Here is a 114,666-nt window from a genome sequence, read left to right as displayed (position 1 = left end):
GCGGCGGATGACAGCCCGGCTGCCCAGCGTGTCCAGCAGTCCGTCAGCCAGGACGTCGTCGTCGGCACCGCCCAGCAGGCCCCGACGGCTCAGGCCACCTTCGCGGAAACCGGCAAGAGCGTCGCGGCAGGTCGTGTCGAGACCGCCCTGGCCCAGTCGTCCATTGAAGGGCACGGCAGCGCTACCGCCAGCCGTGAACAGGCCTTCGACAATGACGCTGGCAAGAGTGTCGCCGCTACCCGCGTTCAGCACGCCCTGAGCGACAGCAACGTCTGATTGACCGTCATCCCTGGCCTGCATTTCCAGGCCTGATCATCACATCATCTTCATCGAGGAAATCATCATGAACACTCTCAAGACCCTGATCGCCGCCGCCGCTCTCGCCACCGTGAGCACCGCCACCTTCGCGGCGGATGACAGCCCGGCCGCCCAGCGTGTCCAGCACAACGTCAGTGAAAGTGTCATCCATGGTGCCGCTCAGCAGGCACCGACAGGCCAGGCGACCTTCGCGGAAACCGGCATGAGCACTTCTGCAGGCCGTTTCCAGATTGCCTCCGGTGACGACGAGATCCGTGGCCATGACCGCTCCATCCACCTGCAGGAATTCGATGTCGCCAATGATTCAGGCGATAGCGTTGCCGGCACCCGTGTTCGTCACGCCGTGAGCGACGTCAACGTCTGAGACGCCCGATGTCTGCGTCAGACGCTTGCAGGCCAGGTGTCTGCACTGACATGACCTTTTTCAATAGGAGAACCCCCATGCAATCTCTCAAGTCTCTATTCGCCATTGCCGCATTGTCCGTTGCCGCCACTGGCGTGGCCTCTGCCAATGACAGCGAAGCCGATGCCCGCGTACGTGCCACCCTCAGTGATCGCGTGATCATGGGTCAGGCACAGCCGGTCACTCAGCAAGCCACACTGCACCATGATGATGTCGTGAAAACCGGCATGAGTGTCGCTGCCAGCCGCGTCCAGACATCCATCAGCAACGCCGGCATCCAGGGCACCACCCGTGCACTGGCAAGCGATTCGGCGGATTACGTCAACGATGCCGGCAAGAGTGTCTCTGCCACACGCGTCGAACATGCCTTGAATGAGAGCGCGTAACCGCTCGCGGCAACGCAATAGTCCCCGACTCTGCAAGACAGCCAAGGACGCCGATATGCCATCGACCTACCTCTGTCAGTTGCTGAATGGACCCACTGACCATCACGTTGTCTCCTGATGGTCAGTGCTCCAGAGAACAACTCGTGAGAGAGAAGAACGCTTGAGCAAGTGTTTTGACCCGAACGCAAGACCGCACTCGTCGTCAATGGCAGAACCCTTGCTCAAACGCTTTCCTGTCCTGAATGTCCTGTCCCGACATTCCCTGCCCGCCATTGGCGGGCTTTTTTTTGGCTTTTCGACGCTTCATGTGGATGTGACTTCATCCAGCACACGAACCACGGGGCTGTTGATCAGCGAGATCATCGCAATGAGGTCCCGTGAGAGAAAGGGCGCCGTGTGGTCGTGGTGACTCGCCTTGCATGAGAAACGCCCGCCATTCGGCGGGCGTTTCTCATGCAAGGATTTTCGCTTGCGTGGCGCTCGGATCAGTGAGCGCGAGTCAGGCGCGTGGCCAGCCACCAGCCCAGTAGCATCGTCAGTAGAAAACCCGCCAATGGCAGACTCATGGCGCTGCTGGAGACGATGGCAGGCCCGGGGCAGTATCCGCTCAGGCCCCAGCCGGTACCGAACAGGGCCGCGCCGAGCAGCAGGCGGCCATCGATATCGCGGCGTGTAGGCAGCTGGAATCGCTCACCCAACAGGGGAGTGCTGCGTCGCCAGGCGAGGCGATAACCGATGAAGGTGGTAGTGACTGCCCCGCCAAGCACGAAGATCAGCGTGGGGTCCCAGTCTCCGGCCACGTCGAGAAATCCGACGACACGCGCGGGGTCGGTCATGCCGCTGAGTGTCAGGCCGAGGCTGAAGACCAGCCCGGTAATGAAGCCGGTGACAGCTTTCATGGTGACTCTCCCAGCAGATGTCGGGTCACGAAGACCGTCAGCATGGCGATGGCCACGAACACCCCCGTGGCCACCAGCGAGCGCGGGGAGAGACGCGCGATGCCGCAGACGCCGTGGCCACTGGTGCAGCCGCCGCCGATGCCTGTTCCCAGGCCCACCAGCAGGCCGGCGAACATCATGCTCAGCACCCCGCTGGCGGGATCGCCGATCAGCGCATCCGTGCCCTCGGCCACATTGCCCCAGTCAAGATTGAACAGCACAAGGAGCAGCGGGCCGCTGATCAACCCGAGCACGAAGGCGATACGCCAGCGGCGGTCCGGGCCTGATTCCAGCAGCGCGCCCCGCGTGATACCACTGATACCGGCGATACGTCCCAGAAAGGCCATCAGCATCACTGCCGAAAGACCGATCAGAACGCCGCCGGCGAGTCCTTTCATGCTGCTCATCATGTCCATGTGGTTCGTCCTCGTGTCGCGGTCATCCTGCGTTGCGACGATGATATGCTCGTGCCTGGCGAGCGCCAACCGTCATCGCCCACCGACTGCTGAGTCTGCTGGTCATGACATCTGCCCATCGGGTGGCCTGAGCGGATCCGGTTGACCCGACAGCCACGGAAAGGCCCGCCTCGAGCATCTCGGGGCGGGCCTTTCCGTGGCTGTTCTACGTGTGGGCAAGGTCAGACCAGCTCGCGGTGCTCCTTGCGAGCGCGACGACTGTCACGCACCACGGCGCCGCAGATCACGGCGAGTACGCCAAGGGCCGCCGGGGCGCTTGTGGCAAGCATCCCGATCAGGTCAGGGACTCGTCGTAATGGCCGACCTTGTCGGTGATGGTGGTGAAGTCAAAGCGCGGCTGGCGGCTGGCGAGACTCCAGGCCGATGCTCAAGCGCTGGAAGATCGCCTGAGTCACGCCGCTCATCTTCTGTGACGTGCGGGCCCGTCTTCAGCGAAATCGTCGCGCCTTCGGCTCAGGACTAGGGGAAGTCCCAGTAAGGCGGGCTACCGAAGTACTCGGAGAAGTAGTCCAGGAACGCCCGGATCTTGGGGGCCAGTTGTCGGGAGCTTGAATAGATCGCCCAGATACCGGTCTCGTTGACCAGCGGTGTCTCGGGCAGCACTTCCACCAGCTCGCCCCTCGCCAGATGACGATAGAGACTCCAGGTCGAGGAGAGGGTGATGCCCAGTCCCGCGGCGCAGGCATCGCGCACCGCTTCGCCATTGTCGGTCCGTATGCGGCCCTTGATGCGTATCACCTCGACGCGATTCTCGTGCTGGAAACTCCATTGATCCATCCCGATCAGCGTCAGGCATTCATGGTGTTTCAGTTCCGCAGGGCGGGTCGGAGTGCCATGGCGTTGCAGGTATTGCGGAGAAGCACACAGGATACGCTTGTCGGGGGCCAGGCGCCGCGCGATCAGACTCGAATCCTTGAGAGCGGAGTTGCGGATTGCGATGTCGAAGCCGCCTTCCACCAGATCGACGATGGTATCCGTCAGGCGCAGATCCAGCTCGAGGTCCGGGTAGCGTGCCAGAAAGCCGGCCAGCCCGGGGATCAGATGCATGCGTCCGAAGGAGGCCGATGCCGTGATGCGCAAGGTGCCGGTGGGGGTGGTGGTGCCGGCACCAACGGCAGCCCGCGCCGCCTCGGCACTGGCCAGCACCTCCTCTGCGTGGGGGAGAAAGGCGCGACCTTCTTCGCTCAGTGCCACATGACGCGTGGTGCGATGCAACAGGCGTACCCCCAGACTGTCCTCGAGCTTGCGCAGGTGAGAGCTGGCGACGGCGGGCGACAGTCCCAAGTCCTCGCCGGCCTGACTGATGCTGTTCACGGCGGCGAGACGGACGAACAGCTTCAGGTGCTCAAGATTCATGTCATCTCCCCCCGAGGCGATGGTGTTGTGGACTGATATTCAACAAAATATAGAAACTGATTGTATCAACTCGCCGTTTATTGTTCATGCCGAAGATAATTACCATGGCATGAACATTCACGCAGGAGTCAGACTCATGAAAGCGATGCTGGTGACGTCATTCGGTGGTCCCGAAGTGTTCGAAGCGGCGGAAATCGCCAAGCCCCAAGCGGCGGCAGGTCAGGTACTGGTGCGTATCGTCGCCACCAGCATCAATACCGTCGACACCATGATTCGCGAGATGGGCGCAGAGCTTCCGCTGTCTCCGGCACTGCCGGCGCTGCTGGGCATGGACTTCGCCGGTACTGTCGAAGCCGTGGGCGAGGGCGTCGAAGGCTACGCCATCGGGGATGAAGTCTATGGCTGTGCTGGTGGCCTGGCCGACCTGCCGGGTACGCTGGCCGAGTACATCGCCGCCGATGTTCGCCTGATCGCCCACAAGCCGAAGTCCCTGAGCATGGTGGAAGCCGCGGCGCTGCCGCTGGTCGGCATCACGGCCTATGAAGGCCTCAAGCGCGCCAACATCCAGGCCGGTCAGAAGGTGCTGGTTCACGGTGGTGCGGGGGGTGTGGGTCACATCGCCATCCAGCTGGCCCGTCACTTCGGTGCCGATGTCGCCTCTACCGTCGGTCGTGATGAGCACGAGACGCTGGTCGAAGGCCTGGGGGCCAGTGCCATCAATTACCGCAATGAGCAGGTCGCCGACTATGTGGCCAGGCTCACCGACGGCAAGGGCTTCGACATCGTGTTCGACTCCGTCGGCGGCGCCAACCTGCCGACCTCCTTCGAGGCTGCCGCGCTCAATGGCCATGTCTCGACGACCGTGTCCTTCATGGACATCGATCTGACCACCGCGCACTTCAAGGGCCTGTCACTGCATGTCGTCTTCATGCTGATCCCGATGCTGCATGACTTCCGTCGTCAGGAGCACCACGAGATTCTGGCCGACATGGCGCGTATCGCCGATGCCTGCGCACTCAAGCCGATCATCGATGATCAGGTCTTCCCGCTCGCGGAAGTGGGCCAGGCCCACGCGCGGCTGGGCAGCGGTCAGGCAACCGGCAAGGTCATCGTCGAGGTCTGATACCGTGACCGAAAGCCACATTGGCAGGATCATCCTGACACTGCGCTGGCACAGACAAACGACAGGGTGTGGCCATACGGCACACCCTGTCGTTCGCGTCTCAAGCGTCGTGGGACATATCAAGGAGAGAGCACATGAAAACCATTCTTATCACCGGTTCCACCGATGGCATCGGCCTGGTCACGGCCAAGGCCCTGCTGGAGCGCGGCCATCGCGTGCTGATCCACGGGCGTAGCGAGCAGAAGGTCAATGGTGTCGTCGCCGAACTTGCGGCGCTGGCCGGGGCTGAGCGTGTCGCCGGTTTCGTGGCCGACCTGTCCGACCTGGTCGCCATCGACTCACTGGCAAGCGATGTGCTGGCGGCCAATGCCAGTCTGGATGTCCTGATCAACAATGCCGGTGTCTTCCAGGCACCCAGCGTCGTGACGGCGGACGGTCTCGACCTGCGCTTCGTGGTCAATACCCTTGCCCCCTATCTGCTCACCCAGAAACTGGCGCCGGCACTGCCTCCGGCCGGGCGGGTCGTCAATCTGTCCTCGGCGGCTCAATCCCCCGTGGACCTGAAGGCCCTGACCGGCGAGGTCGCGTTCAACGACCACTACGCGGCCTATGCCCAGAGCAAGCTCGCGATCACCATGTGGACCCGCACGCTCGCCCAGGACTGGGAAGGCCAGGGGCCTATCCTGATCGCGGTCAACCCGGGCTCTCTGCTGGCCAGCAAGATGGTCAAGGAAGGCTTCGGCGTACCGGGCAAGGATCTTGGCATCGGTGCCGATATCCTGGTACGTGCGGCACTGGATGAGGAATTCGCCGGCGCCAATGGTCAGTACTTCGACAACGACGCCCAGCGTTTCGCACCGCCGCACGCCGACGCACTCGATGATGCGCTGTGCCGTCAAGTGGTCGCGACGATGGAGAGAATGCTTGACCGGATTGGCCGCTGAGTGACTCCGACCAGAGGGCAGCGAGCTGGAGTGCCCTGCCTGAAGACGAAACGCCCACCCCGAGAGTCTCGAGGCGGGCGTTTCGTCTTCTGCGCGCGGACCGATCAGACCAGCTCGCGGTGCTCCTTGCGAGCGCGACGGCTGTCACGTACCACGGCGCCGCAGATCACGGCGAGTACGCCAAGGGTCAGCAATGGCCAGATGAGGACATAGGTGGCAAACAGGAATGTCATGGGCGTGTGTCTCCTGAAATGTGCAGTAGGAAAGTCCCCGGCGACGCCAAGGGCCACCGGGGCGCTTGTGGCAAGCATCCCGATCAGGTCAGGGACTCGTCGTACTGGCCGACCTTGTCGGTGATGGTGGTGAAGTCAAAGCGCGGCTGGCGGCTGGCGAGACTCATGATCACACAGACCAGGGTGCTGGTGCCGTAGGCCGTGAGCGAGGCCAGCAGCACGGTGTAGTCACGCAGTTCGCCGGTCGCGAAGATGACCATGGCCAGCATGGCCAGCACGCCGGCGACCAGTCCGGCGATGCGACCGAGGAAGCCGAAGACCATCAGGCCGATGATGACGCCGCCACCGATGCTGGCGAGCAGCTCGAAGATCAGCCCACTGATACCCTCCAGCGGCACCCACTCGAAGCGCGCCATGCAGAACACCACCATGGCGACCAGGACGGAACTGGTGAAGGCCAGGTTGGTGATGCGATCCCAGAAGCAGCTGGCGATCACCGGGAAGACGATGGCGCCCCAGAGTGCGCCGACGAAGACCAGCATCACCAGAATATCCAAAGAGAAGCTGGCGAAGACGATCCCCAGCACGGTGGCGATGATCATCGTCAGACGCCCGACCAGCAACATGCGTCGAGGGTCGGCCTTGCCGCGGGCGATGTTCTTGCCGTAGACGTCCGCCATCATGATCGCCGAGAGTGCCGAGAGATCGGAGTCAGCGGTGGAGGACAGCGAGCCGATCACCAGGATGAAGAACAGGGCGATGAAGAAGGGCGGCAGGTACTCCGACACCATCTGCGGAATCAGGTTGTTCATGTCGCCATTGAGCGGCTCGACCCCGAGGGTCAGCGCCATCAGACCGATCATCCCCAGACCGATCACGATGGCACCGTAGCCGACGGTAGCCGTGATGAAGGTCGGCTTGATGTGATCTTCATTGACCGCGAACAGGCGCTGGGAAATCGTCTGATTGCCGATGGCATACGCCAGCACGGCCACGAAGAAGGGCGCCCCCTGATTGAGGATGGCATCCGTCGAGAAGAAGTCGGCTTGTTGCGGCGTGACATGCTTGAGCCCTTCCACCAGCTCCGAAGGGCCACCCATGGCAAAGAACACGGCCGGAATGATGACGATGGCGATGGCCATCAGTGCCACCAGCTGGGCGAAATCCGTCAATACCGAGGCGCGGAAGCCCGACCAGAGCGTATAGCAGAGCACCCCGACCCCCGCCAGGATGACGCCTGTCTGGAAGGACAGCGGCGACAGCACCGAGACAAGCGCACCGGCGGCTGTGAAGTTGACCATCAGGCTGATGATGCTGCCCAGCACGTTGGAGAAGGCCAGAATCAGCTGGCTGCTCGAACCGTGGCGTGCATGGATCAGCTCGCCCAGCGTATGGGCGTTGGGGGCCAGCTTGCGGAAGCGGCGGCCGAAGGGATAGATGAACAGGATCATCAGCGCGCCCCAGAATCCATAGTGGATCGGGCCTGACACACCATAGGTATAGCCGGAGGTGGCAGCGGCATAGAAGGAGGCGGCCCAGATCCAGGTGGCGGTCATGCTGGCGGCGCCCATGCCGAAGCCGACACGGTGGTTGGACACCATGAACTCGTCAGCATCTTCCTTTTTCTTGCGAATGGTGAGAGTGATCAGGTAGGTACCGCCATAGAAGGCGATCAGCAGGAGAAGAACGGTAATGGTCGAGAATTGATAGAGAGAGTCGTTGTTCAAGTACGGAGCCTCCAATGGATGACAGAACACCTGTTGACCTGAGCAGCGAGCTGTTCAGGAGTGCGGTGATGAGAGTCATGAAAGGAAGGTTCTGAGCCGTCTTGCCTTGAGATGGTTGTCGTGTCCAAGGCGTCTTCGTCTGGTGAACAGGCAGACCCTGTCACACTTGCGAGCTACGAGGTGTCAGCACTTTCCAGGGAAGAAAGTGCGGGGTGGCGGGCGTCGTGGCATGCACTTGCCCTCATCAGCGTAATGCTGCGTCATGGATTCCCTCTCTTATCGATAATGTCGAGGTTTCGACAGTCTTTCGAAAATACTGGTGATCCAGTGGGTCGCGAGTCCTGGTGCTTTCGGTGAGCGTTAAGATTGAGTTAATGAAGGCTGCATACCTTAGTGTCTGGTTTGCGACATGTCCACCCTTGACAGATTCCAGCAGATCGCTCTCAGGTATTGCCTGAACTCCAGGTCCATAAAGATGGCGTCATGCCCAGAGGTATCTGGCGTTTTATTGAATCTTCATTCAATATAAATCAAGTGTAATTCTTGGTGTTTCAGGGCGTCAAAGTCTGTCATTTAATGTCATTGAAATGTGTGAATTCCCCTTCTTTTTCTCGTGATGCCTCTCGGATCTTTGAGGGATTTTCTCTGCCTCATCGTGGGGTTTCATGTTGATGGATATTCAATGATTTCACGCAAGTGATTGTTTTAAAAGTTGTTTGTCTATTATTGCCCAGCGTTCGGCCAGTTCTCATGAATACTGTGATGACGAGGAGGGCGCGAGAGGAGTACGAAGAGAGGGCGAGAAGAGTGCAAGGAGAGGGCGAGAGGAAAACAAGGAAAAAAGGGAAGGCTGTCTCGACGGTTGTTCGCCACCTTGCTGGCCGATGAATCAAAAAAACCGCCCCCTGAACGGGAGCGGCAAGATGATGTTCTCAGTGCAGAGTACGTCACTGAGGGGCGTCTTCAGCCCGCCGGGCTCAGGATGCGGATATCGCCATCGGCGATCCAGTCACCGGCATTGTCGCGGAAGCGCTGCATATGTTCGGTCTCACGGTGGGCCTGCAGCGCATCGTGGGATTCCCAGGCTTCTACCACGGTGATGGTGTCGGGGCGTGGGTCGTTGTCCTTGTCGGCGGCGCGCTCGGAGTCCAGGCACGGGTGGTAGGCGTGGCAGCCATCTTCCTCGCGCACGGTGGGCGCGACGGCGCAGAGTTCATTGAAGACATCCTGAACGTGACCTTCCTTGGCGGTAACGGTGGCGATTACCCAGATCATCCTGGCTCCTTGTGACGGTGTTGACCGCAGTTGTGGCAGGGATTCTCGTGATGAGATGTCCTGACTATGTGGAGTCGTTTCTGGCCACTGCAAGGGGCGGCGGCTGACTGCCGGCATGATCTCGCGTGATGCGCACACCAAAGCGCCGGACAGCAGGGCTGTCCGGCGCAGTTGTCACCAGGCAATGATCCGTGGATCAGGCCGGGAAGGCGATCGATCAGGACGGGAAGGCGAACTGGGCGCCTTCACGCAGACCGGCGGAAGGCCAGCGCTGGGTGATGGTCTTGCGGCGGGTATAGAAGCGCACCGCGTCCGGGCCGTAGGCGGACAGATCGCCGAACAGCGAGCGCTTCCAGCCACCGAAGCTGTGATAGGCGACCGGCACCGGCAGCGGCACATTGATGCCGACCATGCCGACCTGGATGTGATCACTGAAGTAGCGGGCGGCTTCGCCATCTCGGGTATAGATGCAGGTGCCATTGCCGTATTCGTGATCATTGATCAGCTGCATGGCGGCTTCCATCGAATCGGCGCGCACGACCAGCAGCACCGGGCCGAAGATCTCTTCCTGATAGCAGGTCATCTCCGGGGTGACACCATCGATCAGGGTGCCGCCGACGAAGAAGCCGTTCTCGCCGCCTTCGACCTGCGGATTGCGGCCATCGACCACCACCTTCGCGCCTTGCTGCTCGGCGCTGTCGATGTAGCCCACCACCTTGTCGCGATGCGCCGCGGTGATCAGCGGGCCGAAATCATTGCCCTTGTCGCTGTAGATACCGACCTTAAGGCCTTCCATCTGCTGCTTCATCTGCGCGATCAGCTTGTCGGCGGCGTCATCGCCCACGGCCACCGCGACGGACAGCGCCATGCAGCGCTCACCGGAGGAGCCGAAGGCGGCGCCATTCAGTGAGTTGGCCACGTATTCCATGTCGGCGTCCGGCATCACGATGGCGTGGTTCTTGGCGCCACCGAGGGCCTGACAGCGCTTGCCGTTGGCGGCGGCGCGGCTGTAGATGTACTCGGCGATCGGCGTGGAGCCCACGAAGCTGACCGCCTGGATGCGCGGGTCATCCAGCAGCGTATCGACGGCTTCCTTGTCGCCATTGACGACATTCATGACGCCGGCCGGCAGGCCAGCCTCCATCAGCAGCTCGGCGATGAACAGCGTGGAGGTCGGGTCGCGCTCGGAGGGCTTGAGGACGAAGGTGTTGCCGCAGGCGATCGCCATCGGGTACATCCACAGCGGCACCATGGCCGGGAAGTTGAACGGCGTGATGCCGGCAACGACGCCCAGTGGCTGGAATTCGCTCCAGGAGTCGATGCCCGGACCGGTATTGCGGCTGTGCTCACCCTTGAGCAATTCCGGAGCGCTGCAGGCATATTCGACATTCTCGATGCCGCGCTGGAGTTCCCCCAGCGCATCGTGACAGATCTTGCCGTGTTCCTGGCCGATCAGGCGGGCGATCTCTTCGGCGTGCTCTTCCAGCAGCTGCTTGAAGCGGAACATCACTCGGGCGCGCTTGATCGGCGGCGTGTTGCGCCATTCCGGGAAGGCGGCGGCGGCGGCCGCGATGGCTTCCTCGACGGTCGCCTTGCTGGCCAGGCGCACCTGACCGCCGACCTCACCGGTGGAGGGATTGAAGATGTCCTGGGTACGGCCTTCGCTGTGATCGAGGTTGCCGTTGATGAGGTGACCGAGCGTTTTCATTGTTGTGGGCTCCATGAAATGACTTGCAAGAAAAAGGGCAGTGATGGGGCTGGCGTCGATCGCCAGTCCGAACGTGATTGTCAGTCCTGAATGTGATTGTCAGTCTTAAGCGTCGATCATCAGTCCTGTGCGGCGAAGGCATCGCCCAGGGCATTGATCAGACGGTCCAGTTCATCGTGCTCGGTGATGAACGGCAGACCCAGCTGGATGGTGTCGCCGCCGTAACGCACATAGAAACCGGCCTTCCAGCAATGCATGGCGATCTCGTAGGGACGCCGCGCCGGTTCGCCGGGATAGGCCTCGACCTGCAGAGCACCGGCCAGGCCGTAGTTGCGGATGTCACTGATATAGCGAGTGCCCTTGAGCTCGTGCAGCTTCTTCTCGAACACCGGGCTCAGTTCACGGACACGGGGGATGAGCTGGTCATTCTCGAGCACGTCGAGGGCCGCCAGTGCCGCGGCACATGCCACCGGGTGACCGGAGTAGGTGTAGCCGTGGGGAATCTCCATCATGTAATCGGCGCCGCCGTTGTCCATGAAGGTCTGGTAGATATCGCCCTTGACGACCACGGCACCCATCGGCACCGCGCCATTGGTAAGCTGCTTGGCGACATTGAGGATGTCCGGTGTGACACCGAATTCCTCGGCGCCGCTCATGGCGCCCATGCGCCCGAAGCCGGTGATGACCTCATCGAAGATCAACAGGATATCGTGCTGGTCACACAGCTCGCGCAGTCGCTTGAGATAGCCCACAGGTGGCGGCAGCACGCCGGCGGAGCCTGCCATCGGCTCGACGATGACGGCCGCGATGTTGGAGGCATCATGCAGCGCGATCAGCTCCAGCAGCTCATCGGCGCGCTCGGCACCGGTCTGGGGCATGCCGGGGGTGAAGACATTTTCCTTGAGCAGGGTATGCGGCAGATGGTCGGCATCGACCCCCTGGCCATAGAGCGTGCGGTTGGCGCCGATGCCGCCGACGCTGAAGCCCCCGAAGTTGACGCCGTGATAGCCCTTGCTGCGACCGATCAGCTTGGTCTTGGTCGGCTTGCCTTTCTTGCGCCAGTAGGCGCGCGCGATCTTCAGTGAGGTATCGGCGCTTTCGGAACCTGAGCCGGTGAAGAAGACGTGATCCAGCCCCTCGGGCATCAGTCCCGTGATGCGATGTGCCAGCTCGAAGGCCTTGGGGTGGCCGTACTGGAAGGATGGCGCGTAATCCAGCTCGCGCAGCTGTGCGCTGACCGCTTCGGCGATCTCCGGGCGGCAATGGCCGGCACCGCAGGTCCAGAGACCCGACAGGCCATCGAAGATCTGGCGTCCCCGGGAATCCGTGAAGTAGGCACCCTGCGCCTTGGTGATGATGCGTGGGTCCTGCTTGAACTGCCGATTGGCCGTGTAGGGCATCCAGTAGGCGTCAAGTTGTTCCTTGCTCAATCCTGCCTGGGCGGAAGGGGATGTGTCGAAGGCGGTCATGATGTCTCCCGAAGAGTGCTGTTGTTGTTGGATCTCGGCTCCTGTCTGGCTAGATTAGAAAGCCCTTTTGATAAGATAAATGCCGTTGTCTTTATCTTCAGGAAAGCATTTACTTAACTTTCCATGTCGTGGAACTCAGGAGGGCAGACCATGCGCAAGGACGGCATGAGAGGACAGCTTGGCGATGCCGATCTGCGCTTGCTGCGCATCTTTCGCAAGGTGGTGGAGTGCGGCGGCTTCTCGGCGGCCGAGATCGAGCTCAACATCAGTCGCTCCGCCATCAGCATGGCGATGAGTGACCTGGAGACGCGGCTGGGCCTCAAGCTCTGCCAGCGGGGTCGCAGTGGTTTCGCGCTCACCAATGAGGGAAGAGACGTCCATGAAGCCGCGATGCAGATGCTGGCAGCGGCGGAAGGCTTTCGCACGCGCATCAACGGACTGCACGCCTGGCTCAAGGGCGAGCTGAACATCGGCATCACCGACAACCTGGTCACCATGCCGGAGATGCACATCACTCACGCCCTGAGCGCGCTCAAGAAGCACGGCCCGGAAGTGAAGATCAACATCCGCATGATCCCGCCCAATGAGATCGAGCGCGCCGTACTGGATGGGCGATTGCATACCGGCGTGATCCCGACGCTCAAGACGCTGCCGGGACTCGAGTATCGCTCGCTCTACGAGGAAACCTCCTGCCTTTACTGCGCGCGGGGCCATGTGCTGTTTCGCGAGCCCCGGGAAGGCGACACTCGCGCGCGCGGACGCCCGGTGGGGCAGGAGGAAATACGCCAGCATGATGCCGTGCTGCCTGCCTACGCGCAGACACCCACGATCAAGGCGCTGCATGAGCCACTCAGGGCATCCGCCTCGGCGACCGACCGCGAGGGCATCGCCTTTCTGGTGCTCTCCGGGCGTTATCTCGGCTATCTGCCCACCCACTATGCCGAGCGCTGGGTGCGCGATGGCCAGATGCAGGCGCTCAGCCCGGTGGCCAACTCCTATGTCACCTATTACAGCGCCATCACGCGCAAGAGCCGCGCGCCCAACCTGGTGCTGGAGCGTTATCTGACCGAGCTGGACGCCCTGCGCCAGGCGACACCGACACGGAAAGCGCCATCTACCCAGGAGGGCCGGTCATGAACAAGTCCAAGCGTGCCGGGGTCAGGGAAGTCGCCCAGCTGGCGGGGGTGTCGGTCGCGACGGTCTCACGGGTTTTGAACAATCCGGAAAAGGTGGTGAAGAAGACGGCTGACAAGGTGCTGGCGGCGGCCGAAGCGCTCGATTTCCTGCCCAACAATGCCGCGCGTGTGCTGTCCCAGCATCAGTCGCGCACTCTGGGGATCGTGATCCCGACCTTCGAGAATCAGATCTACGCCAAGTTCATCGATGCATTGGAGGGCGCGCTGGCGCGGGCGCACTACAGCCTGATGGTGACGACCACCCAGAAGGGACGGGTGACGGAATACGACAAGGTACGCGAGCTGGTCAACATGGGGGTGGATGCCGTGATCCTGCCCGGCGGCAGTCATGCCGCCGAGACACTGGACTACCTGACGCGTTTTTCGGTGCCGGTAGTCTTCAACAGCATCTATCTGCCGGACTCGCCGTTGATCACGGTGGGCTATGACAACTACGGTCTTGCCAAGGCGCTGGCGGAGTATCTGATGTCCCTGGGCCATCAACGTATCGTCATCCTCTCCGAGCCGCTGGCGCACAACGACCGTGCGCGCCTGCGCTATGACGGGGCAGTTGCCGCGCTGCAGGCGCTTGAGAGTGCCAGCGCCGACCGCGAGCTGGATCAGTTCGTCGATGTCACCACCGCGGGGGCAAGTGTCGCGATAGGCAAGCTTCAGTGTGAGCTGGGGTGCGCGCTCGATGGCGAAGGGCAAGGCGGCCTGCGGGATGGCATTACCGCCGTGATGTGCCTCAATGATGTGCTGGCCAGTGGTGCCATGCTCGCATTGCAGCGGCGAGGAATCCGTGTGCCGCAACAGGTCTCGGTGGTGGGATTCGATGACCTAGAAATGGCGGAGTTTCTCAATCCCCCGCTGACGACCGTAGACCTGCCGGTGGAGGAGATGGGCGAGGTGATCGCCCAGTCGCTGATCCGCCATCTCGAGGACGACGCGCCCTTGGCTTCACGCTTGCTGGACGCATCGCTGGTGATTCGCGGCAGTGCAGGCCTGGCACCCAGCCAGGACTGAGTCCCGATTCAAGGCATCTGTTTCAGGGCGCCCTGTCGTCGACCCAGCCCGGGCCATAGATCGGCTGCAACCAGGCGCGGTGCAGGGAGTTGTCCAGCGACTCAGCCTGAAAGCGCACGTACTTCCAGTCACCGTCCAGTTCCAGCTCCCACTCTGCTGCAGCGGTGGGGGCCGTGATCTCGATCAGCTGCGGCGTGTCTGGCTCGCTCGGGCCTGCGGAGTCCATGTCTCGCTGAATCATTGCCTTCCATTTCACCTTGCCAAGTGCGCTGACGCGGAAGGTGTAGCGACCCTCCTGTTCAGACATGTCCAGTGGCGTATCGGCCAACATCACCCCGGTGCTGGCATAGAAGCGGTTGCGCTTCACGTTGCGCAGGATATCCACTTCGGTGAGGGCGGCCTCCACCATGATGAAGCCGAGCGGGGCATAGTTCTCGTAGATGTACTGCTCACGATAGAACTCGTCATTGCCGGCAAAGCCGGCACAACGCACCCCCTCGCAGAGCAGATCATCCCAGCAGGGCTCTGCCATGTGCGGCGCGTAGGGCCTGGCCCCCATGTGTTCTTCCAGGATGGAAAGGCCGTTATAGACCTCCATGCCCATGATGTTCATCTCCGCGAGGCGCGCACACGGGTTTAGAAGCGTCTTCTTGATCTGTGTCCATTCGCCGCCTCCGCGCGGGCGGGTGGTCTCGAAGAAGTTGGGATGGGCGCAGATCGACAGGCCGCCGACCTTGCCCATGCTCAGCACATGCAGATATTTCGAATGCTCGCCGGCGAAATAGCCGTCGAGATAGCCGCCATCGTCGATGGTGTCGTTCTGGATCTCGCGTCCCGGAATCACCACGAAGTCATCACGCTGCTCGCCACGTGAGAACAGCTCGATGTTGTTGAGGTAGGGGTGAACCGACGTGCACACGAAATCGAAGTTGAAGGGGGCGGCCTGTGAGCGCCGGATCACTTCGTCATGATCCTCGCCATGAATCCGGTCCATCGAAATACTCTCATCGAGCGCTTCGCAGGTATGCACATGGATATTGCCCTTGAGCCATCGCGTGCCGGGCTGAGGCTCTGACTCGCCCAGCGGGGCGTAGGGATTATGGACACGATGGGTAGCTGGCATGGCGGCGCTGCGGGAAGTTGGTACTGCTCGGGTCATGTGAGTCGTCCTTGTCATGACGGCGTGCCAGAGAGAGCCCTGCTGATCAGTCAGCGGGTGAAGAAATCACAAGCAAGCGGCAAGCCAGGCACCAGGGGGCGGTAAAATGGCTCGTGGCAGCGACAAGCCCCGAGCCATTTCCTGGCCTCTCGGTCCTGGTGATCCGACGTCGCTCAGCCAACCTTCGAGGCCAATGCGATATCCGGCTTGGCGGTGTCCGGAAGAGCGCTTGCGGCGTGTGACTCAGCACCATCCCAGTAATAGGCCGCGACATCCTCGCTGGGGCTATGGCGGGTCAGCTTGCTGACGACCACCAGCACGACCAGTGAAGTCAGGAAGCCCGGGTAGGCGGGGTCGATGCCAGTCGACAGCAGTGGCCAGAGGGCGGTGACACTCAGTGCGCTCGCCATGCTGCTGATGCAGCCGCGGGACGTCGCATGCTTCCAGAACATCACCGCGAAGAACGGGAAGATCAGCGTGGTGGCCGAGATGCGCAGCGCCCACTGGTAGGCCGAGATGATGTCGGTCATCAGGAAGGTGACGCCCAGTCCCAGCACGCTGATGATGACGACACTCAAGCGTGCCGAGGCCATCTTCTGCTTCTCGTTGGCCTGACGATTGATGAAGTTGCCGTAGATATCATGCGCCAGATTGGAGCTGCCCTGCAGGATGTAGGAATCCGCCGAGGTCATCAGGGCGGCCAGCAGACCGACGATGACCAGCCCGCCGATGGCCGGATGCAGCAACTGCATGGTGACGTAGGAGAAGACGTGGTCGGCCGAGGTATCCAACGGCACGAATTGACGTGCCAGTACGCCGATGCAGTAGGGCAGGAAGGAAATCAGCATTACGATGGAGAAGCCTGATACGCCGGCCTTGATGGCCACGTCTTCGCTCTCGGAGGCGAAGATGCGTTGCCAGGTGCACTGCCAGACGAGGTAGAACGGCGCCACCGTCAGCGCGAAGGTCACCACCTCCATCGTCTTGCCCTCGGGCAGCGGGGCGAGGAACTCGATCGGCGTATTGAGCAGGGCGTGTTCCAGCCCTCCGGCATAACTCAGGGCAGTGAAGCCCAGCACCATGATGCCGGCGATCAGCAGGATACTCTGCAGGGCATCGGTGACGATGGCCGCTTCAAGGCCGCCCAGAATGGTGAAGCCGAGAATCAGCGCAAAGGACACGAAGATGGCGGTATTGAACTCCAGCCCCAGCACCACGGTGAGGATGGTGCTCATGCCGATGATCTGGATCGCGGTGGCAGGCACCGAGTAGACGAAGGCCGAGAAGAACGAGGGAAACAGACTGGCTTTGCGGCCGAAGCGGCGCCCGAACAGGTCCGCCAGGGTATAGAGCTTCTTGCGACGCAGCGGGCGGCTGAAGAAGATGACCAGCATCAGGCTCGCGATGATGCCGGGCAGGGCAAACATGAAGTAGCCGGAGAGCCCCTTGGAAAAGCCCATCCCCATCCAGCCGATGAAGGCTGCCGCGCCACACCAGGTGCTGATGGTGGTGCCGGTGATCTTCCAGTAGCCCATGTTCCAGCCGGCAATCAGATAGCTGTCAGAGGTCTTCACCTTGCGGAAGTAGTAGTAGCCGATCGCGAACATGATCACGAAATAGCCAATGATATAGGAGTAGTACCAAGCCATTGTCGAGTCTCCGTTTATTGTTGATTGTTCTATGAAGGTCATGCATGGAGCAGGGCGTACGTGGCGTAGCAGGGACTGAAGCGACCCTCTGATTGTCGGGGGTGGCGCAGTGGGGCAGGTAGCGGACATGACCGGGGCAACCATGTCTTGTCCTCGAATGTAACCCGTTACATCGACTCAATCTAGCCGAGAAAAAGGCACTGTCAAAAACAAATTTCACCGGCGGACGAAAGTCTCATGCCGGCGCGATGGCAAGATTCTCGTGGGGAGGGGAGTCATGCAAGAGGCGTCATCCTCATGCCTCGGCGTGCAGAAAACAGGTGCCGTAGCTGGAGTAAACGACGACAACTCTGCCGCCATTCAGGCGATACGACTGCCAGAGGAATGAAGGGCTATACAGGTCGCGTCTCGCAACGCTGTCATGGCAGGCGATTTTTTCTTCGGCCTGCAGGGCATGGCAGGGCATGAAATCGGGGCGTGCTCAGTCAGGAATGTGGGCGAGCTCAGTCAGGAAGGCGTACGGAATCACGGGGTCATCTGAAAGACGCACTGTGTCTTGGCTAGCGTAAAGCCGCAGGCGGCATAGAATCTCCTGGCGACATCGCGCGCCTCATGGGTGCGAACCCGCAGGGTCAGCGCCTCGTCGGTTGCCCAGGCAATGGCCTGCCTGGCCAATGCCCGCCCTGCGCCTTGTCGTTGCGCCTCTTGTGCGACGGACAGGCCCAGTATCTCGATGAAATCGGCTGAAGCGACACGAAAGACATGCTGGGCATGCAGCCAGCCAATCACTTCGCCCGCCTGTTCCGCCACCCAGATGCGGTCATGGCGTGACGCCAACAGGTGCTCCAGTCGCTGCAGGATCAACGCATCATCGTCGTGGGGCAGATAGCCCAATGCGGACGCAACGCGTGAAATTCCCAGGGCATCCTTGGGTGTGGCAAGGCGAATCTTCATTGATGTTGTCCAGTCTCCATGACGATGATGATGGATGTTCGAGGGTCTCATTCGTCAGAGAGGCTCATTCATCGTCGTAGTGAATGATCGACAGCAGCTGAATCGGTACCTCGTTCAATTTCTCGGGACCATGCGGCACACCGGCATCGAAGGCCAGGCTGTCACCGGGTCCCATGTCATAGAACTTGTCACCATGACGGTAGGTGAGGTTGCCGGAAAGCAGGTAGATGAATTCATGCCCGGCATGACAGAAGTTGGGGAAGACTTCGCTGGCGTCATCCATGGTGATCAGGAAGGGTTCGTAGCGCTTCTTGGGGCCTTGTTTGTAGCTCAACAGTTGATAGGCATGGCCGACTTCCGTGCCGGTGCGCACCACCTGCATGCCTTGCCCGGCCTTGATGTGCTGGGCACCACGCCCATTGACATCGTAATCGCTGAACAGCTTCGAGATCGGCAGGCTCAAGGCATTGCACAGCTTGTTGAGGGTATCGAGGCTGGTGGACACCTGGGCGTTCTCCACCTTGCTGATCATGCCCTGGCTGACACCGGCGATACGCGAGACGTCGGAAATCTTGTAGCCCTGCGAGACTCGCTGCTGCTTGAGCGCGCGCGCGATGTGCTGCTCGAGTCCCAGGCGTGTCTCGTCGGCTGCCGCCGTGATGGTGTCTTTCCTCTCTGACTGCGCAGCGGGGTCGGTCGCTAGTTCACGGGGCAGAGTGTCGGAGCTGTCCTGTTCCGACTTCTCGGAGGGAGCGGGGGATTTTCGCGGCATGATGACTCCTGTAGCGGAGAGGGTGGCAATGGGAAGGGGATGGCCGGCGAGGACGCGGCATGCCCTTGTGAGGCATGCGGCGCATCGGCTCGCGAGCGGGGTATGGCGTGACATTACCAACTTTGCCGTCAACCCTCATCCTTGATGTCTGCCAAGGGGGCGGGAGTACCTTTCGAGAGTCCTTCTCAATCACCTGGCCTGGGTGTGAGGCAAGAGGCCTCCTCGACGTCACGTCGAGGAGGCCTCTTGCGTCTTGCGTTCGCAATGCGTCCTGCCACTTCACCCGGTTGTCACTGCAGGTCTTGCAGTGCCCGACATGGTGGGTGTGCTCAGCCGCGCGCCAGTCGCTTGGCCTTTTCCGGATCATCGAAGGGCAGGGAATGGCTGATGGCCGAGAGGCTGGTCTCTCCGTCAGTGCCGGTCTTGAGGGTCAGCGGAGTGCCATGCTCGGCATAGCCGGGTTCGAGACGTGCCAGCGCCATGGAGCGATCGCTCAGGCGCGAGTACATGCCTTGGGTGATGACACCGACACACTTGCCGTCGGCGTAGATCTTGTCACCGATCTGGGCGACGTCTTTCGAGTCCAACAGCACGCCATAGACCTTGACGCGCTCCTTGCCCTGCAGCGCGAGGTGTTCGCTGGCGCCACGGAATTCGCTCTTGCCCGGGGAGACGGTGAAGTCCAGGCCCAGCTCCCACAGGGTGTCGCCCACCGGCTGGTCGGGATACGGGTAGGTTTCGGAATTGTCCGCCGGGTAGAACAGCAGGTGGCTCTCGACCCGCAGCCAGTCAAGGGTGCCGAAGCTGCACGGCTTGATGCCCATGTCGGCGCCATCTTCGAGAATCTGTTCCCACAGAGAGGGAGCGTCCTTGGCCTTGCAGAAGATCTCGTAGCCACGCTCGCCGGTGTAGCCGGTGCGCGAGATCATCACGTGGTAGCCGAACAGCTGGGTCTGCAGATGGTGGAAGTAACGCAGCTCACGGATGCCCGGCACATGACGCTCCAGAAAATCCACCGCGACCGGCCCCTGCAGTGACATGTCATGCATGTCGTCATCGAAGGTCAGGCTGACGGCGCGTCCCAGGGCACTCTTGGCCAGCATTTCATTCGCGGTGCCCGTGCCGTGCACCACGAGGTAGGAGTTCGGCGCCAGGCAATAGACGATGCAGTCGTCGACGAACTTGCCGGCCTCATTCAAGACGCTGGCATACACCGATTTGCCCGGATACAGCTTGGACATGTCCCGCGTGGTGACGTAATCCAGCACGGCCTGGGCGTGCGGGCCATTGCAGTGGATCTTCTTGAGTCCCGAGACATCCATCAGACCGGCGCGGGTGCGGATGGTCTCGTGGTCATCGGCCGTGTCCGAGACGGCGTAATTCCAGGCAGTGCCCATGCCATTCCAGTCTTCCAGCTCCGCGCCCAGCTTGCGGTGTTGTTCGGCCAATGCCGAGATGCGCCATGAATTCGCCATGCGTCCCTTTCTCCTGTGAGTCGTGCTGCCTAGCGTAAGTGGGTGGTGCCGTAGTCCTGCTGGTGCTGGCGGAGATGGCGCGCAAGACGCGCATTCGCCGCAGGAGGTGTTGTTGTTCTGTTGCCTCTTCAGGCGCTTCACAAGGGCTTGTGCCTGCTGCTTGCCTTGCCTGATCGCATGAGTGTCGATTCTTGAAAGGAAATAAACATTCCTCATGGTTAAGCAAGGGGCTTGCCAATTCCGTCAAAGGCCATGGCCACGGCAGCCCTTGAACGAGTCAGGCGCCGATTGGCAGCACGAATTCGGGCGTGAATATTAGCGTTTTGCGTCATGCTGGTGCGAAGAGAGGGCTTTGGGCACCGAAATGATGCCTATTTCGAGAAACGAGCAGGAATTCACTCAGGATCACTTGGCATTTCCTGTGGGGTAAAACGAGCTTGGAAAATAAATTTCCAAGCAAAACAGGAAGTTGATGAAAAGTTCTGGGCAGCAGCTGGCGAAATGGCATGCTGCATGCTTTTCTTTGGGGGAAATAAAGTTGACCAGCAGGAATCACAAAAACTCGTTTCATCCGCTATCTTGACGTGGCGAGTCACCACAAGGGGTCAGGTTTCCCGGGGTGGCAGACAGTGTCGAGGGAGATGGAACCCGGTCCGCTCTCAGAGGAAACCCAGATGTCACCCGAAAACGCGCAACAGTTCATCAAGGATCACGACATTCGCTATCTGCTGGCGCAGTTCGTGGATATTCACGGCGCCGCCAAGACCAAGTCCGTGCCGGCCAATTGCCTGATGGATGTGGTCGAGAAGGGCGCCGGCTTTGCCGGCTTCGCCGTCAGTGGTCTCGGCATGTCGCCGGAGGGGCCGGACTTCATGGCGCGGGGTGATCTGAGCTCGTTGTCGCTGGTGCCGTGGCAGCCGGGTTATGCGCGCATGGCCTGTGATGGCTACGTCAATGGGCAACCGTTCGCCAACGACAGCCGCGTGGTGCTGCTCAAGCAGCTGGAGCGCCTGAAGGAGAAGGGCTGGACGCTCAATAGCGGGCTGGAGCCGGAATTCTCGCTGTTCCGCCGGGGGGAAGCGGGTGAGCTGTTGCCGGTGGACGAGAGCGATACCCTCGCCAAGCCCTGCTACGACTACAAGGGCCTGTCGCGTTCGCGTGAATTCCTCGAACGTCTGGTCGAATCGCTGCAGGCGGTGGACTTCGACGTCTACCAGATCGATCACGAGGACGCCAACGGCCAGTTCGAGATCAACTACACCTACAGCGATGCGCTGACCTCGGCAGACCGCTTCACCTTCGTGCGCATGGCCGCCGGCGAGATCGCCAATGACCTGGGCATGGTGTGCTCCTTCATGCCCAAGCCGCTGGCGGACCGCCCGGGCAATGGCATGCACTTCCACCTGTCCGTATGTGATGACACCGGACGCAACCTGTTCGGCGATGATTCCGACGCCCAGGGCATGGGCCTGTCGTCGCTGGCGTACCACTTCCTCGGTGGTCTGCTGGCGCATGCCCCGGCGCTGTGTGCCTTTGCCGCGCCGACCGTCAATTCCTACAAGCGTCTGGTCGGGGGTGGCAGCACCAGCGGCGCGACCTGGGCGCCGGTCTTCATCGCCTACGGGGACAACAACCGCTCGGCCATGGTGCGTGTGCCTTACGGTCGCCTCGAGTTCCGCCTGCCGGACGCCGGCTGCAACCCCTATCTCGTGCACGCCGCCATCATCGCGGCGGGGCTGGATGGCGTGGCGCGCAAGTTGGACCCGGGCACGCCCCACAACATCAATCTCTACTCGCTGACCCCGAGCGAGTGTGCCGAGAAGGGCATCGAGACGCTGCCGCAGAATCTGGCCCTGGCCATCGATGCGCTCGAGGCGGACAGCATTCTGCGCGAGAGCCTGGGCGAGGGAATCTGCGCCGAGTTCATGCGCCTCAAGCGCGAGGAATGGCTGGATTACAACGCACAGGTCAGTGCCTGGGAAGTCCAGCGCTACGCCGAATTCTTCTGATCTCATCCGGCGGCGCTCGCGGATCTCGCGGGTCATGCCAGACGAGGGTCGCCACTGTCACCACCACGTTCAAGACATCAGGCAGGAGACGCCTCCTGCCCGTGAGAGGACATCACCATGTGTGGAATCGTAGGGCTTTATCTCAAGAACCCGGCGCTGGAATCGCGCCTGGGGGAGCTGTTCGAGCCGATGTTGATCGCGATGACCGATCGCGGCCCGGACAGCGCCGGCTTCGCCATCTATGGCGACGAATTTGACGCTGGCATCAAACTGACGCTGCAAAGCGATGGTGCCGATGAGGATTGGGAGGCGATCGCCAAGGGCCTGGGCGAGCAGGTCGGCACGGTGGCGGACTGGTTCAGCAATGCCAGTGTCGCGGTATTCAAGATCGCCGGAGAAGAAAGTGCCGTGCGCGGCTGGCTTGCCGACAGCGCCCCGCAGATTCGCGTGCTGAGCGTGGGGCAGAGCATCGAGATCCTCAAGGCGGTGGGCCTGCCGGCCCATATCGCCAGCCTCTATGGCCTCAAGGGCATGCAGGGCAGCCACATCATCGGCCATACCCGCATGGCGACCGAAAGCGCCGTGACCCTGCAGGGCAGCCACCCGTTCTCCACCGGGCGTGACCTGTGCCTGGTCCACAACGGCTCGCTGTCCAACCACAACTGGCTGCGCACCAAGCTCAAGCGTGAAGGCATCAGCTTCGAGACCGACAACGATTCCGAAGTCGCCGCCGGCTACCTGACCTGGCGTCTGGAGCAGGGCGACAGTCTGGAAGCCGCAATCACCGGCGCCCTGAAGGACCTTGATGGCTTCTTCACCTTCACCATTGGCACGCGTGATGGCTTCGCCGTGGTACGTGATCCGATCGCCTGCAAGCCTGCCGTGATCGCCGAGACCGATGACTACGTGGCCATGGCCTCGGAATACCGCGCCCTGGCCAGTCTGCCGGGCATCAAGGATGCCCGCGTGTGGGAGCCGGAACCCGGCCGCCTGTATCTGTGGGAAAAAGACACCGCCCGTTCGGAGGCCGCGTAATGATGAAGACTCACGATCTGGCCGTTGATGGGCTGCGCGAATTGAACCAGGCCCTGCACGATGCCGATACCCTGAAGGACGCGCGCGAGTGGCGAGTGGTCAACTCCGACGGCGCCCACAACATCGCCTGCGGTATCAATGATGACATCAGTGTCGATATCGATGGCCACGCGGGCTACTACTGCGCGGGCATGAATCAGAAGGCCAGCATCACCATCCACGGCAATACCGGGGTGGGGGTGGCGGAAAACATGATGTCCGGCTGCGTGCGGGTCAAGGGCGATGCTTCCCAGTCCGCGGGCGCGACCGCCCACGGCGGCCTGCTGATCATCGAAGGCAACGCCTCGGCGCGCTGCGGCATCTCGATGAAGGGCGTCGATATCGTCGTCAAGGGCAACATCGGGGCCATGAGTGCCTTCATGGGCCAGGCGGGACGCATGGTGGTCTGCGGCGACGCCGGTGAAGGCCTCGGCGATTCGCTCTATGAAGCGCGACTCTACGTGAAGGGCACGGTCGCATCGCTGGGCGCGGACTGCATCGCCAAGGACATGCGTGCCGAGCACCTGGAAGAACTGGCGGAGTTGCTGGCGAGTGCCGGAATCGATGAAGACCCGGCCAGCTTCACGCGTTATGGATCTGCGCGTCAGCTCTATCACTTCAAGGTCGACAACGCCTCAGCCTACTGATCAGGATGCCCAACATGACTGACGAAACTCAAACACAGCCTTACAACCCGGCACTGCGGGAATCCGCCACCTTCGGCCGCGATGTCATTCACGAGATCCAGCGCGCGGCGGAGACGGGAATCTACGATATCCGTGGCTGGGGCGCCAAGCGCAAGGTGCCGCATTTCGACGACCTGCTGTTCCTCGGCGCCAGCATGTCGCGCTACCCGCTGGAAGGCTATCGCGAGAAGTGCGAGACCGAAGTCGTGCTCGGCACGCGTCATGCCAAGAAGCCGGTGGTCATCAGCACGCCGGTCACCATCGCCGGCATGAGCTTCGGGGCCCTGTCCGCCCAGGCCAAGGAAGCCCTGGGGCGTGGCGCCTCGGAAATCGGCACCTCCACCACTACCGGCGATGGCGGTATGACCCCGGAAGAGCGCGGCCAGTCCTCGCGCCTTGTCTATCAGTACCTGCCGTCGCGCTACGGCATGAACCCGGACGACCTGCGCAAGGCCGATGCGATTGAAGTCGTGCTCGGGCAGGGCGCCAAGCCCGGCGGTGGCGGCATGCTGCTGGGGCAGAAGATTTCCGAGCGGGTCGCGGGCATGCGTACGCTGCCACAGGGCATCGACCAGCGCAGCGCCTGTCGCCACCCGGATTGGACCGGCCCGGATGACCTGGCGATCAAGATTGCCGAGCTGCGCGAGATCACCGACTGGCAGGTGCCGATCTACGTCAAGATCGGCGCGACCCGCACCTACTACGACGTCAAGCTGGCGGTGAAGGCGGGCGCGGATGTCATCGTGCTGGATGGCATGCAGGGCGGCACCGCCGCCACCCAGGATGTCTTCATCGAGCATGTCGGCATTCCGACCATGGCCGCCATCCCCCAGGCCACTCAGGCACTGCAGGAAATGGGCCTGCATCGTGAAGTGCAGCTGATCGTCTCCGGCGGGATTCGCAACGGCGCCGATGTCGCCAAGGCGATCGCGCTGGGTGCCGACGCCGTGGCCATCGGTACCGCCGCCTTGATCGCGCTGGGCGACAACCATCCGCGTTACGCCGAGGAGTATCAGAAGCTGGGGTCCGCCGCCGGTTTCTATGACGATTTCCAGGATGGCAAGTGTCCGGCCGGTATCTCCACCCAGGACCCGGAGCTGAGCCAGCGACTGGACCCGGTCGCGGCCGGCAAGCGTCTGGCCAACTACCTGCGCGTGCTGACGCTGGAAGCCCAGACCCTGGCACGTGCCTGTGGCAAGTCACACCTGCATCATCTGGAGCCGGAAGATCTGGTCGCCCTGAATGTGGAAGCCGCGGCCATGGCCCGGGTGCCGTTGGCGGGCACCAACTGGGTGCCGGGCCAGGGCGGTTACTGATGGCACGATCTCTATCGTGCGTGTGCCATTGCGCATGAGAGCGATCGTGCATGGCTGCCATTGCGCATGATTGTCATGGCAAAGCTGCGAAGCCTTTTGTCAGCAAGATCGCCGCAATGTTGTCCAGGCAAAATGTCGCAATGACAAGAACTCTGCTCCGGTTGATGTAGAAAAATATGACCTGACGATATTGAGTTATCAAAGCGCCTCACCCTTCGGTGAGGCGCTTTCTTTGGTGGTGAGTACAATCAAGGAAAAAGGCCAATATCATGCAAGCGAAAGTGCATCAGAATGCTGACGGTGGAGAAGCGCGTAGTGTCGTGTCGATTGTGAGATCGTGATTCTCCCAAGATAAAGTTTTTCCATTCTTTCAGCATCTTGAAGACATTAAATGAGAAATATGTCAGGCGTAGCGATTGGCTTATGAGGTGAGGTTGGGTCAGGGCAATAATGGTGAATGCAAGCCGATATTCATGAGCTTTGTGTTCTGTTTTGGTGCGTGAATACCTCTATTGATTGTTCATATGTGAAATGGGGTTTTCAGACGATTTTGCCGGGCATGCGGGGTAATGATTTTGCCATCAATGGCACGAAATATGCTCAAGAAATTGAGTGGTAGTCGGATGCACGTCATCGTCAAGACGGCGGCATTACAACAAGGACAATTTCTCAGAGCAGGGTCGTGTCATGAAAAGCCCGCAATCATCCTCTGTCACTGCCGGGATTCGAAGTCGGCAACACTATCCACGCATCGAGGCGCTGCCCGATGCCCAACGGTATCTGGTGGCATGCCAGTCTCCCGAGAGCCTGCCAGGCACTGGAGAGGCGGCGGGCAACGCCCGTCAGCAACTGCAGATGCATTGTCAGCTGATCAGTACGCTGCTGGGGCAGCTCGGTAGCCGCGAGGTGGGAGGCGCCGTGCAATCCGCTCCGGCAACAGAGGCGTTGCCCACGGGGCCCGCCGACAGCGCCCGCCTGCATCGCTGGTACGACGTCGATGACCGCCCGAAGGCCTGCGACGCACTGGTCGGCGCCATCAGCGAGATCGGTGTCGCGGGGTGTCTGGTCATCATCGGCAGTGAGCATTTCGTGTGGCAGGTCGCCAATCTGGCTCAGCAGCAGGGACTGTTGCTGGATGACATGGTGATGCTGCCGGTGGCTGCCCTGGGGCGGCATGTGTTCTGCGTGCACTGCCAGCAGGTCAGTGAGCACGTCATTCACTCGCCGTCAGCCTGTGATGGCTGCGGCCTGATGCTGGAAGTGCGTGATCATTTTTCCAAGCGTCTCGGCGCCTACATGGGCGTGCGAATCGATGCGGAAGCGCCGGGAGAGATTCCCCCACAGGAGGAGGTGGCACCATGTCTCGCTTCATGAAGGCGCGGGTCGCCGCGGTCGATCAGCTCAGCAGCAGCGTGCGCCGTCTCACTCTGGTGCCTGCCGATGAGGCCTCACCCTTCACGCCGTTCTCGCCGGGCAGTCATGTGGTGCTGGGCATTCCAGGAGAAGGGCGGGTGTGTCGCAACGCCTATTCATTGATCAGCCCGCCGGATGATCCCTCGCAGTACTGCATCGCGGTGCGTCGTCAGCCGGTCTCGCGTGGGGGCTCCGAAGCCATCCATTCCCGCGTCAAGGTCGGGGACGAGCTGGAACTCAGCCCGCCGGCCAACCTCTTTCTGCCGCACTGGCAGGCGCGCCATCACCTGATGCTGGCAGGCGGCATCGGCATCACGCCGTTTCTCTCTTACCTGCCGGAGCTGGAGAGTCGTGGCGCCAGCTGGGAGCTGCACCTGCGCAGCCAGGACCTCGACGTCGCCCGCTTCCCGGAGGCCGCGCCCTATCTGGCGAGTGGCAACATCACCCAGCACCGTCTCGAGCGTCCGAATCTGAAGGCCTTGCTGGCGCGTCAGCCCGCCGGCACGCACGTCTATCTCTGTGGCCCGCAGGCCATGATCGATGCCGTGAAGGACGCGGCGTGCGAGCTGCACTGGAGTCTCGCGCGCATCCATCACGAGGTCTTTGCCGCCCCGGAGCCGGGGACTCCCTTCATGGCCGTGGCGCGTGGCAGCGGCGTGGAAGTGGCGGTCGGTGCCCAGGAATCCCTGCTGGAAGCACTGGAGCGCAGCGGTATCGAGGTGACGAGCCTGTGTCGCGGCGGGGTCTGCGGACAGTGTCGGGTCGAGATGCTGGAGGGAGAGGCGGAACACCGTGACGCCTTCCTCGATGAACAGGAGCGGGCCAGTCAGCGCTGCGTGATGCCCTGCGTTTCCCGGGCACGCAGCCAGCGGCTGGTGCTGGATCTCTGAAACCGTCTTTCGCGAGATGGACCCCCAAGGAGCAGGAACATGCAATTTTCCCCGCGAGATGACCAGGCGTTCCATGGTCAGTTCACCTTCAAGAATTCTGACTACGCCATCCAGCGTTTTCCCTTCCCGTTCCCGGAAGATGAGTACCGTTACTCGGTCAATATCGAGCCGCATGTCTTGCCGGGCAAGCCGGGCTCCATCACCGAGCACATGCTGGATATCGATGAGCACTACCTGAGCGAGATCGCCGAGCGTGAGCGGGTGCTGGCCAAGGACCCCAGACGCTGCCTGGTGATGCCACACATGCAGCCGGCAGCCTGGGACTTTCTCGAATTCGTGATGACGCACTACGCCCGGGACTATCCGCAGGCCTTCAGTTTCGAGCGCGACGGCGATGACTGCGTGTGGCGCAACCATCTGCTGGGGCTGGAGCAGGCCTTTTGCATGGGTGATGACACCAGCCTGCCACTGCCGCCACTGGACTATATCGGCCGTCAGATGCAGGGCGATATCGCGCTGCTCGACCAGCGCGACGGTGACCTCTTCATGGACGCCGGCATGATCACCTGTCCGGCGGACTGGTCACTGGCCTTCGATGCCGGCATGAGCTTCAAGCAGTGGCATGGTCCGGTGCCGCTGGCGCATGAGATGGGCGTGTTCGATCGCGCGCTCAAATACCTGTGCGCCATCCAGGTCGGCGGGCCGGTGCGACGCCTCAACTGGACCATGACCATCCATCCGCGCATGGACAGCTCCCCGGAGACCTATGCCGAGTGGGGCAGTGATCGCACCACCATCACCGCCGAAAACGCCGGTCGTGATGTGCATCTACGCGTCGAGCTGCAGACGCTGGTGCGCATGCCGCGCAGTCATGCGCTGTTCTTCGGTATCCGCACCTATCTGATCAGCCTCGAGGACCTGTGTACCAACCCGGTCTGGCAGACGCGTCTGCTGAAGGTGCTGCATACGCTGCCGCCGGAGCTGATCGACTACAAGGGACTGACGCGCTATCTGCCCAGCGTGCTCGAGTGGCTGGAAGCCCGCGAGGCAAGCGTTGCGGCCAAGGCCGAAGCGACAGCGCAGGCAGCGGTCTAGGCCACGCTCTCGGCAAGCTGCTTCTGGCAGACAGCTCCTGATAAAGAGATCTTGATAAAGAGCTCTCGGCCAACCGCTCTCGGCGCCGAGGGCGTGATAGGGAATGGATCGCAAGCCACTGACCACAGCGCTTGCGGATAACAACAAAGGGGAAACGCTGGTGAATATCGATGTGCTGCAACTCAGCTACGCGCTGGATACGTTCTACTTCCTGATGTGTACCGCGCTGGTCATGTTCATGGCCTGCGGCTTCGCGATGCTGGAATCCGGGCTGGTGCGCTCCAAGAATACCGTCGAGATCCTGACCAAGAATGCGCTGCTCTACGGCATCGCCTGTCTGGTGTTCCTAGTGGTGGGCTACAATGTGATGTATCCCGGTGACAACGCCATCAGCAGCGTGATTCCGGGGCTGTCGTTCATGCTCGGCGCTGACAATACCCTCAGCGACATCAGTGTTGGCGAAGGGGCGGCCTATTACTCCACCATGGCGGACTTCATCTTCCAGGCGGTGTTTGCCGCCGCGACCATGTCCATCGTCTCGGGGGCCGTGGCGGAACGCATGCGCCTGTGGCCGTTTCTGATCTTCGCGGTGGTGATGGTCGCGGTCATCTATCCGGTGGAAGGCTACTGGAAGTGGGGTGGCGGTTTCCTGGATGCGATGGGCTATCAGGACTTCGCAGGCTCGGTGGTCGTGCACATGGCGGGCGCGGCGGCGGCATTGGCGGCGGTGCTGCTGGTCGGTCCGCGCAAGGGGCGCTACGGCGTGGACGGCAAGGTACGTGCCATTCCGGGCGCCAATCTGCCGATCGCCATGCTGGGCATGTTCATCCTGTGGATGGGCTGGTTCGGCTTCAATGGCGGCTCGATGCTCAAGATCGCCAGTCTCGATGATGCCAACAGCGTGGCGCGTATCTTCGTCAACACCAATGCCGCGGCCTCGGCAGGGATGGTGGCCGCGGCGCTGCTGTCACGTGCCATGTTCGGCAAGACCGACATGACGATGGTGATGAACGGTGCCCTGGCCGGTCTGGTCTCGATCACCGCCGAGCCGTTGCTGCCGTCTGCCGTCCTTGCGGTGCTGGTCGGTGCGGTAGGCGGCATCATCGTGGTGCTGTCGGTGGTGGGACTGGACCGTCTCAAGATCGATGACCCGGTCGGTGCCATCTCCGTACACGGCTCCGCCGGCCTGTGGGGCATCATGGCAGTGCTGTTCTCCAATCCGGACGCCGCGTTCGGTACCCAGATCCTGGGCACGCTGATCATCTTCGCCTGGATGTTCGGCGCAAGCTTGGTGGCGCTGCTGGTGATCAAGAAGGTCTGTGGTGGTCTGCGTGTCAGCGAGGAAGAGGAACTGGAAGGCATGGACATGCACGAATGTGGCATGGGGGCCTACCCGGAGTTCGTCAACATGTCCTCCCCGTCACAGGGAGAAGGCACTGCGTCCGGGCATGCCGGCAAGGCGAGCGCTGCAGTCCCGGCTGCGGTGCTCAAGGGGGCGGCGCGTTGAGCCTGCCCCCCCCAAGTGCTGGAGTCTCAGAGTTTGATGTGATGAGCCCCGCCAGCATGTGATACGAGAAGGCCCGCCAATTGGCGGGCCTTCTCGTGTTCCAGGGGCAGCGTAAGGGGAAAGGGTGGGCAAGGGATAGGGAAAGGAGGGGGAAACAAGAGGGATGATGGACGTCCCGGGAGAACAAGCAGCGACCAGACGGAAACTGCCTGTCAGCGGCGGTGCAGGCCACCCAGCTCATGATTGATATGGCGGGCGCAGTCCATCAACGCGCCGCGCAACAGCAGGCGCCGGCGCTCGTCGGCCATCATCGCATCGGGGCCCGAGATATTGATGGCGCCCACCAGATGACCGGTATGGTCATAAAGCCCCGTGGCGATGGCGGTGGCGTAGTCGGAACGACTTTCCACCCATCCCTGGCGGCGAGCCTCCTCGATGGCATCCTTCAAGGCCGGCAGGTTCTGGGGCGCCGGCGGTGGGTAGTCATCCAGACGGATCTGACGATAGAGCTGCTGCAGTTCATCCTCGCCCAGCACCGTGAGCAGGATGCGCCCCATGGCGCTGACATGACACGGCAGACGGGAGCCGATGGGGATGTTGACCGACATGCGCTGTGCGGCGAAGGCGCGGTAGAGATAGATGGCATCCGTGCCCTCACGCACGCTCAGGTGACATGACATGGTGGTCTGGTCGCGCAGGGTGTCCAGGTGGGGTGCCACTACCTCGACCAGGTCACGACTGGCCAGATAGCTGAAGCCCAGCGAGATGACCTGTGGCCCCAGTTCATAGGTGTTGCGAGCGATCTTCTTGAGATAGCCCATGTCGGTGAGGGTGATGACGATACGATAGATGGCCGAATTGGTGGTGCCCAGTTCCTCGGCGAAGTCATTGGTGGTCAGCACCTTGCGCCTGCTGCTGAACATCTCGAGGATTCTCAGCCCGCGAAACAGCGCCGGCACGGTGTAATCATTCTCGCGAGCAGGCGCGGTCGAGAGCGATGGGTCATCGGTCACGACCTCCTGCCCGGAAGGGAGCGAGGCGTGGGAATCGGGCATACCTGGTTCCTTTTGCTGCGTATGGCGAGCCGTAGGTGAAACGCAGTCTCCCCGTCGCTGCCTGGAACTCAGACGACGACGGGGAGCGGGTGACAACGTGAGAGGCATGCGCGAGCGGATGCCAAGGTTGCGTCGCAATCGCTAGCCGTGATGATGGGCCAGCAGGGCAGCGGCTGTCACGGTCTGCCCCGAGTATTCGTGCATGGCATCGAGCATGACGCCCCACTGATAGTGGCTGGAGGCGATGTCGAACAGCAGGTGGAAGCAGGGGCACTGATGGCTTCCCACGTTGACGATGATCGCGTTGGTGCGTGCCACTGACGTCTGGGCGACGCTCCCGGGCGGGAAGGTCTCACTGCGCAGGTCCACCCCGCACAGCTTGGCCATCAGCGACGGTACGCTGCTGCCACTCAGGCTGAACCAGGCGTGGGAATCCCGCCGTGGGAGGGAATGCACGCGCCTGCCCCGGGCCAGTGCGTCATCCGCCTGCGCGATGAGCGGCAGGTCGGCCACGCCCGCATCGGGAGTGATGGCCGGCGTCAGTTGCAGAAACTCGCCCACTGACAGCCTGACCAGCCAGCTGCCATCCGTCTGGAGCCTTGCCGTATTGGGCGTATCCGGTACCGTGAAGCCCAGCGCGCCCAGCCAGTCGGCGGCCTCGCGGCCGCGAACGCCTGCGCGTCCCAGGGCGCTCATGTCGGCGAGTGCGCAGTGGCTGAGAACGGTTGCCGTCACCGAATCACTTGATGCGTCGGTTGTCGACGCGCCAGTGAGGCTTACCGGCAGTGCACAGCGCGCCAACGCCGTGGCGCCATCCAGATGGTCCGTCATTGATGTCGTCATTTCACAGCTCCTGGCGGGCAGACTTGGGATCAAAGAAGGGCAGTGCCACGACCTCGGCCTGGACCAGTACGTCGCCCTGGGTGCGGATGGTGATCTTGCTGCCGGGCGTACTGCTGTCGATTCCAGCGTAGGCCAGGCCGATGATGGCACCCAGCGTCGCGCTGTATTCACACGAGGTCACGTTGCCGGTGATGTCGCCACCGGGCTTGGCGGCGTCGGCGCTCTGCTTCCCGCCGCTGAGCACCAGCTGACCTTCCAGCGGTTGCGGGCTGTCCTTGGGCAGCATGAAGCCGACCAGCTTGCGGGTCTGGGGCTGGGCGGCAAGAATCTCGATCGCACGACGGCCGACACAGAAGGGCTTCTTGTGGCTGACTGCCCACTCAAGGCCGATCTCGCCGGGATGGCTCATGCCATCGGTATCCTGCCCGATGATGATGTGACCTTTTTCGAGACGCAGCAGACGCTGGGCCTCGACACCGAAGGGGCGGATGTCGGCCTGCTCGCCTGCCAGCATCAGCAGGTCCCACAGCGCTTCGCCGAAACGGCTCGGCACGTGGATCTCGTAGCCCAGTTCACCGACGAAGCCGACCCGCAGCAGGCGGGCGGGAATCCTGCCCTGCGTGCCCAGCAATTCGGTCTCGAGATGGCCGGTGCGCAGCTCCAGATAGGGGAAGGCCTGGGGGCTCAGGTCGATGTCGCGGCACACCTTGCTCAGCACCTCGCGGGCCTTGGGCCCGGCCAGATTGACGGCGCAGTAAGCGGCGGTGACGTTGGTGATATCGACATCGAGTCGCCACTGGGCATTCCACTTCAGCATCTGCTGGTAGACCCGGTCCACGCCGCTGGTGGTGGCGGTGACATAGAAGTGTTCCTCACCGAGGCGGCACGAGACGCCATCGTCGATGATCACGCCTTGCTCGTTGGCCATGGTGGCGTAGCGCGTGCGACCCACCGGCTGCTTGAGGAAGGCGAAGGTGTAGAGGCGGTTGAGCAGCTCGGCGGCATCCGGCCCGCGCAGCTCGATGCCACCGAGGGTCGAGACATCGATCAGGCCCACGCCGTTGTGCACGGCCAGCGCCTCGGTCTGCATGGCGTCATTGCGCTGCTCGGGGCGGCCATAGAAGGCCGGGCGCGCCCAGTGGCCGGCCGGCATCATGCTGGCACCGAGAGCTAGATGGCGCTGATGCATCGGTGTCTGGCGGTAGGGGTCGAAGCTGCGACCGGCCAGCAGCGGCAGCGGTTCGGCCACGAAGGGCGGGCGCGCGGTGGTCACGCCGGTCTCGCTGACGCTGCGCTGTGTGGCCTCCGCGACCAGACGCGCGGCCGGCAGTGCCGAGTGACGGCCCTGGGACGGACCCATGCCCAGTGTCGAGAAGCGCTTGACCAGCTGGATGTCGCGATAGCCATGGCGGGTGGCATTGAGGATGTCGCGAATCTGCAGGTCTTCGTCCAGATCGACGAACTCCTTGCCCTTGGGGTGCGCGAACAGCGGCCAGCCATGCTGACGGAAGGGGCCTGACGGCGTGACGGCCGCCGGCTCATTCGCCTCAAGCGTGGCATCCACGACCTTGCCTGCCGCGGCAAGCCCGTTCAGGGCGGCGCTCGCGGCACGCTGACCATCGGCGATCACGTCCTTGAGGTGATAGAGGCCATTGGCGGAGCCTGCCATGTGCAAATGTTTCGGCAGGCCGCTGAGGCTGAAACGCGCATCGTCATCTAGATAGGAGAGCTTGGCGCCCGCCTGACAGGCCAGCTGGTAGACCGGCATGTAGCCCGCCGTCATGCAGACCAGATCACAGGGGATCACCTCTCCCTCGGTGGCCAGTTCGCCGCGCGCGATGATCTTGCGTACCTCGACGCCCGTGACGTGATGCAGCGACTTCTCCGCCTGCGCATCATAGATGGCGTGCTCGAGCTTCAGGGCGATGCCGCAGTGGCGCACCGCATCGGCAAGGCTTGCCTCATCGGGCTGGGCGCGCATGTCGAGCAGCGCGACGATGTTGACGCCGTGCTCCATCAGGTCCAGCGCGGCCAGATAGCCATCATCGCTGCCGGTGATCACCACGCCTTGATTGCCCGGCAACACGCCATAGTGCTGCATCAGGCGCTGGGCGGCACTGGCGAGCATGATGCCCGGCAGGTCGTTGTTGCGAAATACCACCGGCTGATCGAAGGCGCCGCTGGCGAGAATGCATTCCTTGGCGCGCACCTTGTAGAGGCGCTTGCCGCGGATCACCGGCAGGTAGTTGTCCGTGAACCAGGCATTGCAGGTCGCTTCGGTCATCACGTCGATGCGCGGATGCGCCGTGACGGCCGCGCTCAGCGTCTGCAGTGTCTGGTTGGCCTCAATGCCTTCGGCGTCGAAGCGCGCATAGGTCAAGGCGCCGCCGAGCAGACGGCCCTGTTCGACCAGCAGCACGCTCGCGCCACCCTCGGCAGCCCCAAGCGCCGCCGTCATGCCCGCCGGGCCGGCGCCTACCACCATCACGTCGTGGAACAGATAGGCCTTGTCGTGATAGTCGCCACGCACGTCCAGATTCAGGGTCCCGAGCCCGGCCTTGCGACGAATCAGCGGCTCCCAGTACTTCCAGGCGCCCTTGGGCTTGTAGAAGGCGCGGTAATAGAAGCCCACCGGCATGAATTTCGAGAACTTGCCCAAGCGCATGTCGCGGTCGTTGTCCAGGCTGCCAGAGACGTTCTGGGCGGTGACTTCAAGCCCCGGGCTGATCTGGCGCTCATCGCCCAGCACGTTGGGCTCATCCGGCAACTGCACCAGGGTGTTGGCATCCTGGCCGGCGAAGGTCAGGGCGCCACGCGGGCGGTGATACTTGAAGGAGCGCGACAGAAGCCAGCGGCCATTGGCGGCCAGGGCGCTGGCGATGGTGTCGCCGGCAAAGCCCTGGTAGCTCACACCATCGAAGCTGAAGGTCACCGGCGTGTCACGGTCGATCAGTCGGCCCAGCGGGGCCGGCAGACGGGCGCCTCGGGTCATGGGGACTCTGGCGTTCATGCGTGTTCTCCCGAGCTGTCCGTGGTGTGCAGTGGAAACTCCACGCGCTGGGTGAAGCGCTCGGAGGGATCGAAGGTGCGCAGGATCTCGTCGGTCACGGTGTGACGCTCGGCGAGAAACCAGTAGCTGGAGGCGGCGTGCATCCACCATTCGGTGACGACACCGGCGGTGTTGTCGCTGAAGAAGACGTAGTCGGCCCACTCGCGATCACTGCAGGTATCGGGGTCTGGCATGTCGGCAAGCTCGCCGCCATACACGAATTCGCTGATATTTCGGGGCCCATTGAGTGGGCAGGGCATGATCTTCATCGCGGAAATCCTTGACCGTTGTTCTTGTACATCCAGCGTGGGGTGCGCATTCCCGGGCAGTCATCGAGCCTTGTAGGTCGAGCCATCGCGAGGCGTCAGTGGCTGGCGGCAGTCGCGCCCATCTCGTTGACCTGACGGAAGCGCGCGAAGCGTTCCAGCGCAAAGGGGGCGATGAGGTCCGGGGTCTTGCCGCCGGAGGCGACCAGCTCGGCCATGGTCTTGCCGCAGATCGGCGTCGCCTTGAAGCCCCAGGTGCCCCAGCCGGCATCCAGGTAGTAATTCTCGACGGGGCTTTCGCCCATGATCGGGCTGTAGTCCGGCGTCATGTCGGTCGTGCCTGCCCATTGGCGCATCAGGCGGGCCTGGGACAGGAAGGGGAACATCTCCAGCGCCGCGGCGATCAGGCTTTCCTTGAGGTCCAGCGTCGAGCGGGTGTTGTAGAGCGGGTAGGGGTCGGAGCCACCGCCGAACACCACCTCGCCACGGCTGGTCTGCTGCACGTAGCAGTGCAGGGCCGAGGAGCTGACGAGCGGATCGAGAAACGGTTTGAACGGCTGGGTGACCATGGCCTGCAGCGGATAGCTGATGATAGGCATGGTGAAGCCGGCCTTGCTGGCGAGCACCGAGCTGTGCCCGGCCACCGCCTGCACCACGCAGCCACATTGCACGGTGCCGCGATTGGTCTTCACCGCGCGGATCTTGCCGCCTTCGACCACGAGGTCCTGTACCTCGGTGAGCTGGTGGATCTCGACACCGCGCTTGGCGGCCTCCTTGGCATATCCCCAGGCGACGGCATCGTGCCGCGCAGTGGCGCCATCGATATGCCACAGGCCCGCCATGACCGGCAGGTGGCCGGGGTCCAGGTTCAGGCTCGGTACCAGCTCGCGGATCTGCTGGCGATCCAGCATCTCGGTGCGCCCACCGAAGTGGGTGTTGACCTCGGCCCGCTGGCGGAAGGCCCGCACAGTGGAGTCGGTATGCGCGAAGGTCAGTTGGCCGCGTTCCGAGTACATGATGTTGTAGTCGAACTCGTTGGACAGTCCCTGGAACATGCGCACCGATTCGCTGTAGAAGCGCACGCCTTCCGGCGTCAGGTAGTTGGAGCGAATCACCGCGGTGTTGCGCGCGGTGTTGCCACTGCCCAGGTAGGCCTTTTCCAGCACGGCGATATTGGTGATGCCGTGATACTTGGCCAGATAGTAGGCGGTGGCCAGGCCGTGCCCGCCGCCGCCGATGATGACCACGTCGTAGCGGGACTTCAGCTCCGTTGGCGGGGGGAGGTCGACTTCGGCCGGATACTCGGAGGACAGGCCGTACTTGAGCAGGGAAAAGGGCATCGGTGACTCCCGGTACGCGCAGGCGTACCTCTAGTGGTTCAGGCCGACTGGCGACGCGCGGCAGTCAGGGTGTTGGCGAGCAGGCAGGCGATGGTCATCGGGCCGACGCCCCCCGGGACAGGCGTGATGGCGCCGGCGATCTTGCTGACCGCAGCGAAGTCCACATCTCCGACCAGTCGCGTGCGCGCCTTGCCGGTAGGGCTTTCCTCGGCGGACTGCGCGATGCGATTGATGCCCACATCGATGACCACGGCACCGGGTTTGATCCAGACAGCGCCGATCATGTTCGGGCGCCCGACCGCGGCCACCACGATATCGGCCTGGCGGCAGAGTTCGGCGGGATTCTGGCTGCGTGAGTGCAGCTGGGTAACGCTGCAGTTGGCGGCCAGCAGCAGGCTGGCCATCGGCTTGCCGACGATGTTGGAGCGCCCGATGATCACCGCATGCAGCCCGGAGAGATCACCACCGCGCTCGGCAAAGGTGTCACGCAGCAGGCGCATGCAGCCGGTAGGGGTGCAGGGCGCCAGGGCATCGGCGCCCTGGACCAGTGCGCCGACGTTCATGCGATGGAAGCCGTCGACGTCCTTGGCGGGGTCGATGGCCTCCAGCACCGCATCTTCCTGGATATGGGTCGGCAGCGGCAGCTGGACGAGGATGCCGTGCACATCAGCGTCGGCATTGAGCTTCGCTACCAGCGCCAGCAGCTCGGCCTCGCGGGTCTCGCTGGGCAGGATGTGCTCGAAGGACTGCATGCCACACTCGACGGTACGCTTGAGCTTGTTGCGCACATACACCTGACTTGCCGGGTCCTCGCCGACCAGCACGACGGCAAGCCCCGGTATCACGCCCTGTCGTGCGAGGCCGGCGACCTCTGCCGTGACTTCCTCCAGCAGTCGCGCCGAGGCGGCCTTGCCATCGATCACGGCGGCGGTGGGCTGTGCGAGTGTCTCGTCCGCGATCGCGGTGGGTGTCGCTTGGGTATTCATGACTGCCCTTCCTCCCTTGGGTGACGGCCGATGATTCACGCGTGGTCTGTCTTGAAGGCTTGTTTGAAGACTTGCTTGACGCCTTGTTTGAAGACTTATTTGACGCCTTACTTGAAAATCACGGTGCGATCATTGGCGAGGAAGACGCGGTGTTCGATGTGATAGCGCACGGCATTGGTCAGCGCCTGGGTCTCGGTATTGCGGCCAGCGGCGACCAGGTCATCCGGGGCGAAATTGTGCTCGACCCGCTGTACGGCCTGATCGATGATCGGCCCTTCGTCGAGGTCTGCCGTGACGTAGTGGGCGGTGGCGCCGATCAGCTTGACCCCGCGGGCGTGTGCCTGGTGGTAGGGCTTGGCGCCCTTGAAGCCCGGCAGGAAGGAGTGGTGGATGTTGATGGCGCGCCCGGCCAGCTTCTGGCACAGCTCATCGGAGAGAATCTGCATGTAGCGCGCCAGTACCACCAGTTGAGTGCCGGTTTCCTCGACGATGTCCATCAAGGCCGCTTCCTGGCGCGCCTTGGTGTCCTTGGTGATCGGCAGGTAGACGAAGCGGATGCCTTCGCGCTCGACCATCGGGCGCAGGTCCAGGTGGTTGGAGACGACCGCGGTGATCTGCATGTCCAGCTCACCCTTGCGATAGTGGTAGAGCAGATCATCCAGGCAATGGTCGAACTTGGAGACCATGATCAGCACCGGCATCTTGTCCTTGCCACCGTGGATCTGCCACTGCATCTCGAAGGGCGCCGCCACATCTTCAAAGGCCTGACGCATACGCTCGATATCGCCTTCGATGCCCGTGTTGAAACGGAAGCGAGCGCGCAGGAAGAACTGCCCCTTGTCCTCATCATCGTACTGCGCCAGCTCACTGATGTAGCACTCGTGAGTGGTCAGGAAGGTGGTGATGGCCGCCACGATGCCGGACGTCGCCGGGCAGCTGATGGTGAGGATGAAGTGATCGTCTGAGGTGCAGGTCGCGTGAGGCATTCTGGGCTCCGATGTCGGCAGAAAGGCATTGTTGTTGTGATATGAAGAACCTCATTCACTGACGTGGTTTGGATTCGGTTATTTCCTGTCAGTGACTTAATTTTCTTCTCAAGTAAATAACAATGTTTTTCTGGCGCTGGGTCAAGCCTGATCGACGCGTCGACCGGTGTTAGCGTCCATGAAATGAAGACAATAATTCACTGATGAATTTTTACCGCTTTGGGGGATCGCGGAGCAGGGTAAAGCCATGAGGCGGGCAAGGGTGGGACAGGTGCCTGATGAGACACGCTCGTCTCGAGTTGGCTACAGCCTGCGAGTAACGTGAAAGGAATCGTCATATCCCGGTTGGGCAATTGCTGGCTGCAATATCAACACGTTAGTGTTCACTCATTGTATGCCTTGAGGTGTGACCTCTTGAGCCAGTATTCCTGCAAGACAATGAGGTAGACACGATGCGCACATTGACGATCGCGGCACTGATGGTGGTCAGCATGGCCGGTTCCAGCGTAGCGATGGCCGGCAACCCGGTCGATGATGGCCACGCTGCCAAGTCCCAGTACACCCAGCACAAGGACAGCGTCAGGACCTCTGCCCAATCTCACAAGTCGGCTGCTTCCGGGCAGGTGGCTGACAAGCCCTCTCACGTCGCCAGCAAGGCCCACGATGCCAAGTCCAAGGTGAGCAACAAGGCGAGCGATGCCAGGTCCAAGGCGAGCGATACCAATTCCCGCTATCAGAAGAAGAACTATGCTGACGTGCTCAAGAACGAGCGCCACTGATGGCATGACGCTTTTGCTCGGCACGGCTTGAGTCGGGCAGCTGCCCGCTGTTGACAAGACCCCCTGAAGCCTCCGGTTGCAGGGGGTCTTTGCATGCCGGGCACGCTCCTTGAGATCTGCCCCCGTCTGGCGCGGCAGGCGATGTGCCTCTGGTGTGCGTCATCAGACGCTGACGTCGCGTGTTTCATACGCTCACCTCGACAAGATGCAAGCATTCGTCAAGCGAGCCTGACTGGCTTGCGAACATAAATATCAAGGAGTTAGTGTGCCACCACCCTGTCTCCCTGGACCCTGGTCTTCAGGTCAGGAATGGGACAATTCGCGAGTAGAAAGGAGTAGGTACGATGCGCAGGATGACGATTGCAGCACTCATGGTAATGGGCATGGCTGGCTCCTCAGTGGCAATGGCAAATTCCTACACTGATGCGGCGAAGGACAGTGCCAAGTCCCAGTACACCACAGCCAAGGACAACGCCAGTTCCAAGGTGACTTCCCGGACTGACAGTGCCTCTTCCAAGGTCAGCTCTGCCAAGCACAAGGCAAGTGACAAGGCCAGCTCTGCCAAGGCCAAGACAAGTGACAAGGTCAGCTCTGCCAAGACCAAGGCAAGTGACAAGGTCAGCTCTGCCAAGTCCACCAAGTCCAGCTACGAAGACAAGTTCAAGTGATCTGAACCCCCAGGATTCGGGGGAGTCATGTGACCCCCAGCCCCCGTCAGCCTCAGGCTGGCGGGGGCTTTTTCGTGGGGGGATCCCCAAGGCCGCGCAGGAGTCGTCTCTTGCCGGGAAGTGCGTTTTGCCCGGCACGTCATCAGGAGAATGGGCGAGCCGGGCGGGCATTGGCCGATCAGTGGTTCGAAAAGGTCTCGACCAGATGCTGGGCGAAGGCCTGCACGCGGCGTGGTTGAGCGCGGGCGGGCGGGAACAGCAGCTGAAGCGGTGAGGGCGGAGCAGCGTGCTCCGGCAGCAGCTCCACGAGGCGACCCTCGCGCAAGTCGTCCGCCACGTCGACTTCCGATTTCAGGGCGATACCAAACCCTTCCAGACACCATTGGCGCACCAGTTCCCCATCATTGGCGATGCGATTGCCGCTGACGGTGACGATCTGTGGCACCTTGTGGTTGCCGAAGTGCCATTCATTGTCGAGGCTCTTGCCAAAGCGCATCACCAGACAGTTGTGGTGTTTGAGATCGGCCGGCGTCAGTGGCGCGGGGTGCTGCGCCAGATAGGCGGGAGAGGCACATAGCAGGCGACGTTTCTGACCCAGATGACGCACGCGCAGTGTGCTGTCCATGATGGTGCCGAAACGCAGCGCAAGATCGATCCCCTGACTGACGATATCGATGTAACTGTCCGACAGCAGCAGCTCTATCTCGATGGTGGGGTGCTGACGCTGAAATTCGGTGATGGCGCGTGACAGGGCGTTGCGACCCAGATCGCTCGGTGCGCTGATGCGAATTCGACCGGTGAGTGTCTGGGCACCCAGGCGGATGCGGGTCTCAAGCTCCGAGACACTGTCGAGCAGACCACGGGCTTCTTCCATCAGCGTGCGGCCCTCTTCGGTCAGGCTGATGGCACGTGTGGTGCGGTTGAGCAGCACCACCCCGTAGTGCGCCTCCAGTGAAGCCAGACGCTCCGATACCGTCGTCGGCGACAGTCCCGTCTCGCGCCCCGCGGCGGTCAGGCTGCCTTTCTCGACGATGGTCAGAAACAGCGCGATGTTGTCCAGTAGCATTGTGCGGTTTTTCCGAATTATCTTTGCGAAAAGGGGATGTTTATACGGACAAGGCTTGTGACTAGGATGATCACATCGCTTGAGCAACTCAAGCCTTCCTGACACATCACGGAGTTCCTTCCATGTCCCAGTTGACCATCATCGCCAATATCCACGCCAAGCCGGACCAGATCGAGAAGGTCAAGGCGGCGCTTCTCAAGCTGGTGCCGATCACCCGCGCTGAAGAAGGCTGCCTCACTTACACCCTGCATCAGAACAACGAGAATCCGGCACATTTCACCTTTCACGAGAACTGGGTCTCGCGTGAGCTGTGGCAGCAGCACATGCAGGCACCGCATCTGGAAGAGTACGTGGCAGCGACAGAAGGCGCGGTCACTGAGTTCACCTTGCAAGAGATGACGGCTTTCGCCTGAGGTGTGGGTCCTGGCTTTTCATGGCGGCAACGCCTGACTTGCTCGCTTTCTCCCTCTGCAACGTCCACCCACTCGAGGCTGCCATGACAGACCCTATCCGCATCGGCCATATCGCGCTGTCCTTTCACGAAGCCAGTGCCTGGGAAGTGGCCCGTATTCTCGAAAGTCACGGTCATGACGTCACCTTCACCAGTGCGCCGCACGAAGCGGCCTTCGCGATGCTGGGGCGAGGGGAGATCGACATTCTGGCCTCTGCCTGGCTGCCGTCGAGCCATGAGGCCTATCTGGCACCTATGCTGCACGATGTCGACAAGATCACTGTCCTGTATGAACCCTATTGCATCTGGGGGGTGCCGGATCATGTGCCGGAAAGTGCCGTGGCAAGCGTCACGGACCTGCTGCGGGAACCGGCGCTGAGCAAGATGGAACCCTTGATCCAGGGCATCAATCCCGGTGCCGGCATCAGCCGCTTCTCGGCCGAGATCATCAAGCAGTACAGCCTGGGCGCAGCCGGGTATGTCTTCCGCACCGGTAGCGAAGCGGAGTGCATTGATCGCTACGAAGCCGCCGTCGCCGAGGGGCGTTGGGTCGTGGTGCCGCTGTGGCATCCGCAGTTCCTGCATCATCGCTACCGGATTCGCGCCCTCAATGAGCCCAAGGGGCTTCTGGGTACCCGAGATGACGCCACCTTGGTGGTGCGCAAGGACGCACGTCTGCGTATTGGCGCCGCGACGCTCAAGGATCTCTCCCAGCTCTACATCGGCAATCCGCGTCTCAGTGAACTGGAAGATGAACTGCGCCGTCGCGCCTGATTCTTTGCGCCTGATTCGTCGCACCTCAATCTCTACAGCCCCCGGGCGATGACCACGTCAGCGTCCAGTCTCTCTATCTCATCTTCATCGACCCTGCCGGCCCGGCGCACAGCGCCAACCGGCGGGCAAGGAGCCCCCATGCCGTTTTCTCGCCTCAAGACTGCCATCTTCATCGCCTCGCTGGGCGTCAGCGCTGCCTCTGCCGTGCAGGCTGATGCCACAACGGCTGAAGCCTCCGCCGACAACCACCAGAGCGCCGCAGCCAGTGCCTGGAGCCACGCGACCCTCAGTACCTTTGCCGAGTACTCGGACACCCGCCCCGGCAATATCACCTTCACGCCGGATGGTCGCCTGATCATGTCCCAGCAGCCACTCGATACTCCGGCACTGCGCGTGGTCGAGATCACCCAGGACGGCAAGCGTGTGCCATTCCCGACCCTGGATTGGGCCGATGGCCCGGCAGAAGGCGAGGTCGGCATCGCGTCAATCATCGGCGTACATTCCGACCGTCAGGGCGTGGTGTGGATGCTCGACATGGGCAGTCAGGACAGTGCGCCCAAGCTGGTGGGCTGGGATACCCGCAGTGATTCGCTCAAGAAGGTGATCCCGCTTGGGGGAGACAGCGTGCTGCCGATCTCCTTCCTGCAGGATTTCGTCATCGATGAAAGGCGCGGCAAGATCTATATCGCGGACATGACCTTCACTGCCTCCGCCTCCCACATGAAACCGGCCTTCGTGGTGGTGGATATCGCCAGTGGCAAGACGCGCCGTGTGCTGCAGAGCGATGAAAGGATGATGCCGGTGGCGCATGACATGGTCATCAATGGGCGTCTGATGGCGGCCAAGGGCGATGGTGATGGCGAGGGAGAGCAGAGTGGCGAGCCGAAGCCCTGGTACCTGGGATTGAACGCCATCGCCTTCGACCCGGCAGAAGACGTCGTGTATTTCGGTGGCGTGAATGGCAGTGATATCTATCGTCTACCGGCGGCTGAGCTGGCCGATGACACTGCCACGCAGGCGGAGCTGTCGCGCGCCATCACCCATTACGCCACCAAGCGTCCCAATGATGGCTTCATCTTCGACGCCAGTCGCGGCGGCATCATCGCCGGTGACGCAGAGCACAATGCGCTGACCTTCTCCTCTCCCGAAGGCATGTCGGTCATTGCCCAGGATGATGAGCGTCTGCGCTGGCCGGATGGCTTCGCCTTCGCGCCCGATGGCAGCCTCTACCTCACCACCAATCAGCTGAATGCTCACCCGGCGCTCAATCAGGGTGTCGATGGCAGCGACAAGCATTACTACCTGCTCAAGCTGACACCCGCCAACTGACAGGCTCTGCTTGCGGCAGGCGAAGGGCTTGTCTGGCCAGTCCTTCGCCCTGTCTTGCCTGTCAGCGTATTTCTCCAACGCAGGACGTGTCTGATGACCGTCCTGCGTTGTCGTCTCTTGTCCCTCGCCTCTGTAGCCGACGACCCGCTGGTGTCTCCCTGGATGCAACCCGCAAACTCGCTGCTCATTATCCGCTTTATCCGGATTAACTTTGCGGATATGGGTCGTTTTTACGCTCATCCCATGGAGTTAGCATGGTGTCATCGCTTCACGGCAAAGCCATTTAGCGCTGCCGTGACTGACATGATCTCAGGAGAGACTTTGATGAAAGCCATTGGTTACTACGCTGCCGGTTCCATCGATCGTGATGATGCCCTGGTCGATATCGAATTGGACACACCGGTCGCCACCGGTCACGACCTGCTGGTCAAGGTTGCCGCTGTCTCGGTCAACCCGGTGGACTACAAGATCCGCGAAAGCCGCGAGCCGGCCGCAGGCGAAGCTGCCGTCATCGGGTGGGACGCCGTAGGGGAAGTCGTCGCCGTCGGTGACAAGGTCACTTCCTTCGCCGCAGGTGACAAGGTCTGGTATGCCGGCGATATCACCCGCGCCGGTACCAACAGCGAATTCCATCTGGTGGATGAGCGCATCGTCGGCCATGCGCCCAGGTCCGTTGAGGTCCATGAGGCGGCTGCGCTGCCGCTGACCACGCTGACCGGCTTCGAGATGCTCTTCGATCGCCTGCGTGTCACCGAGCCGGTACCCGGCGCTGCACGTGCCATCCTGATCATCGGCGGGGCCGGTGGCGTGGGCTCCATCACCATCCAGCTGCTGTGCGCACTGACGGATCTGACCATCATTGCCACCGCGTCACGTCCAGAAACCCAAGCGTGGGTCATGTCGCTGGGCGCGCATCACGTCATCGACCACAGCCAGCCGTTGCCGGCGCAGATCGAGGCATTGGGCATCGGTGCACCGGCCTTCGTGTTCTCGACCAATTTCTCCGAGCACTACGCACCGCAAGTGGCTGAGTTGATCGCGCCGCAGGGGCGTTTCGGCATGATCGATGATCCGCAGACCCTCGATGTGGTGCCGTTCAAGGGCAAGGCCGTGTCCATCCACTGGGAGCTGATGTTCACTCGCTCACTGTTCACTACCGCTGATATCGCGCGTCAGGGCGAGATCCTCACCAAGGTGGCGGGTCTGCTGGACACTGGCAAGATCACCTCCACGGCAACGGAGACCTTCGGCACCATCAATGCCGAAAATCTCAAGCGCGCACATGCCTTGCTGGAAAGCGGCAAGGCCAGGGGCAAGATCGTGCTTGAAGGCTTCTGATCGAACCCACTGCTGAGGCGGTGAAGTGAAAGGCGTGCGGCCGGGCAACCGGTCGCACGCCTGTGTCCGGGAGAGGGGCTGCCAATATCCTGGTCAGCGACGAGCGACGAGCGACGAGCGACGAGCGCCGGGCATCGCTGGCGCATGAAGGCGCGCAGGCCATCGTACACGGCAACCCTTGGCTCCCTGACCGCCTCACGGGGTGAGTCGAGACAGTGGCGGCAGTACGTTGCCGAGATCCCGGGGATCACCTCTCATCTGGGTCAGGTGGGCGATATCTGGCGTCAAGTGCTTGTCAGGCATATAAAAGATCGTTCCGATGAGAGTTATCCGACCGCACATTGCGCTGCTGACGCGTTATGCTGAGAGGGGAGAACAGGGGGCCTGACACATCGCTTCCCGGGACCACTCATGGTTGTCTGAGCCGGGCTCAGGGCGCCAGAGGCATACAGCCTGACGAGGAGACAAGACATGAACAGGTGGTCATTGACGGGGCTGACTCTGGCGTTGGCGTTGTTAAGTGCCTCGGTGGTGCAGGCCGAGGCCGCGGATGACGGCAAGAGTCATGAAGAGCAGCTCAAGAAGAAGCACGAAGCGCTAGAAGGGCAGGCCAAGGCTGAACGCGTTCAGGCCGAGCAGATGCATGAGCTGAAGCAGATTCAGAAACAACGCCAGGCTGCAGAAGCGCAGGCGGACAAGGCGGTTGCGGACAAGGCTGTCCCGACCAAGGCCGTTGCGGACAAGGCCGCCCCGGAGACTCCTCCGGCAGGAAAGTCCGATGCGAAGGCAGCGTCACCTGGGCCTCTGCTCAGACGTGGCGGTCAGTTGCCCGATGCCTTGGCGTCTGACAAGGCGCTCTGGGTGGAGGACTGGCAGCGACATCAGCTACCCGAACCTAGCGCAGGTCAGCGCTGGCTCCAGCTTCGCAGCGGATTCGTCCTGACGGATATTCAGAGCGGCACCATTGAAGAGATACTGCTTGGGCCGTGAACCGCACTTCTGACATGGCACCCGTAACAGGATCTCGTCGTGTTGCGTGGTACCACTGTCGGTAAGTCGCGACATCTGTGGGTATCTTGGCGACAACTTCGGTCACATTGTCGGGAAACGTGAAGAAATCTGCGCAGACTTGCAGAGTGCAGCGTAAGTCATCAGAATTAGGGAACAGTGTTTTCTAATTCCCGGTGTTGAACGTGCCCGGGCATGACGAGGAGATCGAAGATGCGCAACCGCACCCTGACAGTCTGCAGCATGGTGATTGCCCTAATGAGCGCCTCCGTCGCGCAGGCGGCTCCTGATGATCGTGGGCAAGGCCAGCATCAGCAGCAACGCAAGCACTCTCAAGGCAATCAGCAAGTTCAGAAGCACCAGGCCAAGCAGCAACATGCAGCGCAAGGACACGGTAAGGCCCGTGCGGGGCATCATTCCGCTGGGCCCCAGCACTGGAAGCGGGGCGACCACGTCTCGCGCGATTATTACGGCAACAAGCGTTACTGGGTAAGTGACTGGAAGGCACACCACCTGTCCCGGCCGCCGGAAGGGCATCGCTGGTTGAATGTGGATGGCCGCTACGTTCTGACGGCCGTCGCGACCGGTGTGATCACGGCGATCATTCTCAATCAGTGATGCCGCCTGGACTGACAGTCCACTGACCACGCCATGGCATCGCACAATGAAAACCGTGTCATCAGAACCGTGTCATGGAAAAGGGGCCTCCAGATGGAGGCCCCTTTTTTCGTCTTGCGGTCAGCCGGGACAGCATCATCAGGCCAGCAGTGTCTCCAGCGCCTGGGCGACGCGCAGCAGCGCCACATCCTGGCCCTGGGGGCGTGACAGCATCAGGCCCAGCGGTTCCTCGTTCTGTGGTGCCGGCGCGGGAATCGAGATCGAGCTGGCATCCAGATAGTTGAAGACGCTGGTGTTGCGCAGCGCACGCTTGTTGAGCTGGGCAAATAGCGCGCCATCCTGCTCCAGCAGGTCACGACGCGGGGCACGCATGGCCACGGTCGGCATCAGCACCGCATCGACATCCTGCACCTGCTGGGCGAAGCGTTGCTGGATGGCGGTGCGCGGCCACAGGCGCGCCAGATACTCGCTGGCCGTGATATCACGCCCGCCATTCAGGCGTTCGGCGATCAGCGGATCATACTGATCTTCATGGGCAGCCAGCAGTTCGTGATGCACGGCGGCCGCTTCCGGAATGACCAGGCCGCCGCGCTGATTGATGGCGTAAGCGGCCTCGATGGCCTCGACCGGCGCACGCTGGAGGCGAACACCCAGCCCCTCGAGTCGTTCCAGCAGGGCGGCGAAGTCGGCGGCTACATCGGCGTCCACTTCACTGACCAGCTCGCTCTCCGGCACCAGCAGTGTCAGCGGGCGAGTGAGGGGCGTCGGGTCAGCAACCTCACCGCTCAGGACTTCCCACAGCGTGCGACAGCAGGCGACGCTGGGCGCGATGGGGCCGATACAGTCCAGGCTCGGTGACAGCGGAAAGGCGCCATCTCCCGGCACGCTGGCCTGTGACGGCTTGAAGCCCGTCAGCCCACAGAAGGCCGCCGGAATCCGCAGCGAGCCGCCGGTATCGCTGCCCAGGGTCGCCGCGGCCAGCCCGAAGGCGACGGAGGCCGCCCCGCCGGAGGTCGAACCGCCGGTGATGCGCTCGCCATCGAAGGGGTTGGGCGGCGTGCCGACGTGCGGGTTGAGGCCAAGGCCAGAAAACGCGAACTCGCTCATGCTGGTGCGACCGGCGTGCAGAATGCCGGCGGCTTTCAGGCGGCTCAGCGCCGGAGCGTCCTGGTCGGCTGGGTGACTCTCTGCCAGTGCGCGCGAGCCTGCCAGCGTCGTCATGCCGGCCTCATCGAAGAGATCCTTGATCGAGACAGGGACCCCTCCCAGCGGCAACGACGTCGCAGCCGCCTTGAGTTGCTGCTGGGCCGCTGCCTGCGCGCTCATGACCGCGTCATCGCGGCTGATGATGCTGTGGCTGGCGGTCTCGCCCAGGGCCTGATGGCGCTCGGCAAGCACCGTGGCAGTCTGCTCGGGACCGAAACTGCCTGCCTGGTAGGCGGCCAGCAGCTGCGTCAACGTACGCTGGCGGGGCGAGCGCGCCCAGAATTCACGGGCGTTGTCCATCTTCACGCGCTCAGCGCTCATGCCTTCATCACTCATGCCACCACCTCAAGTTCTTCCACCTCGTAACGGTGCTCGATGCGACGACCCGTCTGCGGGTCGATCAGGCGCATGGTAAAGCTCGGGCTGGGGCGGATGCCACCGATCGCCGGCACGGTACCGCACAGCAGCACGCTATTGGGGGCCAGGCTGTCATCCTTGGCGATGGCGGCGGGCAGGCGCTCCATCAGAGTGGCGACCGGCAGCAGCTCGGCGAGGGTGCCCTGCTGGTAGCGCACGGTCTTGCCGGCGTCCTCGATCTCGCTCTCGATCTCGAGGCTGTCCCAGTGATCGATGACCTCACTAAGCTTCCAGGCGTGGCGGGCAATCGGCTTGGCGCACAGCTGCTTGGATTCGGCGACGCCGACGGCTTCGAGCTTGCGGTCGGTGTGATCCGAGGCAATCGTCACCCAAAGGGTGCCCTCGGCGTCGCTGACCAGACAGGTCTCGACCTCACCTGAGCCTTCGCCGCCGAGCATCGCGACCTGAGAGGCCTGGGTCAGGGTCTCGCGGCTCACGCGGTAGAACAGCGGAGTCTGGGAGGGCGGTGCCACACCCAGCAGCTTGAGCTCGTCGATATGGTGCTGCACGCCCGCCTGGTCGCGTCCGGCCCAGCCGGCAATCGCGACGCGCTGGATATCAAGGGTGAATTCGCCGTTGTCATGGGTAAAGGTCAGCATGGTTTATCGCTCCGTTATCGGGGTTGTCGTTGTTCTTTGAAAAATTCTTGAATGAACGGTGGGGCGCCAATGACACCTGCCGGCTTGCCAGCAGGTGCCAGGCTAGAGCAGGTTTACAGTGCCGAAGGCAGCCACAGCGCGATCTGCGGGAAGGCCACCAGCAGCGCTGCCATCACCAGCATCGCGCTCAGGTACGGCAGGGTGCCGATGATGACGTCGGCGAAGGCTTCGCCACGCCGTGAGGCCTGCACGATGTAGAGATTCAAGCCGACTGGCGGGGTGATCAGCGCCAGCTCGACGAACAGGATCATCACGATGCCGAACCACACCTTGTCGTAACCGGCCGCGACGATCAGCGGGGTGACGATGGGAATGGTGATGACCATCAGCGACAGGGTCTCGATGAAGAAGCCGAGCACGATGAACACCGCGATCACCGCCATCAGCAGCGCGAAGGGACCCAGGTCATAGGCTTCGAGCAGGCCGGTGACCTGCTGGACCATGCCGGAGGAGGCCAGCGCGAAGTTGAGGAAGGAGGCCGCCATGATGATGAACAGGATCATCGAGGTGGTCTTGACGGTGCCGTCCAGCGCGCGGCTGATCATCGACAGGTTCAGCGAGCGGTTGATGGCGGCGAGGCCCAGTGAGGCCAGCACGCCGATGGCGGCGGCTTCGGTGGGCGTCGCCCAGCCCAGATAGATGGAGCCGACGATGACGATGAACAGCACCAGCAGCGGCAGCAGGAACGACAGGCTCTTGAGGCGGGTGCTCCAGCTCGCGCTCTTACGCGGGCCCCCCAGCGATGGCTTCCAGACACACAGCAGCAGCGAGGCCAGCATGAACAGCGCTGCCAGGCCGAGGCCCGGTACCAGACCGGCCATGAACAGCTTCGGGATAGAGGTCTCGGTCAGGAAGCCATAGACGATCAGGTTGATCGACGGCGGGATCAGGATGCCGAGGGTGCCGCCCGCGGCGATGCTGCCGCAGAACAGCTTGGGGTCGTAGCCGAGCTTCTTGCCCTGAGGGAGCGCCACGGTCGAGACCGTCGCCGCTGTCGCGACCGAGGAACCCGAGGTCGCCGAGAACAGCGCCGAGGTAGTGATGTTGGCATGCAGAAGACCGCCCGGCAGCCACGACAGCCAGTGGTCCATCGCGCGGTAGGCCTTCTCGGCGATGCCGGCGCGCACGATGATCTCGCCCATCAGCACGAAGAGCGGAATCGCGATCAGCAGGAAGGAGTCCGCAGCAGACCACAGGTTCTGGCCCAGTGCCTTGGTCAGCGGGAAGAAGGAATAGAACTGGTCGATCCCGAAGGCGAGCAGGAAGAGGGTGACCGCAACGGGAATGCCGGCCAGCAGCAGGGTGAGGATACCTACCGAAAGAAAGCCCAACATCAGCGTGTCTCCTTGGTCGTGGAGGCCGCTTGGGCCAGAGCCCCTTCGCTTTCTCCGTGATCGGGGCCGGCCAGTGTCTCCAGCGTGGTGGTATCACGCAGACAGGCGGCAACGAGAACGCGCAGTCCTAGCACGCTGGTGGTGATCGCGAACCAGGCATAACCGGACAGCCACAGCAGCTGCGGAATCCACAGCGGTGTCGCCAACGGGGTATTGGCGGTGGAGCCGTTGCTCAGCGACTTGCCGAGCACCGGCCAGGCATTGATCAGGATCACCCAGGCCACCAGGTTCAGCGCCAGCATCGCGAGGATATCCAGCGTGTGGCGCGAGAAGGCCGGCAGCTTGCCATGCACGACATCGATACGGATGTGGGCACGCTCCATCAGGGTGTGGGATAGACCCCACGCCGAGAGCATCGCCAGCACATAGCCGGCATATTCGTGCACGCCGGGCAGCGGATGATTGAACAGTTGGCGCATGAGGATTTCCGCGCCGATGAAGACCACGACGGCTAGCAACAGCAGGCCCATCAGGCGTGCGGCGTGGCGCGATATCGCGCGTGTCAGGGACACGAGGACATCGAGTGCGTGAAGGAAGGAGTTCATGAGTCGGGTCCTGCTGGGGCGGTGAACGACGCTGATCCGTGCCAATCAGGCGAGGTGCGGGCGTTCAGCGCCGTGTCTCTGGGGAGCATGTCTGCCGTATCCGGGCAGGGCGGGGCTATCGACCCCTGCCCACGAACAGCCCTTCGCGAGCAGGGGCCGGTGGATCACTCCGCGGTGGCGGTCAGGCCGACGACCTTGCCGACACTCTCGTTCCAGTCCGTGCGCGTCTCGGCATCGACACGTGCCGCCCAAGCAGGCAGGACGGTGTCTTCGAGCGCCGCACGTGCGCGTTTGGCATCGTCATCGCTGAAGTCGACCAGCGTCATGTCGGCGCTCTTGCCCAGCGGGCAATCGCCTTCACCGGTCAGGCAGGCCACGCCACGCGCGGTCTCGCCACGCGCGTTTTCCCACACCGGCGCGGTGAACTCGCTGTCCACCTGTTGCTGGATCAGCGTTTGGCTATCAGCGCTCAGGCTCTGCCACTTGTCCTGGTTGATGGCGGTGATCACGTAATCCCAGCCGCCCAGCGGCAGCGGCATCAGGTGGCTGGAGACTTCGTGCCAGCCGGCGCTGTAGCCGGAGAGCGAGCCGGTGACGGCGCAGTCGATCACGCCACGTTCCAGGGAGCCCGGCACCTCGTTGAAGGCGATGTTGAGGCTCTGCGCGCCCAGCGCCTCGATGAACTCACCGGTGGAGCGGCCGCTGGCACGTACCTTCTTGTCCTTCAGACCATCGAGCCCTTCGATCGGGGTATTGCAGAACAGCACCTGGGCCGGATACGGCACGATCGCCAGCACATGGCTGTTGAAGCGCTTGTTCATGGCGGATTCAGCCAGTGGGCGGAAGGCTTCGGCCACCTTCTGGGCCTCCTCGGCCGTCGGAGCCATCATCGGCAGATCCAGGCCTTCGAGTTCCGGCGCGTCCGACACGGTGTAATCCGCCACGGTCATGCCGACATCGAAGACGCCATCGCCCAGGTAGCGATAGACGTCAGAGCCGGGGATGCCCATCTGGTCGAAGGTGGTCACCTGGGTGCTGAGTTCACCGCTGCTGGCTGCTGGCAGCGTCTCGCTCCAGAAGGGCTTCTCGAACTGACGGTTGAGCTCCAGGCTGCTCCAGCTGCCTACCACGTTGAGGGTGTCGGCAGCATTGGCGCTACCGACAGCGGCGAGCGCGAGACCCAGGGCGGAGAGGGCAAAACGTGTCTTCATGGGAGTCACCATTGTTGTTGTGCATCTGGTGTTATCGAAAGAATCTGACGGTCTTGTCTGTTGCGGAGCAGGTCCGTGGCTCCCACAAGCGGTCATCCGTATTTGAGGCGATGATTGGGGATATCGGTGATCAGCATGTGGCCCGGGCTGTGTGCGATGGCCAACGGCAGGCGCGCATTCTCCAGCGCCAGTTGCGGCGTGACGCCACAGGCCCAGAACACCGGCAGGTCGCCTGTCTCAAGCGTAGGTGCATCGCCGAAATCAGGGGTGTTGATATCGGAAATGTCAATCAAGGCGGGGTCACCCAGATGGACGGGCGCGCCGTGGACGCGGGGCATGTCGGTGGTGATCTGGATGGCGCGAATGGCATGCGCCGCCGACATCGGACGCAGGGACACCACCAGGTTGCCGTGGAAACGACCGGCACTGATCAGCGGAATGTTGGTGCGATACATCGGCACGTTGCGCTTCAGGCGCGCATGGCGAACCTCGACGCCTTCGTTGAGCAGCGCCTCTTCAAACGAGAACGAGCAACCGATGGAAAACGCCACGAAATCGTCCTGCCACAGGGCGGCGATATCCGTGCGCGTTTCTACAAGCTTGCCGTGACGGTAGATGTGATAGGCGGGCAGGTCGTGGCGCAGGTCGATGTTCTCACCGAGCCCTGTCGGGGCGGGAGAACCGACGGCCGTGACATCCAGCAACGGGCAGGCCTTGGGATTGGCCTGGCAGAACTGCAGGAATTCGCCGGCAGCCTCGGCTGGCAGAATGATCAGGTTCGTCTGGGCAAAGCCTGCAGCGATACCGCTGGTGTGGCTGGCCCAATGACCGCTACGGATCTGTTCGCGCGCCTCGCGGGGGGACGACGCGGCACTGAGAAGTGTCTGGGGCATCGTGGGGGCTTCTTGTGAAGTTGTTGTTGTCTGTCTTCACCATAAGAAGCACGCCCAGATAAATCCAATCGATTTTTATCGAGTCAAGTCATCGGAAATTCCTTTCATGTGGTGTGTGAAATGGCCCGTCGCAGGCCCGTGAGACGTGAGCGAGACAGGAAACGTGGGAGCAGGAACATGGGGAATGCGAGAGCGTCGTTGGCAGACAGCGATGCTCAGGACAGGCGTGAATGCGCCTCCTGATCCTGGCGGGCGATCTCGATGGCCAGTTCACACACGCCTTCGGCGAGAGCGCTTTCCATATGGGTCGGCCAGGAGGCGGTGAAGGTCAGCTCGGGCAGGTCGCAGGGCAGGCTGAGCAGGGTGCCCTGGCGGATTTCCTCGGCGACGATGCGCGGCGGGATGGCGCCGACGCCCAGGCCATCCAGGGTCATGCGCACGATGGTCCACAAGGAGCTTGAGCAATGCAGCTTCACGTCATCGAGTCCCATCTGATGCAGCATGGAGCCAAGTTCATGGTGCGGCCGGCTGTTGCGGGCAAACGAGATCAGCGGCAGAGCATTCAGGCGTCGCAAGGAGAAGTTGTCTTCGGTGAAGCCAAGAGACGGGCTGGTCACGAAGCCCATCGTGTAGTTGCACAGAAAGCGGTTGAGCACGTTCTCCGCCGTGACCGGCCCCATCAGGAAGGCGAGATCGATATCGCCGGCGGTGAGCATGGCGGCAAGCCCCGGGGAGCTGTCGACTTCCAGTTCCAGGGTGAGATCCGGGTAACGGCGCGCCAGTTCGGCCAGAAAGCCGGGCAGCCAGCTGTGCGCCACGGTCTCCACGACGCCCAGTCGCAACACGCCCTGGAAGGGCGTGCTCAACGCCATCATGGATAGCGCTTTCTGGCGCGCTTCCAGCAGCGCCTCGGCGTGACGATAGAATTCGCGCCCCTTGAGAGTGGGCTGTACCGGTCGGCGAGTGCGCTCCAGCAGGCGGGTTTCCAGGGTGGTTTCCAGCTTGTTGATACGTTCGGAGATCGACGGCTGGGTCAGATGCAAATGCTGGGCAGCCAGTCGGAACGATCCCAGGCGGGTGATCCACACGAAGGCTTCCACTTCCTTGAAATCGAACATGGCCAGATCCTGTCTCAATGGATGATGCAACCCTGGGCCCACACTATCATTCGTTGAGAAATTGCGTTCTCTGCTGCTTGTGTTCCGGTACGATGTGAGGCATCAAGAGATGGTTGATTTTCATGAAAAGGAATGATGATGAAGACTAGTATGCGACTTGTCAGCCTGGTGATGCTGGGCACCTTTTTCATGGCGGGGTGCAGTTATACGCCGGCGCGAATCGATGCCGAGCCTATCATCGAAATCGGTGATGGACATCATGATCACAAGCGTGGAGGTGGCAGCTTCTGTCCGCCGGGGCAGGCCAAGAAAGGCAACTGCTGATCACATCGAATCACAAGGAGCCGCTCATGCGGCTCCTTTTCGTTGCTGAGCGCTTGTCGTGTATCGTGACACGCCACTTCTCGAGTCGCTCGACTTGCCAGGACGTCTGAGGTGTCCTGAATCTGGCCTCATTCCCATCGCTGCCGGCAGGTACCGTATTCCATGCTCAATCCCAAGGCGCTGACGGCGCTGAATGAAATCATCCGCCGGGGTTCACTGCGCCGCGCGGCCAGACACTTGAATCTCGACCCTTCCGCCGTCAGCCGCCAGATCAAGCAGCTGGAAGAAGAGGTGGGTGTCGCGCTGTGCGAGCGCAGCGAGACGGGCATGCGTGCAACCCAGGCCGGCGTATTGCTGCTGGATCATTTCCATCGTCAGCAGGCGGCGGAGGCCGCAGCGCTCTCGCAGCTGAGTGCCCTGCAGGGGCTGCGTAGCGGTGAGGTGAGAATCGCGGTGGGCGAGGGCTTCATCGCCGATCTGATCTCGCTGCCCTTGCAGAGCTTCATGGCGCGTCATCCCGGTATCGAAGTCGTGGTGCGCATGGCGGGGGTGAATGAGGCGACCGAGCTGTTGCGCGACTTCGAGGTGGATATCGCGCTGCTCTACGCCCCGCCGGTAGACCCGATTCTCTGCTGTCATGTGGAGACCTGCCAGCCGTTGGACCTGATCGTGCCGGCGGCACATCCGCTGCTCGAGATCGGCAAGCCATTGACGCTTGCACAGGTGGCGGATTGGCCACTGGCATTGATCGACGAGTGCACCGGCATGCGCCAGATGGTGAATCAGGCGGCGCAGCAGGAGCGGGTCTCGCTGCGCGCGCAATTGCGCACCAATTCCGTCTCGGTGCTCAAGAACTTCGTGAGATCAGGGATCGGTGTCACCTTCATGCCCGAGCTCAGCGTGGTGGAGGAGTTGCGGCGTGGCGATATCTGCCTGCTGCCGATGCAGCATCCGGCCCTGGCACAGACCCGCGCGCAGATATGTACGCGGCGCGGGCGTGAGATGACGGTGGCCGTCGAGGCCTGCCTTACCCACCTGCAGCAGGGATTGCGGTTCTTCACCGCAGACGCGCCGCGCCTGCTTGGCAAGTGACACCCGCTGGACAGCGCCGCGAGTGGGTCAATCCTCGGCGCATCCAGTCTTGACGGCTTCTCGTATCAGAGTCTGGGCATAGTGATATCTCACGACAACAACACCTGATGCGAGGATTTCCTCCGATGCTGAGCCCCCTCAAGACACTACTGGCGCTGGCAGCGCTTCCTTTCAGTCTGCAGGCCCAGGCCTATGAGATAGAACCTCTCGGAGAGGGGCTCTATCGATTCATCGATGATCGCCATCGCTCCGTGTTCATGATCACCGATCAGGGCGCGCTGGTGACGGACCCGATGAATCACGCTGCGGCGAGCTGGTTGAACAACGAGATCAAGCAGCGCTTCGACACTCCGGTTCGCTATGTGGTGTATAGCCACAACCACAGTGATCACATCTATGGCGGCGAGGTCTTCGACACGCCGGATACCACCTTCATCGCGCACCGGCTGGCAGCTCAGGATATCGCCAACACCCGGGCGAAGGCCGTACCGCCGGATCTCGTCTTCGAGGATGAAATGACCTTGCGACTGGGCGGCAAGGAAGTCCAGCTGCGCTATCACGGCCCGAATGACGGGCGCGGGTCGATCAGCATGTACTTCAAGGACCACACCACGATGTACGTGGTGGACTGGATCGTCATCGGGCGCATGCCGTGGCAGAAGCTCTGGAGCTATGACATCCAGGGCATGATCAATTCGACGCGTGAAGTGCTGGAATATGACTTCGACACCTTCGTTGGCGGGCATGCCGAGATCGGTGATCACGCCGATGTCGAACGCTACCTGACCTATCTGGAGTCACTGTATTCCCAGGTGACGGAGGGCATTCTTGCCGGCAAGTCACTGGAGCAGATCCAGCAGGAGGTCGATCTCTCCGAGTACAGGGATCTGGCTCAGTATGAGGAGTGGGTCGGTCTCAATATCGAGGGCGTACATGAACGCCTGATGGAAGAGTCCGGCATGGGCTGGCGCAGTGATCTCAAGGGTGAGCATACCCACTGACGATGTAGCGCCTCGTTCAGCCCTGCTTCGCTCAACACTGCCTAGTTCAGCACGGCCTCGCCGTGTCATTGAAATGGCCCCGAAAACTCCGGTTTTCGGGGCCATCTTGGTCTTTGGGTACGTCAGGTCTTTGGATATGTCAGGTCTGTGGGAACGCCAAGCCTGAGATGGGCTTGTCAGGTCCAATGGGTGTGGACGAAAAAACAACACTCGCATGATTGATTAGTCTACAGCGACAACGCTACTTTCGACGTGTGAGGGTAACGCCTACCACCCGGCTGGCCACAGTGCCATATCCCCGGGACGGCGTTTCTCCCGCCGCATACCACCGATATCTACAAAAACAAAAGGGAATCCACATGTCCTTGTCCAAGACATCTCTGCTGCGCAAGACGCTTACCGGTTCCACTCTGGCGCTCAGCCTGCTGGCGGCCAGCGTGCAGGCCCAGACCATCAATCTCAGCTACAACGGCGCACCGGATGCCGACAAGAATGCCGTGCACGTCTTTGCCAGCAACCTGAAGACGCTGGTGGAAGAGAAGACCGATGGTGAGCTGGAGCTCAAGCTCTACCCCAACAGCATGTTGGGAGAGGAGCAAGAACGCATGGAGCAGGTCATCAGCGCACCGAGCCTGAACATCGCCTCCTTCGCGGGCATGGCCCCCATCGTGCCGGAAGTCTATGTCAGCGCCACGCCGTTCATGTTCGACGGCTTTGATGAGGCGCGTCGTTTCTTCGATGAAGGTCAGTACTGGCAGCAGGTGCAGCAACTGTTCAGTGAGCGCACCAACGGCGCCGAGATTCTGGCCGTCGTGGAGGAGGGGGGCTTTCTGGCGTTCACCAACGACAAGCGTCCGATCACCAGCCCCGATGACTTCGAGGGGCTTCGCTTCCGCGCGATGGACCCGAGCCAGGTAGCGCTCTATGAGGCCTTCGGCGCCTCGGGTACGCCGATTCCGTGGACGGAAGTCTACATGGCGCTGCGTACCGGGGTGGCGGATGGCCAGATGAACCCGCCGATGTACATCCTGCTGGGCAGTCTGCAGGAAGTGCAGAAGTACCTGACGCTGGCCAACATCCAATACTCGGATCAGTTCCTGGTCGCCAATGGTCAGCTGCTCGAGAGCCTGTCTGACGAAGAGCGCACCGCACTGCTCGAGTCAGTCAAGGAAGCTAATGCCCAGGCCCGTCAGGACAACCAGAGCCAGGTCGAGTCACGCATCGCCTTGCTTGAAGAGCAGGGCATGCAAGTGATCCGCCCGAGCGAGGCAGACCTCGAGGCATTTCGCAGCAAGGGCCAGCCGGCCTACCTCGAGTGGCTCAAGAGTCAGGACATCGCACCAGAGCTGATCGATACCGCGATGAAGGATGCCGGTCTCTCTTCATGAGGGGCATGTGAGGCGCGTGGTTTCCACAGCGCTCAAGTGCCCAAGCGTGACTCGACGTCAGCGCCTCTCGACGTGAGAGAGCCCTGGGCCTGACGAGCTGATGCTGCAGTTCCCCCGATGCCCGGGGAATGTCGTCCGGGCATCGGGGCTCTGATTCTCCCTCCTTTCTGGTGGATTGCGGTAAATGACTTCCATGACTCCTTCACGACTGTCTTCTTTCAGGGAAGGCCTGCTGCATGCCTGTGGCCGCGTGACGCTGGCGCTCGCGGCGATGCTGCTGGCTTCCACGGTGCTGATCATGCTCTACGGCGTGGTGATGCGCTATGTACTGGGCGGCGCGCCCATCTGGGTCGATGAGCTAACCCGCTATCTCATCATCGCCAGTGTCATGCTGGCGATCGGCGTCGTCTGGGCAGAAGGGGCACACATGCGCGTGGCGCTGCTGGAACGGCGTCTGCCTCCGCGCCTGGCCAGGGGGCTGATCCATTACCAATGGTGGCTGACGCTCGTATTGATGGCTGGCGCGACCTGGATGACCTGGCACTACGCCATGTCGGCGAGCATGTTCCGCACCATGGGGCTGGGCATCAGCCGCAGCGTGCCGATGCTGTCGATGCCGATCGGTTTCGCGTTGATCACGGCCCAGGTGCTGTTGCATGGCCCACGGCCGTTGAGATCCCAGACCCTGGAGATCGCACCGGACGAGGAGGCCGCCGACCTTCCGGCGCATGATGACAGGACAGGAGGGCCGCGCACATGATCTGGGCAATGCTGGCCATCTTCGTGGTGCACGTCCTGCTGGGCCTGCCGCTGTTTCTCTCCCTGCTCGCCACCGCCGTGACCGGCTTTCTGTTCATCGATATCTCGATGCTGGAACGTCTCGGACCACAGCAGTTCTTCGGTGGCATCAATGCCTTCTCGCTGATGGCGATTCCGCTGTTCATCCTTGCCGGCAACCTGATGAACATCAGTGGCCTGACCGAACGCCTGATGCGCCTGGCGCGGCTGATGGTCGGGCATCTGCGCGGTGGCATGGGCCACGTGAACGTCGTCTCCAGCGTCTTCTTCGCCGGCGTCAATGGCTCGGCGGTCGCCGATACCTCCGCGCTCGGCTCGTTGCTGGTGCCCGCCATGCGCAAGGAAGGCTATTCGACGTCCTTCGCCGCAGGCCTGACCGCAGGCAGCTCGTTGATCGGGCCGATCATACCGCCCAGCATCTTCATGATCCTCTACGCCTCGTTGACCAATACCTCCGTGGGCAGCCTGTTCCTGGCCGGGGTCGTGCCCGGACTGGTATTGGCGGTGGCGTTCATGGCGATGAATGCCTGGTATGCCCGTCGCCATGGCCTGCAGGCGCGCGGTCAGGCACCGGCACGCAGTGAAGTGATCTCGGCAGTCATCGGCGCGCTGCCGGCACTGGTCGCGCCGGTGATCATCGTCTCCGGTATCGTGCTGGGCATCGTGACCCCGACGGAATCCGGCGCCTTGATCGTCGCTTACGTCCTGCTCTGCGGGTTGTGTCAGGGGCCGCTCAAGCTTGTCGAGGTATGGGGTGCCATCAAGGATACGGCGCGTCTGACCAGTGCCATCTTCGTGATCATGGCGGTGTCGTCCATCGTCAGCTGGCTGCTGTCTTATGCCCAGGTGCCCAATCAGTTCGTGGCCTTGCTGACGCCCTACATCGACAGCCCGATCCTGATCCTGTTGCTGCTCAGCGCCATCACCTTCGTCACCGGCATGTTCATGGAAGAGGTCTCGGCGCTGATGCTGCTGACGCCGATCTTCGTGCCCGTGGCCATGGCCGCCGGCATCGACCCCGTGCATCTGGGGGTCATCATCACGCTCAATATCACTATCGCGCTGATCACGCCGCCGATGGGGGCCTGCGTCTTCGTGGCCGCCGCGGTCAGCAAGCTCGAGATCACCTCACTGTTTCGCACCATCTGGCCCTTCGTGCTGGTGGCAGTCGCGGTACTGCTGATGCTGATCGTCTTCCCGCCCTTAACTCTGTGGTTGCCGACCCTGTCTGGATAACACCTCATGACGTCATCACTGACTTTTACGCCTCCTGCCATCCCGAGTCATGACGAGCCGGATTGGTCGCAGGTGACCTGCATCCCCGTGAAGGGCTGTGACAGTCCTCTGGTGCCCACCAGCCTCGGGCCGTCATGCCTGAAGGTCTATCCCGCCTACGCACGCCTCGGCATTCCCGGGGCGGTCAATGAATGTCTGGTGCGGCGTGCGGTGTATCAGCGCCTGCTGCAGGCCGCCCGCGCCTTGCCGGAAGGGCTGTCGCTGGTGGTGATGGATGGCTGGCGACCCTGGCGGGTACAGCAGTATCTTTTCGAGACGCTGTATCAGTCGCTCAAGACGCATGACCCCTCGCTTTGCGAGGCCCAGCTGCTGGCGCGTACGCGGGAATTCGTCTCCTTGCCCAGTCGTGATCCTGACGCGCCGAGCCCGCACCTCACAGGCGGTGCCGTGGATGTCACGATCTGCGATGCCGATGGCTTGCTGCTCGAGATGGGGACGCTGTTCGATGAGGCGACACCTGAATCCCACGCCGATTATTTCGAACGTCATCCGCCTGGCGCAGACACGCCCCAGGCTGAGGCACGCGACAACCGGCGGCTGCTTTATCACGTCATGACCCAGGCCGGTTTCACCAACCTGCCCAGCGAATGGTGGCACTTCGACTTCGGGGATCAGCTCTGGGCCTGGTACCGCGGCGAGCCCGAGGCACTCTTCGGTCCGGCGGAGATGGACAGTATCGAGAGTCTCTGGAAGCGGTCTCTGCAATAGCGACTCATGGCGGGTCGCACGGATAGGCCATGCACAGCGCCAGACACAAGACGCCCCGCTCGATGACCTCTCGAGCGGGGCGTCTGTCATTCTGTGTAAGGGAAATCACGCCTCAGCTGACGATCTCGGCCTGATCCAGCATGGCGTGGAAGAGCACGTTGCAGCCGGCGTGCAGGTCCTTGGGGGCGGCGTTCTCGATCTCGTTGTGGCTGATACCGCCTTCGCAGGGCACGAAGATCATGCCGGCGGGAGCGATACGGCCCATGAAGATGGCGTCGTGACCGGCCCCGCTAACGATGTCGAGATGCGAGTAGCCGAGTTGGCTGGCGGCATTGCGCACCGCGTTCACGCAGTTGTCGGCGAAGTGCTCGGGGACGAAGTCGGCGGTAGGGGTGAGCTCGAAGGCCAGGCGGTGACGTTGGCTGACGGCTTCGACGACTTCCTTGAGTTCGGCGACCATCGCGGTGAGGGAGTGGGGCTCCAGCGAGCGCAGGTCGATGGTCATGTTGACCTGACCCGGAATGACGTTGCGAGAGCCCGGATGGACCTGCATCACGCCCACGGTGCCGCGACCGTGCGGTGCATGCTCGATGGCGATGCGGTTGACGGCGACGGTGATCTCGGCCGCCCCGAGCATGGCGTCCTGGCGCAGCGACATGGGTGTGGGGCCCGCATGGGCTTCCTGGCCGGTCAGCGACAGATCGAACCAGCGCTGGCCCAGCGCGCCCATCACCACGCCGATGGTGGTCTCTTCATCTTCCAGGATCGGGCCCTGCTCGATATGGCTCTCGAAGAAGGCGCGCACGTTCTCGCGGGGGATCTCATCGCTGCCCCGATAGCCGATGGCATCCAGCGCTTCGCCGGCGGTCACGCCATCCGTGTCCTTCTGGGCCAGCATCTCGTGCAATGACAGTTGGCCGGTATGCACGCCGGACCCCATCATGCAGGGCGCGAAGCGACAGCCTTCCTCGTTGGTCCAGACCACCACCTCCACCGGGCAGCGGGTCTTAATGTCGTGCTGATTGAGGCTGCGCAGCACTTCCAGTCCCGCCATCACCCCGAAGCAGCCATCGAACTTGCCGCCCGTGGGCTGGGTATCGATGTGGCTGCCGGTCATTACCGCCGGGGCGTCCGGATCGGTGCCGGCGCGGCGCGCGAAGATGTTGCCGATGGCATCGATACGGATCGTGCAGCCTTCGGCCTTGCACCATTGAATGAAGAGGTCGCGCGCCTGGCGGTCCAATTCGGTCAGCGCCTGGCGGTTGACGCCGCCCTTGGGCGTGGCGCCCAGCTCGGCCAGGGTCATCAGGGATTGCCACAGGCGATCACTGTCGGTGCGCAGCTCGCTCAGGGTGCTGACGGGGGAGGTATCCATCTGGGCAGTGGTCATCGATTTCCTTCCTCTCGTGAATATTGTTCTTGTGATGTGTCGTGCGGTGTCAGGCTCTGCTGTCGGCCATCAGCTGCGCCGGAGTGACGAGCAGCTGGTCGGCCATTTCCACCTCGAGGGCCGTCATATGGTGCTCGGCATCCTGCATGTGCTCCGTCATGAGCTGACGGACCTGTTCGTGATCCTGCTGGCGGAACGCCGTGATCAGGCCGGTGTGGTAATGCTGATTGGCGGCATCGAACTGCTTGCGCTCCGGGAGATAGGCCTTCTTGATGACGACAAGCTCGTGCAGCATGTCGTTGAGGAACTGGCACATGAAGCTGAGCAGCGGGTTGGGACAGGCGCGCGCCAGTACCTGATGGAACTCGATTTCCAGAAAACGCTGGCGACGCTGGTCCTCGTCCTGTGGCTGATGGCAACTGCAGTCACTGACATTGTGCTCGAGCGCCACCAGGTCTTCTTCGCTGAGCAGGCCCACCACCGATACCGCCATCTCGACTTCCAGCAGCCGACGCAGCTGATAGACCTGGGCGCCATTGAGCGTCTTGAAGTGCAGGAAGCTTCTCAGCATGCGACTGGCGGGCTCCATGCTCGGCGCATTCAGCACGGCGCCGCCATTGGGGCCCGTCTTCAGCGTGATCAAGCCTTCGACTTCCAGAATCTTGAGGGCTTCACGCAGCGTGCCCTTGGCGCAGCCGTATTGCGCCATCAGCGCCTTCTCGTTGGGTAGCCGGTCACCTTCACGCAACCCGTCACGCACGATGCTGCGCCTCAGATCATCGCTGATCAGCTCGGCCAGTTTCTGGCGTTTGGGAGCGCCAGAGCCATTGCTGGTGCGTGACGTGATCAGTGGTGGAGGCGATGTCGGCATGCGATGTCCTGAGCGGAGGCGAGTCATTCATATTTATTCGTATAAATAAGCTTTAGTCGCGGACTCGAGCGCTGTCAAACCCGCAATGCGAACGTGAGCGTCGCGAATTCGATCAAGGACATGACGCGTCGCATCAAAGGCTGCGCATTGGCGAAGTTCCGGGTGGCAGTCTTGAAAAGCGCCTGGTCTGACATAAGGTTTTTCTCTTCGACCCCGCGAAAGGAGGCCCTATGGAAACGCATGACTCTCAGCGAACGCGTGACGCCGATATCGTCATCGTCGGTGGCGGTGCCGGCGGACTGGAACTGGCGGTCCGCCTGGCCAAGGCAGGCCACAAGGACGTGTTGCTGATCGATCGCGACACCAGTCACGTGTGGAAGCCGCGCCTGCATGAGATCGCGGCGGGCCTCGGACGGCGCCAGGTCGATGAGTTGGGGTATGCCGGTCTGGCGGAGCAGTGGGGATTTCGCTTCGAGTGCGGCACCCTCGAAGGCGTGGACCCTGAACAACGCCAGATCACCCTTGCGGCGATACCGGGCAGGGAAGATGACGCGACCGCCGAGGTGCCGGTCCGCGTCAGAGGTTATCGCCAGCTGGTACTGGCCCTGGGAGGGGTGACACCTGACATGGGCGTCGAGGGCGTGCTGGAGCATGCCTGTCTGCTTGATTCGCCCGAAGACGCCGAACGTATTGCCGAGCGCTTCTCGCGTGGCTTGCTGGCCAATCATGTGGCGATGGAAACAGCACCGACAGGGGATTCAGGCGCGTCAGCCACCCAGGACGGCGCTCAGGATGGCGCCAAGGGTGGCGCTCAAGAGTCTCCGGGGCGGCCGTATCAGGTGGTGATCGTCGGCTCCGGTGCCACCGGTGTCGAGCTCGCGGCGTATCTGCATGAGGCACGTGGCAGACATGATGCGCCTGCGCCGAAGGACTCGCGGGTCGAGATCACGATCCTTGAGGCCACCGAGACCTTCATGCCGGGGGTCTCCGAGGAACTGCGCGAGGCGATCCATCAGCGACTCGAGGCACAGGGCATCAATATCGAACTGTCTCGTCAGGTCGCCAAGGTGTCACCCGGCAGCGTCGAGATCAGCGAAGGTGACGAGTCCGTGACACGCGAGGCAGACCTGGTGGTCTGGGCGGCGGGTCGTGTGGGGCCTGCCATCGTCGAGGAGATCGAAGGTCTGGCCAGCAACAAGAAGCGTCAATGGAAGGTGACGCCCGGACTGCAATGCCTTGAGCAGGAAGCCATCTTCGCGCTGGGCGACTGTGCCTGCATCGATGAGGCACCCTTGCCACCCACGGCACAGGTGGCCAGCGAACAGGCCGAGTTCCTGGCGGAAGAACTGCCGCGTCGCCAGCAGGGCGAGGTGGCTCAGGTCTTCGAGTTCAAGGATCGCGGCACGCTGTTGTCACTGGCCAGGGCGGGCAGCGTCGGTGAGCTCGGTGGCAAGCTCAGCGCCAAGCTGAGCCATGCACAAGGCAACGATGGGCATGAGGATCTGCAGGTGAGAGGGCGCTTTGCACGCGCGGCCTACCAAGGACTGCAGCGTCAGCATCAGTTCCTGCTGCTGGGGCCGCTCAAGGGCTCAGCCGAGGTGGTCAGTGACGTTCTGCGCCATGCCATGGGACCGCGACTCAAGGTGCATTGAGGCAAGCCCATGCAAGCCGGTGCGCTGGCCCGAGAGGGCAGCGTGCAAAGGAGGACAGGCCGACAAGTGCCGTGGTGGATTCCATCGGCGCATGTCGGCCTGACATCAAAGGTTCGTGTTTCTCACGAGCTTCTGGTCTGTGAACTGGCCACCGGATAGGTGCCGGGCCTGAGAATATGCGTGTCCACGTTATGGATATCCCGCAGTCCGCACAGGGCCAGCGTGGTATCGAGCTCCTTGTGGATGATCTCCAGGGTCTTCGTCACGCCTTGCTCGCCCATGGCGCCGAGTCCATACATGAAGGCGCGTCCCAGGTAGACGCCCTTGGCGCCCATCGCCACCGCCTTGAGCACATCCTGGCCAGAGCGAATCCCGCCATCCATGTGGACCTCTGTCCTGTCGCCGACCGCCGCGAGAATGTCCGGCAGAGCGGAGATGGAGGAGGCCGCACCATCGAGCTGACGTCCACCGTGGTTGGAGACGATCACGGCATCGGCGCCTGCCTGAACGGCCATCTCGGCATCCTCCGGCTCCATGATGCCCTTGATGATCAACTTGCCGCCCCAGCGATCCTTGATCCATTTGATGTCATCCCAGCTCAGGCTGGGGTCGAACTGACTGGCGGTCCATTTCGACAGGGAGCTGAGGTTGTCGGCGTCCTTCACGTGACCGGCGATGTTGCCGAAGCTGTGGCGCTTCGTCTTCAGCATGCCGGCGCACCAGCGCCACTTGGTCGCCAGGTTTAGCGCGGTGGCCACGGTGGGACGAGGAGGGACACTCAGGCCATTGATCAGGTCCTTGTGGCGCTGGCCGATGATCTGCAGATCAGCGGTGAGCACCAGCGCGGAACATTCCGCCGCCTTGGCGCGATCGATCAGCCGTCCGATGTAATCCTTGTCGCGCATCACGTAGAGCTGGAACCAGAAGGGGCGTGTGCTGACGGATGCGACATCCTCGATGGAGCAGATGCTCATGGTCGAGAGCGTGAAGGGCACGCCGAAGTCACTCGCCGCCCGCGCGGCCAGCATCTCGCCATCGGCATGCTGCATGCCGGTGAGGCCTGTGGGCGCGATCGCCACCGGCATGGCCACATCCTCTCCCAGCATCTGCGTGCGCAGGGTGCGATTGTCCATGTCGACCATCACCCGTTGACGCAGTCCGATGGCGGCAAAATCAGCCTCGTTGGCGCGATAGGTGGTTTCCGTCCATGAGCCGGAGTCGGCATAGTCGTAGAACATCTTCGGCACACGGCGTTTCGCCAGGCGTTGCAGATCATTGATGCAGGTGATGGTCATGCAGAACTCCATCCAAGGAGAGAAGGCGGATCGTTCGAGGTCCAGGGACATCGCCAAGGGGGTGCTGGGCTTACTGTCTCCGATGGATGGGGGGTTCACCATTGGCGATACGTCTATCTGTCGAGGACGCCTGTGCCATAGCATCATGGCAATGATGCAACCGACCTGCTGCACGACGTCTGCAGACGGACACGTTGACTGCGCGGCCTGAGGTGTCAGGTAGCGCCCCCATGAAAGGTGATGGACCCATGAGATTTGCCTGTAGCGCCTCAGCCGATGGTCGGCGCCCGACAACGCCGCGCGATCCGGCCAGGCCCCAAGGCGCGGCAAGGGCAAGAGTCCTGCGTCGTGGGCGTGACGCGATGCTGGCGTCCTGTCTGTCATGGCTGATGATCAGTCCGGCTCACGCAGCGTCCGTGATCGCTTCCGAGGCGGAGCGTGAGGGGCTTGTGGTCGCCAATCTGCAGGAAATAGAGCAGCGGGTCGGCGCGCGCCTTGGTGTGACGGTACTGGATACTGCCGATGGCAGACGTGTCAGCTGGCGGGGTGATGAGCGTTTCCCCATGAGCAGCACCTTCAAGGTGCTGGCATGCGGCAATCTGCTCTCGCGGGTGGATGCCCGCCAGGAGTCGCTGTCACGCAAGGTGGAGATTCGCCCGGCGGATCTCGTGACCTACTCCCCCGTCACTGAACGTCAGGTGGAGGGCGATGGCATGACACTGGCGGCGTTGTGCCGCGCCACCATCACCACCAGCGACAATACCGCCGGCAACCTGATTCTCGATGCCATCGGTGGGCCTGTCGGGCTGACGAATTATCTGCGGACTCTGAAGGATGACAGCACACGTCTGGATCGTCGTGAAACGGCGCTCAATGAGGCCACTCCGGGTGACCCCCGTGATACCACCACCCCCGACGCGATGGCGTCCACCCTTCAGCGGCTGCTGCTGGGGGAGGCGCTGAGCGAGGCGTCGCGTCTCACGTTGCAGGGCTGGATGCTGGCCAATACCACGGGAAGTGACAAGCTGCGTGCCGCCTTGCCGGATGACTGGCAGATCGCTGACAAGACCGGGGGCGGGGGGCATGGCACCAACAATGATATCGCCATCATCTGGCCGCCGAATCACGCCCCGTTGATCGTGGCGGTCTATCTGACCGAGAGCGAGGCCGAGCGTGCGGTGCGTGACGCCGCGATTGCCGATGTCGGGCGTCTGCTGGTGTCTGAGGTACTGGCCATCGAGGGACTGGCCAACGAGGGTGTGGACACGCACGCTGACAATTGATCGCGTGACGCGTGAGAGCACGTGCTGAAAGAGCGTGCCTGAAGGAGCGTGCCTGAGAAAGCCTGCGTGAAGCCTGGGCAACTCAGCGTTGCCGGCCCTGATGCCATCCTTTGCTTGTGACTCCTGCCTCTCGCCCGCATTGTGCCTGAACTGTATCCGCAATGGTTTGCCGGGGGAGATGGAACCCGCTCCCCCTGTCATGTCCGCTCATGAGCCTTGCCCAACCTGTTCCTGCACGTGTCTGGAGGATATCAATGTCCACACTGTTTTCCCCGCTGAAGCTCGGCCCGCTCACGCTGGACAATCGCATCATCATTGCACCGATGTGCCAGTACTCCGCCCAGGATGGCCGGATGCAAGCCTGGCATGACCAGCATCTCGGCAACCTGGCCCAGTCAGGTGCCGGCCTGCTGATCTTCGAGGCCAGTGCCGTCTCCCCCGAAGGGCGTATCACCCATGGCGATGTGGGGCTCTTTGACGAGGCAACGCGTGACGCGATGCAAGGTGTCGTCGAGCGTATCCGTCGTTATTCGCCGATGCCGTTGGCCGTGCAGATCGGTCACGCGGGCCGCAAGGCCTCATGCGAGAAGCCCTGGGAGGGCGGAACTGCCATTGCTCCGGGACAACCCAACGGCTGGCAGACTCTGGCACCCAGCGCGATTCCCTTCAGTGAAGGGGGGCCGCTTCCCGAGGCGATGAGCGCCGAGCAGATCGCCCAGACCATCGACGCCTTCGTGGAAGCGGCCCGGCGTGCCGTCGAGATCGGTCTCGACGGGATCGAGCTGCACGCGGCGCATGGTTATCTGCTGCATCAATTCCTGTCACCGTTGAGCAATCAGCGCGAGGACGACTATGGCGGTTCTTTGGAGAATCGCATGCGGCTGACGCTTGAGGTGTTCGACGCCGTTCGCGCCGCGATTCCTGACGAGGTCATGCTGGGTATCCGGATCAGCGCGACGGACTGGGTCGAGGGCGGCTGGGATCTCGCACAGAGCATCGAACTCGCCAAGGCGCTGGACCGTCGTGGCTGCCACTATCTGCATGTCTCAAGCGGCGGGCTCAGCGAGCAGCAGCAGATTCCGGTGGAACCCAACTATCAGGTCCCGCACGCCGAGGCCTTGAAGGCTCAGGTGGTCATGCCCGTCATCGCGGTGGGCTTGATCACCGAGCCACAGCAGGCGGAAGACCTGCTGGTGACAGAGCGTGCCGATGCCATCGCCCTGGCGCGTGGCATCCTCTACGACCCGCGCTGGCCCTGGCATGCGGCCGCCGCGCTGGGAGATACCGTCAAGGTCTCGCCCCAGTATCTGCGTTGCCAGCCGCATGGTCTGAAGTCATTGCTGGAGAATCAGCAGGACTGAAGTCCGTGAAAGGACATCGATGATTGACGCCCGCGTTCATGAGCCCTTGCTCGATGATCGCGGGCGTTCTTGTTTGCTCAATCCCCTTTTGGCTCAAGGCGGCGCTGCGCCAGCAGGGCGATGAAGGCTCGGGGGAGTACAGGATGGCTGGCAGTAATTATACGAGTGTGCAATAGTGACGGAAGATCCACCGCAACCCACTCGCTGCCAGTCGTGACACAAGGAGAGCTAATGCCAAGCCAAGCCCCGATTCTGGGTGTCTACCTGAGTGAATCCCTGGACCTGGACTGCCTCTACGGTGAGGCGCTGCGCCAGCTGGGCGAGGATGTCGTGCTGCAGAACCCGCATGAGATCGAAGACCCCACGGAGGTCGCGTTCGCCATCTGCTGGCAGCCGGGAGAAGACGCCTTCACGCCGTACCCCAATCTCATGCTTGCCATGTCGATCGCGGCGGGGGTGGATGCTCTGCTCAGTCATCCGGGGCTGTCAGATGAGGTTCAGGTGGCACGGGTGCGAGATCCGCATCAGGCATTTCTGATGGCCGGGTTTGCCGCGCATGAAGTGCTGCATCAAGAGCGCGAGTTTGCCGTCATGGCAGACAATGCCACGCGCCGTGAGTGGCAGCCCTTGCCGATGCGTGCGCCCGAGAAGGCGCAGGTGGCGGTGCTGGGCCACGGCAGCATGGGGCGCGCGGTGGTCACTTCGCTGTCGGCACTGGGATTCTCGGTGACGGTCGCCTGTCGCAGTGAACCTGTCGCACCAGTGCAAGGCGTGTGCTATCTGACGGGCGACAATGCGGTGATGGCCGCGGCTCAGGGGGCGGATTACCTGATCAACATCCTGCCGCTGACTCCGGTCACCGAGAATGTGCTGAATGCGACCCTGTTCGCCCAGCTGCGGCCGGGGGCCTGGCTTGTGCAGATCGGCCGCGGCGAGCACCTGGTGGAAGCCGATCTCGATGCGGCACTGGCGTCCGGTCAGCTGGCGGGCGCGACGCTGGACGTCTTCCGCGAGGAGCCATTGGCGCCCAATCATCGCTGGTGGCAGGACGCGCGCCTGCGCATCACGCCGCATGTCGCCAGTGACTCGCTCCCCGAGGTGGTCGCCGAGCAGGTGGTGGCCACGGCGCGCGAGTTGCGCAATGGCCTGCCGCTCACGTTGGGCGTGGATCGCCAGCGCGGCTATTGAGGCCCTAGGCTATTGAGGACCGGAAGGTGGAGGCGTCAAGGCTTTTCAGGGCTCAGCGGAGCCTTTCTCGACCCCAGACAGCGACATCTTGATCACAGGAGACAGCGACATGCAGACATCAACCATGAGTGACGCGGAATGGCAGGCACGCCTTGATCTGGCAGCCTGCTATCGGTTGGCGGCGCACTACCGCATGACCGACCTGATCTATACCCACATCACGGCGCGGGTGCCGGATGAGGAAGGGCATTTTCTGATCAATCCCTACGGCTGGCGCTGGGAGGAGATCACGGCGTCCTCGCTGGTCAAGATCGACGTCAACGGCCAGAAGGTCGATGACAGCGCCGCGCGGGTCAATCCGGCCGGTTTCACCATTCACTCGGCGATTCATGCGGCAAGTCATTCAGCCAGCTGGATCATGCATACCCATACGCGCGCCGGCGTGGCGGTGTCGAGTCTGGAAGAAGGGCTCTTGCCCCTGAATCAGATCGCCCTGCAGTTCCATGGTCGCGTCTCCTATCACGATTACGAGGGCATCGCGCTGGATCTGGATGAGCGCGAACGCATCGTGGCAAGCCTTGGCGACAATCCGGCACTGATCCTGCGCAATCATGGCCTGCTGACTACCGGTGCTTCTGCCGCCGAGATGTTCAACAACATGTTCTATCTCGAGCGCAGCTGCGAGATTCAGGTCGCAACCCTGTCCATGGGCCAGCCGGTGCGCCGCCTCTCGCCCGAGATCTGTGAGCATGTGGTCGGTCAGTACGACATGGCCATTCATGAGGAGGGAGATCTGGCGCTGGAGTGGGAATCTCATCTGCGACTGCTGGAGAGCCTTGGTTGTGACTATCGTTGCTAAAAGCATCGTTGTTGAAGGCATCGTCGTTGATCAGCCCATCGAATGCCTGATGCGCGGGAAAGCAACCGGACGGGAGATATCACGATGAGTCGCAAGGCATTCCAGCGGCTTTCCCAGAACCAGCGTCGTCGCGACCTGCTGGAAGCCACCTTGAGCTGTGTCGCACAGCACGGTCTGGCCGGTGCCAGCGTGCGCCGCGTGGCGGAGGCAGCCGGGGTCTCGCCCGGCCTGATTCGCCACCATTTCGGCACCAAGGACGACATGGTGCGGGCCGCCTATGCCTACATGATGGGCCAGCTGACCTCCGATATCGCCGATGCCAGCCCAGCCAGCGATGAGCCCCCGGCGTGTCGTCTGGCGCGCTTCATTGCGGCGAGTCTCACCCAGCCCAACCTGGCCGCCCACAAGATCTCCCTATGGGCGACCTTCATCGGCCGGGTGCGCCACGATGCCAGCTATTCGGCGGTGCACCAGGAAACCTATCGCGAGTTTCTCGACCTGCTCGCACAGCTGGTCCAGCCGGTACTGAATGCCCACGCGCTGCCCGCCACCGAGAGCGATTGTCAGGAGCTGGCGATCGCCCTCAATGGCTTGATCGATGGCCTGTGGCTGGAAGGCGGGCTGGAACACGGCCTCTATCCGGTCGAGCGGCTGCCCGCGATCGCCATGCGGGCGGCAGAGGGCATTCTGCGGCTGCCACAGGGCACCTTGCTTGAGCACGTCGCTGTCACGACATCACCCCCACCTCACAGGAGTTGAGCATGCGCTACGCCACCATTACCGAACGACTGAGTGATCTGGGCGGTGACAAATGGGCCGTTCACAGCGCTGCCCGCCAGCGTATCCAGGCCGGCGAGCCGATCATCGAGCTGACCATCGGGGAGCCGGATATCGCCACGCATCCGGCCCTGGTCGAGCACTGTGTCGAGGCGCTGCGCGCCGGGCGTACCCGCTATTCCGATGGCCGTGGTGAGCCGGGGCTGGTCGCGGCACTGGCCGAGCGCTACGCAGCACGCATGCCCGAGATCAGCGCAGACAACGTGCTGTGTTTCCCCGGCACTCAGACGGCGCTGTTCGCGGTGATGCTGGCGCTGGTGGAAGAAGGATGCGGCGTACTGACCGGCGACCCCTATTACGCCACCTATGAGGGCGTGATCCGGGGTGCCGGCGGTGACCTGCAGCCGGTACCGCTGCGCATGGAGCATGGCTTCGTGTTGCAGCCGGAAGATCTGGCCGCGGCCATCACGCCGCAGAGTCGCGTATTGCTGTTCAATACGCCGCACAATCCGACGGGTGCGGTGATGGACCGTGCGACGCTCGAGCGCATCGGTGAGCTGTGTCGCGAGCATGACCTGTGGATCGTATGTGATGAGGTCTATGAAGCGCTGATCTTCGCGGGCGAATTCGTCTCGCCGCTTGAGATCGAGGCACTGCGTGAGCGCACCGTGGTGGTGTCCTCCATCTCCAAGAGCCATGCTGCCACCGGCTTTCGCAGTGGCTGGGCCATCGGCTCAGCGGAATTCTGCCGCCGGCTGTTGCCTGTCTCGGAGACCATGCTGTTCGGCAACCAGCCCTTCATCGCCGACATGACCGAGGCCGCGCTGCGCGGGGATTTCGATACCACCGAGCGTCTTCGCGAATCACTCGGGCGCCGCGCGCGTCTGGTCCATGAGGCGCTGGCGGCCATCCCGCAGCTGTCCTCCAGCCTGCCCCAGGGCGGCATGTTCCTGATGGTCGATGTCTCACGCACCGGCCTGGACGGTGAGCAGTTCGCTTGGCGGCTGCTGGAACGGCAGCAGGTCGCGGTAATGCCCGGCAGTGTCTTCGGCGACTGCGGAAGGCCACTGGTACGTGTTGCCCTCACCGTGCCGGATGACACCCTGCTGGAAGCCGTGCAGCGCATGGCGACACTGTGTGATCAGCTGGAAGGGGAAGTCATCGTCTGAGGCGCGACTTCGGCCATGCACAGTCTTTCGCTCAATTTCGTGCAGGTTCACGTACAAACGCCGCTCATGAGCGGCGTTTGTACGTTCAGCGATGCTCATTTCAGGATATCATTTCCAGCCCATCTGCCAGACATCGTCCTGCTTCAGCTCACGCCAGCCCAGCACGTGATCGCGATGTGTCAGCACCGCCTGCAACACGACCTCGACCACATGCTCATCCTGCTCATCACGAATCACGCGCGTGACGATGAAATGTCGCTCACGATTCCTGGGTGTCACGGCGGTCCATTTGCTCTGCAACAGCTTTTCGGGGTTGATGCGGTTCATGCAATGTCTCGTCAGTAAAAAGGAAAAGGGAAAATGAGGAACAGGGGAGGGTATCTGAACTGGGGTAACGTGAGGATGAATCTGACCCTCAAGTCACTTCTTGAGGCCGCTCACTGCCCGAGCGGCGTTGCTCGCGCTCCTGCAGGTAGCGGGCAGGCGTGGTGCCGAGCAGTTTCTTGAACATGCTGATGAAGGCGTTGACGGACTGATAGCCGACGTCTTCCGAGACGCGCTGCACGCTCATGCCCTCGGCCAGCAGGCGGATCGCCACCACCAGGTGGAGTTGCTGGCGCCAGCGGCTGAAGCTCAGGCCGGTGTCGCGCTGGATCAGGCGGGCGAGGGTGCGTTCGCTCATCGCCAGTTCGCTCGCCCACTCGGCCAGGGTACGCCGATCATCCGGTGTCTTGATCAGGGCATCGCTGATGCGGGTCAGCCGCGGATCTTCAGGCAAGGGCAGATGCAGACGTTCGCTGGGCATGCAGGCCAGTTCTTCCAGCAGGACATCGACCAGCCGCGCTGTCGGCCCCTGTTCAGGATATGGCTGGGGCAGCTCCGCCAGACGCAGCACCAGCTCACGCAACAGGGGCGAGATCGACAGCGTACAGCTGTGGCTCGGCATCTCGAGCGCTCCGGGCTCGATGAACAGGTGGCACACGCGGCCGCCACGGGTCAGGTGGTTGCTGTGGGGCAGGTTGCCGGGAATCCAGACGCCGCTGTGCGGCGGCACCATCCACAGCCCTTCCGGCACGCGGCTGGTCACGACGCCATGCAGTGCGATGACCAGCTGTCCCTTGCGATGCTGATGGATCGGGACTTCCATCACCTGTTGTCCGGTATCCACATGCAGGGCGCTGGCCGGAATCTCGTAGATGTCCGGGTCATGTTCGCAGACGCTGCTGGAGAAGGGCACGGAGGAGTGACCGCTGGCGACTCCCGACGATGAGGTTGCGTCTCGCGTGGCAAGGGAAATCGGCGTCGCGGAGGTCCTTGAGGAGGTGGCTGACATGTCGGCTCGCAGATTGTCTGATTTCAGGTATCTGATGTCATGATGGCTCAATTCTGCAGCGATATTGGCGATTACGCTATCGTTAATCTGCGCGGGAATTCACCTCTGATGTGTCGTCCCGCTATCTGTCCGTTCCAAGTTCGCTGCGAGCGTCTCATGACTGAACTCTGCCACTCTTCTCCTGTTCGGCGATTGAGCCATCCTGCCGTGTTGATCGCCGGCATCCTGATGATTGCCATGAATCTGCGTGCGCCCTTTACCAGTATCGCGCCGTTGCTTGAGCGTCTGCAGGCGGCGCTGGGCTTCAATGCCACGGCGGCAGGGTTGCTGATGATTCTGCCGTTGTTGGCGTTTGTCGTGGTGTCCCCCTGGGTACCCCGTCTCGCACGGCATGTGGGGCTTGAGCGCAGTGTCTTCCTTGCCTTGCTGGCGATCGCCGCCGGTATCGTGCTGCGGGTGCAGGGCAACACGCTGGTGCTCTATGTGGGGATCGCCTTGATCGGGGCGGGCATCGCGGTGGGCAATGTGCTGTTGCCCAGTCTGGTCAAACGCAGCTTTCCTCGACACATCGCGCTGCTGACCTCCTGCTATGTGCTGACCATGGGCATCATGGCCGCCATCGCCTCGGCGGTGATGGTGCCGCTGGCGCAGGACAGCACGGATGGCTGGCAGTTCGCGATGCTCATCGTGGTCATCCTGCCAGTGGTGACGATGGTGGTGTGGTGGCCACAGTTGTCGCATCGCTCCCTACCGACGGCGGCGAAGGAAGCCGAGAAGGTAGCCGAGAAGGGTGCCGCGCGGCCGGTGCGTCAGGCAGCCGTGTGGCACTCGCCACTGGCCTGGCAGGTGACGCTGTTCATGGGGATCAATTCGCTGCTGTTCTATACCGTCAACAGCTGGCTGCCGAGCATGCTGGCGGACAACGGCTTTTCCCCCGAAAAGGCGGGATCGTTGCACGGCCTGCTGCAGTTGGCTTCGGCCTTGCCGGGATTGATTCTGGTGCCTCTGATGCCGCGCCTGAAGGATCAACGTCTGATCGCCTTCGCGACGCCCTGCATGTCGCTGGCAGGGTTCATCGGGCTGTGGCTGATGCCGGGGTGGGCGCTGGTGTGGGTGCTGTTGCTGGGCGCGGGCTCCGGGGCCAGCTTCATTCTCGCCCTGTCGTTCATGGGGCTCAGAGCGCGCGATGCCATGCAATCGGCGTCGCTGTCGAGCATGGCGCAGACCCTGGGCTATCTGCTCGCGGCCATGGGGCCGCCGTTGATCGGGGCGCTCTACGATCGGCAGGGTGACTGGCAGCTGGCATTGATGGTGTGTGCCTCCCTCAGTGTGCTGATGGCGGGGATCGGCTGGCTGGCGGGCAGGGACCGCCAGTTGCCTGAGGCGTCGGCATCTGAATAATGGAGCGTTGCCCTGAAGGGCTACAGGAACATCCCCCCATGACAAGGAAGTGAGAGATGGCGAATGCATCATCCGGAAGGAAAGGTCAGCCGGCCTCTGGTACCAAAGAGGCTGCGGGGAACACTCGGCGTCCGTGTGCAATGCGTCGCCTGCGGGCAGCCATCCTCGGTCTGGCCAGCATTGGGGGTATCGTGATGATCGCTCAGCCAGCCAATGCCGCGACGCTGTCACTGCGCGTGATCGAGACCACCGACATCCACGCCAACGTAATGGATTACGACTATTACAAGGATCGTCCCAGCGTGCGCATCGGCCTGGTGAGGGCGGCGAGCCTGATCCAGCAGGCGCGTTCCGAGGTGGTCAACAGCGTGCTGCTGGACAACGGAGATCTCATTCAGGGCAGCCCGATGGGCGATTACATGGCGGCGGAAGGTCTCGAGGAGGGTGATGTCTTCCCGGCCTACAAGGTCATGAATCAGCTGGATTACGATGTCGGCAACATCGGCAATCATGAGTTCAATTACGGGCTCGAGTATCTCGAACGGGCGCTTTCCGGCGCGCAGTTCCCCTATGTGAACGCCAATCTGCTGGACGCCACGACCGGCGAGCCGTACTTCACGCCTTATCAGATCACCCCCCATGCCTTCACCGACAGTGAGGGCAACGCTCAGACAGTGAAGGTCGGCTATATCGGCTTTGCGCCGCCGCAGGTGATGACCTGGGACCGCAAGCACCTCAAGGGCCGCCTGACGGCCGAGGACATCACCGAGAGCGCCAAGCGCTGGGTACCCGAGATGCGCCGTGCGGGCGCGGATGTGGTGATCGCCATCCCACACTCCGGCATCTCGACTGACCCTTACCGGGTGATGGCCGAGAATTCGGTGTATTACCTTTCGCAGGTGGAAGGCATCGATGGCATCGCCTTCGGGCATGCCCATGCGGTCTTCCCCAGCGAGGAATTTGCCGAGGTGCCGGGGGCCGATATCGCCAAGGGCACCCTCAATGGGGTGCCGGCGATGATGCCAGGGCACTGGGGCAGCCATGTGGGCGTGATGGATCTTGAACTGAGCAATGACTCGGGCCAGTGGCGGGTGGTAAGTGGCCAGACAGAGGCACGCCCGATTCAGGTGGGTGGCGAGGCGCAGGTGTCGGAAGATGCCGAACTGGCGGCGTTGGTCGAGCATGAGCACGACGCCACGCGGGAGTACGTCAATCGCAGCATCGGCCGCGCCAGTGCAGCGATGAAGAGCTATCTGGCGCTGGTGCAGGACGACCCGACGATCCAGATCGTCAATCGTGCCCAGGCCGATTACGTCAAACGCTTCGTCGAAGGCGACCCGGACCTGGAAAGCTTGCCGATTCTCTCGGCAGCCGCGCCATTCAAGGTCGGCGGCCGTCACAATGACCCGACCCAGTTCACCGAGATGGAGGCCGGCGAGTTGAGCTTCCGCAATGCCGCCGACCTCTATCTCTATCCGAATACGCTGGTGGCGCTCAAGGTCACCGGCAAGGAAGTGCGGGAATGGCTTGAGTGCAGTGCCGGGCAGTTCCATCGCATTGACCCGAATCTCGCCACGCCCCAGCCCCTGATCAACTGGGGAGGTTTCCGCAGCTACAACTTCGATGTGATCGACAGCGTCGAGTATCAGGTGGATGTCACGCAGCCGGCGCGTTACGACGGCAATTGTGCGCTGATCGACGCCGATGCCCACCGTATCCAGGGGCTCACCTACCAGGATGAGCCGGTCAAGGACGACGATGTCTTCCTGCTCGCGACCAACAACTATCGCGCCTACGGCGAGGACTTCCCCGGTACCGGTGAGTCACATGTCGCCTTTGCGTCACCGGATGAAAATCGCAGCATTCTGGCCCAGTACATCTCGCGCCAGACGCAGCAGCAGGGCGCGGTGGACCCGGCGGCGGATCACAACTGGCGGCTGGCCGCGATCGACACGGACACCCCGCTGGACATTCGCTTCACCACCGCCCCCGGCGAGGATGCGCAGCAGTTCATCGATGCCCAAGCCGTCTACCCGATGACACTGGTGGATCAGGACGAGATGGGCTTTGCCCGCTATCGCGTCGGGCTGGACCGGATGCGATAGCCGAGGCAGCTCATTGTGGAGCACCTAGTCATTGTGAAAAAACGCCAGTCAGCGATAGCTGACTGGCGTTTTTTCTTGTCGGTAGGCGTTATTCGCTGTCTGTTTCACTATCCGCTTTCACTTCACGACTCTCGATCGCAGGCTCACTGCGGATCAGCGCCAGGGGGCGTGCAAGGCGATGCTCAGCAGCACACGTTTGCCGTGCTCGATGCGGCTGACGCTGTGTTCGTGAAGGTCGGGGCGAAACAGCACCACGCGGTCCGCGAGGCGAAATAGGCTGCCATCGGTCTCGAAGACACCGCCCTGGCGGGGTTTCTTGAGCACGATATTGAGCTTGTAGTAGCTGCCGCTACCCATCGGGTCGTTATGACGCATCACGCTGTGGCCTTCGGGGTAGGTCACCAGATTGATGGTCAGGCGGCGAAGATCGAGCAGACTTCGGTTGATGACACGGGCCATTGGGCTTTCCCTTTGAAGATTGCGGCTATTGAAACGTATTTTGAGTGATTGATCAAAAAAGAGGTTGAGTGATTGCTCAAAAATACGTACGGTGGCTCCACGTTCACGGCGCACAAGGTTCGGCAATCGAAATCGCCGAGGCCGTGATTGAGAATCGAGCAAGCAAGGAGGTCAGCAATGAGCCACGACAACGTGACAATGGAAGCCTTGGAAACCCGTTATGCGATGATTGAAGGTCACCGCATTGCCTATAAGGAAATGGGGGAAGGTCAGCCGCTGTTGTTGATTCACGGCATTCCGACCAACAAGCTGATGTGGCGCGATGTGATGCCGGAATTGGCCAGACATTACCGGGTCATCGCACCGGACATGCTCAACTATGGCGAGTCGGACATGCCGGTGGATGCTGATGTTTCCATCAATGCCCAGACACGCATCTTCATCAAGCTGATGGATGCGCTGGGTGTGGCAAGTGCGGATGTCGTCTCGCATGATATCGGTGGGGGTATCGGTCAGCTGATGGCGGTTAACCACCCCGAGCGCGTTCGTCGCCAGGTGCTGATCGACAGCGTGTGCTTCGATTCCTGGCCGATTCCGGAGTTCAAGCAGCTGCTGGAGCCGGGCGTCGAGGAAGCCACCAGCGTCGAGGAATTCATCAGCACCATGCGCGGCTTCATGCCCAGTGGTGTGCATGATCCGGCGGTGGCGACCGAAGAGATGGTCGAGCGCTACGTGTCCCAGTGGAACAGCGAGCAAGGCAAGGCAGCCTTCTTCCGCAACATGCGTCGTCTCAACAAGGAATACACCCAGGCCATTGCGGGCGAACTCAAGAATATCGAGATCGACACCCTGGTACTGTGGGGCGACAAGGACAACTTCCAGAAGCCGGATTACGCCCCGATGCTCACAGATGCCATCCCGGGTGCCGAGCTGATCTGGGTGAAGGACGCCGGTCACTGGGTGACGGATGAAAAGCCGCAGGATACCGTGCGCTATATCCTGGACTTCCTCGCCCGCTGAGGAGGAGCCCATCAGCCATCAGCGCAGTAAAATCTCACCCCATGATGGTGAATGAGCCCTGAACGACAATGCCCGGTCATATGGCCGGGCATTGTCGTTTCTACAGGTTGTTAAGCGCCGAAAAGTCCTGGTGTGGCCGAATGATATGGCGGTTAGTCGGATAGTCATGTGTGAGATGTTTCAACAACAGGTCTTGTGTCAGATGACATGGCTAGAAACTACCGGTTGCTTAGCCTCCATTGCTCTCTCTCGATCTGTTCGTGGGTCCTTCCCAATGTTCCAAGAGTGAGGTCATGAGGGTGTCTCGCCATTAACTAAATGAGCGTGATCCTATATGCTGTGCAACCTGATGGGAGCCAAGGACGGGCCTGTGCCATCAGCTCCTCGTCCATGAGAAAACTGCCAGGGATGCAGAATATGTCGGATTCATGGGGACTCGACGCTTTATTGTCGTCGTTTGATATCTCGCTGAGCCAGAACGAGCGCCTGCTCACGCTTGAGATGAGCGGCGCGGACTTCATCCCGCATCGCCTGGTGGGGGAAGAGCGCCTGTCGCGCCCGTTTGCCTATACCCTCGACTGCATCTCCCAGCACGGTGATATCGAACTCAAGACCCTGATGGCGCAGCCGGCGGCACTCTCGGTGCGTCAGGCCGATGGCAGCTACCGCAAGCTCTCGGGGCTGGTCGAGTCTGCCGCGCTGCTCGGTGAGGACGGTGGCGTCTTCTATTACCAGCTGACGCTGGTGCCGTGGATGGCGATGCTCAAGCTCGGCCGCGATAGCCGCATCTTCCAGGATCTCACCGCCGTCGAGGTGATCGAGTCGGTGTTCTCGAATCACGCCATCGCACAAGGCGAAGCCCAGGGTGGCTGGCGGCTGGACCTGCGCCGTGAGTATCCGGCGCGCAGCTACTGCGTCCAATATCGCGAGAGCGACTTCCAGTTCGTCAATCGCCTGATGGAGCAGGAAGGGCTGTTCTACTACTTCGAACATGCCGCTGACGACAGCGACTTCAATGGTCATCGCCTCGTCATCACCGATGATGTCGCGACCTGCGCGCCGGTCGAGCCGCAAGTGATCCGCTTTCACCGTCAGGATGCCACCGAGGAAGAGGACTCCATCACGCAATGGAGCGGCCGCCGTCAGCAGCAACCGACTCGCGTCAGCCTCGGGACGTTTGATTACAAGCAGCCGGGCCTGGAGAAGCGCTCCGGTCAGGACACGCGCAGCGATCAGGGCAACCTCAGCGAGCAGGAAGTCTACGACTACCCCGGCGAGTACTATTTTGATGATTACTCGCGCGGCGAGCGCCTGACCGTCAATCGCCTCGAGGCGCATGAATCCCGCTCCAAGCGCTTTTATGGTGCCGGCGGTGTCCGACAGTTGAAGGTCGGCCGCTGGTTCGAACTCAGCCAGCACGCTCGCCATGAAGACGGCGATTCCAGTGAGCGTGAATTCCTCGTGCTGGGCCTGACCATCTGCGCCGAGAACGCATTGCCGGTCTCCGCGCACCTCAAGGCGTTGCCGGGCAGCCTGCAGGCACGCATGGCCGAGGCGCGCAAGGCGCATGGTCTTGAGAGTGATGCACAGGACGATTACGCCGATGTCGGCACCGGCCAGTACCTGATCGACTTCGAATCTCAGCGTCTCAGTCAGCCGTATCGTCCGTCGCTCGATCATCCGCGGCCGAATCTGGGTGGCCCGCAGACCGCGATCGTCGTCGGCCCCGAGAACGAAGAGATCCACACCGATTCGCTCAACCGCGTGCGTGTCCAGTTCCACTGGGACCGCAGCGAGAAGGGTGCCGCCGACGCCAGCTGCTGGCTGCGTGTCGCGCAACCCAACGCCGGTGCGGGCTGGGGCAGTGTGTTCGTGCCGCGTATCGGCCAGGAAGTCATCGTCGACTTCCTCGAGGGTGACGCCGACCGCCCGCTGATCACCGGACGCGTCTACAACGGCGACCAGACGCCTGAGTGGCACTCCAACGGCCTGCTCTCCGGCCTCAAGAGCAAGACCTACCGCGGCAACAAGTACAACGAGCTGGTGTTCGATGACGCGACCGATCAGGAGCGCGTGCGCCTGAATTCGGAGCACGAGAAGTCTCAGCTCAACCTCGGCTATCTGATCCATCAGCAAGGTAATACGCGCGGCAGCTTCCGTGGTACCGGCTTCGAATTGCGCTCGGACGCCTATGGGGCAATCCGTGCCAATGGTGGCTTGCTGTTGACCAGTTGGGGACAGATCGCCGCCAGTGGCGAACAGCTCGATCTCACGCCCGCTCAGCAGCAGTTGGCCAGCGCCTATCAGCTCTCCAATACACTCAGCGATAGCGCCACCAGCCACAATGCGGAGGCGCTCGCGACTCTCGATAACCTCAAGCAGGCCAGTGAGGATGCTCAAGGGACTGGTGGCGCGGCAGACAGCGGCACCAATTTTGATGGCAGCTCCGCCTCCAGCGCCAGCGCGGGCGGGCGCGGTCAGGCAACAAAGTTAGATGCCCCCTGGCTGCATGTCAGCTCACCGGCGGGTATCGCGCTGAGCACGCCGGAATCCACCCACCTGGCCCAAGGCAAGTCGCTCAGCATCACCAGCGGCGAAGACATCAACCTGGCCACCGGACGCAGCCTGATCGCCTCGCTCTCCGAGAAGTTCTCGTTGTTCGTGCAACGTGCTGGCATCAAGCTGTTTGCCGCACGCGGCAAGGTGGAAATGCAGGCGCAGAGTGATGCGATGGAACTGACGGCAGAAAATAACGTGACGATCACCTCGGTAGAAGACGTGGTCACGATTGCGGCATCCAAGGAAATCGCCGTGGTCTGCCAAGGTGCCTATGTGCGGATCAAGGATGGCAATATCGAATTGCATGCGCCCGGCAAGGTGGAGTTGAAGGGGGCACAGCACAGCTTTGGTGGGCCCGCGAGTCAGTCGTACTCCTTGGCGAACCTGCCAGAAACCTCGCCGTCGAACATGGACCTTCTGCATACCTACGCCAATGATGAGCCAGTGCCCGGTGCAGCCTATCGTGCCACCTTCGCCGATGGCACCGTACGCTCTGGCGTATTGGATTCACAAGGACGCGCTTCATTGACGGATGTGCCATCACCGAGTGCGCAGGTCGAGTACTTCAACGACCCGCACGATATCGGGCTGGAATCTCAGAAGTGGAGCAAGAAGCGCGCTCAGGGGCCGGATATTTCGGCACTGGCGGGACGCCAGGCGTCAACGGATACTCCGACCAACCAAGGGTGACAGGGATAGCACCATGAGCGAGTTCGACAATGACCAGCAGCAACTCCCGGTGGAGCTTGTGGATCGCGCCACCGCGATGCGGGTGGTGACCTCCGATCCTTCTGCCGAGCCTGTATCCCCCGCCGTGGATATCCAGACGGAGCCGGAAGACAGCACGATGCTGGATATCGTGATTCAAGCGGCTTACATGGTGCCGGTACTGGGCAACGTGATGGCGGTGGGCGATGTCGCGCGCGATATCGTGGAGTTGTGTGATGATTCCCCGCAGGGTGAGTCGAATTTCGAGAACCCCTGGCTTTGGGCCATCCTCGTCATTGATGCCATCGGGATAATTCCCGCGGCAGGTAACGCTTCGCGCCCTGTCCGAGTTGCCTCGCGGGAAGCGATTCTGGCGTTCATTCGCGGCGAAGGTATTGCCATCGTGGCGCAACTGCTCTGGAACAATGCCGGTGGTGATGCCATCGAATTCGTTTCCAAGATGCAGAATTGGGTGAAGGAGCAGCAGCCACTGTTGCGTCGCTTTGCCTCCAGTACCATCGGCGGTATCGAAAAGTTGGTGGCTGACCCGGTAGACGGTGCTGAACAGCTGAAACTCATCGAGGAGAATCCGTCCTGGTGGGAAGTAGACGAGCATGGCAAGCGTATTGTCCTTCAGACCTTTGATGCACTGGTACATCGGTTTGGTGAAGACCAGCGGCAACAATTGCTGGGGTCTCTTCGTCAATTGAAGGGCGTGACGGACAAGATGATCGTGGTGGCGATCGATAATCTGATGCCGGTGCTCATCGCGCTGGGCAGTGCTCTGATCGCCAGGCGCAACAAGTCAGGTCGTGTGGACCATCAAGGTCAGGCCGTGGCAGGCGCAAGCAACCACAGTCAGCGTGGCGCTCAGAAACGGCAATCCACCACTGATGAACGCCAACCCAGTGACACGCCTGCCGGCTGTGCCTGTGGCTTGGCCACCAGTGCAAGGCAAAGCCCAAACCCCATCGATTACGCCATGGGTGATGAGAATCTGTGGCAGACCGACTTCCGCGTGGCGGGTCTGATCGATGTCGAATGGACACGCTACTATCGCTCCAGCATTGACGCACTGGATGACAGTGAGCTCGGCGCTCGCTGGAACTCGCCATATCACATGCGCTTCGAGCAGCGAGCGACGGGGCTGGTATTTGTCGATGGTTTGAATCGCGCGCTGGCGCTTGAACCGATTGCCATCGGTGAGCAGCGCTTCCTGGCACGTGAAAGCATGACGCTGGCGCATCCTGAGGCTGATAGCTACACCCTGACGTATCTGGATGGCAGCGTGGAGCGTTATCAGCGCGTCGGTGATCCCACCGATGCCGGCGCGACTCACTATCGCCTCGTTGAACAGCGTGAGCGAGATGGTCGTGCGTTGACGCTTTCCTATCAGCAGGGTCGCCTCGCCTCTCTTGCCGACGGCGCTGAGTTGGAACTGCACTTCCTCTATTCCAATGCAGGGCTGCTCGAGCGCATCGTGCGTCACTACCCCTCCCTTGAGGATGGCGCTCCCAGGCATGAGCCGGAAGTGCTCGCGCGATATGCACACGATGACCAAGGCAATCTGGTATCCCATCGCAATGCGCGGGATGACCAACGTGAATATCACTACACGCATCATCTGCTGACGCGCTATACCAACCTCAATGGTGTTGGGGTCAACCTGACCTGGGGCTGGCCGGGCAAGGCAGAGGGTGCGTTGCCTGTCGCCCGCGAGGCACGTTGCGTACGCAACGCGCTGGACGACGGCAGCGAAGATACGCGCTTCGAATATCACCGTGAGCTCTGGTACACCAAGGTGACTGATGCTCAGGGTGTCGTCTCGATCTATCGCTACAACTTCGATAACTACATCGAGTCGATCACACGCCCCCATCATCCAGAACTGGGCAGTGAATACTGGCAGTGGAACGCAGAGATGCGCCTTGTCGCACATACCGATGGCGAAGGGCGCATGACGCGCTACCGCTATGATGCGCAAGGCCGGATGACAGCAGTGACAGACCCGCTGGGCCTGACCACATTGGTGGAATACAACAGTCAGGGCTTGCCCACCAAGGTGACAGACCCCGAAGGGCGTGTGCGCATGACACGCTTCGATCCGCGCGGGCTGCCCGTGGAAGAGATTGCCCCGACAGGGCGCAAGACGACCTTCAAGCACAATGCCCAAGGGCTGCTCGAGGCCATGACGGACGCCGCGGGCAATACCTATCGCTATGAATGGAATCCCCAGGGCCTGTTGCTCAGCGCCAGCGACTGCTCGAACAAGACGACCCACTATCACTACGATCATCGTGGGCATATCAGTGAGGTCGTCGACGCGGCGGATCAGCGAACTCGCTATCAACTGGATATCGCTGGCCTGCCGGCCTCCATTCGTCACGCAGATGGGGCGACCGAGACCTTCACCCACGATGGTGAAGGCAACCTGATACGCCATGTTGACCCGGCAGGGCACCAGACGCGCTATCGCTACAACGCCAAACATCAACCGATTGAACGGCGTGATCCCTTGGGGCAGACGCTCAGCTATCACTATGATCCGCTGCTGCGACTCAAGCAGTTGGTCAATCAGAATGGCGACCACTGGGACTTCCACTATGACGGTGGCAGCCGCCTGATTCGTGAGCGTGGCTTTGATGGCCGCACCAAGCAGTATCGCTATGATGGCGCGGGCAGCCTGGAATCCTTGCAGGAAGGTGAGCAGATCACCCAGTTTGCGCGTGATCCACTGGGACGTCTGTTATCTCGACAGACGGAGCTGCCGGGACAGCTACCGCTCAAGACCATCTTCGGGTATGACCCGCTGGGCAGGCTGATACGCGCGGCCAATGATGCCAGCGAAACACGCTTCTACTTTGACGATGCCGATAACCTGATCGCGGAATCCCAGCAGCATCAGCTCCCCAACGGCCATCAGATGAGTGCGGTGACGCGCCATACCCACGATGCGCTGGGCAATCGCGAGACCACCACGCTACCGGATGGTCAGCAGATCAGCTGGCTGCGTTATGGTTCCGGTCATGTGCTGTCGATGGCGTTGGACAATGAAGAATTGCTCGGCTTCGAACGGGATGATCTGCATCGTGAAGTGCGCCGGCATCAGCGTGGGCGTGAGACGACGTCGCAGTATGATCCGGTCGGGCGTCTGATTGCCCAGCACAGTCAACTGCAGCAGCGGGGCTCTCTCCAAGGCGCGGCAATACAAGGCACAGCAGGGCACGGCAAGACGTCAGCCATCAAACGCCGCTGGCAGTACGCGGACAATGGTCTGCTGACGGCGACCGATGACAGTCTGCGCGGCACCACGCGTTACGGCTATGATGCCTTGGGTCGTTTGCGCCAAGCTGTTTCGCCGCTGCGGGAAGAGCACTTCGCGTTTGATCCGGCGGGTAATCTGGTTGAATCGGATCGTCAAGGTGCTGATGACAGTGACAGCACACAAGCGACTCGCTGGACGCAGGAGCGACCGCGTGACGGCCTTGATCACACGCCGGAATCGCGCGTTCGTGTCGACTTCCCCAATGCGCCCAAGCTGTCCTCTGCGATGGGCAATCTGCTCAAACGCCATGCTGGCACGCATTATCACTACGACACCTACGGCAATCTGACACGCCGCATCGAGCCCAATGGCCAGACATGGCATTATCAGTACGATGCCGAGCATCGCATGGTCGAGGCCAGTCGTTACGCTCAGGCACCTGCCGCAGGCGATGATGCAGCCCCTCTGACCCATGCGCGCTACGCCTACGACAGCATGGGCCGGCGCATCTGGAAGCAGGTGACACAGCAGGGTAATGTCCCAGAGCTGACTGTCTTCACCTGGGACGGCGATCTTTTACAAAGCGAAGAGAAATACCAAGGCCATCTGCCTGGCATGGCCTATGCGCCATTGCTGGAATTGGAGGTCGAAGACCCGTCTCGCTCTTACTCGACACCTATCGCACAACGTCAGCATTCTCTTGGCCATCTAGCGAATGTTATCCCGCTGCGTCGCGTGAGCTACCTGTTTGAAGCCAATAGCTTCATCCCCGCCGCGAAGCTGGAAACGCGCTTTGAGGCGATGGAACAACAGACGGGCACTGGCCAGTCTCGCCATACTGGTTATCAGCCTTTAACGGCTGAGCTTTACTACTTCCAGACCGACCACCTCGGCACGCCGCTGGAAGTCGCCGACAGCGACGGCAACCTCGTCTGGGTAGGCCAATACCGTGCCTGGGGCCAGCTCGAACGCGCGAAAGACGGCAACGGCGAACTCGCCAGTACCGATAATCCGCTGCGCTTCCAGGGCCAATACCATGATGAAGAAACCGGCTTTCACTACAACCGTTTCCGCTACTATGATCCCGCAGTCGGGCGCTTCACCATTCAAGATCCCATCGGCTTGATGGGTGGCGAGAACCTATATCAGTACGCGCCCAACCCGACAGGATGGGTAGATCCGCTGGGGTTGTCTCCGGGGCGGAGTGGGAAGCAAGCTAGACTGCGAGAAATAAGCTTAGATCCTAAGCAGCCTTCCCATGTGCGCGGTTGGATTGAGCAGGAACAGAATTCTATTGCAAATGGAACGCGTAGGAATATTCGTAATCCTCCAGGTTACCAGTTAGCCCACAGGAGAGGGTATGAAGCTAAAAAAGGTTTTGGATATGAATACGCTGAGCCCCAACACACTGATTTACATAGATTGCAGCATCGATATGATGACCGTGGACGAGCAAATAGTAAGTATGCATGTGGTCGATGTTTTTTAATTGAAAAAGATTGAGGTTGTTATGAATATTCAATCCAAAGAGTTAGACTTTCTCTCAAAAAAAACTTCATCAGATCGTTATGTATATACGGTCAAGAAAATCGCAGATTTTGAAGAAGGCTGGGGTCTTTATTGCAATGGATGGGCGCTCACAGGAGCTGATGGCAATGAATACTTTCCTATATGGCCATCTCAAGAAGCAGCTATGAACTGTGCCGTAGAGCATTGGTCTGGATATAAGCCGAAATCTATTTCTGTAGACTATTTGATGGAAGAATTACTCCCAATGCTTACGGAAGATAATGTTCAAGTTGCTATTTTTATGCTTGAAAACACACTAGATACTGCTACAAAGAAGTCTTGCGAATTCCAGGAAGATCTCAGTGTTGAAATGGAAAAATATGAGTAATTACTCAGTTACATTGCTTTCGATAAAATAAATATTGCTATTATGTACGGCGATACGGCTATGATGCCTTGGGCCGCCTGCGTCAGGCTGTCTCGCCGCTTGTGGAAGAGCACTTCGCGTTTGATCCGGCCGGTAATCTGGTCGAATCGGATCGCCAGGGGAGTGATGTCAGTGACGGCACGCAAGCGACCCGCTGGACGCAGGAGCGCCCGCGTGACGACCTGGATCACACGCCTGAATCGCGCGTACGCGTCGACTTCCCCAATGCGCCCAACCTGTCCTCCGCGATGGGCAATCTGCTCAAACGCTATGCTGGCACCCACTATCACTACGACACCTACGGCAATCTGACCCGCCGCATCGAGCCCAATGGCCAGACATGGCATTATCAGTACGATGCCGAGCATCGCATGGTCGAGGCCAGTCGTTACGCCCAGGCGCCTGCCGCAGATGATGATGCAGCCCCCCTGACCCACGCGTGCTATGCCTATGACAGCATGGGCCGTCGTATCTGGAAGCAGGTGACACAGCAGGGCAACGCCCCAGAGCTGACTGTCTTCACCTGGGATGGTGATCTTTTACAAAGCGAAGAGAAGTACCAAGGCCATCTGCCTGGCATGGCCTATGCGCCATTGCTGGCATTGGATGTCGAAGACCCGTCTCGCTCCTATTCGATACCCATCGCACAGCGCCAGCACACGCTTGGCCATCTAGCGAATTTCGTCCCGCAGCGCCGCGTGAGCTATCTGTTTGAAGCCAATAGCTTCATCCCCGCCGCGAAGCTGGAAACGCGCTTCGAGGCAATTGAACAGCAGACCGGCACTGGCCAGTCTCGCCATACCGGATATCAGCCTTTAACGGCTGAGCTTTACTACTTCCAGACCGACCACCTCGGCACACCGCTGGAAGTCGCTGACAGCGACGGCAATCTCGTTTGGGTAGGTCAATACCGTGCCTGGGGCCAGCTCGAACGCGCGAAAGATGGCAACGGCGAACTCGCCAGCACTGACAATCCGCTGCGCTTCCAGGGCCAGTACCACGATGAAGAAACCGGCCTTCACTACAACCGTTTCCGCTACTATGATCCCGCAGTCGGGCGCTTCACCACCCAAGACCCTATTGGTTTGATGGGTGGCGAGAACCTGTATCAATACGCGCCGAATCCGACGGGATGGGTGGATCCGCTGGGGTTGAGTAAGTGTGATTGCGTTATTAAAAGCTCCGTATTAGATACTCCGAGAGTAGGTAGTGCTAATAAGATTGATCAAGAGCATGCATTCAATGATATAAATGACAATTATTCAGGTAAGGCAGAAAAGTTTGATATAGACACTAAAGGGCCTGGTGGCGTTATAGATAGAACTTCTGAGTTGCGTCAAGTGGAAGGTAGTTTAAATGGAAAGGAAGGTGTTTTCGAATGGGTGGTAGATAACAATAGTGTTCCTCATAGAAGATTTATAAAGAATGGTAAAGTTACTGGTTATCCAAATCAAGTGGTGAGGAATAAATGAATCTCGTTGACTATATAGAAGATTTTGATCTAGCAAGCCCTGGAGCCGTGGTCTACGGCTACAGACAAGGCTGGGTGGATAAGAGTTATATGTCTAGTTATTTTTCCAGACTTCTACTTCAAGAAGAAAATAACAGTAATGTAGATTTTCAATCACTCGCATTTTCAACTACGCTTGATATAAATGAGTTAGAGTCATCTATCAGTAGCATTTTTTCTAAAGAAAGTCTTGATATAATAATTGATAAGTGGAGGCTGGCGAAGTTAATGAAGATAAAAGATTCAACTATAACTGAAGAGGAAAAATTAATTAGCTTGGAAAAAGTTTATTCTGAATTTGATTATCCAGAAGATATGTTCGCTTGTAGTATATATTCTCCTGCTAACGGCGATCCGCTTGAGAATATGTATGAAGTAATCAGATTATTGGAGTCTCGTTTTGATAATTTGTAGGGTGCCGGATGATCGGATTTCACAACGAAGCTATCCTTTGTTAGCCTCGCGTGAGCTCATCAAGCAATTTATTCAGGAAAGGCTTCATGGACATCAAGCTGCATAAGCAAGCGACGACGACACCGAAAATTCGTGTTGACATCCAAGCAGCTCCTGCCGGTATGACCAACAAAGATCTTGCTCGTCAGTTTGGGGTCAGCGTCTCAACTATCCAGCGCTGGCGTCATCGTGATGATGTCCTGGATCGTTCCCACACACGTCATAACCTACTGGCGACTCTGACCTCAGAGCAGGAAGAGATAGTCATCGCCGCTCGTGAGTTACTACGGCTGGGACTCGATGATCTACTTGTCGTTGCTCGTGAATTCCTGAACCCCAAACTGTCACGTTCCGCGCTTCAGCGCATGCTCAAACGGCGTGAAGTGCCAACTCTCGCCAAGCTGGCACGTCGAGACGCGGAAGGCGACGAGAAGCCTAAGCATCGGCCTTTCAAGGATTATGAGCCCGGGTATGTGCACATAGATATCAAGCATCTGCCCCAAATGCCTGACGAAGATCACAAGCGTTATCTCTACGTCGCGATTGATCGTGCCACTCGGTGGGTGTATCTGGAGGTCAGATCAAGTCAATCTGCAAAGGATGCCCGGGCGTTCATGAAGCGTGTGGAAGAGGAGGTTCCCTTCACGATTCGAACCGTGCTCACGGACAATGGTAAATCCTTTACCGATCGCTTCACCGTGGGCGGCGAGCGTAAGCCCAGTGGGCATCATCTTTTCGATCAGGAATGTCAGAACCATGGCATTGAGCATCGACTGATCAAGCCAGGCAGACCCCAAACGAACGGAATGGTGGAGCGCTTCAATGGGCGTATCAGCGATGTGCTGGCGACTCGGCGCTATGACTCAAGTGAGGATTTAGAACAGACTCTCGAGCGGTATTGCTGGTTATACAACCACCATATTCCTCAGAAGGCACTACACCACAGGGCACCTGTTGCAGCAATGAAGGAGTGGCAGGCCGAACGACCGGAGCTGTTTACCCAGGCTGTAATCAATCAGGCGGAACCCGACAGATGTAGGGTGCCGGATGATCGAATACGGCAATCAATCGCTGTTGAATATTGAAAAGGGAATCCAGGGAACAGGAGCAAGTGCTATCCATGGGAAGTGAAGCTTCCGCCAGATACGACAATGCCCGGTCATAGGACCGGGCATTGTCGTATCTGGCGGAAATCGCGCACGGGAAATCGCCTAATGATGCGCGATGTTCCGCGCGGCCGGAGGGGACTGTCGCTTGCGCTTGGGGGTGATCGTCAAGGCGTCTTCCTCGGTAAGGTCGTCGATGATTTTGTCGAGAGGCGCATTGCCCGACAGGGGCGTGGGCGCATGATCATCCCGCGGGGAGAGCATCGGCGCTGTCTGGAAGGAGAGAGGTCTTTCCAGCGCCATGATGCTGCCACTGCGCGTCGGAGTGCACAGCTCATTGACCAGGGTGAAGCCGTGGCGCTGGTAGAGCGCCAATGCCGGGCTGTCGGAGAAGACTCTCAGGCGCAGCGCGCGCGGGCAGGGCTGGGCGCCCGGGGATAGCTCGGAGGCGCGGTCTTTCATCAGCGACTGGCCGTACTCCTGCTGCGTTGCCAGCTGGATCAACCAGTTCAGGCAGGCGGAGCCGACACCACGGCCTTGCCAATGTGGCACCAGTTGCAGGTCGCGCAGATACAGGATGTCCGGCAGGGCCTTGAGGCTGATGAAGCCGACCCATTCGCCATTGATGCGTATCGCGTAGTTCTCGTTGTCCCGCCAGCGCTCGCTGAACAACTCCTCGTCCCAGCTCATGCCATGCCGTTTGTAGGTCGCGAGCATGTTGCCGCAGCATAGTCGCCGTGCTGCGGCGCTCAGATAGCTGCTGCAAGCCGAATCGCTGATAGGGGTAATGCTGAGATCATCCATGATCCTGTCGCTTACTGTTGAGGGTAGGGGCACAGATGCGCGAACTGATGACTATGCGTCCCTGATAGCGGAGCAGTCGGTTAGCGCATACTAATGTAATTTGCCATCTATCATCGGATGTTGGATTGCCGCTGACAAGTGAATGCCTGTCCAGTACTTGTCCAGCGCTTCTCAAGTGCCTCTCAAGTACCTTTCAAGTATTTGTCCAGCTTTACCCGGGCGCAGAAGGGAAGTCGAGAGTTGCAAAAACGTAATGGTTACACTATAACATTGCGTTTTTTTGTTGGCCGGCGCCGGTTGCGCGCCGGCATCCATGCTCTTGCTCGGGACGCGCGATATCGATGGTCAATTTGCTCTCAAGGCTTCGGCGGCAATACCGAACCTTCCTTCACGATCGCAGCCAGCTGGTCGTCGCCAGCGTCGCGCTGGGCTTGGCCGTGGTGCAGTCCAGCCATGCGCAAGATGCCTCAGCGGCGCAGGCATCGGCGGCTGACACACGGCGTCTGGAGATCGTCGCACCCTTCGATATCAAGGGGGCGGACCCGCTGCTCAGCGGTATCCTTTTCCAGCGCATGCAGGTCGTCGAGACACTGGTCGAGGTGGACGCCACGGGGGAGTTGCAGCCGGGGTTGGCCACCGATTGGGAGGTCTCGGATGACGGCTTGAAGTGGCGCTTCACGCTCCGCTCCGGCGTGCAGTTCCATGATGGCAGCCGTCTGGATGCCGAAGTCGCGCGTCAGAGTCTCGAGATCGCACGTGCCAAGCCGGGCATCCTGAAGTCAGTGCCGATCGAGCGGATCGTCGCTGAGGATGACCAGACGCTGGTGATTGCCCTCGACGAGCCCTTCGCCGCGTTGCCCGCCTATCTGGCCGATTATCGCCAGCAGATTCTGGCACCCAAGTCCTTCGATGAGTCAGGTACTGCCCAGCAGGTCATCGGTACCGGCCCTTATCGCATGCTGCGCATGAAGCCGCCGCTGAGCCTGGAAGTCGCCGCCTTCGAGGACTACTGGGGCCCGCAGCCAAAGGTGCGCCAGGCGCGCTATCAGGCGGTGAGCCGCGCCGAGGGCAGGGCATTGATCGCCGAGAGCGGAGATGCCGACTTCACCTATGGGCTGGACCCCGCCAGTCGTCAGCGTCTCTCCCAGTCACCGCGCGTGACATTGGCGGCGGCTGCGACGCCGCGCACGATGCTGCTTAAGGTCAACGCCAATCACCCGGCCTTCCAGGACCCGGATGTGCGGCGCGCATTGAGCCTGGCAATCGATCGCACCGCCATCGCGCAGGTGGTGCTGCGTTACCCGCGCGGGGCCAGTCAGCTATTCCCGCCGATGGTGGAAGGCTGGCATGACCCCGCGCTGCCCGAGCTGCATCAGGACGTCGCCGAAGCGCGCGCGCTGCTGGATGCCGCTGGCTGGAAGGTCGCGGAGGATGGCGTTCGTCAAAAGGACGGTCAGCGCCTCGCGATCAGCCTGATCACCTTCTCGGACCGACCGGAGCTGCCGCTGGTCGCCACGGTGCTGGAGCGCCAGTTCCACGCCATCGGCATCCAGACGCGTCTGGACATCACCAACTTCTCGGCGATTCCGGCCGGCCACCACGACGGCAGCCTCGACATGGCGCTGTTCGCGCGCAATCTTGCCATGGTGCCGGACCCCATCGGCAACGTGCTGAGCGATTACGCGGGAACGCCTGAATCCCCCGGTGGCGACTGGGGCGCGATGGGCTGGTTCGATGCGAACTTCACCGCAGAGCTTGAGCGCATGGCCCGCGAGGGCTATGGACCCACCCCCGAAGGTGAGGACCCGCGTGCCCGGGCCAGCGGCGTGATCCAGCAGGCATTACCCGTGATCCCCATCGCCTGGTACTACCAGAATCTGGCGATCTCCAATCGACTGCAAAGCGCTCAGGTAGACCCCTGGGAGCGTAGTTTCGGCCTTTCAGAATTGCGGTGGGTACAATGAATATCCCTTCACGTCTGTTGCAGCTATTGATGGTGGTGCTGATGGTTGGCGGCGCCAGCTATCTGATGATGCAGAGTCTGCCCGGCGATGCCGCCTGGCGCATCGCGGCCGGTCGCTATGGTTATGACGCGTTGGATGCGGCCGCTGCGGCCTCAGTACGCGCCGAACTGGGCCTCGAGGCACAGGGCGGCATGCACTTCCTCTACTGGCTGGGCGATATCCTGCGCCTGGAGCTGGGCACCTCGCTGATTTCCGGGGAATCGGTGTGGGTAGAGATTCGTCATCAGCTGGGCAACTCCCTGTCGCTCGCCGGCGCGGCGCTGGGTATCTCGCTGCTGATCGGCCCGCCGCTGGGGCTGCTGGCCGGTCTGCGTGCCGGTGGCTGGCTGGACCGTAGCCTGCTGGCCGTCTGCAGTCTGCTGCGTGCCACACCGCAGTTCTTGCTGGCGCTGGTACTGATCCTGCTGATCTCCGTGGAGATGGGGCTGCTGCCGGCCGCCGGTCACGGTGAGCCGCAGCACTTCATCCTGCCGGCAATGACGCTGGCGCTCGGGCTGGCAGCGGTATCGGCACGCCTGGCACGCGATGCCATGGCTGCCGTCACCCAGACGGCCTTTCATGATTTCGCGCGCTGGAAGGGCCTCAGCAATGCGCAGACCTTCTGGCGTCACGGCCTGCGCCATGTGGCCTTGCCGCTGGTGACCTATCTGGGGCTGCAGTTCGTGACCCTGGTGGAAGGGGTGGTGGTGATCGAGAGCATCTTCGGCTGGCCGGGCATCGGCCATGCGCTGGTCCACGCCATCTTCTCGCGCGATGTGCCGATGGTGCAGGGCACCGCCCTGGTGCTGGGCGTCGGCTTTGTCCTGATCAATCTGCTGGTCGATCTGCTGGGTCGCCAACTGGACCCACGGGGTGTGAAATGAATCAGATGGTGGAAGGGCTTGCACCGCAGCGCGTGGAAGCCATGTGTCGTTCACGTCTTGACTGGCCGTTGCGCCGGGTGATCGGGGCCGCAATGGTCGCGAGTCTCGTGCTGCTGGCTCTGCTGGGCAATCTGGTGATACCGGGGGACCCGCTGGAACAGCATCTCTATCGTGCGCTGCAGGGCGCGGATGCCGTCGGTGTCTCTGATGCCGGTGAGGTGTTCACCAGCGCCCCGCTGGGCTATGACCATCTGGGGCGCTCCCTGTATCACCGGCTGGTGGCGGCGCTCGGGCTGTCGCTGTCCATCGCTGCGGGGGCGGTGATTCTGGCGGCGTTTTCAGGCATCTCGCTGGGCCTGCTGGCCGCGGGACGCGGTGGCTGGGCCGAGCGCCTGTTGAGCCTGGTGGCAGATAGCCTGCTGGCATTGCCGGGGCTGCTGCTGGTGCTGATGGTCAGCGTCATCCTGCCGTCGACGCCGCTGGCATTGTGGTTGGGCCTGTCGCTGGTGCTGTGGGTGGAATTCTTCCGCCTGGCACGTGCCACTGGTCGCAGCGTGCTGGCGAGTCCCGGCGTCGAGGCCAGCCGTCTGCTGGGCTTCGGGGCCTGGTACCGGTTTCGTCATCACCTGTGGCCGGAAATGGCGCCCGTGATGATGACGGCGATGGCCTTCGGCATGGCCAACGCCCTGATGGCGATTGCCGCGCTGGGCTTCGTGCACGTCGGCATTCCGGAGCCCACGCCAGAGCTGGGCACGATGATGGTCGAGTTGTTGCCGTATTGGCGTGAAGCGCCATTCGCGCTGCTGACGCCGATATTGGTCACCTTCCTGCTGTTGCTTGGGCTGTTGCTGATGTCCGGTAGCAAGGCCAGAGCGTCAACCGCCGCGGACACCCTCGAAGGAGCGCGCCCATGAATGTCGCGACAATGACTACGCCTGCCTCTCACACGCGGCATGGGGCAACGGCGGATGATGTGGTGCTGAGTGCAGAGGATGTGAGCGTGCGGGTCCGGGGCGCGCAGACGGCGCTGCTGGAGCCTGTCTCGCTTGCGCTCAAGGCTGGGGAGCCGCTGGTGGTGATCGGTGAGACGGGGTCCGGCAAGAGTCTGCTGGCTCAGGCACTGCTGGGCACGCTGCCTCCGGAGCTTGTGGCCTCCGGCAGCCTGTGGCTCGACGGCGAGCAATATCCTCTGCACACGCCAGAGAATCGTCGCCCGCTCTGGGGTCGCCGCCTGGCGGTATTGCCCCAGGAGCCCTGGCTGGCGCTGGACCCGCTGATGAAGGTGATTCGTCAGATCGGTGAGGCATATCGACTGGTCGCGGGGCGTTCGGCGCAAGCCTCCCACGCGGCCGCGCGCAGTGATCTGGAGCAGTTGGGTGTCGCCGCGGCCAGCGAGCAGTTGCCGGGCAAGCTGTCCGGTGGCATGGCGCAACGTGTGGCCTTTGCGGCCGCCCGCGCCGGCGGCGCGCCGCTGTTGATCGCCGACGAGCCGACCAAGGGGTTGGACGCCGCCCGCGTCAGCGAGATCGGCGAGCTGCTGCTCAAGTCACTGGCCGAGACACCGCGTGCCGGCTTGATGGTCATCACCCATGACATGGCGCTGGCGCACCAGATCGGCGGCCGCCTGATGGTGGTACGCAGGGGGCAAGTGATCGAGCAGGGCGCGACGCGTGACGTGCTGGCCGCGCCGACACATGCCTATACCCGACGGCTGGTGAATGCCGCGCCGCAGGCCTGGCCGGAGGCAGCCTTCAAGCTGGCAGCCGACAGTGCAAGCCGGGATGGCAAGGCGTCAGGCGAGACCATCATCCGAGCCGAGAATCTGACCATCGCGCGCGGGGACACCACATTGCTGCGTGACGTGGAACTCAGCGTGAAGGGCGGTGAGATCATCGGCGTCCAGGGCGCGTCAGGTTGTGGCAAGTCATCGCTGGGGGATGCGCTGCTCGGCCTGCTGGCTCCGTATTCAGGGAAAGTGGTGCGCAGCGCCGAGATGCTTGAGTATCAGAAGCTCTATCAGGATCCCGTGGCGACCTTCCCGCCACGCCGGACCTTGGGGCGCCTGTTGAAGGATCTCAGCGCACGCCATCGTCTCGATGACAGCCAGCTGCCGCAGCTGATGGAGCAACTGAGCCTGGCGCCGGGATTGCTTTCGCGTCTGCCGGGACAGGTCTCGGGTGGCGAGCTGCAGCGTTTCGCGCTGTTGCGTCTGATGCTGATCAAGCCGCGCTTCGTGTTCGCCGATGAGCCAACCTCACGTCTTGATCCGCTGGTTCAGCAGGAGGTGATCGCCTGCATGGTGAAGATGGTGCGCGAGCAGGGCACGGCGCTGGTGCTGGTCAGTCATGATGCGGCGCTGCTGCGCAAGGTCGCGGATCGCGTGCTGGTGGTGGAGGAAGGTCGCTTGAAGGCGCGTCAGCAGCTCTGATCCCTCATCAGAGCCCACGGCGGCAGGGTCGCGACAGCAAGAGGACGATTCAAAAGACAGTGCTTCATAAGCCAACGCCCGGCCGAGACTCCTGCAGAGTGTCGGCCGGGCGTTGGCGTATCTGGTGTGTTCGTCAGGGCGAGAGGCTCACGGTGCGCAGCGCTCAGCTCCCCAGCAAGGCGGGATTGGCTTGCCAGACGGACCAGGTCAGGGCACTGGCCAGCGTCACCCATGCCAGGTAGGGCAGCATCAACAGTCCGGCGAAGCGATTGATGCGCCAGAAGGTGAACAGGGTGACGGCGATCAGCGTCCACAGCACCAGCACATCGATGAAGGCCGCCTGACCGAGATGCCAGGCAAAGAACAGCCAGCTCCACAGGGCATTGACGATCAGTTGCACCACGAAGAGTCCGAGCGCCAGACGATGGCGCGAGCGGAAACCGTTGCTGGCATGCAGGCCGTCGCGCGCGACCCGCCAGGCGGCGAGTGCCATCATCACGAAGAGCGCCGTCCAGACCGGTCCGAAGGCGCCTGCCGGAGGTGCCCAGGCGGGCTGAGTGAGGCTTGCGTAGAAGGCCTTGGCATCTACCGAAGCCAGTGCACCGATGGCGGCAGTGAGAACGCTCAGCCCGAACCAGATTCCCATCTGCACGGTGGCGCGCAGGGCGGTGGGGGGTGAGGACGGTGAACGCTGCAAGGTCATCGGCTGCCTCCTGCTTTCATGGGACGTGATGAAGGAAAGAACGATATACCACGCTGGGCCATGAGAAACGACCATGACTCACACGTTGTTCAGTCCGGTATCGGGGCGTCGAAGACGTCCGTGCGCCGACCGGTCAGCGTCGTGCCAACCGAGGCGGTGATCACCAGTCCAATGGCAAGCCATTGAAGTAGGCCCAGTGTCTGGCCGAGGAACAGTAGCCCGGACAGCGCCGCCACGGCCGGCTCCAGACTCATCAGGGTGCCGAAGGTATGAGTGGGCAGGCGCGGTAGAGCGATCATCTCGAGCGTATAGGGCAGGGCGGTCGAGAGCACGGCGACGGCCAAGGCCAGCGGCAATATCTCGAGTGAGAACATGGCGCTGCCCGCCTCCATCACGCCGATGGGCGCGACCACCACCGCCGCGATCGTGATGCCCAACGCGGCACTCTGAGTACCGTTGCCTGCGCCGGCCTTCTGGCCGAACAGGATGTAGAGCGCCCAGCACACGCCGGCGCCGAGGGCGAAAGCGGCTCCGACGGGGTCGATCGGCGCAGCGGTGTCCTCGCCCAGCAACAACAGCAGTACCAGTCCGACGATGGCCAGCGCGACCCAGCCCAGATCGAGCCAACGACGCGAGCTCAACAATGCCACGGCCAGCGGGCCGGTGAATTCGAGTGCCACGGCGATGCCCAGCGGCACCGTCTTGAGGGCCTGGTAGAACAGCAGGTTCATCACGCCCAGCGCCACGCCATAGAGGGTGATGGACTTCCAGGCCTTGCGTGTCACTGCCTTGCGCCATGGGCGCAGAATGGCCAGCAGCAGAACGGAGGCGATGATCAGACGAATCGCCGTCGCGCCAGCGGCACCGATCATCGGGAACAGGGAAGTGGCCAGCGAAGCACCGCTCTGGATCGAGCACATGGCGACCAGCAGCATGGCGACAGGCCACAGACGAGAAGAGGAGGCTGCGACAGCAATGGACATGGGGGTCTCCTTGAGTGATCCAGTGGGTGATGGGCATGGTCAGTTAGCAACACATGCGGCATGATTCGTGGGCAGTGAGGTAGCAAGGGAGGAGGCGGGCCGGGCGTCATGCCCCCACTTCCTCGTCGTCGGCAAGATTGTACGGATGCGCATTATATTGCACAACGAAAATCAGAGACCTGATGTACTGGTTCACGTCGCGGCCAACGTCCGTCGCCTGCGGCTGGCGGCCGAGCTGAGCCAGCAGGCACTCGCGGATCAGGCCGAGATCAGTCGGCGGATGCTGGTGAACATCGAGAAGGGTGACGTCAATGTGAGCCTCGGCACGCTCGACAAGCTCGCCGAGGCGCTCGGGGTGCTCTTCTACGCGCTGGTGCAGCCCCCGGAAAGCGAGGATTCGGCACGTATCAATGAGGTGGCCTGGGTCGGGAAGGCACCAGAGAGCCGAGCCGTACTGCTGGCCAGCAAGCCGGCCACACAGGAAGTCGAGTTATGGAGCTGGACTCTGGCCCCCGGCGAGCGTTACGACTCCGCCCCGGATGATGCCGGCTGGCACGAGATGCTGGTGGTCACCCAGGGAGAGCTGACATTGACGCTGGAACGCGAGGACATCGTCATTCGCGCCGGCGATTTTCATGTCTATCCCAGTGACCAGGCTTATGCCTACCGCAACACCGGCACTGACATGCTGCGCTTCATTCGCAATGTGATGCATTGATTGCTGCCGGGCCATGTCCTCTCAAGCTTGCAGTATTCGCCCCGAACTCAATCCAGCCTGGCCTGTCCCATTGTCATGATGTTTCGTTTCGAGGAGCAACGAATGGCGAAGGTACGTATCACGCAACAGGGCACGATCCATTGTTTTCCGGCAGGCTTGAAGGATGAGGATGGCAAGCTGGTGAATGCCGAGATTTCCGCCGTGGCCTATGACGGTGAGCGGTTGTTGATGGCGAGTGACAAACCGATTCCGGGCGAGGGGCGTTCAGCCGTCTTTTCATTGCCGTTGGATTCCAGCGGGCCGGATGATAGCCAGCTTGAGTATCTGACCACCCCGCTGATTCGTCAGGCGGTCAAGTATGAAGACTTCGCGCTGACCACCGATGGGCGTCACATGTTGGCGACTACCGGGTTTGATCGCATCGACAGCGAGAGCCATGCCCTGAATGCCTACAACCACCTGTTGATCTGGCCGCTGGGCGAACCCGACAAGGTACAGGTGGTCGACCCGGACCCACGTGATGGGGTCGAGGGCTCATTGGAGTTTCGTCAGAAGCTGGAAACGGCCATTGGCCAGCCGTACTACAAGATCGAAGGGCTGGCGGTCGTGCCGAGTGACAGGGGCGATGGTCTGATCCTGTTCGGGGTGCGGGAACAAGGCAATTCGCATGATGATTTCGCGTATGTGCGTCGGGTCATCGGGGCGCGTTATGCCATGACCGACAGCGACAACATCGAGTTCATTGAGGAGCTTCACGACGTCTATGCCTTCGACCCGGCCGAGTATGACGGCGTGGATCACGAGTGTGGTCTTTCTAGCCTGGAATATGACCCCTATCACGCACGCCTCTATCTGGTGACCAGCTTCGAGACCGAGCAGGGCAGTGAGGAGGTGATCGGGGGATATCTGTGGGTGCTGTCGCTGGCGGACTTCCACGCCGGGAAACCTCCGACGCTGGTGACGCATGAGGATGGCCGTGTGCTGGAGTTCGAGCACAAGGCAGAAGGGCTTGCGGTACTGGATCGCGAACGGCTCTTCGTGGTCTATGACAATGATCGCAACCACGAGCTGGGCAGTGTGGATGAACGCGACGAGCGCCATTCCTGTGAAGCGCCCTATACGATGCTGGCGCTGGTCTGACGGCAGCTCGCCGGCTCAGAAGCTTTCTCACTGCCCGGGAGAATCAGACTCACGGCTTTTGCACTTGAATGGCAGACTGTCTGTCTTCGCCATGGCGCCGTTGTCGCCAGACGGGACTGATCAAAAAATCCAGCCGAAATCATCCATCTCCTGTCGGGATTGATGACGACAAAGCCCCGACATGCTTCTGCATGTCGGGGCTTTTCATGATCTCACCTTCCCTGTGTCAATGCGCTCTGTCACACGACATCGAGTGGTGAATCTTCTTTATCTCTGGCTCAAGATCACATGGCCTTGTAGAACAGATAATCGGCCTGGTACATCACGATTTCGACCTTGTCCTTGTGGGCATCATCACAGGCCATGTCAGGAGCGGCACCGCCCTGGGTATTGAGGCGCTGCACATAGGTGACACCCTCCATATGCCCTTCACCTTCGGCCGGATTGGCCTCGACCAGCTGCAGCGGAATATTGCCCTTGCCGTTGGGCTCTACCGCCAGCTGTGTGCCGGTGATCTTGGAGCCATCCATGGATTCCCAGGTGGCGGGCGGACCATAGTATTTGCCGACCTGCTTGCCATCAGCATCATTCAGCGCAGCATCCGGCCCCTTGAAGACCCAGCCCATGGTGCCATCATCCTTTGCTTCACAGGCCCATTTGATCTTGCCGACGCCAACAGTTTCCATGGCGACGTCATTGCCTTTCGGCACCGTGACGCTTTCGGGAATTTCCATGGCTTGAGCCATCGGGCTCATTGCGAGGGCAGCGAAAATACCAGAGATACAGGCGATTGTTTTCATCTTGACGACTCCGTAGACAGATAAGGTTCAGCTAGCGGTTGCAGGTGTGTCGTTGTCTCCCTTGCACTGCTCATAACGCTGGCCTTTCCCGTCTGGATGTCACGGGATCAAGATTTTTTTCGTGCTTTCTATTCGAGGTGCGTTTCTGGCTTGTCAGGCGGAGTGAGGCAAGGACAGATTGAGGTAAGAGCGGGATGATCAAAGAAGGGAGGGGGAAGGAGAGAGTGGCGAAAGGAAGCCGAAAGAAAGAGGAAAGAGTGATCAACGATACAGGGCAGGTTTGAAGGCCCTGATACAAAGCCGCCCCGCAGCACCAAGGCTGCGGGGCGGCTTTCCTGCGCGACCTGAACCCTGAAAGGTTCAGCCGTAATCGCGGGTGCCGCGAATCGGGTAGTGGTTGTCCGGCTTGCGGATGAACTCGATACCCCCGATGAGCGTGTCCAGGTCAGGACGTACGAAGGGCGCATTGGCGACTTCTTCGATCTGGACCTTGCCTTCGCCATTGACGATGAAGAAGGCCGGCTCCGGGAAATCGTGATCGGTTTCCTTCTCGCTGCGTGGCGTGGAGATGAACAGCCCCAGCGTTTCCATCTGCTCTACCGTCAGGTCACCGGCAATCGGGAAATTGAGGTCCAGAGATTCGAGGTGCTCGTTCAGCTGCTGCTGGCTGTCGGCAGAGACGGCGACGAGATCCACGCCTTGTGCGCTGAAGCGCTCACGATATTCCGTCAGCTTGTTGAGGAACTTGGTGCAGATCGGGCAATGCTTGCCGCGATAGACGACCACCAGTTGCCAATCATGCTCGCCCTGGGGCTTGCCGAGCGTCAGGGTTTCGCCATCGTGGCGCTGGACCTGGATGGCCGGAAATTCACTACCTGGATGAAGCTTGCGTGTATACATGCAATCTGGCTCCCCTGTTGGATATCAAGATGTGCGATACGCCACATGTCCCTCTTGAATGACGCCATTGTCAGGGTTTTCAAGGGACCCTTGGCGGAACGCGGAGATGCATCCATCGCCAGGGGCAGGGACTGGTCGGGCCAGAGCCCCCTTGCTGGGGGCTCTGGCCTGCTGGGGAAAGCCTTAGCCAAGATAGCCGGTGTGTTCCAGCAGGATGGTCGTGCCGATGCCGATCAACACCAGGCCACCGATGATTTCCGCGCGCTTGCCGACCATCTTGCCCAATACGCCCCCGAGCATCACACCGGTGGTGGCCATCACGAAGGTGGCGGTGCCGATCGCCAGCGCAGTGGTGATGATATTCACGCCAGCAAAGGCAAGCCCGGCACCGACGGCCATGGCATCGATGCTGGTGGAAAGGCCAGTCAGCATCAGGCGGGGCAACGATTGCGGCGTGCTGCAATCCTCATCTTCCTCGTCCTTGGAGAGCCCCTCATGAATCATGTGGAGACCGAGCAGCAACAGCAGAGCGAAGGCGATCCAGTGGTCCCACTGTTCGACGTAGACGGCCAATGAGCGACCGATCAGCCACCCGATCATGGGGGTGATGGCTTCGATGACGCCAAAGATGAGGCCGATGCGCAGGGCATCTTTCAGGGACGGCCGTCGAATGGCCGCACCCTTGCACAAGGCAGCAGCGAAGGCGTCGCAGGACATGGAAAAGGCGAGCAGGAATGTCGATAGCAAAGGCATGTGTCAGGAAGTTCCAGGCCGGTTACGAGTCAATAACAGCGAGACACCACCGGCCGGAAGCGTCTGACTGTCATTGGTCTCGCCGAACCTTGTCCTGACCGATCATGGGCATGATCTGGATAGGTGGGTCCTCGGTGCCACGGCAATGCCTGCCGACCATGTTGACATCCGAGACTCTCGTTGGGTAACGAGAGCGGGCTACTCCCCAAAAACTGGTGGCATGTTAGCAACAAACTTTCGTCGTTTCATCCCCTTGTGTCAGAAGCGTCTGACCGTCATAACTGGGCTACCGAGTCAGAGCGCCACAACACCGACGTTTCTGACGCCATCGAAGTCTTGAAGCTTCAACAGGATGCCAAGGAGTCAAGGGTATGAGCGACAGCTATCAGCCACCCAAGGTCTGGACATGGGAAAGTGAAAGTGGCGGCAAGTTTGCCAGCACCAATCGGCCTATTGCCGGACCGACGCATGACCAGGAGCTGCCGGTCGGGGAGCATCCCTTCCAGCTCTACTCCATGGCGACACCGAACGGTGTGAAGGCCACCATCATGTTCGAGGAGCTGCTGGCGCTCGGACATTCCGGTGCGGAATATGATGCCTGGCCGATCCGCATCGGTGATGGCGATCAGTTCGGCAGTGACTTCGTCGCGATCAATCCCAATTCGAAGATTCCCGCGCTGATGGATATAAGTGGCGACACGCCTGTGCGTGTCTTCGAGTCCGGTTCCATCCTGCTGCATCTTGCGGACAAGTTCGGCGCGCTCATCCCCAAGGAGCCGGCCAAGCGGGTCGAGGTCATGAACTGGCTGTTCTGGCAGATGGGCTCCGCGCCGTATCTGGGTGGAGGCTTTGGCCACTTCTATGCCTACGCCCCTGAGAAGATGGAGTATCCGATCAACCGTTTCGCGATGGAGACCAAGCGTCAATTGGACGTGCTGGATCGTCAGTTGGCTGACAATGCCTACATCGCGGGTGATGAATACAGCATCGCGGACATCGCCATCTATGCCTGGTATGGCGCGCTTGCCGAGGGCAAGCTCTATGACGCTGCCGAGTTCCTTTCCGTGCAGGACTATCCCCATGTGCAGCGCTGGGCCAAGTCGATTGCCGAGCGTCCTGCGGTCAAGCGTGGTCGCATGGTCAATCGTTTCTGGGGGGAGCCGCATGAGCAGCTGATCGAACGCCACTCGGCGAGTGACTTCGACACCAATACCGAAGACAAGCGCGCCGACTGACCCTCAAGACACAATGTCTAATGTCTTGTGAAGTTGCCGCTGTCTGGCAATCAAAAAGGGCTACCCATCGGGTAGCCCTTTTGCATTCTGGCCATCGAAACTGACTCAGTCCTGGCAAACCTTGAGCACGACCTTGCCCACATGACCTTTCTGCTGGAAGATGGCCTGGGCAGTGGCGATGTCGGCCAGTGCGAAGGTCTCGGCGACCAGTGGCTTGATGTTGCCTTGCTCGATATGGCGCACGAGATTGGGGAAGACTTCCGGTTCCAGCACGGTGCAGCCGAAGAAGCTCAAGTCCTTGAGATAGAGCGTGCGCAGGTCGAGCTCCACGATCTCGCCACCGATGGCACCTGCCACGGCGTAACGGCCCTTGTGCTTCAGGACATCCAGCAGCTGCGGCCATTGCGGGCCGCCTACCAGATCCACCACCACGTCGACCCCATGACCGTCGAGCACGTCCGCCACGACCTGATCACGCAATACGATGTCATCGGCCCCCAGCTTGCGCAGCGACTCTGCCTTGGCAGCGCTGGTGATGGCGATCACATGAGCACCACGTGCCTTGGCGAGCTGAACGGCTGCAGAGCCGACGCCCCCTGAGGCGCCGGTGATCAACACGCGTTCCCCCTTGGCAAGCTGCGTGCGTGTCAGCAGGTTCTCGGCGGTGGAGTAGGAACATGGGAATGAGGCCAGTTCCACATCGCTCAGTGCGCTCTTGATGGGGTGTGCATGGCGTGCTGCCACCTTGGTGTATTCGGCGAAGCCGCCATCGCACTCAGCACCGATATACCAGGCCGAAGCCAATGGCTTGCCATCGTGCTCCTGCAGACAGGGCTCTATCAGCACACGCTCACCGATACGCGCTGGACTGACGTCTGACCCGACCGCGACGATCTCGCCGCAGATATCGGCGCCCTGGATGCGCGGGAAATGGATCGGTTGACCGGACCAGCTGGCATCCTCGGCCTCGCCATCGCCCTTGGAGTACCACGCCAGGCGTGTGTTGATGTCGGTGTTGTTGACGCCAGCAGCCCCGACGCGCACCAGTGCGTCGCGGGGGCCGGGAACCGGACGGGGGATATCGTCGCGCACTTCCAGCACCTCCGGGCCGCCGTGGCCGGTCAGATAGATACCGTGCATGGTGTCATGGCGTGTGGATACAGCGCTCATTTGCGAGGTTCTCCCAGGAGGGTGAGGGTGGTGGATAGTGCCGCTTCGATCGCTGTGTCGCCCAGTACCAGCCAGGCCGAGGATGCCCCTTCATGAATCAGGAACAATTCGTTGGCGAGATCTTCGCGGCGACTGCGCGTGCCAAGCCAATGGAGGGTTTCCCGCTTGTGACGGGTGACGGCATCACTGACGTCACGATTGTCAGGAAAGGCCGCCAACGCATTGATCGACATGCAGCCATTGGGGGCTTCGTGCTTCATCCAGTGGCCCAGTCGTCGGTAAAGATGGCTGAGCGCAGCGGCGCCATCGCTGGGCACCTCGTCCTCAAGAAAGGCGTGGTAGCGCTCATGGCGATGCTGCAATGCCCCGATCACCATGCTTTCCTTGGAGGGAAAATGGCGGTAGAGGGTGCGTAGGCTCACGCCAGAGGCAGCCTTGAGCTCTGACACACTGGGTTCTGCGAAGCCACGCTGGCTGAAGAGGGCTTCCAGGCGAGCGGCGATGTCGTGCTGAATCATGGAAGGACCATCGTCGAAGATTTCAGGGAGAGCGTTTGTTCTACCTCTACAGGGTAGAGCACTCATTCTCCCTGTGTCAATGTCCTGCAGCATTGTCCCGCTCGTCACCCCCTTTGATGGCTCGGCGACCCACGAGTGCTCCTCAATGAGGAGCGTCATCTTACCCTTGAGCGCAAGAGACTGCTTTCATCACGACCAATGGCGATGATTTCGGCCACCTGCTGGCTGGATTCTCGAGATAACGTTGCGACACTTTATGGTAAAGATTATCATTCGCGCTCAATTTGCTGGCGCAGGGGGCGTCAGTCATGGCCATGCTCTGTCGAATACAGGGCGAGATGTTGATTCAGCAGGACGCTGGCACATCACATAGAAGGGTTCTAGGTGCCAAGTCATTCTCGCAACCACGTCGTCAACAAGAATACCGTCAGCAAGAGCACCGTCAGCAAGAGCAAGGGGCCATTTTCCTGTCTGGTCTTCAGCCTCATGGCATTGCCGAGTACCACACTGGCGGCAGGTGAGTCGGCACAGGACGCCTCGGCAGTCGCAAGCTCGGTGATGGTGGTCACCGGCCAGCGGGAATCGGAAGTGGCGCCGGGCAGTTACCGTGCAGAGGCCTCAAGCCTTGCCAACAAGCAGTCGGTGGAGTTTCTCGAGCAGGCCCGCACCATCAATGTGGTGACCCGGCAGGTCATGCACGACTTCAATCTCGATGACCTGGAAGAGTCGCTGCAGCCGGTGGCTGGCATTCAGCTGGGCAATACGCTGGGGGGCACCGAGGATGGCTTCGTCAAGCGAGGCTTCGGCAGCAACAGCGATGGCTCGATGCTGATCGATGGCATCCGTCAGCCGCGCCGTACCTACAGCACGGCGACGGTGGACCGCGTCGAGGTTCTCAAGGGGCCGTCATCGCTTTTCCAGGGGCAACAGAACCCCGGCGGCGTGATCAACATGGTCACCAAGCGTCCGCACTACGAGACGCACACCGAGATCAGTGGCGAAGTCAGCTCCTTCGGCGGTGGCAATACCACCCTGGACACCACCGGTCCCATCGAGGATACCGGCCTGGCCTATCGCTTCATCCTCTCGCATGAGGATGAAGACTCCTGGCGCGAGTACGGCAATGACCGCCGCACCACCATCGCCCCGTCCTTACGTTGGGAGGGCGAGCACAGCAGCGCCCAGATCAGCTACGAGTATCAGGACTACGAGCTGGATATCGATCGTGGCACCGTCTTCTACAACGGCAGCGCCGCCAACGTCACGCGTGGCACGCGTTTCGATGAATCCTGGAACCGCGTCTATGGCCATGACGAGTCCGTCAATGCCTGGTGGAAGCAGGAAGTCACCGACAACTGGGACATGAAGCTGACCTATGGCTGGACGCGTCGTCAGTACAGCGATGCGCGCGCCAACGTCACGAATGTCAGCGATAGCGGTGATGTGACCGTGCGCGCCGAAGAGAACCAGGGCTATGAACGCAGCGAGCACTACACGGCGCTGGACGCCATGGGTGATGTCGAGATTGCCGGGCAGCGTCACCAGCTGGTCATCGGTGCCGATTACGAGACCACTCGCGACTATCTGGATGAGCGCTATTTCGGCGACTCCGTCACGGTCTCCACCGTCACCGACGTGAACCACGGCCAGCTGGCCCAGGTGACCTCCGACGACATCAATACCTCGCGCAGCAATCGTCTCGACGAGAGCCAGGCCATCGGGGTCTATGTCAGCGACCGCTGGTATCTGAGTGACAAGTGGATTCTGGGCCTTGGCGGGCGCTACACCTGGTTTGATCAGCAGAGCGGGCAGGGCGAGGATTTCGTATCTGACCCCGATTACAGCGATGACCTGTTCCTGCCCTCCGCGAACCTGCTGTATCGCATCGACGATGCCAGCTCCGCGTACCTCAGCTACAGCGAATCCTTTGTGCCCAACGGCAGCGACAGCGCCAGTGGCGAGAGCCTCGACCCTGAGCTCGGCAAGGGCTATGAGATCGGTTACAAGCGTCAGTGGAATCCGCGTCTGGCGACGTCCGTGGCGCTCTACCAGATCCGCAAGGAGAACGTCGCAGTCACTGACAATGGGGTGACTCGCACCATCGGTGAAGCCGGCTCGCAAGGCCTGGAATTCAGCCTCGAAGGCGCCCTGACGGATCGTACTTCCTTGCTGTTCAGCTATGCCTACACCGATACCGAAGTACTCGAGGATACCGAAGGCACCGAGGGCAATCGTCTGTCGAACGCGGCGCTCAACGCGGCTAGCCTCTATCTGGCACATGATCTGGCGATTGATCCATCCTACGGAGAGTGGCGTGTCGGCGGTGGCGTGCGCTACGTCGGTGAGCGTGAAGGTGACGACGACAACAGCTTCTCGATGGATGCCTACACCGTGGCGGATGCCTTCGTCGGCTGGCGTCATGACTTCTTCGGCCCGGACACCGAATTCAAGCTGAATGCGAAAAACCTGTTCGATACCGGCTACTACTACGGTAGCGGCGGCGATACCCGCGTGCTGGTGGGTGACCCGATGGAAATCACCCTGTCAGCCAGCGTGGGCTGGTAACACCGCTGATTGCTCTTTATGAGCTGATTGCTCTTTATGAGCTGATTGCTCTTTATGAAGAGGGGACTACAGGCAACTGTCGTGGACCAGGGGCGCTCCAATGCGCCCCTGATGCGTTGCGACGACTCGACATCGGGGCCTGACGTATCGGGTCCTGCCGCTGATTCAATCGGATTGGCTGATAGACTGACGTCTCGAGGATCTCTTCCTTCATTCGATGTCACTACTGTCCGGAGAGCTTCACATGCTCGACTCGCTTCCCCTTGCCGATATCCGTGCCTTTGTCATGACAGCGGATCACGGCAGTTTCACCCGGGCCGCCGAGACGTTGGGCGTATCGCGTTCACAGGTGTCCAAGCAGGTCACCGCGCTGGAGAAGCTGCTGGGCGTTACCCTGATGCAGCGTTCCACTCGCTCGTTGCGGCTCACCGAGAGTGGCCATCTTCTCCACGCGCAATGTCGTAGTGCGCTGGGCGACATGGCGCAGATCGTGACGCTGGTGCGTGAAGAGCGTAACGCCATGCGCGGTCGGATTCGGCTCAACAGTGTCGGGGGCCCCATCGGCGAGCGTCTGCTGGGGCCAGCCGTTCACGCCTTCATGCAGGCCTGGCCGGAGGTCGAGATCGAACTGGATTTCAGCAGTCATCGCGTGAATCTGATTCGCGATGACTTCGATATCGCCCTGCGCATGGGTGCACTCGAGGATGCCGATTTCATTGCCCGTCCGCTGGCGACTCTGTCCTATGTGGTCGTGGCGAGTCCTGACTATCTTTCGCGACATGGCTCACCGAAAACTCCCGGTGGCCTGCAGGCTCACCGCTGCCTGGTGGGCTCGGTCGCGCGCTGGAGATTTCGCGCCCGACATGACCCGAAAAGCGAGATACAGGTGGATATCAGTGCCCAGTTGCAGTGTCGCAACGGGCATGTGCTGGTCAGTGGTGCCCTGGCCGGCAACGGCATCATTCGCGTGCCCAGACTCTACTGTGATGACGCCATCGCAAGCGGAGAGCTCAAGGAAATCCTGCAGGATTGGCAGCCGGCGGATGTGCCGTTGTCATTGATCTACCATCGTGAGCGCCATCGTCCGCTGCGTACCATGCGTCTGATCGAACATCTGGTCACCTGGTTTGATGAGCGCAATGCCTGATTGTGTGCTTCATTACCAAGTGAGTCATGCTGAGTTAATTAGGAGCACGATGCTCCTGTGAATGTCGGCCTTCAGTGGGAAACCGCTGGGGATTCACGCATTGCGTGCGCGATGTGCTGGCGGCAAGTCACGGAGTTTTCAGGTGGGATCAATCTGACAGGGAGTCGCTCATGAACTTGATCGCTGCATTGGCCAGTGCGTTGTCAGTCTGAATGTGTCACTTGCCGAATTACCTTTATCAACCGCCCTACGGTGTAGCGACGCTCGCGCCGGAGGCGCTTGACCTGTTGGAACGGCTGTACCGACATGACGCTGACACCCTGGCGCATTCCTGGCGGGTGGCAGGGCTTTCGGTCTCGCTCTATGCCAGGCTGCTCGACCCGCAGGCGCGCAGTCTTTCCTTGCAGGCACTGCACCATGCGGCGCTGCTGCATGATATCGGCAAGCTCTCCATCCCTCGCGAGTTACTGCAGGCGCCACGAGCGCTGATACCAGAGGAGCGCTGCCTGATGCAGCGCCATGCGAGTGAAGGTGGCCTGCTGCTCGACACGCTAGGGGAGCCGCTGCGTACGCTGAGTATCGAGATTGCGGTAGGGCATCACGAATGCTGGGATGGCTCTGGCTACCCTGGCCAGATCATGACGCAGGCACTGCCCTTGCATTGCCGAGTGGTCGGGCTCATGGATGTCTTTGATGCATTGGCGTCTCCTCGGGCCTACAAGGCGGGATGGCCGCTGGACAGATTGATCGCCTTGTTCGTTGCCCAGGCCGGGCGTCAGTTCGACCCACAGTTGATCGGTCGCCTCTCACCCCTCTGGAAGGAACTACTCGCGGTGCATCATCAGTTGCTTGATCAGACACGAAGTGATTGAGCGTGGTGATGTCTCTCCGGGACATTCAAAGGCCCCTGTCATGAACATCGACAGGGGCCTTTGAAGTTAAGTGCCATGCGAGCAATGCGTCATCAACTGCAGCGCTCACGCTTGATGGCGGCCCAGTCAGTAGTTGGATTGCGGCGGCCATGATTGCCGGCATAGGCCGCGATCTTGGGCGACTCCCAGTCTGCGAGAACATCACCTTCCAGACGGTAGATCTCCACACCGAGCGGGTTGCAGGTCTCCAGCGGGTCACGCGCATCAGGGCCCCACAGATCCACAGACAGATCGCCACCCGGGCAGCAGGACATCGCGCACAGCAGGTCCGTCTCGGCAAAGAACTCCAGGTAATCGCCCTTGCGAGCCGGGCAGGCCTTCATGAAGTACTTGTCTTCGTTGTTGAGGCCGGTGCACTGGAAGATGTTGAGCACATCGTGGATATCGAATTCGGTCAGGCCCCAGGGCGCCACCGCGCGGACCAGATTGGAATGGCAGTGGTGATCGAAGTCCTCGCCGGTCAGCAGGCGATTGACGTAGGGGTCGCAGCGCGTGCCCAGCAGGTCATGCACGCGGCCGCCTTCTGCATCGACACCATAGTCGGCGAGGGTGTCATCGATGATGGTCGCCATCGGGCGCAGGTAGGGCAGTGTGGACCACAGGCGATCATAGGTGCTGACATGCGCACGCTGCAGCTGGCGGGTGCGAGACGCCCACATGCGTTCACGCGGATTGTGCAGATTCCACATGTTGAAATCACCGACCTGTGAGCCTTCGGTGATCTTGATGCGCAGCACGTGGCCCGCCGGCACTTCCCATGCCAGTCCATCGCGCAGCGGCACGGTATGCGTCGCGACCAGCGTGCGCTCGGCCTTGCCTTCGGTGAGGCTGTCGTAGAAGTCGCGATCGATGTCCAGAATCGACCCCTTGCTGGCTTGATAGGCGGCAGGTACATCACTCATGACAGGACTCCCGGGGTTGTCAGGTCTGGTCTCTCATTGAGGATCGATGGCGGCATTGTCGGATAATGAAATCGAGCAAGGACGACGTCCACTGTCAGATTGCCACGTCAGGCGCTTCAGTACATTTTTCGGCGACAATGAAATCCTCGGGAGGATGAAACAGAACTGGCGCAGGGATTGCTCCCTGCGCCAGTTCTGTTTCATTCCTGAGTCCAATGTTGCCCTCAGGCCAAGGGTGTCTCTTGGCCGACAGCAGATCTGATCAGCCATTGAGCACGCCCAGCCAGGCCCACAGGCCGAGCAGGGTGGCGATCAGCACCGGCGGCGTCAGGATCAGGCCGACCTTCATGTATTGCCCCCAGCTGATGTGATGGCCTTTCTGATCGAGCACATGCAGCCACAGCAGTGTGGCGAGACTGCCGATCGGGGTGAACTTGGGGCCCAGATCATTGCCGATCACGTTGGCATAGATCATCAGCTCGCGTGTCGCGTCACTGACCTGCTGCGCAGTGAGGTGGTCGATGGCCAGCGCGCCGATCAGCGTGGCCGGCATGTTGTTCATCACCGAGGCGGTGACGGCAGCCAGCACACCGGTGCCGAGGGTCGCGACCAGACTGCCTTGGCTGGCAAGCCAGGCGAGAATGTCACTGGCGTGGTCGGTCAGGCCGGCATTGCCCAGCCCGTAGACCACCAGGTACATGCCGACCGAGAACAGCACGATCTGCCACGGCGCACCGCGCAGCACCGGGCCGAGTTCGATCACGGCATCACCGCTGCCCAGCCAACGCCCGGCGATGGCCAGCAGCATCAGCGCGGCGCTGCCGGTGACGACGGCGAGCGGAATGCCCAAGGGCGCGGTCACGAAGTAGGACACCAGCAGTACCCCCAGCAGCGGAAAGGCCGCGCGGAAGACCTGGGGGTCCTTGATGGCGCTCGACGGTGCCTCGAGTTTCTCCAGCGCATAGTGTGACGGTAGTTCCTTGCGGAACATCAGCCACAGCACGATCAGCGTGGCGGCCAGTGCGATCAGATCCACCGGTACCATCACCGCGGCGTAATGCGTGAAGGAGATGTCGAAGTAGTTGGCACTGACGATGTTGACCAGATTCGAGATCACCAGCGGCAGGCTGGTGGAATCCGCCACGAACCCGGTGGCGATGATGAAGGCCAGCGAGGCCGCCGCCGAGAATTCCAGGCGTACCAGAATCGCGATCACGATCGGTGTCAGCAAAAGGGCCGCGCCATCATTGGCGAAGAAGGCCGCGATCACCGCACCCAGCAGCACGATGAGTGGGAACAGCCTACGCCCATTGCCGCCGCCCCAGCGTGCGACATGCAGTGCCGCCCAGCTGAAGAAGCCCGCTTCATCGAGAATCAGCGAGATGATGATCAGTGCCACGAAGGTGAAGGTGGCGTCCCAGACGATGTCCCACACCACCAGTACGTCCGGCAGCGTGACCACGCCGCAGACCAGTGCGATCACGGCGCCGCCCAGTGCACTGGTGCCGATGCCCAGACCGCGTGGTTGCCAGATCACCAGTGCCAGCGTGATGACGAAGATTGCCAAGGCAAGCATGACGTCTCCTTGTCGAGGGGGAAGAGCAAGAGAAGCACGACGTGTGCGAACACGGACAGCGTCAGATCGTGCTCTGATTGACGCGTTTCGAGACCTCTTCGGCACTCTCGACACGCTCGGAATAGCGCTCGGTCAGATAGTCACTGCGCTCGCGGTTCATCCAGGTGAACTTCATCAGCTCTTCACAGACATCGACGATGCGCAGATACAGCGGTGACATGCGCATGCGGCCGTTTTCATCGAATTCATTGAAGGCCTTGGGCACGGATGACTGGTTGGGGATGGTCAGCATGCGCATCCAGCGGCCCAGAATGCGCATCTGGTTGACGCTGTTGAAGCTCTGGCTGCCGCCGCTGACCTGAAGGATGGCCAGCGTCTTGCCCTGGGTAGGACGTACGCCGCCCAGTGACAGCGGAATCCAGTCGATCTGCGCCTTCATGATCGAGGTCATCGCGCCATGACGTTCAGGGCTGGCCCAGAGCATGCCCTCGGACCACTGGGCCAGCTCGCGCAGCTCCTGCACCTTGGGGTGATCGGCCTCGCAGTCATCCGGCAATGGCAGGCCGGCCGGCGAGTAAAGGCGCACCTCGGCACCGAAGGCACGCAGTAGGCGCGCCGCTTCCTCGGCGGCGAAGCGCGAGAAGGAACGCTCACGCAGGGAGCCGTACAGCACCAGAATGCGCGGCGCATGACGTGGTGCATCCGGGCCGACCAGGCGGTCGATCTCCAGCGGTCGCCAGTGTTCGGCGTCGATATTGGGCAGGTCGGCCAATGCCGCTTTCATCGCGTCTGTCATGGTGTCGCCTGTCGGCAGGTGAGAGTGGGTGGAAGTGTGTGCGTTCATGGGTCAAGTCCTTGGGGCGTGGACGACGTCGCCGTCCTCCTTGGTGTAGTGTGCGACCGGGTTGTCCAGAAGCTCCAGTACCGTCTCCGACGGGCGGCACAGGCGCTTGGCTGCGGGCGTCACCACAATGGGGCGATTGATCAGGATCGGGTGGGCCATCATGGCGTCGATCAGCTCGGCATCGCTCATGGACGGGTCATCCAGATTGAGCTGTTCATACGGCGTACCCTTGCGGCGCAGCAGCGGGCGCGGTCCACCGCCCATGGCGTCGATCAATGCTTCCAGCGTCTCACGTGTCGGGGGTGTGACCAGATACTCGATGACCTCCGGTGTCTCACCGGAAGCCTTGAGCATGGCCAGCACATTGCGTGACGTGCCGCAGGCCGGGTTGTGGTAGATCGTGATCGTGTGGGAAGAGCGAGTGGATTCAGTCATCGTTTCCGGGCTCCTGCGACGTACCGGGAGTGTGGGCGTCACCGCAGCTGGGCAGGGTGAGCGAGGCCAGCAACGGATCGCAGACCACCGAGGAGCCAGCGCAGCAGTCGCGTACCAGAAACTGCACGGTGGCGAGCATGTGCTCGAGGTTGGCGCGGTAGATCAGCGAACGGCCCTCGCGCTGGGAGTGGATCAGCCCCGCGCGACTCAACACGCCAAGATGGGTCGAGAGCGTGTTGTGCGGCACCTCGAGACGACGGGCGATCTCGCCGGCCGGTAGTCCCTCTGGTTCATGGCGTACCAGAAGGCGAAACGTGTCCAGACGCGTGGCCTGGGATAGCGCCGCGAAGGTGTCCAGCGTGGC

General features: G+C 61.5%; 103 protein-coding genes (2 of these 103 running past the window's edge). 56 read left to right on the top strand and 47 right to left on the bottom strand.

Features of this window, described 5'->3' with window-relative positions:
- The 3 genes from PJK54_RS13045 to PJK54_RS13035 form a co-directional block, all read left to right on the top strand.
- Positions 1-276, top strand: the 3' portion of a protein-coding gene (locus tag PJK54_RS13045; RefSeq protein WP_271303108.1) for a hypothetical protein. It extends 63 nt beyond the left edge of the window; only the last 276 of its 339 coding nucleotides appear in the window; its start codon lies beyond the left edge, outside the window; it ends in the stop codon at positions 274-276.
- A 67-nt stretch (positions 277-343) separates the two neighbouring features.
- Complete coding sequence (locus PJK54_RS13040) at positions 344-682, top strand: hypothetical protein (protein WP_077377126.1); 339 nt, start codon at positions 344-346, stop codon at positions 680-682.
- Between the two features lie 77 nt (positions 683-759).
- Complete coding sequence (locus PJK54_RS13035; RefSeq protein WP_077377123.1) at positions 760-1,107, top strand: hypothetical protein; 348 nt, start codon at positions 760-762, stop codon at positions 1,105-1,107.
- Positions 1,108-1,592: 485 nt separating this feature from the next.
- Here PJK54_RS13035 and PJK54_RS13030 read toward each other — a convergent pair whose 3' ends face one another.
- The 3 genes from PJK54_RS13030 to PJK54_RS13020 form a co-directional block, all read right to left on the bottom strand.
- Complete coding sequence (locus PJK54_RS13030) at positions 1,593-2,006, bottom strand: DUF6691 family protein (protein WP_271303107.1); 414 nt, start codon at positions 2,004-2,006, stop codon at positions 1,593-1,595.
- The gene (locus PJK54_RS13025) at positions 2,003-2,503 is read right to left on the bottom strand and encodes a YeeE/YedE family protein (RefSeq protein ID WP_333781921.1); all 501 of its coding nucleotides are present in this window, start codon (positions 2,501-2,503) and stop codon (positions 2,003-2,005) included. Before PJK54_RS13025 ends, PJK54_RS13030 begins: the two co-directional genes overlap by 4 nt.
- A 477-nt stretch (positions 2,504-2,980) precedes the next feature.
- Positions 2,981-3,877, bottom strand: a complete 897-nt coding sequence (locus PJK54_RS13020; RefSeq protein ID WP_077377114.1) for a LysR family transcriptional regulator — start codon at positions 3,875-3,877, stop codon at positions 2,981-2,983.
- 136 nt (positions 3,878-4,013) lie between these two features.
- Here PJK54_RS13020 and PJK54_RS13015 point away from each other — a divergent pair, with 136 nt between their 5' ends.
- Both PJK54_RS13015 and PJK54_RS13010 read left to right on the top strand, forming a co-directional pair.
- Positions 4,014-5,000 carry a zinc-dependent alcohol dehydrogenase family protein gene (locus PJK54_RS13015; RefSeq protein WP_271303106.1) on the top strand — a complete coding sequence of 329 codons (987 nt, stop codon included), beginning with the start codon at positions 4,014-4,016 and terminating at the stop codon, positions 4,998-5,000.
- Between the two features lie 134 nt (positions 5,001-5,134).
- Positions 5,135-5,944 carry an SDR family NAD(P)-dependent oxidoreductase gene (locus PJK54_RS13010; RefSeq protein WP_077377108.1) on the top strand — a complete coding sequence of 270 codons (810 nt, stop codon included), beginning with the start codon at positions 5,135-5,137 and terminating at the stop codon, positions 5,942-5,944.
- 104 nt (positions 5,945-6,048) lie between these two features.
- On the opposite strand, the gene PJK54_RS13005 is transcribed toward PJK54_RS13010, so the two are convergent.
- The 5 genes from PJK54_RS13005 to PJK54_RS12985 form a co-directional block, all read right to left on the bottom strand.
- On the bottom strand, positions 6,049-6,177 hold the full coding sequence (locus tag PJK54_RS13005) for a putative transporter small subunit (protein WP_218015038.1): 129 nt from the start codon (positions 6,175-6,177) through the stop codon (positions 6,049-6,051).
- Between the two features lie 83 nt (positions 6,178-6,260).
- Positions 6,261-7,904 carry a sodium:solute symporter family protein gene (locus PJK54_RS13000; RefSeq protein WP_271303105.1) on the bottom strand — a complete coding sequence of 548 codons (1,644 nt, stop codon included), beginning with the start codon at positions 7,902-7,904 and terminating at the stop codon, positions 6,261-6,263.
- Between the two features lie 963 nt (positions 7,905-8,867).
- Positions 8,868-9,179 carry a putative quinol monooxygenase gene (locus PJK54_RS12995; protein WP_043332154.1) on the bottom strand — a complete coding sequence of 104 codons (312 nt, stop codon included), beginning with the start codon at positions 9,177-9,179 and terminating at the stop codon, positions 8,868-8,870.
- Positions 9,180-9,396: 217 nt separating this feature from the next.
- Positions 9,397-10,887 carry a CoA-acylating methylmalonate-semialdehyde dehydrogenase gene (locus PJK54_RS12990; RefSeq protein ID WP_271303104.1) on the bottom strand — a complete coding sequence of 497 codons (1,491 nt, stop codon included), beginning with the start codon at positions 10,885-10,887 and terminating at the stop codon, positions 9,397-9,399.
- Positions 10,888-11,006: 119 nt separating this feature from the next.
- A complete protein-coding gene (locus tag PJK54_RS12985; protein ID WP_077377099.1) occupies positions 11,007-12,356 on the bottom strand; it encodes an aspartate aminotransferase family protein in 1,350 nt (449 codons plus the stop codon).
- A 150-nt stretch (positions 12,357-12,506) separates the two neighbouring features.
- Here PJK54_RS12985 and PJK54_RS12980 point away from each other — a divergent pair, with 150 nt between their 5' ends.
- Together PJK54_RS12980 and PJK54_RS12975 are read left to right on the top strand one after the other, a co-directional pair.
- On the top strand, positions 12,507-13,493 hold the full coding sequence (locus PJK54_RS12980) for a LysR family transcriptional regulator (protein ID WP_077377096.1): 987 nt from the start codon (positions 12,507-12,509) through the stop codon (positions 13,491-13,493).
- On the top strand, positions 13,490-14,557 hold the full coding sequence (locus PJK54_RS12975) for a LacI family DNA-binding transcriptional regulator (RefSeq protein WP_271303103.1): 1,068 nt from the start codon (positions 13,490-13,492) through the stop codon (positions 14,555-14,557). Before PJK54_RS12980 ends, PJK54_RS12975 begins: the two co-directional genes overlap by 4 nt.
- Positions 14,558-14,579: 22 nt before the next feature.
- Here the strand turns inward: PJK54_RS12975 and PJK54_RS12970 are convergent, their stop codons facing one another.
- The 5 genes from PJK54_RS12970 to PJK54_RS12950 all read right to left on the bottom strand — a co-directional run bounded on the left by PJK54_RS12970 (position 14,580) and on the right by PJK54_RS12950 (position 20,566).
- Entirely contained in the window at positions 14,580-15,716 is a 1,137-nt protein-coding gene (locus tag PJK54_RS12970) for a hypothetical protein (protein ID WP_271303102.1), read from the bottom strand.
- Positions 15,717-15,889: 173 nt separating this feature from the next.
- A complete protein-coding gene (locus PJK54_RS12965) occupies positions 15,890-17,365 on the bottom strand; it encodes a sodium:solute symporter family protein (protein ID WP_271303101.1) in 1,476 nt (491 codons plus the stop codon).
- A gap of 525 nt (positions 17,366-17,890) precedes the next feature.
- Positions 17,891-18,319: a GNAT family N-acetyltransferase gene (locus PJK54_RS12960; RefSeq protein ID WP_271303100.1), complete on the bottom strand. Its 429-nt coding sequence runs from the start codon at positions 18,317-18,319 to the stop codon at positions 17,891-17,893.
- 64 nt (positions 18,320-18,383) lie between these two features.
- Positions 18,384-19,091 (bottom strand): helix-turn-helix domain-containing protein, encoded by a 708-nt coding sequence (locus PJK54_RS12955; protein WP_136937973.1) that lies wholly within the window; start codon positions 19,089-19,091, stop codon positions 18,384-18,386.
- 329 nt (positions 19,092-19,420) lie between these two features.
- On the bottom strand, positions 19,421-20,566 hold the full coding sequence (locus tag PJK54_RS12950) for an aminomethyltransferase family protein (protein ID WP_271303099.1): 1,146 nt from the start codon (positions 20,564-20,566) through the stop codon (positions 19,421-19,423).
- 674 nt (positions 20,567-21,240) lie between these two features.
- On the opposite strand from PJK54_RS12950, the gene glnT reads away from it, so the two are divergent.
- The 8 genes from glnT to amt all read left to right on the top strand — a co-directional run bounded on the left by glnT (position 21,241) and on the right by amt (position 30,556).
- Positions 21,241-22,575 (top strand): type III glutamate--ammonia ligase, encoded by a 1,335-nt coding sequence (gene glnT / locus PJK54_RS12945; protein WP_271303098.1) that lies wholly within the window; start codon positions 21,241-21,243, stop codon positions 22,573-22,575.
- 117 nt (positions 22,576-22,692) lie between these two features.
- Positions 22,693-23,610 (top strand): class II glutamine amidotransferase, encoded by a 918-nt coding sequence (locus PJK54_RS12940; RefSeq protein WP_077377084.1) that lies wholly within the window; start codon positions 22,693-22,695, stop codon positions 23,608-23,610.
- Complete coding sequence (locus tag PJK54_RS12935) at positions 23,610-24,296, top strand: protein glxC (RefSeq protein WP_258038285.1); 687 nt, start codon at positions 23,610-23,612, stop codon at positions 24,294-24,296. Before PJK54_RS12940 ends, PJK54_RS12935 begins: the two co-directional genes overlap by 1 nt.
- A 14-nt stretch (positions 24,297-24,310) precedes the next feature.
- A complete protein-coding gene (locus PJK54_RS12930; protein WP_077377081.1) occupies positions 24,311-25,651 on the top strand; it encodes an FMN-binding glutamate synthase family protein in 1,341 nt (446 codons plus the stop codon).
- A 687-nt stretch (positions 25,652-26,338) separates the two neighbouring features.
- Positions 26,339-27,025, top strand: coding sequence for a dimethylamine monooxygenase subunit DmmA family protein (locus PJK54_RS12925; protein WP_271303097.1), 687 nt, complete (start codon positions 26,339-26,341; stop codon positions 27,023-27,025).
- Positions 27,010-27,954, top strand: a complete 945-nt coding sequence (locus PJK54_RS12920) for a PDR/VanB family oxidoreductase (protein WP_271303096.1) — start codon at positions 27,010-27,012, stop codon at positions 27,952-27,954. The genes PJK54_RS12925 and PJK54_RS12920 overlap by 16 nt, the downstream gene beginning before the upstream one ends.
- 39 nt (positions 27,955-27,993) lie before the next feature.
- Complete coding sequence (locus PJK54_RS12915) at positions 27,994-29,049, top strand: heme-dependent oxidative N-demethylase family protein (protein ID WP_271303095.1); 1,056 nt, start codon at positions 27,994-27,996, stop codon at positions 29,047-29,049.
- Between the two features lie 160 nt (positions 29,050-29,209).
- Positions 29,210-30,556, top strand: coding sequence for an ammonium transporter (gene amt, locus PJK54_RS12910; protein ID WP_271303094.1), 1,347 nt, complete (start codon positions 29,210-29,212; stop codon positions 30,554-30,556).
- 212 nt (positions 30,557-30,768) lie between these two features.
- Here the strand turns inward: amt and PJK54_RS12905 are convergent, their stop codons facing one another.
- The 7 genes from PJK54_RS12905 to purU all read right to left on the bottom strand — a co-directional run bounded on the left by PJK54_RS12905 (position 30,769) and on the right by purU (position 39,081).
- A complete protein-coding gene (locus PJK54_RS12905) occupies positions 30,769-31,611 on the bottom strand; it encodes an IclR family transcriptional regulator (RefSeq protein WP_271303093.1) in 843 nt (280 codons plus the stop codon).
- Positions 31,612-31,752: 141 nt separating this feature from the next.
- Positions 31,753-32,454: a hypothetical protein gene (locus PJK54_RS12900; protein WP_271303092.1), complete on the bottom strand. Its 702-nt coding sequence runs from the start codon at positions 32,452-32,454 to the stop codon at positions 31,753-31,755.
- 1 nt (position 32,455) lies between these two features.
- Positions 32,456-35,464 (bottom strand): 2Fe-2S iron-sulfur cluster-binding protein, encoded by a 3,009-nt coding sequence (locus PJK54_RS12895; protein ID WP_271303091.1) that lies wholly within the window; start codon positions 35,462-35,464, stop codon positions 32,456-32,458.
- Positions 35,461-35,772 carry a sarcosine oxidase subunit delta gene (locus PJK54_RS12890; RefSeq protein WP_271303090.1) on the bottom strand — a complete coding sequence of 104 codons (312 nt, stop codon included), beginning with the start codon at positions 35,770-35,772 and terminating at the stop codon, positions 35,461-35,463. Before PJK54_RS12890 ends, PJK54_RS12895 begins: the two co-directional genes overlap by 4 nt.
- Positions 35,773-35,867: 95 nt before the next feature.
- Entirely contained in the window at positions 35,868-37,109 is a 1,242-nt protein-coding gene (locus tag PJK54_RS12885) for an FAD-dependent oxidoreductase (protein WP_271303089.1), read from the bottom strand.
- Positions 37,110-37,147: 38 nt separating this feature from the next.
- A complete protein-coding gene (locus tag PJK54_RS12880) occupies positions 37,148-38,095 on the bottom strand; it encodes a bifunctional 5,10-methylenetetrahydrofolate dehydrogenase/5,10-methenyltetrahydrofolate cyclohydrolase (protein WP_271303088.1) in 948 nt (315 codons plus the stop codon).
- A 107-nt stretch (positions 38,096-38,202) separates the two neighbouring features.
- Complete coding sequence (gene purU, locus PJK54_RS12875) at positions 38,203-39,081, bottom strand: formyltetrahydrofolate deformylase (RefSeq protein ID WP_077377058.1); 879 nt, start codon at positions 39,079-39,081, stop codon at positions 38,203-38,205.
- A 452-nt stretch (positions 39,082-39,533) separates the two neighbouring features.
- On the opposite strand from purU, the gene PJK54_RS12870 reads away from it, so the two are divergent.
- Together PJK54_RS12870 and PJK54_RS12865 are read left to right on the top strand one after the other, a co-directional pair.
- Positions 39,534-39,860 (top strand): hypothetical protein, encoded by a 327-nt coding sequence (locus tag PJK54_RS12870; protein WP_271303087.1) that lies wholly within the window; start codon positions 39,534-39,536, stop codon positions 39,858-39,860.
- A 383-nt stretch (positions 39,861-40,243) separates the two neighbouring features.
- The gene (locus PJK54_RS12865; RefSeq protein WP_271303086.1) at positions 40,244-40,528 is read left to right on the top strand and encodes a hypothetical protein; all 285 of its coding nucleotides are present in this window, start codon (positions 40,244-40,246) and stop codon (positions 40,526-40,528) included.
- 178 nt (positions 40,529-40,706) lie between these two features.
- Here PJK54_RS12865 and PJK54_RS12860 read toward each other — a convergent pair whose 3' ends face one another.
- A complete protein-coding gene (locus PJK54_RS12860) occupies positions 40,707-41,594 on the bottom strand; it encodes a LysR family transcriptional regulator (protein ID WP_271303085.1) in 888 nt (295 codons plus the stop codon).
- 122 nt (positions 41,595-41,716) lie between these two features.
- Between PJK54_RS12860 and PJK54_RS12855 the strand changes: the two genes are divergently transcribed.
- The 6 genes from PJK54_RS12855 to PJK54_RS12830 all read left to right on the top strand — a co-directional run bounded on the left by PJK54_RS12855 (position 41,717) and on the right by PJK54_RS12830 (position 47,112).
- A complete protein-coding gene (locus PJK54_RS12855; protein ID WP_024952318.1) occupies positions 41,717-42,007 on the top strand; it encodes a putative quinol monooxygenase in 291 nt (96 codons plus the stop codon).
- Between the two features lie 83 nt (positions 42,008-42,090).
- Complete coding sequence (locus PJK54_RS12850) at positions 42,091-42,819, top strand: glycine betaine ABC transporter substrate-binding protein (protein ID WP_271303084.1); 729 nt, start codon at positions 42,091-42,093, stop codon at positions 42,817-42,819.
- A gap of 138 nt (positions 42,820-42,957) precedes the next feature.
- Positions 42,958-44,148, top strand: coding sequence for an L-dopachrome tautomerase-related protein (locus PJK54_RS12845; RefSeq protein ID WP_271303083.1), 1,191 nt, complete (start codon positions 42,958-42,960; stop codon positions 44,146-44,148).
- Positions 44,149-44,472: 324 nt separating this feature from the next.
- Complete coding sequence (locus tag PJK54_RS12840) at positions 44,473-45,486, top strand: zinc-binding alcohol dehydrogenase family protein (RefSeq protein ID WP_077377046.1); 1,014 nt, start codon at positions 44,473-44,475, stop codon at positions 45,484-45,486.
- Positions 45,487-45,972: 486 nt separating this feature from the next.
- Positions 45,973-46,476, top strand: a complete 504-nt coding sequence (locus PJK54_RS12835) for an RcnB family protein (protein ID WP_271303082.1) — start codon at positions 45,973-45,975, stop codon at positions 46,474-46,476.
- Positions 46,477-46,707: 231 nt separating this feature from the next.
- Positions 46,708-47,112 carry an RcnB family protein gene (locus tag PJK54_RS12830; protein WP_271303081.1) on the top strand — a complete coding sequence of 135 codons (405 nt, stop codon included), beginning with the start codon at positions 46,708-46,710 and terminating at the stop codon, positions 47,110-47,112.
- 138 nt (positions 47,113-47,250) lie between these two features.
- Here PJK54_RS12830 and PJK54_RS12825 read toward each other — a convergent pair whose 3' ends face one another.
- The 7 genes from PJK54_RS12825 to PJK54_RS12795 all read right to left on the bottom strand — a co-directional run bounded on the left by PJK54_RS12825 (position 47,251) and on the right by PJK54_RS12795 (position 54,555).
- Complete coding sequence (locus PJK54_RS12825) at positions 47,251-48,654, bottom strand: amidase (RefSeq protein ID WP_271303080.1); 1,404 nt, start codon at positions 48,652-48,654, stop codon at positions 47,251-47,253.
- Positions 48,651-49,334 carry a DUF2848 domain-containing protein gene (locus PJK54_RS12820; protein WP_271303079.1) on the bottom strand — a complete coding sequence of 228 codons (684 nt, stop codon included), beginning with the start codon at positions 49,332-49,334 and terminating at the stop codon, positions 48,651-48,653. The genes PJK54_RS12825 and PJK54_RS12820 overlap by 4 nt, the downstream gene beginning before the upstream one ends.
- Before the next feature lie 113 nt (positions 49,335-49,447).
- The gene (locus tag PJK54_RS12815; protein WP_271303078.1) at positions 49,448-50,728 is read right to left on the bottom strand and encodes a TRAP transporter large permease; all 1,281 of its coding nucleotides are present in this window, start codon (positions 50,726-50,728) and stop codon (positions 49,448-49,450) included.
- The gene (locus tag PJK54_RS12810; protein WP_054555982.1) at positions 50,728-51,333 is read right to left on the bottom strand and encodes a TRAP transporter small permease subunit; all 606 of its coding nucleotides are present in this window, start codon (positions 51,331-51,333) and stop codon (positions 50,728-50,730) included. Before PJK54_RS12810 ends, PJK54_RS12815 begins: the two co-directional genes overlap by 1 nt.
- A gap of 164 nt (positions 51,334-51,497) precedes the next feature.
- On the bottom strand, positions 51,498-52,544 hold the full coding sequence (locus PJK54_RS12805) for a TRAP transporter substrate-binding protein (RefSeq protein WP_271303077.1): 1,047 nt from the start codon (positions 52,542-52,544) through the stop codon (positions 51,498-51,500).
- A 92-nt stretch (positions 52,545-52,636) separates the two neighbouring features.
- Entirely contained in the window at positions 52,637-53,437 is an 801-nt protein-coding gene (locus PJK54_RS12800) for a putative hydro-lyase (protein ID WP_271303076.1), read from the bottom strand.
- Positions 53,438-53,652: 215 nt separating this feature from the next.
- Positions 53,653-54,555, bottom strand: coding sequence for a LysR family transcriptional regulator (locus tag PJK54_RS12795; protein ID WP_136937950.1), 903 nt, complete (start codon positions 54,553-54,555; stop codon positions 53,653-53,655).
- Between the two features lie 138 nt (positions 54,556-54,693).
- Between PJK54_RS12795 and PJK54_RS12790 the strand changes: the two genes are divergently transcribed.
- The 7 genes from PJK54_RS12790 to PJK54_RS12760 all read left to right on the top strand — a co-directional run bounded on the left by PJK54_RS12790 (position 54,694) and on the right by PJK54_RS12760 (position 61,162).
- Positions 54,694-54,879, top strand: coding sequence for a hypothetical protein (locus tag PJK54_RS12790; RefSeq protein ID WP_271303075.1), 186 nt, complete (start codon positions 54,694-54,696; stop codon positions 54,877-54,879).
- 162 nt (positions 54,880-55,041) lie between these two features.
- The gene (locus PJK54_RS12785; RefSeq protein WP_077377018.1) at positions 55,042-55,971 is read left to right on the top strand and encodes a LysR family transcriptional regulator; all 930 of its coding nucleotides are present in this window, start codon (positions 55,042-55,044) and stop codon (positions 55,969-55,971) included.
- A 125-nt stretch (positions 55,972-56,096) separates the two neighbouring features.
- Positions 56,097-56,972 carry an MBL fold metallo-hydrolase gene (locus tag PJK54_RS12780; protein ID WP_077377015.1) on the top strand — a complete coding sequence of 292 codons (876 nt, stop codon included), beginning with the start codon at positions 56,097-56,099 and terminating at the stop codon, positions 56,970-56,972.
- A gap of 359 nt (positions 56,973-57,331) precedes the next feature.
- On the top strand, positions 57,332-58,360 hold the full coding sequence (gene dctP, locus PJK54_RS12775) for a TRAP transporter substrate-binding protein DctP (RefSeq protein ID WP_077377013.1): 1,029 nt from the start codon (positions 57,332-57,334) through the stop codon (positions 58,358-58,360).
- Between the two features lie 184 nt (positions 58,361-58,544).
- Complete coding sequence (locus PJK54_RS12770) at positions 58,545-59,120, top strand: TRAP transporter small permease (RefSeq protein ID WP_254696465.1); 576 nt, start codon at positions 58,545-58,547, stop codon at positions 59,118-59,120.
- The gene (locus PJK54_RS12765; RefSeq protein ID WP_271303074.1) at positions 59,117-60,394 is read left to right on the top strand and encodes a TRAP transporter large permease; all 1,278 of its coding nucleotides are present in this window, start codon (positions 59,117-59,119) and stop codon (positions 60,392-60,394) included. The genes PJK54_RS12770 and PJK54_RS12765 overlap by 4 nt, the downstream gene beginning before the upstream one ends.
- A gap of 6 nt (positions 60,395-60,400) precedes the next feature.
- Positions 60,401-61,162 carry a M15 family metallopeptidase gene (locus PJK54_RS12760; RefSeq protein WP_176503719.1) on the top strand — a complete coding sequence of 254 codons (762 nt, stop codon included), beginning with the start codon at positions 60,401-60,403 and terminating at the stop codon, positions 61,160-61,162.
- A gap of 112 nt (positions 61,163-61,274) precedes the next feature.
- Here PJK54_RS12760 and PJK54_RS12755 read toward each other — a convergent pair whose 3' ends face one another.
- On the bottom strand, positions 61,275-62,552 hold the full coding sequence (locus PJK54_RS12755; RefSeq protein WP_271303073.1) for a Zn-dependent hydrolase: 1,278 nt from the start codon (positions 62,550-62,552) through the stop codon (positions 61,275-61,277).
- A gap of 49 nt (positions 62,553-62,601) precedes the next feature.
- The gene (locus PJK54_RS12750) at positions 62,602-63,423 is read right to left on the bottom strand and encodes a FadR/GntR family transcriptional regulator (RefSeq protein ID WP_077377000.1); all 822 of its coding nucleotides are present in this window, start codon (positions 63,421-63,423) and stop codon (positions 62,602-62,604) included.
- Positions 63,424-63,653: 230 nt separating this feature from the next.
- Here PJK54_RS12750 and PJK54_RS12745 point away from each other — a divergent pair, with 230 nt between their 5' ends.
- A complete protein-coding gene (locus tag PJK54_RS12745; RefSeq protein ID WP_271303072.1) occupies positions 63,654-65,075 on the top strand; it encodes an NAD(P)/FAD-dependent oxidoreductase in 1,422 nt (473 codons plus the stop codon).
- Positions 65,076-65,197: 122 nt separating this feature from the next.
- Here PJK54_RS12745 and PJK54_RS12740 read toward each other — a convergent pair whose 3' ends face one another.
- Positions 65,198-66,370 carry an alpha-hydroxy acid oxidase gene (locus PJK54_RS12740; protein WP_271303071.1) on the bottom strand — a complete coding sequence of 391 codons (1,173 nt, stop codon included), beginning with the start codon at positions 66,368-66,370 and terminating at the stop codon, positions 65,198-65,200.
- 416 nt (positions 66,371-66,786) lie between these two features.
- Here PJK54_RS12740 and bla point away from each other — a divergent pair, with 416 nt between their 5' ends.
- The 6 genes from bla to PJK54_RS12710 all read left to right on the top strand — a co-directional run bounded on the left by bla (position 66,787) and on the right by PJK54_RS12710 (position 73,007).
- Entirely contained in the window at positions 66,787-67,653 is an 867-nt protein-coding gene (gene bla, locus PJK54_RS12735; RefSeq protein WP_271303070.1) for a class A beta-lactamase, read from the top strand.
- Between the two features lie 254 nt (positions 67,654-67,907).
- Positions 67,908-69,014 carry an NADH:flavin oxidoreductase/NADH oxidase gene (locus PJK54_RS12730; protein ID WP_175090268.1) on the top strand — a complete coding sequence of 369 codons (1,107 nt, stop codon included), beginning with the start codon at positions 67,908-67,910 and terminating at the stop codon, positions 69,012-69,014.
- A gap of 231 nt (positions 69,015-69,245) precedes the next feature.
- Complete coding sequence (locus PJK54_RS12725) at positions 69,246-70,202, top strand: NAD(P)-dependent oxidoreductase (RefSeq protein WP_271303069.1); 957 nt, start codon at positions 69,246-69,248, stop codon at positions 70,200-70,202.
- A gap of 109 nt (positions 70,203-70,311) precedes the next feature.
- The gene (locus PJK54_RS12720) at positions 70,312-71,061 is read left to right on the top strand and encodes a class II aldolase/adducin family protein (RefSeq protein ID WP_271303068.1); all 750 of its coding nucleotides are present in this window, start codon (positions 70,312-70,314) and stop codon (positions 71,059-71,061) included.
- Positions 71,062-71,145: 84 nt separating this feature from the next.
- Entirely contained in the window at positions 71,146-71,820 is a 675-nt protein-coding gene (locus PJK54_RS12715) for a TetR/AcrR family transcriptional regulator (RefSeq protein ID WP_271303067.1), read from the top strand.
- 2 nt (positions 71,821-71,822) lie between these two features.
- A complete protein-coding gene (locus PJK54_RS12710; RefSeq protein ID WP_271303066.1) occupies positions 71,823-73,007 on the top strand; it encodes a pyridoxal phosphate-dependent aminotransferase in 1,185 nt (394 codons plus the stop codon).
- Between the two features lie 108 nt (positions 73,008-73,115).
- Here PJK54_RS12710 and PJK54_RS12705 read toward each other — a convergent pair whose 3' ends face one another.
- Together PJK54_RS12705 and PJK54_RS12700 are read right to left on the bottom strand one after the other, a co-directional pair.
- Entirely contained in the window at positions 73,116-73,334 is a 219-nt protein-coding gene (locus PJK54_RS12705; RefSeq protein ID WP_271303065.1) for a TIGR02450 family Trp-rich protein, read from the bottom strand.
- 88 nt (positions 73,335-73,422) lie between these two features.
- The gene (locus tag PJK54_RS12700) at positions 73,423-74,340 is read right to left on the bottom strand and encodes a helix-turn-helix domain-containing protein (protein ID WP_176503712.1); all 918 of its coding nucleotides are present in this window, start codon (positions 74,338-74,340) and stop codon (positions 73,423-73,425) included.
- 156 nt (positions 74,341-74,496) lie between these two features.
- On the opposite strand from PJK54_RS12700, the gene PJK54_RS12695 reads away from it, so the two are divergent.
- Both PJK54_RS12695 and PJK54_RS12690 read left to right on the top strand, forming a co-directional pair.
- Entirely contained in the window at positions 74,497-75,741 is a 1,245-nt protein-coding gene (locus PJK54_RS12695) for an MFS transporter (protein WP_271303064.1), read from the top strand.
- A gap of 140 nt (positions 75,742-75,881) precedes the next feature.
- Complete coding sequence (locus PJK54_RS12690; RefSeq protein WP_271303063.1) at positions 75,882-77,846, top strand: bifunctional 2',3'-cyclic-nucleotide 2'-phosphodiesterase/3'-nucleotidase; 1,965 nt, start codon at positions 75,882-75,884, stop codon at positions 77,844-77,846.
- Between the two features lie 153 nt (positions 77,847-77,999).
- Here the strand turns inward: PJK54_RS12690 and PJK54_RS12685 are convergent, their stop codons facing one another.
- On the bottom strand, positions 78,000-78,305 hold the full coding sequence (locus tag PJK54_RS12685) for a hypothetical protein (protein WP_271303062.1): 306 nt from the start codon (positions 78,303-78,305) through the stop codon (positions 78,000-78,002).
- A 177-nt stretch (positions 78,306-78,482) separates the two neighbouring features.
- On the opposite strand from PJK54_RS12685, the gene PJK54_RS12680 reads away from it, so the two are divergent.
- The 7 genes from PJK54_RS12680 to PJK54_RS12650 all read left to right on the top strand — a co-directional run bounded on the left by PJK54_RS12680 (position 78,483) and on the right by PJK54_RS12650 (position 90,841).
- Positions 78,483-79,325, top strand: a complete 843-nt coding sequence (locus tag PJK54_RS12680; RefSeq protein WP_240704136.1) for an alpha/beta fold hydrolase — start codon at positions 78,483-78,485, stop codon at positions 79,323-79,325.
- Positions 79,326-79,742: 417 nt separating this feature from the next.
- Positions 79,743-82,574: a type VI secretion system Vgr family protein gene (locus PJK54_RS12675; protein ID WP_271303061.1), complete on the top strand. Its 2,832-nt coding sequence runs from the start codon at positions 79,743-79,745 to the stop codon at positions 82,572-82,574.
- A 13-nt stretch (positions 82,575-82,587) separates the two neighbouring features.
- Complete coding sequence (locus PJK54_RS12670) at positions 82,588-87,360, top strand: RHS repeat-associated core domain-containing protein (RefSeq protein ID WP_271303060.1); 4,773 nt, start codon at positions 82,588-82,590, stop codon at positions 87,358-87,360.
- Positions 87,361-87,367: 7 nt separating this feature from the next.
- Positions 87,368-87,754, top strand: a complete 387-nt coding sequence (locus PJK54_RS12665) for a DUF2750 domain-containing protein (protein ID WP_271303059.1) — start codon at positions 87,368-87,370, stop codon at positions 87,752-87,754.
- A gap of 68 nt (positions 87,755-87,822) precedes the next feature.
- Positions 87,823-89,265: an RHS repeat-associated core domain-containing protein gene (locus tag PJK54_RS12660; RefSeq protein WP_271303058.1), complete on the top strand. Its 1,443-nt coding sequence runs from the start codon at positions 87,823-87,825 to the stop codon at positions 89,263-89,265.
- Complete coding sequence (locus tag PJK54_RS12655) at positions 89,262-89,717, top strand: DUF2247 family protein (protein WP_271303057.1); 456 nt, start codon at positions 89,262-89,264, stop codon at positions 89,715-89,717. The genes PJK54_RS12660 and PJK54_RS12655 overlap by 4 nt, the downstream gene beginning before the upstream one ends.
- Before the next feature lie 86 nt (positions 89,718-89,803).
- A complete protein-coding gene (locus PJK54_RS12650) occupies positions 89,804-90,841 on the top strand; it encodes an IS481 family transposase (protein WP_271303056.1) in 1,038 nt (345 codons plus the stop codon).
- A 126-nt stretch (positions 90,842-90,967) separates the two neighbouring features.
- On the opposite strand, the gene PJK54_RS12645 is transcribed toward PJK54_RS12650, so the two are convergent.
- Positions 90,968-91,666 (bottom strand): GNAT family N-acetyltransferase, encoded by a 699-nt coding sequence (locus PJK54_RS12645; RefSeq protein ID WP_271303055.1) that lies wholly within the window; start codon positions 91,664-91,666, stop codon positions 90,968-90,970.
- A 341-nt stretch (positions 91,667-92,007) separates the two neighbouring features.
- On the opposite strand from PJK54_RS12645, the gene PJK54_RS12640 reads away from it, so the two are divergent.
- From PJK54_RS12640 to PJK54_RS12625, 4 genes are read left to right on the top strand one after another with little or no spacing between them, the layout of a single operon-like run.
- On the top strand, positions 92,008-93,630 hold the full coding sequence (locus PJK54_RS12640) for an ABC transporter substrate-binding protein (protein ID WP_271303054.1): 1,623 nt from the start codon (positions 92,008-92,010) through the stop codon (positions 93,628-93,630).
- On the top strand, positions 93,627-94,553 hold the full coding sequence (locus PJK54_RS12635) for an ABC transporter permease (RefSeq protein WP_271303053.1): 927 nt from the start codon (positions 93,627-93,629) through the stop codon (positions 94,551-94,553). Before PJK54_RS12640 ends, PJK54_RS12635 begins: the two co-directional genes overlap by 4 nt.
- Complete coding sequence (locus tag PJK54_RS12630) at positions 94,550-95,467, top strand: ABC transporter permease (RefSeq protein ID WP_271303052.1); 918 nt, start codon at positions 94,550-94,552, stop codon at positions 95,465-95,467. The genes PJK54_RS12635 and PJK54_RS12630 overlap by 4 nt, the downstream gene beginning before the upstream one ends.
- Positions 95,464-96,981 carry an ABC transporter ATP-binding protein gene (locus tag PJK54_RS12625; protein WP_271303051.1) on the top strand — a complete coding sequence of 506 codons (1,518 nt, stop codon included), beginning with the start codon at positions 95,464-95,466 and terminating at the stop codon, positions 96,979-96,981. Before PJK54_RS12630 ends, PJK54_RS12625 begins: the two co-directional genes overlap by 4 nt.
- A 163-nt stretch (positions 96,982-97,144) precedes the next feature.
- Here the strand turns inward: PJK54_RS12625 and PJK54_RS12620 are convergent, their stop codons facing one another.
- Together PJK54_RS12620 and rhtA are read right to left on the bottom strand one after the other, a co-directional pair.
- A complete protein-coding gene (locus tag PJK54_RS12620; protein ID WP_271303050.1) occupies positions 97,145-97,684 on the bottom strand; it encodes a TspO/MBR family protein in 540 nt (179 codons plus the stop codon).
- 89 nt (positions 97,685-97,773) lie between these two features.
- The gene (gene rhtA / locus PJK54_RS12615) at positions 97,774-98,667 is read right to left on the bottom strand and encodes a threonine/homoserine exporter RhtA (protein WP_271303049.1); all 894 of its coding nucleotides are present in this window, start codon (positions 98,665-98,667) and stop codon (positions 97,774-97,776) included.
- A gap of 145 nt (positions 98,668-98,812) precedes the next feature.
- Here rhtA and PJK54_RS12610 point away from each other — a divergent pair, with 145 nt between their 5' ends.
- Together PJK54_RS12610 and PJK54_RS12605 are read left to right on the top strand one after the other, a co-directional pair.
- Positions 98,813-99,385, top strand: coding sequence for a helix-turn-helix domain-containing protein (locus PJK54_RS12610; protein ID WP_077376906.1), 573 nt, complete (start codon positions 98,813-98,815; stop codon positions 99,383-99,385).
- A gap of 102 nt (positions 99,386-99,487) precedes the next feature.
- Positions 99,488-100,525 carry a hypothetical protein gene (locus PJK54_RS12605; RefSeq protein ID WP_271303048.1) on the top strand — a complete coding sequence of 346 codons (1,038 nt, stop codon included), beginning with the start codon at positions 99,488-99,490 and terminating at the stop codon, positions 100,523-100,525.
- A gap of 284 nt (positions 100,526-100,809) precedes the next feature.
- Here PJK54_RS12605 and PJK54_RS12600 read toward each other — a convergent pair whose 3' ends face one another.
- The 3 genes from PJK54_RS12600 to PJK54_RS12590 all read right to left on the bottom strand — a co-directional run bounded on the left by PJK54_RS12600 (position 100,810) and on the right by PJK54_RS12590 (position 102,978).
- The gene (locus tag PJK54_RS12600) at positions 100,810-101,259 is read right to left on the bottom strand and encodes a DUF3455 domain-containing protein (RefSeq protein WP_271303047.1); all 450 of its coding nucleotides are present in this window, start codon (positions 101,257-101,259) and stop codon (positions 100,810-100,812) included.
- Between the two features lie 426 nt (positions 101,260-101,685).
- On the bottom strand, positions 101,686-102,225 hold the full coding sequence (locus PJK54_RS12595; protein WP_271303046.1) for a peroxiredoxin family protein: 540 nt from the start codon (positions 102,223-102,225) through the stop codon (positions 101,686-101,688).
- A 183-nt stretch (positions 102,226-102,408) separates the two neighbouring features.
- Positions 102,409-102,978: a manganese efflux pump MntP gene (locus PJK54_RS12590; protein ID WP_077376891.1), complete on the bottom strand. Its 570-nt coding sequence runs from the start codon at positions 102,976-102,978 to the stop codon at positions 102,409-102,411.
- Between the two features lie 371 nt (positions 102,979-103,349).
- Here PJK54_RS12590 and yghU point away from each other — a divergent pair, with 371 nt between their 5' ends.
- The gene (gene yghU / locus PJK54_RS12585; RefSeq protein WP_271303045.1) at positions 103,350-104,213 is read left to right on the top strand and encodes a glutathione-dependent disulfide-bond oxidoreductase; all 864 of its coding nucleotides are present in this window, start codon (positions 103,350-103,352) and stop codon (positions 104,211-104,213) included.
- Between the two features lie 105 nt (positions 104,214-104,318).
- Here yghU and PJK54_RS12580 read toward each other — a convergent pair whose 3' ends face one another.
- Positions 104,319-105,383, bottom strand: a complete 1,065-nt coding sequence (locus tag PJK54_RS12580; protein WP_271303044.1) for an alcohol dehydrogenase family protein — start codon at positions 105,381-105,383, stop codon at positions 104,319-104,321.
- On the bottom strand, positions 105,380-105,901 hold the full coding sequence (locus tag PJK54_RS12575; RefSeq protein ID WP_271303043.1) for a TetR/AcrR family transcriptional regulator: 522 nt from the start codon (positions 105,899-105,901) through the stop codon (positions 105,380-105,382). The genes PJK54_RS12580 and PJK54_RS12575 overlap by 4 nt, the downstream gene beginning before the upstream one ends.
- Positions 105,902-106,285: 384 nt before the next feature.
- Here PJK54_RS12575 and PJK54_RS12570 point away from each other — a divergent pair, with 384 nt between their 5' ends.
- The 3 genes from PJK54_RS12570 (at position 106,286) to PJK54_RS12560 (ending at position 110,485) form a co-directional block, all read left to right on the top strand.
- Positions 106,286-108,466: a TonB-dependent siderophore receptor gene (locus PJK54_RS12570; protein WP_271303042.1), complete on the top strand. Its 2,181-nt coding sequence runs from the start codon at positions 106,286-106,288 to the stop codon at positions 108,464-108,466.
- Positions 108,467-108,710: 244 nt separating this feature from the next.
- On the top strand, positions 108,711-109,613 hold the full coding sequence (locus PJK54_RS12565; protein ID WP_271303041.1) for a LysR family transcriptional regulator: 903 nt from the start codon (positions 108,711-108,713) through the stop codon (positions 109,611-109,613).
- A gap of 221 nt (positions 109,614-109,834) precedes the next feature.
- Complete coding sequence (locus PJK54_RS12560) at positions 109,835-110,485, top strand: HD-GYP domain-containing protein (protein WP_271303040.1); 651 nt, start codon at positions 109,835-109,837, stop codon at positions 110,483-110,485.
- A 92-nt stretch (positions 110,486-110,577) separates the two neighbouring features.
- On the opposite strand, the gene PJK54_RS12555 is transcribed toward PJK54_RS12560, so the two are convergent.
- From PJK54_RS12555 to PJK54_RS12535, 5 genes are all read right to left on the bottom strand, one after another.
- Positions 110,578-111,447: an urea carboxylase-associated family protein gene (locus PJK54_RS12555; RefSeq protein WP_271303039.1), complete on the bottom strand. Its 870-nt coding sequence runs from the start codon at positions 111,445-111,447 to the stop codon at positions 110,578-110,580.
- Between the two features lie 262 nt (positions 111,448-111,709).
- Positions 111,710-113,023, bottom strand: a complete 1,314-nt coding sequence (locus PJK54_RS12550; RefSeq protein WP_271303038.1) for an arsenic transporter — start codon at positions 113,021-113,023, stop codon at positions 111,710-111,712.
- Positions 113,024-113,084: 61 nt separating this feature from the next.
- Positions 113,085-113,807 carry an arsenical resistance protein ArsH gene (arsH, locus tag PJK54_RS12545; protein WP_442870683.1) on the bottom strand — a complete coding sequence of 241 codons (723 nt, stop codon included), beginning with the start codon at positions 113,805-113,807 and terminating at the stop codon, positions 113,085-113,087.
- Between the two features lie 63 nt (positions 113,808-113,870).
- Positions 113,871-114,302 carry an arsenate reductase (glutaredoxin) gene (arsC, locus tag PJK54_RS12540; protein WP_077376862.1) on the bottom strand — a complete coding sequence of 144 codons (432 nt, stop codon included), beginning with the start codon at positions 114,300-114,302 and terminating at the stop codon, positions 113,871-113,873.
- On the bottom strand, positions 114,295-114,666 hold the 3' portion of the coding sequence (locus PJK54_RS12535; protein ID WP_271303037.1) for an ArsR/SmtB family transcription factor. 33 nt of this gene lie beyond the right edge of the window; the window shows 372 of its 405 coding nt (coding positions 34-405); the start codon falls outside the window, past its right edge; it ends in the stop codon at positions 114,295-114,297. Before PJK54_RS12535 ends, arsC begins: the two co-directional genes overlap by 8 nt.

This window comes from Cobetia sp. MMG027 (assembly GCF_027947415.1).
GTDB lineage: Bacteria > Pseudomonadota > Gammaproteobacteria > Pseudomonadales > Halomonadaceae > Cobetia > Cobetia marina.
The sequence above is the reverse complement of the archived record's forward strand: the minus strand, read 5'-3'. Positions and strand labels throughout refer to the sequence as shown.

Bases quoted from the DNA above. Each gene is read 5' to 3' on its own strand.
- PJK54_RS13030 (WP_271303107.1), bottom strand. From the start codon at position 2,006: ATGAAAGCTGTCACCGGCTTCATTACCGGGCTGGTCTTCAGCCTCGGC.
- yghU (WP_271303045.1), top strand. From the start codon at position 103,350: ATGAGCGACAGCTATCAGCCACCCAAGGTCTGGACATGGGAAAGTGAA.
- PJK54_RS12760 (WP_176503719.1), top strand. From the start codon at position 60,401: ATGACGTCATCACTGACTTTTACGCCTCCTGCCATCCCGAGTCATGAC.
- PJK54_RS13005 (WP_218015038.1), bottom strand. From the start codon at position 6,177: ATGACATTCCTGTTTGCCACCTATGTCCTCATCTGGCCATTGCTGACC.
- PJK54_RS12895 (WP_271303091.1), bottom strand. From the start codon at position 35,464: ATGAACGCCAGAGTCCCCATGACCCGAGGCGCCCGTCTGCCGGCCCCG.
- PJK54_RS12870 (WP_271303087.1), top strand. From the start codon at position 39,534: ATGCGCACATTGACGATCGCGGCACTGATGGTGGTCAGCATGGCCGGT.
- PJK54_RS12810 (WP_054555982.1), bottom strand. From the start codon at position 51,333: ATGAACTCCTTCCTTCACGCACTCGATGTCCTCGTGTCCCTGACACGC.
- PJK54_RS12985 (WP_077377099.1), bottom strand. From the start codon at position 12,356: ATGACCGCCTTCGACACATCCCCTTCCGCCCAGGCAGGATTGAGCAAG.
- PJK54_RS12820 (WP_271303079.1), bottom strand. From the start codon at position 49,334: ATGCTGACCTTTACCCATGACAACGGCGAATTCACCCTTGATATCCAG.
- PJK54_RS12665 (WP_271303059.1), top strand. From the start codon at position 87,368: ATGAATATTCAATCCAAAGAGTTAGACTTTCTCTCAAAAAAAACTTCA.
- PJK54_RS12690 (WP_271303063.1), top strand. From the start codon at position 75,882: ATGCGTCGCCTGCGGGCAGCCATCCTCGGTCTGGCCAGCATTGGGGGT.
- PJK54_RS12685 (WP_271303062.1), bottom strand. From the start codon at position 78,305: ATGGCCCGTGTCATCAACCGAAGTCTGCTCGATCTTCGCCGCCTGACC.
- PJK54_RS12620 (WP_271303050.1), bottom strand. From the start codon at position 97,684: ATGACCTTGCAGCGTTCACCGTCCTCACCCCCCACCGCCCTGCGCGCC.
- purU (WP_077377058.1), bottom strand. From the start codon at position 39,081: ATGCCTCACGCGACCTGCACCTCAGACGATCACTTCATCCTCACCATC.
- PJK54_RS12930 (WP_077377081.1), top strand. From the start codon at position 24,311: ATGACTGACGAAACTCAAACACAGCCTTACAACCCGGCACTGCGGGAA.
- PJK54_RS12575 (WP_271303043.1), bottom strand. From the start codon at position 105,901: ATGATTCAGCACGACATCGCCGCTCGCCTGGAAGCCCTCTTCAGCCAG.
- PJK54_RS12830 (WP_271303081.1), top strand. From the start codon at position 46,708: ATGCGCAACCGCACCCTGACAGTCTGCAGCATGGTGATTGCCCTAATG.
- PJK54_RS12960 (WP_271303100.1), bottom strand. From the start codon at position 18,319: ATGAAGATTCGCCTTGCCACACCCAAGGATGCCCTGGGAATTTCACGC.
- PJK54_RS12655 (WP_271303057.1), top strand. From the start codon at position 89,262: ATGAATCTCGTTGACTATATAGAAGATTTTGATCTAGCAAGCCCTGGA.
- PJK54_RS13015 (WP_271303106.1), top strand. From the start codon at position 4,014: ATGAAAGCGATGCTGGTGACGTCATTCGGTGGTCCCGAAGTGTTCGAA.
- PJK54_RS12865 (WP_271303086.1), top strand. From the start codon at position 40,244: ATGGCTGGCTCCTCAGTGGCAATGGCAAATTCCTACACTGATGCGGCG.
- PJK54_RS12880 (WP_271303088.1), bottom strand. From the start codon at position 38,095: ATGAATACCCAAGCGACACCCACCGCGATCGCGGACGAGACACTCGCA.
- PJK54_RS12815 (WP_271303078.1), bottom strand. From the start codon at position 50,728: ATGTTGGGCTTTCTTTCGGTAGGTATCCTCACCCTGCTGCTGGCCGGC.
- PJK54_RS12725 (WP_271303069.1), top strand. From the start codon at position 69,246: ATGCCAAGCCAAGCCCCGATTCTGGGTGTCTACCTGAGTGAATCCCTG.
- PJK54_RS12675 (WP_271303061.1), top strand. From the start codon at position 79,743: ATGTCGGATTCATGGGGACTCGACGCTTTATTGTCGTCGTTTGATATC.
- PJK54_RS13010 (WP_077377108.1), top strand. From the start codon at position 5,135: ATGAAAACCATTCTTATCACCGGTTCCACCGATGGCATCGGCCTGGTC.
- PJK54_RS12965 (WP_271303101.1), bottom strand. From the start codon at position 17,365: ATGGCTTGGTACTACTCCTATATCATTGGCTATTTCGTGATCATGTTC.
- PJK54_RS12765 (WP_271303074.1), top strand. From the start codon at position 59,117: ATGATCTGGGCAATGCTGGCCATCTTCGTGGTGCACGTCCTGCTGGGC.
- PJK54_RS12555 (WP_271303039.1), bottom strand. From the start codon at position 111,447: ATGAGTGATGTACCTGCCGCCTATCAAGCCAGCAAGGGGTCGATTCTG.
- PJK54_RS12975 (WP_271303103.1), top strand. From the start codon at position 13,490: ATGAACAAGTCCAAGCGTGCCGGGGTCAGGGAAGTCGCCCAGCTGGCG.
- rhtA (WP_271303049.1), bottom strand. From the start codon at position 98,667: ATGTCCATTGCTGTCGCAGCCTCCTCTTCTCGTCTGTGGCCTGTCGCC.
- PJK54_RS12670 (WP_271303060.1), top strand. From the start codon at position 82,588: ATGAGCGAGTTCGACAATGACCAGCAGCAACTCCCGGTGGAGCTTGTG.
- PJK54_RS12800 (WP_271303076.1), bottom strand. From the start codon at position 53,437: ATGCCCCAGACACTTCTCAGTGCCGCGTCGTCCCCCCGCGAGGCGCGC.
- PJK54_RS12980 (WP_077377096.1), top strand. From the start codon at position 12,507: ATGCGCAAGGACGGCATGAGAGGACAGCTTGGCGATGCCGATCTGCGC.
- PJK54_RS12590 (WP_077376891.1), bottom strand. From the start codon at position 102,978: ATGCCTTTGCTATCGACATTCCTGCTCGCCTTTTCCATGTCCTGCGAC.
- PJK54_RS12770 (WP_254696465.1), top strand. From the start codon at position 58,545: ATGACTTCCATGACTCCTTCACGACTGTCTTCTTTCAGGGAAGGCCTG.
- PJK54_RS12680 (WP_240704136.1), top strand. From the start codon at position 78,483: ATGAGCCACGACAACGTGACAATGGAAGCCTTGGAAACCCGTTATGCG.
- PJK54_RS12785 (WP_077377018.1), top strand. From the start codon at position 55,042: ATGCTCAATCCCAAGGCGCTGACGGCGCTGAATGAAATCATCCGCCGG.
- arsC (WP_077376862.1), bottom strand. From the start codon at position 114,302: ATGACTGAATCCACTCGCTCTTCCCACACGATCACGATCTACCACAAC.
- dctP (WP_077377013.1), top strand. From the start codon at position 57,332: ATGTCCTTGTCCAAGACATCTCTGCTGCGCAAGACGCTTACCGGTTCC.
- PJK54_RS12915 (WP_271303095.1), top strand. From the start codon at position 27,994: ATGCAATTTTCCCCGCGAGATGACCAGGCGTTCCATGGTCAGTTCACC.
- PJK54_RS12640 (WP_271303054.1), top strand. From the start codon at position 92,008: ATGGTCAATTTGCTCTCAAGGCTTCGGCGGCAATACCGAACCTTCCTT.
- PJK54_RS12890 (WP_271303090.1), bottom strand. From the start codon at position 35,772: ATGAAGATCATGCCCTGCCCACTCAATGGGCCCCGAAATATCAGCGAA.
- PJK54_RS12795 (WP_136937950.1), bottom strand. From the start codon at position 54,555: ATGTTCGATTTCAAGGAAGTGGAAGCCTTCGTGTGGATCACCCGCCTG.
- PJK54_RS12580 (WP_271303044.1), bottom strand. From the start codon at position 105,383: ATGAGCGCTGTATCCACACGCCATGACACCATGCACGGTATCTATCTG.
- PJK54_RS12935 (WP_258038285.1), top strand. From the start codon at position 23,610: ATGATGAAGACTCACGATCTGGCCGTTGATGGGCTGCGCGAATTGAAC.
- PJK54_RS12845 (WP_271303083.1), top strand. From the start codon at position 42,958: ATGCCGTTTTCTCGCCTCAAGACTGCCATCTTCATCGCCTCGCTGGGC.
- arsH (WP_442870683.1), bottom strand. From the start codon at position 113,807: ATGAAAGCGGCATTGGCCGACCTGCCCAATATCGACGCCGAACACTGG.
- PJK54_RS12595 (WP_271303046.1), bottom strand. From the start codon at position 102,225: ATGTATACACGCAAGCTTCATCCAGGTAGTGAATTTCCGGCCATCCAG.
- PJK54_RS12790 (WP_271303075.1), top strand. From the start codon at position 54,694: ATGAAGACTAGTATGCGACTTGTCAGCCTGGTGATGCTGGGCACCTTT.
- glnT (WP_271303098.1), top strand. From the start codon at position 21,241: ATGTCACCCGAAAACGCGCAACAGTTCATCAAGGATCACGACATTCGC.
- PJK54_RS12780 (WP_077377015.1), top strand. From the start codon at position 56,097: ATGCTGAGCCCCCTCAAGACACTACTGGCGCTGGCAGCGCTTCCTTTC.
- PJK54_RS12990 (WP_271303104.1), bottom strand. From the start codon at position 10,887: ATGAAAACGCTCGGTCACCTCATCAACGGCAACCTCGATCACAGCGAA.
- PJK54_RS12840 (WP_077377046.1), top strand. From the start codon at position 44,473: ATGAAAGCCATTGGTTACTACGCTGCCGGTTCCATCGATCGTGATGAT.
- PJK54_RS12855 (WP_024952318.1), top strand. From the start codon at position 41,717: ATGTCCCAGTTGACCATCATCGCCAATATCCACGCCAAGCCGGACCAG.
- PJK54_RS12645 (WP_271303055.1), bottom strand. From the start codon at position 91,666: ATGGATGATCTCAGCATTACCCCTATCAGCGATTCGGCTTGCAGCAGC.
- PJK54_RS13020 (WP_077377114.1), bottom strand. From the start codon at position 3,877: ATGAATCTTGAGCACCTGAAGCTGTTCGTCCGTCTCGCCGCCGTGAAC.
- PJK54_RS12805 (WP_271303077.1), bottom strand. From the start codon at position 52,544: ATGAAGACACGTTTTGCCCTCTCCGCCCTGGGTCTCGCGCTCGCCGCT.
- PJK54_RS12635 (WP_271303053.1), top strand. From the start codon at position 93,627: ATGAATATCCCTTCACGTCTGTTGCAGCTATTGATGGTGGTGCTGATG.
- PJK54_RS12610 (WP_077376906.1), top strand. From the start codon at position 98,813: ATGCGCATTATATTGCACAACGAAAATCAGAGACCTGATGTACTGGTT.
- PJK54_RS12925 (WP_271303097.1), top strand. From the start codon at position 26,339: ATGAAAAGCCCGCAATCATCCTCTGTCACTGCCGGGATTCGAAGTCGG.
- PJK54_RS12885 (WP_271303089.1), bottom strand. From the start codon at position 37,109: ATGCCCTTTTCCCTGCTCAAGTACGGCCTGTCCTCCGAGTATCCGGCC.
- PJK54_RS12970 (WP_271303102.1), bottom strand. From the start codon at position 15,716: ATGACCCGAGCAGTACCAACTTCCCGCAGCGCCGCCATGCCAGCTACC.
- PJK54_RS12720 (WP_271303068.1), top strand. From the start codon at position 70,312: ATGCAGACATCAACCATGAGTGACGCGGAATGGCAGGCACGCCTTGAT.
- PJK54_RS12750 (WP_077377000.1), bottom strand. From the start codon at position 63,423: ATGCCGACATCGCCTCCACCACTGATCACGTCACGCACCAGCAATGGC.
- PJK54_RS12700 (WP_176503712.1), bottom strand. From the start codon at position 74,340: ATGTCAGCCACCTCCTCAAGGACCTCCGCGACGCCGATTTCCCTTGCC.
- PJK54_RS12950 (WP_271303099.1), bottom strand. From the start codon at position 20,566: ATGGCGAATTCATGGCGCATCTCGGCATTGGCCGAACAACACCGCAAG.
- PJK54_RS12605 (WP_271303048.1), top strand. From the start codon at position 99,488: ATGGCGAAGGTACGTATCACGCAACAGGGCACGATCCATTGTTTTCCG.
- PJK54_RS12900 (WP_271303092.1), bottom strand. From the start codon at position 32,454: ATGACGACATCAATGACGGACCATCTGGATGGCGCCACGGCGTTGGCG.
- PJK54_RS12695 (WP_271303064.1), top strand. From the start codon at position 74,497: ATGACTGAACTCTGCCACTCTTCTCCTGTTCGGCGATTGAGCCATCCT.
- PJK54_RS13035 (WP_077377123.1), top strand. From the start codon at position 760: ATGCAATCTCTCAAGTCTCTATTCGCCATTGCCGCATTGTCCGTTGCC.
- PJK54_RS12730 (WP_175090268.1), top strand. From the start codon at position 67,908: ATGTCCACACTGTTTTCCCCGCTGAAGCTCGGCCCGCTCACGCTGGAC.
- PJK54_RS12940 (WP_077377084.1), top strand. From the start codon at position 22,693: ATGTGTGGAATCGTAGGGCTTTATCTCAAGAACCCGGCGCTGGAATCG.
- PJK54_RS12850 (WP_271303084.1), top strand. From the start codon at position 42,091: ATGACAGACCCTATCCGCATCGGCCATATCGCGCTGTCCTTTCACGAA.
- PJK54_RS12745 (WP_271303072.1), top strand. From the start codon at position 63,654: ATGGAAACGCATGACTCTCAGCGAACGCGTGACGCCGATATCGTCATC.
- PJK54_RS12860 (WP_271303085.1), bottom strand. From the start codon at position 41,594: ATGCTACTGGACAACATCGCGCTGTTTCTGACCATCGTCGAGAAAGGC.
- PJK54_RS12955 (WP_136937973.1), bottom strand. From the start codon at position 19,091: ATGCCGCGAAAATCCCCCGCTCCCTCCGAGAAGTCGGAACAGGACAGC.
- PJK54_RS12630 (WP_271303052.1), top strand. From the start codon at position 94,550: ATGAATCAGATGGTGGAAGGGCTTGCACCGCAGCGCGTGGAAGCCATG.
- PJK54_RS12825 (WP_271303080.1), bottom strand. From the start codon at position 48,654: ATGAGTGATGAAGGCATGAGCGCTGAGCGCGTGAAGATGGACAACGCC.
- PJK54_RS12905 (WP_271303093.1), bottom strand. From the start codon at position 31,611: ATGCCCGATTCCCACGCCTCGCTCCCTTCCGGGCAGGAGGTCGTGACC.
- PJK54_RS13040 (WP_077377126.1), top strand. From the start codon at position 344: ATGAACACTCTCAAGACCCTGATCGCCGCCGCCGCTCTCGCCACCGTG.
- PJK54_RS12550 (WP_271303038.1), bottom strand. From the start codon at position 113,023: ATGCTTGCCTTGGCAATCTTCGTCATCACGCTGGCACTGGTGATCTGG.
- PJK54_RS12565 (WP_271303041.1), top strand. From the start codon at position 108,711: ATGCTCGACTCGCTTCCCCTTGCCGATATCCGTGCCTTTGTCATGACA.
- PJK54_RS12600 (WP_271303047.1), bottom strand. From the start codon at position 101,259: ATGGAAATTCCCGAAAGCGTCACGGTGCCGAAAGGCAATGACGTCGCC.
- PJK54_RS12705 (WP_271303065.1), bottom strand. From the start codon at position 73,334: ATGAACCGCATCAACCCCGAAAAGCTGTTGCAGAGCAAATGGACCGCC.
- PJK54_RS12710 (WP_271303066.1), top strand. From the start codon at position 71,823: ATGCGCTACGCCACCATTACCGAACGACTGAGTGATCTGGGCGGTGAC.
- PJK54_RS12920 (WP_271303096.1), top strand. From the start codon at position 27,010: ATGTCTCGCTTCATGAAGGCGCGGGTCGCCGCGGTCGATCAGCTCAGC.
- PJK54_RS12740 (WP_271303071.1), bottom strand. From the start codon at position 66,370: ATGACCATCACCTGCATCAATGATCTGCAACGCCTGGCGAAACGCCGT.
- PJK54_RS12995 (WP_043332154.1), bottom strand. From the start codon at position 9,179: ATGATCTGGGTAATCGCCACCGTTACCGCCAAGGAAGGTCACGTTCAG.
- PJK54_RS12755 (WP_271303073.1), bottom strand. From the start codon at position 62,552: ATGACCACTGCCCAGATGGATACCTCCCCCGTCAGCACCCTGAGCGAG.
- PJK54_RS12715 (WP_271303067.1), top strand. From the start codon at position 71,146: ATGAGTCGCAAGGCATTCCAGCGGCTTTCCCAGAACCAGCGTCGTCGC.
- PJK54_RS12650 (WP_271303056.1), top strand. From the start codon at position 89,804: ATGGACATCAAGCTGCATAAGCAAGCGACGACGACACCGAAAATTCGT.
- PJK54_RS12625 (WP_271303051.1), top strand. From the start codon at position 95,464: ATGAATGTCGCGACAATGACTACGCCTGCCTCTCACACGCGGCATGGG.